A 114,286-nucleotide genomic window follows, 5' to 3' on the forward strand; every position below is an offset into this window, starting at 1 on the left:
ACGCTCTCGCCGTGGCTTCCGGTTATTGAATAGGCGCACCATGTGCACCAGATGAGTAAAAAGGAGGAAACTGATGAACCTACACACCGCACATTGTCTACTGGTGCGCGACGGACTGACATTCAACCGTTCGCGACTTCAATGGTTGCCCTGGAAACAGTATCGCTCGTTCCGGGACGCCAACAAAGGCAACCGCAAAGACAGATAGAAACCAGGCCTGTCAATCAGCGCCGCCCGATCGATCAATCCGGGCGGCGCTGAGATCTGCGTTCAAACCTGGTTCTTTTTTTCGTTTACCCGAACGAACCCACATTGCTCGGCCGGAAGTGCCACCGTGTTTTTGAAAAAAATCCGATTGCAGGAAATTATATTTCCGCCCCGAATCTTGCGCCAGACGGATGAAATCAGGATTGCTTCGCCGACCTGGATTTGTTCTCCACCCCGATCCTGACACGGCCCCGTCCAACAATCATCAACAATTTCACACGCTTCCAGGAGATCGATAAAATTTTAGACAAATTCGATTCAAGTTTTCTTAAAAAGAAAATTTCATTTTACTAAAATAAAAATCGAATTAGATTAAAGTATAAATAAGGTTTTACTTCGAAGTTTTTCGCGAAGTAAAAAGCATTGAGTCATCGTTACATCAGCCTTGGGGAGGGTGTTACGATGAATTTACTTGGAAAGCTTCTCTTTATCACAACATTGATCGCGACGGGTGTCTTTGCCGGATCTCCGGCACTTGCCGACCCTGGCCGTTTCATGGACATGAATATGGTGACCAAAGCACCAATCGGTCACAAGCAATTCTGCCGCGACAATGCCTGGGCCTGCCCGAAAGAACGCTATCAACCGGTTGTGGTCAAGCTCAATGAAGCGCGTTGGAACCAGTTGATCGCGATCAATGCAAAGGTCAACCGTCGTGTAAAGCCGATGACAGACGACGACCTCTTCGGCAAGATCGAGCACTGGTCCTACCCGGTGAATGGTTACGGTGACTGCGAAGAATATGTTCTGGAAAAGCAGCGCGTCCTGATAGAAGCCGGTTGGCCCAAAAGCGCTCTGCTCATCACAGTCGCCAAGGATGTGGACAATGCGGGCCACGCGGTGCTGACCGTCAGGACCGACCACGGCGACATGATCCTGGACAACCAGATCGAGGCTGTCCTGCCCTGGTATTCAACACCTTACCGTTACATCAAGCGCCAGTCCCCAAGTTCATCCGTCAGGTGGACAGGCATCTCCGACACGCGCGTGACCACCGTCAGTTCCGTGTCTCAGTAAGCACAAGGATAGGGATCGGCCTGTTGCAGGGCCGTCAGGACGATCCGGTCGCGTCCCCACCCTCCCCATCCCTACCACGACCGGATCCAGGGAACCGGCCCGCCCCCCGCAGGCCGGTTCCCGTTTTTTTGGTCGGGTGGGAACTTTTTTCGTCTCAGGTCTCCGAGAGGCCATCCCTGTAGCGCCGCCAGTTTCGAACGTAGCCTTCAGCTGACTTGCGGATATTGTCCTTTGCCTCGTCCGGCAGCGTGCGAACCACCTTGCCCGGAATGCCGACAACCAGTGAATTGTCCGGGATTTCCTTGCCTTCGCCGATCAGTGCATTCGCACCGATAATGCAGTTGGAGCCGATAATGGCTCCATTCAGCACTGTCGCGCCCATACCGATCAACGAATTGTCCTTGACGGTGCATCCGTGAAGGATCGCGTTGTGCCCGATCGTGCAATCCGCGCCGATCGTGAGCGGGTAACCCATGTCGGTGTGAAAGACGCAGCCATCTTGCACATTCGAGCGCGGACCGACGATCACCGGTTCGTTGTCACCTCTCAAGATGGCTCCAAACCAGACGCTCGCCGCCTCGCGGAGCCTGATATCACCGATGAGGGTTGCATTCGGCGCAATCCAGAAATCGCCGTTTTGAGGAAAATCCGGCGCACGGCCGTCAAGTGCATAAGTCGGCATGGAACCTCAGGTGTAACCGGCGACAATCAGAGCGACATTCATGACCAGAATACCAGAGCACATGCTCCACATCCCGGCAATCGTGGATGACGCCACAAGCCAGCCGAGCGGCCGCTTTTCGATCCTGCGCCCCCGAATGGCGTTACGCATGATGATAAACGGTCCGGCAAAGACGCAAAGGAAAACCTCGATTAGAAAAGCGAGCAGGTTTTCGCCCGAAAAGGAAAATTTTGGCGGTTGTCTGGTGACAAGTTGATAAAGGCTTCCGAGAACACCTGCTGCAACAAAGCCTGCGCTCGCGACATATCCAACGAGAAGAAGAGAGAAGAACACGCCCATTAACCTCTTATTAACTGGTCCGGCCGGAAACTGATTAACAAATTCTAAACGGTCAAATGCAAAGACTGTGCCGGACGGGTAAATGGGCAAAAACCTGGACTTCAGGCCATATGGGGCAAACGACAAGGCATCCTCGATCGGAACACCTGTTCCGTTTCGACACACTCTGTCCCATACCAGAGCACCCGGCCGACGGGATCAGATCCGATGATCCCGATGACGCTCCCGACCGCCAGCGGTGCCAACCCCCGCCGATTCAGGTTGCTGATGCTCGCGATACTGGTCCTTGGCGCGGCACATATCGTGGAACGGGCTGCCTACTGGACCAGCAACTGGGATGCCTACGCATCTTCCGATTCAGCGTCCGGCCCGGTGACCATTACAATCGGCAATACAGGATTTGTTCTCCCCGTCGACTACATCGCCAGGCCCAAACAACGTTCGCGGATCTTCGGTGGCGAAACAAACGTGAGATCGTTGAAGCTGTCCATGACATGGCCGGGTCTTGCCCCTGTGACAGGATCTCCGGGTGCTGGCAGGTTCGGTGCCACCGGGCGCACGCTGGTTGTAGACCTGGAGCATAATCCGGGCCGCGAGAGCATGAGAGCACGTCTGGACCCGTTTTACAGACGCCTTGCGCGAGGCGGTGAAATGAACGGACCTGATGGCCTCAAGATACTAACGCTTTCATCACGAGGTGCAGCCAAACGTGATCTGATCGTCTACGATCCGGCGCGACCGAACGGCTTCATCGCCCGATGTGTGATTTCAAAGTCGAGGCACGAAGCAATGTGTTACCGGGCGATTGTCATGACGTCGGGTCTGGAACTCAGGTACCGCTTCGATGAAGATCTGCTGGCAAACTGGCGGCAGATCGACGACGCCATTGTCCGCAAGGTAAGAGCATTTCGGCAGAGTTGACCTCAGGCCGCTCGACGCTGGAAGACAGGAAAGGGCAGCCTCTCGTGAGAAAGGCCGCCCTTGTCAAATGGTTCGATTGAGACTCAGACCTCGTCCAGATCGATTTCCAGAATAGCCATCTGGAAGTTCCAGCTCAGATCCTCGTCTTCGTCGTCGCGGAAGATCACGCCGATAAATTCTTCGCCGATATAGACCTCTGCGGAGTCGTCCTTGCGCGGACGGGCCCGCACTTGAAGGCTCTGCAGCTCGAATTTCAAACGCAGGTACGCTTCGATCTTGCGGATTTCATCGGGTTTCACGGCGCTCTCCTTGTAAATGCCGTCTGCTATTTAGTCGCGCGGACCCTATAAGACCAGCCCAAAATGCCAAACCCTTTCCGCAAACTATCCCCCGGTTCCTTTTTCCGCACAGACCTTCAGTCATCACCAAGCAACTGGTTCATGCTGCGTGCCGGTTCCGCACATCCCGCCTTGCCGACGATTCTGGCCGGAACACCAGCCACCGTTGTGCATTCGGGCACATCCGCAAGTACGACAGATCCGGCGGCGATACGCGAGCAATGGCCGATCTCGAGGTTACCGAGGACTTTTGCACCCGCACCAATAAGGACACCGTTCTGGATCTTAGGATGGCGATCGCCGCCTTCCTTGCCAGTACCGCCCAGAGTAACGCCCTGCAGGATGGAAACATCATCGCCGATAGCAGCAGTCCCGCCGACAACAATGCCTGTACCGTGATCTATGAATATGCCGCGCCCGACCGGAACAGCCGGGTGAATGTCGATCTGGAACACTTCCGACGCGCGGCTCTGCAGATAGAGTGCGAAGTCCTTGCGTCCCTTGCGCCAAAGCCAGTTCGCAAGACGGTGGGTCTGAAGCCCATGGAAACCCTTGAAATAGAGAACCGGTTCCAGGTAGCGGAAACAGGCCGGATCGCGATCGAAGACGGCCACGATGTCGACACGGAAAATCTTGGCCAGTTCCGGTTCATCTGCAAGCGCTTCAAGATAGGTTTGCCGGATGAGTGACGCGGAGACGACATCTCTTCCGAGCCTGTCCCCCAACCTGTGCAAGACCGCTTCTTCGAGACTGTCGTGATTGAGAACAGTTTCATAGACAAAGGAGGACAGCGCCGGTTCGACGGCAACCATCTGCTGAGCCTCGTCGCGTAACTTCTGCCAGACCGGATCATGGGTCGGAACGCGTTCTACGTCGGGCTTCGATATCGATGCCGACATGGCCTGTCTCCTTTTCAAGCCGTCACAAACGTTATCCTAAAATAGGACTGTCGTCGGATATTCCAAAATGAAACTTGCTGATATCAGATATGAAACCCTTTTATGAAACGGGAAAGTTTAAGATTTCTGGCGTTCTAGCTGCCCGGCGATCACAATTTGAGGAACAAGAATGCCACATGACGGAAACAGTGCCGTGAAAACGGACAACCCGATTCTGGCAATTCGTGGCCAAGTCGCGGAAATTGTTCTGAACGCTCCGGACCGCAAAAACGCACTTTCCTTGTCCGCCTGGGAGCGCATTCCCGGACGACTTCACGAGCTGACGGCAAACCCGGAAATTCGTGTTTGCGTCATCCGAGGAGCTGGCAGGAGGAGTTTCTGCGCTGGTGCGGACATTTCCGAATTCAAGGCAATCCGCTCGACCCCCGAAGCCGCGATGCGGTATGACGCGATCAACGTTGCGGCCTTCAAGGCGCTCAAGAATGTTGCAGTTCCTGTGATCGCTGCGATCGAAGGTCCCTGTCTCGGTGGCGGACTGGGGCTGGCACTTGCCTGCGACCTGAGGATCGCCTCGCAAACGGCCTTGTTCGGAATTCCGGCAGCCAGGCTCGGGTTGGCCTATCCTCCGGATGCCTTGTCTGATCTCCTGGAAGTTGTCTCCCCATCTGACGCAAAGAAGATCCTGTTCACCGGCGAGCGGTTTTCGGCGGAATCCGCGCTACAAATGGGATTGATCAGCGAGGTATTGAGCCCCGACGCCCTTGATGCTCGGATCGAGGCCCTGTGCAACGCGATCTGTGCAAATGCGCCGCTATCTGTGAGGGCAGCAAAACAGGCGGTGAACAATCTGTCCGACAACGCCGCACAAGAGAAACTTGAAAATGATCGTTTGAACGCCCGGAACTGTATCGACAGCGCCGACTACGACGAGGGTTGCAGGGCTTTTCTGGAAAAACGCGAGCCTGTATTCTCAGGTCGATGACAACGGAAACACTGGTTGCCTGTGCGACTGCCAATGCATGCGCAAATAGCTCACCGTCGGCGGATTCGTTTTCTCATGAAACCTCCGCAAATCTCTGAGACCATTATCATTACCTGCTCAAGGCAGGGACCGCATCCGCCCTCAATTCGAGCAGGAAGTTCTCCACGGCTGACGCAAACACATCATTGCGGTCTCCGGCAACCATATGCCCGGCGTCCTGGATGTCCGTGAATTTCGCATGAGGCACCCGCGCCAGGAATTCCTGTACATGCTCCATCGAGACCAGTTCGGAATTCCGCCCGCGTATCAGCAGAACGGGCAAGGTGAGATTGCCCACAGCCACAAGCATGTTTGCCTGAATCTGGTCTGACGACTTCGGGTCTTCGTGCTGTCTCGATCTCAGGAAAGCCGGATCCCAATGCCAGCGATAGCGGCCATCGCCATGCAAGCGCAGGTTCTTGGCGAGACCCGAGAGATCTTTCGGCCTTGTCCGGTTTGGCAGATACCGTGAAATGGCATCCGCCGCCTCTTCGACATCCACAAAGCCTTCTTCGACCCGGTCTCCCATGAATCCGATGATCTTGCTGACACCACCCATGTCGATCCGAGGTGTGATATCCACCAGGACGAGCGCCGAAAGACCGCCCGGATTTTCCTGCCCTTCGGCAAGCATACCGGCAAATCCGCCAAGCGAGGCGCCGACAACGACCGGTTTGGCGCTGTGGAGTGCAACGACCTGCCGGGTAACTGCAACAAGGTCCTTGCTGAAATCTTCAAAACTGTAGGTGCCGGATGCAACCCAGTCGCTCTCTCCATGACCGCGCTGATCGAGAGAATAGACGGGATGGCCGAGGGTTGCGATCCGCGCAGCCGCAGCCTCCCAGGAATGGCGTGTTTGCCCGCCGCCGTGAAGCAAGATGACAGGTTGATCGCCTTCTCCGTATCTGTCAGCGATCAGCCAGTTCTGTTCAGCCCCCTGAAACTCAACCCGTTTCGGCCCCATGTATTCCTCTGTCATTCTTCGCAAGTTGTACGCCAGCCTCGCAAGGAAGGTCTTACGCGTCGATGTTGTTCAAAAATGCCAGCACGCCCTGTTTGTGAACCTTGTCTCCGACAGCAACCATGTGGTCACGGCCCGGAATTTCCAGGACCTCGGCATGCGGGATGAGATCGGCGAGTTTATGCGGCGAACCGGCAATTTCGTCCTCGGTACCGACTGCAACCAGGACCGGCCTTTCGATCCGTCCGACGTCGTCCTCGCTGATTTTTTGTCTCGACGAGCGCATGCAGGCCGCCAGTGCCTGTCTGTCCGAGCCTGTCTGGTCCGCAAATGCCCTGAAGGCACGTCCGGTGCGATCCCTGATATCCTGAATGCGATCCGTTTCCAGGGCAACTGCGATGGGCTCGGGATCTCCAACACCGGCGACCATGCCATAGCCCAGACCGCTGAAAATCGCCCTGCGAACTCGGTCAGGATGATTGAGCGTCAAAAACGCGGCGATCCGGGCACCCATGGAATACCCCATGACGTCAGCCTGCGGGATTTCCAGATAGTCGAGCAGGTTTCTGGCGTCTTCAGCCATGAGTGGTGCCCCGTAGGCCTCTGGGTCGTGGAATTTTTCACTCTCGCCATGACCCCGGTTGTCGAGCGCAATCACGCGGCGACCGTCCTTGACCAAGAGGTCGACCCATCCCGGATACTGCCAGTTCACCTGCTTGTTGGAAGCAAATCCGTGTATGAGAAGGATCGGATCCCCCTCTCCTTCATCAAGATAGGCGATCCTGACACCATCGACTTCTGCGTGCGGCATGAAACGAAGTAACCCTTACGTAAACGGAAAACACATTTTCCCTTACCTTAAGGGGAGAAACTCCCATTGGCAAAGGAGAAAACGGCTGCGCTGTGCAAATGTCGAAATGCGGCGCTGAACCGCAGTATCCGAGGACTACCTTTTCATTTCACAAGTGATATTGTCACCGAAATTCGGTATCGGGGAAACCCTCCCCACAGGTCAAAGAGGAACGTCACAATGGCGGATCAGGTTGTCCCGCATTTTCAGAACTCCAGCGGGCACGATTCAGTCGCGATCGGCGCACGCGAATTCATGTGCATCGGCGCAAAACCTCCGTTTGATCATCCCCATATCTTTCTGGACATGGGAACCGAAAACGAAATCGTCTGCCCGTACTGCTCAACGCTCTACAAGTTCGATCCAACTTTGAAGGCGGGGGAATCGTCTCCAAACGACTGCAATTGGACGCCTGAAGCCGCCTGAGAAATGAGCGGTTCATGACCGAGACAGACGACGACGCCCTGACACCCATCGTCATCGCCGGTGGCGGCATTGGCGGATTGACCGCCGCGCTGGCGCTTCGGCAGCAGGGACACAATATCGTGCTCCTGGAAAAGGCAAATGAGATTTCCGAAGTCGGCGCGGGTCTGCAGCTTTCGCCGAACGCCTGCTCGGTTCTGCAAAGACTGGACGTCTTGAAGGATCTCGAGGCGTTCGCCTACGCGCCTGACGGACTCAGGATCTGGTCCGGAGAAAACGGCAAGCAACTTGCCAGGGTTGAGCTCGGAAAATTCATCAGGGAACGGCACGGCAATCCGTTTTGGGTCATTCACAGGGCTGATCTTCAACGGGTTTTGCTTGATCGGGCTCAAAAAACGCCGGGGATCACGATACGCCTGTCTTGCGAGGTGCAGGACCTCACACCATCGCCTTATGATCATCTGGTCTGCATTTACCGCCTTGGTGAAGAGACCGCAAACCAGAAGTGCAAGGCGTTGATCGGAGCCGATGGCGTGTGGTCCAGGACCAGGCGTCATGTACCGGGCCACGTGAATGCCCGGTTCAGCGGACAGGTTGCCTACCGTGCGACGGTGCCAATCGACCAGGTGGATGACAAGTTCGCGCGCGACAGCGGTCTTTGGCTACACAGGAATTCACACCTGGTTCACTACCCGATAAGGGGCGGCAGAGAGCTCAATATTGTCGCGCTTGCCCGGGAGGACTGGAGCGACGAAACCTGGTCGGCCAAGGCCGACAAGGACGCTGTATTGCGGGTCTTCAAGGACTGGCCGGCTGAAACCAGAAACCTGCTCGGCAAGCCGGAACGCTGGCTGAAATGGGCGCTTTGCAGCGTCGATGGGTCTGGCCCCTGGACACACGGGCATGTGGCGCTGATGGGAGACGCCGCGCACGCGATGCTTCCCTTCATGGCGCAAGGTGCCGCAATGGCGATCGAGGACGCAGCCATTCTGGCAAAACATCTGCCGAAGAATGTTCAGAACATTCCATCCGCTCTCAGGTCGTTTGAAAGGGACCGGAAACCCCGTGCCAGCCATATCCAGGGAATATCGCGCGGCAACGCTCGGACATTTCACTACTCGGGTCCAATGGCCTTCGCACGCGACACTGTTCTCCGGCTCACGAAGCCGAAAAGTCTGGCGGCACGTTTCGATGACATTTATGGCTGGACTCCTGAGCAATAATCCGTCTTTGGCTTGAGCTGAAATGAAAGCTGCGATAAAGCGGGTTCCCAATCGGATTTCAGGGAGTGCGATGATGACCGGTCAGAAGGCAGATGACATTGTGACCGCCGCGTTCCTGGTTATCGGTGACGAGATTCTGTCCGGCCGCACCAAGGACAAGAATATCGGCTTCGTTGCTGACTACATGACCTCCCTTGGAATCGATCTGAAAGAGGTTCGGGTTGTTCCGGACGAGCAGGACCAGATCGTCGCGGCGATCAATGCACTGCGGACAAAGTTCAACTACGTGTTTACGTCCGGCGGCATTGGTCCGACCCATGACGATATCACCGCCGAAAGCGTGGCGGCAGCCTTCGATGTACCTTTGAATCTCGATCCGCGCGCCGTCGCGATCATGGAAAAACACTATGAGCCCGGCCAGTTTACTCCGGCACGTCAGCGCATGGCGCGTATTCCCGAGGGAGCGGACCTCATCGAAAACAAGGTGTCCAAGGCTCCCGGATTCAGGATTGAAAACGTGCATGTCATGGCCGGCGTACCGTCCATCATGCAGGCCATGCTGGACGCCATTGCACCGACCCTGACAACCGGGCGCAAGATGCTGTCCAGGACTGTTGCCGCCGACATGCCGGAAAGCCGCATCGCCGACAGGCTGGCTGCCATTCAGGATGCACATCCTGAAACCCTTATCGGATCCTACCCGAACGCATCTGACGGCAAGTTCACAACCCAGATCGTTATCAGGTCGCGCGACGAGGCAATCCTGACGGCCGCGGCTCAAGACGTGGCACAGGCCGTTGCAGAGTTGCTGGGATCATAAAGAGCGAGAATGACAATGGAAAATTCCACCCAAAACAAGGCTTTCCCGGTTTCATGGGACATGTTTCACCGGGATTCCCGCGCTTTGGCTTGGCGGTTGTCGAGCGAAGGTGAATGGAAGGCTATTGTCTGCATCACGCGAGGTGGACTGGTTCCTGCTGGAATCGTCGCCCGCGAGCTTGGTATCCGGACGATTGAAACGGTCTGCATCGCCTCATATCACGACTATGAAAATCAGGGGCAACTGAAGGTCATCAAGCCAGTCGACCCGAAGGTCGTCGATCTGGAAGATGGTGAAGGCAGTGGTGTCCTTGTGATCGATGATCTGGTCGACACCGGAAAGACATTGAAAGTCGTGCGAGAAATGCTTCCCAAGGCCCACTACGCTACGGTCTACGCAAAGCCTGTGGGTGTTCCGATGGTTGACACTTTCATCACAGAAGTATCCCAGGACACTTGGATCTATTTCCCGTGGGACATGGGCTGGCAATTCCAGCCGCCGCTTTCAAAAGACACGGCCGGTTGATCGGCATAACAGTTCTTTTGCGTTTGTTCTTTCCTTGCGCAGTCCAGAGCCGGAAAAGCTGCAGTTGAGTACCGGTCCGGATGCGGACCTTGCGGCCTTGACCAGGAAGGTCAAGGCGCAAGTTGTATCGGCAAATCAGCCGATCAGGGTCTTCAGCGCGCGCGGGTCCGTTTCACCGGAAGTCCACCCGAATTCGAACCGTTTGGCTTGATCCTTGAAGCCTTGAACGGGGTCAGCTTGACACCGCCATGATTGGCGCAGGCGACCTCGGCACTGATGGCATCGTCCTTGCCGAAATCGTAGATCGTTCCGTCCGCACACTCAACAACGTGGCTGCCGGCCTGTGCCGTCGTCGGCAGAACTGTAAAGGCAAGGCTCGCGGCTGCAACGGCGCCAAGAAGATTCATGTTCAGTTTCATTTCAGTCTCCATCTGTTGCGTCAGCTTGATTGCTGACAACCGACAGATGGGAACCGGACATTTCAACCGTGCATCGGCGCAGGTCTCAATTGTATCGGCCCAGGGCAACACTGATACATTCAGGACAAACAACAATCGCAGTGCGCCAATCCCGGTACAAATCGGATCAAACCTGAAAACCGGAAGCTATATCTCGATATTGACTGGACGGACGGCTTCGATACCGTCCAGCGTCACATCGCACCCGATCGCGTATGTGTTGACGCCCGCCTCCTGCGCAGCCGCAAAGGCAGACGCGTAGGCTGGGTCGATGTCCGAGGCAAGGCTGAGCCGGTCGCAATCGGGTCGCTGAACCAGGAAAACCATCGCGGCCCCATGTCCTTCAGCAACCATATCAGCGAGCTCGGCCAGGTGTTTCGCACCGCGTGCCGTGACACTGTCCGGGAATTCGGCAAGTCCTGCCTGACGCATCAAGTGGACATTCTTCACCTCGACATAGGTCTTTTTGCCGTTCCCGTCTTCAAGCAGAATATCAATGCGCGAGTTCTTGCCGTACTTCACTTCCCGGCGCAGGGTCTCGTATCCGGAAAGCGCTTTGATGCGGCCGGCCTCGATCGCCTCTTCCACCAGCCTGTTCGGATGCGCGGTGTTGATACCGACGAGCGCCCCGTCTGCCTCGATGATTTCCCAGGAGTATTTGAGTTTGCGCTTCGGATTGTCCGACTGTGACAACCATACCCTTGATCCCGGCTCCTTCAGTCCGAGCATAGAGCCCGGATTGGCGCAGTGAGCCGTGACCTCGCTACCGTTTTCGTCCAGAACGACATCGGCCAGAAAACGCTTGTAGCGCTTGACAAGACGTCCGCTGGCAAGCGGTGCTGCAAATTTCATTTCGTGATCCTCACGAGCAATAATGGCTGTTTTTCGGCGAAGTTATTTCGACCAGAAATCCGGATCCAGCAGGACAAGGACGGTAAAGAGTTCGAGTCTGCCGACAAGCATGGCAAAGGAGAGCAGCCATTTGGCACCGTCCGGCAGCGGTGCGAAATGTCCAGCCGGACCGATGACAGGACCAAGGCCCGGCCCCACGTTGCCCACTGACGTTGCAGCGGCCGAAATCGCGGTTACGAGATCCAGGTCAAAAAAGGAAAGTGCCACGGTGATGATGCCGACCGACCCCATATAGACCACGAGGAAGGCAAGAACCGAAAACGAGAGCTCCGGCGTCAGGCGCGTCCCGGCGTATTCTTCGGACATGATGCGGTGTGGACGTACCATCCTCCGCAAATGCGCGCGCACAGTACCGAAAAACACCAGGAAGCGGAAAATCTTGATACCGCCGGTCGTTGAGCCGGTGCAGCCGCCGACAAACATCAGCAAGAAAGCAATTCCGACGACCGGGGCGCCCCATTGGGTGAAATCTCCCAGAGCGTAACCGGTTCCCGTGACGATCGAGACGACATTGAACGTTGAGCGCAACAAGGCTTCCTCGAACGGAAAGCGCATGTTGATGCCGAGATAAACCGTAAGCGTCAGTGACACGAGTGCAAGAAATCCCAGCAGCGCACGCACTTGCGGGTCCCGCCACAACTGCAAAGGACGTCCGCGAAGAGCCTGAATGAGCAGAACGAATGGCATGGCGCCGACAATCATGAACAGCACGGCTACCCAGCCTGACGCAGGATTCTTGAAATACCCGAATGACTGGTCATGTGTGGAAAACCCGCCGGTCGCAATCGTTGTCAGGGCATGGTTGAAGGCATCAAACAGCTCCATGCCGGTTGCCAGGTAAGCCGCTATGCAAAGAACGGTCAGGAACAGATAGGCCAGGCCGATCAGGCGGATCAGTTCAACCGACCGGCTGACAATCTTTTCCGATCGGTCGGAACTCTCGCTCTGAAACAGCTGCATTCCGCCGATCCTCAGGAACGGCAGCAGAACGATCGCCATGACGATAATGCCGACACCGCCCATCCATTGCAGCATGGAACGCCAGACGAGCAGCCCTGGCGGCAACCCGTCAAGACCGGTGAGAACCGTCGATCCGGTTGTCGTGAAGCCGGAAACCGCCTCGAATACCGCGTCGGCATAACCGATGCCAAGCCACAGGAAAGGCAATGCACCGAAGGCCGGCAGCGATGCCCAAGAAAGTGTGGTGAGAATGAAGGTCTGCCGAGTGTCGAGTCCTTCGCGAAGCGAACCGCCGACCGCGAGCGACAGCAGCATCCCTATCATTCCCGTCAGGAGTGCGGAAAAGACAAAGGCCTGCCAGTCGGCGTTCTTCTGGGCAACGTCAACGATGGCGGGAATGAGCATGGCGGTCGCAAGACCGACATACAAGAACCCGAGAACATTCAAAACTGGTCTGAGAGAAATCAAGCAGAACTCGTCCCGAACACCGTTTCACCAAAAGGCACGGACGCCCGTCTTGGACGCCAGCTCACCGTCGTAGCGCTTTTCTGCCTGATTTCCAATGGTATCGATCAACCTTCCCCCGAAGATCGCTTGTCCGGGAGCTCTGGCACCAATGCCCATCGGTGTGAATTTGCCGGTAATCCAGACGCGTGCGGACCGGTTCGGCTGACTGCCACCCCATTTCTGATTACTGCTTCGCTTCCGCAATCATGTGCCAGTGCCAAGACCCGGGTTTGCGGTGTTCCTTGTCTTCAAGATAGCTGAGTTCGAAATCGTCGAAGAGGTCGACCAGCTCCGCGGCACAACAATAAAAATGCGGGTGGTTCTTGTCGTCCTCGCCATCCTTGACCCATGTGTCAGGGGCGATTTCCCTCCCGATCCCGAAATTGGAATTTCGCTTGGAAAGCATCGTGCCCTGATAAATTCCACCCGGTTTCAGCACCCGTGCTATTTCCGAGATCGCCTTTTGGACCACCGTCGGATCTCCGTGATAAATCACATTGAAGGAAAGAACGTAGTCGAATGTCCCACTTTCAAAGGGCAATTCGGTCATCGGGGCAAGATGCGTGGCAATATTCAAACCGCCGGCATTTGCGCTTTCCTGCAGTTGTGCCAAACCCGCTTCGGAAAGATCAATTGCATGGGTTTCAAAGCCGGCACGGGCGAAGGCCAGCGCGTGGCGACCTACGCCGCATCCAATATCCAGCGCTCTCGTCCGCTCGGCTTGCTGAAACTTGCCGATGAGCGTGGAAACGCCCTCGTTCGCTCTTAACCAGTCCGCACGCCCTTCCTCGGTTTGCCAGCGCTTTTCCCATGCCAGGTGTGCGGTATCAGTCTTTTCTGTAGGAAAAACATTGCTCATCGGGGTGTTCCTTCAAGAATCCTGTTGCGGGCGATGCTACCCAAACGTTCAACACAGAGAACCAGAACGAAGATCATCAGGATAATGGTCATCGCGAGCTGGTAATCAAAGAAATCCATGGCGACCTTCAGTTCAATGCCGATTCCACCAGCACCGACCAGTCCCAGCACCACCGACGAACGGGTCGCCTTTTCCAGGGCAAACAGAGACGTTGTTATGAAGGACGGCATGGCAGCCGGTACCACCGCACAAAAGATCGTATCGAGTTTGCTAGCCCCGGCCGCAGTCAGGGCCTCGCTGGGTCCCTTCTCGACGTCCTCCATGGCCTCGGCAAAAAAACGACCGCAGAACCCGACGGTGTCGACCGCAATCGCCAGGGTACCGGCAAAGGGTCCCAGGCCTACCGTAATCACGAAGACCAGCGCCCAGACCAGGTCCGGGACCGTCCGAAAGAAAGCGATCAGTAGCCGCGAAGACGAATAGAAAATTCTGGAGATAGGTGTGTGCCGCGACAGGCCCTTTGCAGCCAGGACCGCGAGTGGCAGGCTGACAACAACGCCGATAATCGTACCGGCAAGCGCCATCTGGAAGGTTTCGAGCAAAGCCGCGGAAAGTTGAGGGAGCCGCTCCATCGATGGTGGCCAGGCGCGCGACAGGAAATCGGCCATGGCAGGGCCACCGGACAATATCGCGGAAAATGACCACCCTGCTCCCTGAAAGGACAAGAAGACGAAACCCACGAGCAACACGTAGGCACAGAACTGGAAGACGCCGGGGCGCTTGAACCGTCCTGGAAGTTCCTCGCCGCGGGGGCGTCCGGTATCAGCCATAATGCTTGCTCAAATCCGACAGGGAGAGTGTGTTGCTCGCCGCATCCAGAACAATGGTTCCCCGCCTGATCGCAATCACCCGGTCCGAGTAAGCCAACGCCTGTTCAACATTGTGGGACGTGAACAGCAACGTGATCCCTTTTTCCTGTGTCAGCTGATGAAAGAGCTCCATCACCTCTTGTCCGGCAATCGGATCAAGGCTTGCCACCGGCTCGTCGGCAACAATCATCCGGGGCTCCTGCATCAGGGCCCGCGCGATGGCAACGCGTTGGGATTGGCCGCCCGACAGCTGGTCGGCCCGTTTCATCGCCTGGTCAGCCAGACCGACACGGTCCAGACAACTCATGGCCCGTTCGCGCAGCGCTGTGCTTGCAAACAACTGCGACCAGCCCCGCATACCGCCAACACGACCGAGATTGCCGTGAAGCACGTTTGACAGCGCTGAAATACGCGGGACAAGGTTGTGTTTTTGAAAGACAAACCCGACATCCGCACGCACCTTGCGAAGACGGCTAAGCTGCATTGACGTGATCTCATCATCAAAAAGGTGTACCGACCCGTCGTCAGGCTCGATCAGCCGAAGCGCACATCGTAGAGCGGTCGACTTTCCAGCACCGTTGGATCCGATAAGAGCGACGGACTCCCGACGATGCACCGAGAAAGAAATACCGTGAAGAATGCCCTTGTCCTTGCCGAATGATTTGACGAGACCCGAGACAGAAAGCTCTCGAACACTTTCCGCCGCGGAGGTGCGGGATATCGTCACCGGAGCTTCCACGCCGGAGACCTGAACCTGGGCTTGCGCCATTATTCGCCGATGAACCTGTCGTATTGCGGGAAACCCGCAGTGGTGTACATCGACCGGACGATGTCATAGGCACCGTCTTTGATCGCTACGAGATCCATTCCGGAATACTTGTCGTTCTCCTCATGCTGAAGGATCGCCTTGATAATGGTATCCTTGTTGTCGAGGATTGCTTCCCGCACGCCATCAACGGTCGCCGTATCAACATGCGAGCCCACCATAAGCATGTCGTTCGGCAGATCACCGGAACGCGCGATGATCCGGAAAAAGCCGTTTGGTATGCTTTCATCCTTGTTGCGCACGCGGATCCAGGAATTGTGGTTCGTGCCCATGCCCGCGATTTCACCTTTTTTCAGCGCTTCATGCGCAATGTTGCGGGACGTGTGGAGCCTTTCGACATCCTTGACCGGATCGATGCCGTAATCCGCCATCAGCTGCATCGGGCAAAGCATGTTCGACGTCGAACCGATATCGCCGAAAACAACCTTTTTTCCCTTAAGGTCTGCTGGACGGGTAATGCCGCTGTCGGCACGCACGACGATTGCGCAGAAATAGTCCGGACGACCAAGACCGATAAGCGGTGCTGCATCCGTCAGCTTGTTGATGACGATGTATTCTGCCGGACCGGTAACGACAAAATCCACCTGCTGCGCCCGCAACGCTTCCGCAGCGGCCGTACGGCTGGTGACCGGAAAAAACTCAAAGGTGTGATCAGTTGCCTTATCAAGAGCCTCTTTGAACGGACCCCATTCAAGCTGAAGCCGCTCCAGCCCCTCCACGTCGGTGACGGCGAGCCTGAACGTGTCGGCAAATGAAGATGAAACGGTAATCACAAGTGCAGCTGCCGCAAGCGCAGCGGATCTAAGGAAACGCATTTTAGGAACTCCCCAACAGACCGACAGAATTTCGGTCAAGCTGTTGGAGTCTAACCACCGCAACGCCACTGGATGTGAAACAAATATGTAGTTTTTACGAATTTATTCGGGACGATAACACGCAAGAAATCTCATTAGTTCAGTTGTTGCGCAATATTGTCCATTTATTACTTTGCCTTGTTTCTTTCATGGCAAATAAATTTGATATCGATGTCACAAAAAATCACAAAAGTATAATCGTATAGACATCTGAATTTGGAAAAATATTGCTAGTTGCCTCCCGGTTTCGTGGAGGTCCTTATGCTGGTTGTCGAGCAGTTATCTAAAGTTTTTGGTGATCTGACCGCCGTTGATGGCGTTTCACTAGCGATCCCAAAGGGTCAGATGGTCGGCGTCATCGGCCGGTCGGGAGCCGGCAAGTCTACTTTGCTCCGCATGATCAACCGTCTGACAGATCCGACAAGAGGATCGATCGACAACGAGGGACAGGATGTTACCGCCCTCAAAGGCCACGACTTGCGCCTTTGGCGTGCTTCCTGCGCCATGATCTTTCAACAATTCAATCTGATCGACCGGATGGACGTTCTGACCAATGTCATGGTCGGCAGGATAGCTCATACCGGTTTCGCAAGATCCATGCTTCGCTCGTTTACAGACCAGGATCGTGTTCGGGCGATCCAGGCGCTCGATCGGCTTGATCTGGTTCCACAGGCATTGCAGCGGGCGGGCACTTTGTCCGGCGGACAACAACAGCGCGTCGCAATTGCCAAGGCCTTGGTCCAGAACCCCAGCATCATGCTCGCAGACGAGCCAATCGCATCTCTTGACCCGGCAAATGCCGTTCGGGTGATGGAAGCACTCAGGTCTATCAACCGTACCGATGGCCTGACCGTTCTGGTCAACCTGCACACACTCGACACGGCACGAAGTTACTGCGACCGCATCGTCGCCATGAAGGATGGCAGGGTTCATTTCGATGGCGCGCCCAGGGCCCTGACGACGGAAAAGGTGCGCGCAATCTACGGAACGGATGATCTGAGCGACGAGATCAATGAGGCGGTGACTTCCACCTCCCTTCAAACAGGTTCCTGCCGACCACAAAGGCAGGCGGTCGGGACCTGACACCTGAGCGAACCGAAGCACGTTTGCGTCAATCGAGCGGCTGCGGCCGCGTGTACCAGCCGTTCCATACGGCAAGCATGGAGTACTATGATGAAGGCTATTTTCGCAGCAGCAGTTTGGACGACCATTCTCGCGGCCTCCCCGGCCCTCTCCGAAGGCTGGAAGGATCAGTACAAGACCATCAAGTTCGGCATCCTGTCCGGTGAAAACGAAAAGGATCGGATCGCCCGCTATACGCCGTTTGAAAAATATCTTGAAAACCAGCTTGGCGTCGAAGTCGAGATCTTCACCGCCGGATCCTATGACGGTGTCATCCAGGCCATCGCTGCAGACCAGATCGAGTTCGCGTTTTTTGGCTCATCGTCCTACGCGGCTGCATACACGGAGACCAACGGTGGTGTTGTTCCGCTTGTCTCGCGTCTGCAGAAAGACGGTTCGACAGGCTACTTTTCCGTTATCGCCGTACGCTGTGACAGCGGCCTGAGCTCGCTGGAGGACTTGAAGGGCAAGACACTCGCATTCGCAGACCCTGATTCCACATCCGGCTATGCTGTCCCCTATTTCAACTTGAGCAAACAGGGTTACGATCCGAAAACCTATTTCGGTGCAACACCGTTTTCCGGAGCGCACGAAACCGGTGTCCTGGGGGTCTACAACAAACAGTATGACGCGGCGGCCACCTACATCACCAATGAAACCAACGGCATTCCGCAACGCATGGTCACCAAGGGCATGATCGATGAGGGTTCAATCTGCACCATCTGGAAGTCCCCGGAAATAACCTCCGGCCCGCTTGCTGCCCGTGCCAACCTGCCGGAAGACATGATCGCGGACATGCGCAAGACGGTCATGGACATACCGGAAAACGATACGCTCGCCTTCATCGAAATGACCGGCGGCAAGGATTCCACTCAGGACGGCTGGATCGAGGTAGATCACGACCGGTACCAGTGGATCGTCGATATGCGCGACTGGCTGAAGAAGCAGCGCCGCGGTGGCTGATCTGATCCTGTCAGATGGCGCCTCAGGCGCCATCTGCCCATTGTTGAAAACGGGTCCAGCAATGACGGCACTTTCTCCGGCCATCGAACAATTTGAGATCAACTACGCGGCCGCACGGAAATCGGCGCTGCGAACGAGCCGTCTGTCGATAATTCTGTTCGCAGCCTGCTTCCTTGGAGCGTCCTGGATCGGCGGCTTCTTCGACATGACCGATGTGACGCTTCCCGACGGCACCCGCGTGTCCATGTGGAAGATTTGGGCCGGCTTGCCGCGCCTCGGCGAATACCTCTACAAAACGCTGCCGGTGCTGCACTGGGAAACGCTCGGAACGGATATCGCCAACTGGTTCTGGCGCTGGAAGGTCTGGCTTGAACTCTTGATCGAAACGATCCTGATTGCCTATATGGCAACGTTTCTGGGTGTAATCGGCGCCTTTTTGCTTAGTTTTCCGGCGTCCCGCAACCTGGCTCCAAAAAACTTCGTTCTCAACGCGACCAGACGATATCTGGAAATCGTGCGAACGGTTCCCGAACTGGTCTGGGCCCTGATATTCGTGTTCTGCTTTGGTGTTGGCCCCCTGGCGGGCGTCCTCGCAATCGGGCTCCACGCGACCGGAGCACTCGGCAAACTTTATTCCGAAGCCAATGAAAACGCCGACATGCGGCAGGTCGAAGGCATCAAGGCGTCCGGCGGATCCTGGTTTGATCAGGTTCGGTACGGGATCGTGCCCCAGGTCGTTCCCAACATCATCAGTTACACGTTGCTGCGTTTCGAAATCAACGTGCGCGCCTCATCCATCATCGGCTTTGTCGGCGCAGGAGGGCTTGGACAGGAAATCCGTGTCGCGATGTCCTTGCAGGAATACACCGATCTTTCTGCGCTCTTCCTGATCATATTCGTGACCGTGATCCTGATCGACACGATCAGCGAAAAAGTCAGGCACCGCATCATCGGCCTCACAGGCCAGGGAGTGTAACATTGGAAAAGGTCACTCGGGATCTCGACACGGCGCGTCGCCAGGTGCCTGGCGCATTTGATTCACCGCGCAAGAAAAGGCTGATCCACGCAGGTGGCTGGACTGCCTTCGCGCTGCTGACATGCTGGTGCCTTTGGGCCTTCGACTTCTCCCCGTCACGTATCGTGAACGGGATCACACGTTTCGGCGGGGTCCTTTCCTTCATGTTTCCGCCCCACATCTGGGAGACCTGGGGCGAATGGCAGGAAATTCTGAAAGGGCTCGGTGAAACGGTCGCAATGGCCTTCATGGGCACATTTCTGGGGGCAATCGTTGCATTTCCTCTCGCGTATCTGGGTGCAAAAAACATTATGCCGGTATCGTGGTTCCGGCTCGGTGTCCGACGCGGCTTCGATAGCCTCCGCGCGGTTGAACAGATTATTCTGGCCTTGATTTTCATCCGCGCTTTCGGTCTTGGTCCACTCGCCGGTATTCTTGCAATTGCCGTGTCCGAAGTGGGAACACTCTCGAAACTGTTTTCGGAAGCCATCGAGAACACGTCGAAAAAACCCGTTGATGGTGTGAGAGCGTCCGGCGCCGGAAATCTGCAGACTATCCGTTTTGCAATTCTGCCCCAGGCCCTGCCGGTGATCCTGTCGATCATCCTCTACAATTTTGAGTCCAACACCCGTTCCGGCACGATCCTGGGCATTGTCGGTGCCGGAGGTATTGGGTTCCTGCTTGCAGACCGCATAAGCGCCTACCGTTGGCCGGAAGCCTGGACAATCATTTTTCTGATTATCGTCACGGTATATCTGATCGACGGCTTTTCCGGATTTTTACGTCAGCGTGTCATCGGCGCGAAAGAAAGTGGCAGGGTATGAAAACGTTCAAACCGGGCTCCGGCATGAAGGGGTCCCTGCCCTCCACATCATTCCGGCCGGATTGACCAACAACGGGTTAAAGAAATCCGGTCGGTTACCTCGCCGCCGTCCCGGATATGATCCAGGACCTCGTTCGTCCGGATCCATTGCCCCGGCGCAAGACCTTGGCAGCAATTTCATTGAAGACGATTACTCCATGATTTCCAGGGGCAGGCCCTGGATTGGCTGCAGCAGTTGAGATTCCTTTCAACGCTGTAACGGATTCCACTCAGAGAACCCGACGCCCCTTCAGCCAGGCCATCTTGACGAAAGGATGCCCGTCGTGAAGAGCGACATGCAAGAGGTCCGCACGTTTGCCGACCGCTATTTCGCCCCTGTCATCAAGACCGGAAACTTCTGCTGGCGTCCCGCTCACCATCCGGATCGCGGCGGGCAGGTCTTCCTTGAAACTCGCGTCTGCGGCGATCATGAAGGCACCGTCCAGCAATGACCTCGGCACGTAGTCGGACGCCAGAATGTCAACCAGGCCTTCCGCCATCAGATCGCTCACCGCGACGTTTCCGGATTGCGACCCGCCTCGCAGCACGTTCGGCGCGCCTCCGACTACGCACATCTGATGCGCTTTCGCCTTGCGTGCGGCTGCCAGCGTGCAAGGAAACTCGGAAACCGTAATGCCTTCGGACAAGGCCTCATCGACGTGATGAAGCTCCGTATCATCGTGACTGAGCAAAGGCAGCTTGTGCGCATGCGCAAGTGAAATCACGGCAGGGCGGACCTTTTCGCTGATTTCGTCTGAATGATTCAACAGGTTCTGCGTGGTTCTTTCCGCTTCGGTGCGGGACTCTCCGGTATCTGCCATTCTGCGTTGCGTGTAGGCTTCGATATTCTTGCTCTGACGGCGGCCCGGAAGATGTTCCATCACCGAAATCATGCGAACAATGGACTTACCGATATTTTCTTCCGTTAGCCGCGCCGTTTCGGCATCCGTGATCTCGCAACGAAGATGGACCATATGCTCGGCTCGGAACATGCCGGCAGCCTGCCCTTTTTCCAGAGCATCAACCATCGGTGCGAGAACTTCACGACGCTCCGGTCTGGAGACCGTTGCACCGACACAGAGACTGTCGAAAACCGTCGTGATACCGCTGCCGATAATCTGCGCGTCATGGGCGAGCGCCGCTCTGAGCGGATCCCAACGCACATGGGCGCGCGGATAAACATGCTTCTCGAAATGGTCGGTATGAATGTCGACAAGCCCGGGGATCAGGTAATCTCCGTCGAGGTCCTGCCCTGCCTGCGGCGCCAAGCCGGTATCGATGGAAACGATACGTCCATCGGAGATCGCAACATGACCCGTTACGACCTGGTCCACCAGGACGATCCGTGCATTTTTGAGAACAGTCAGTTCACTGCCGGTTGGCAGTGTCTTGTCGGCAAACGTCATGGGTCACTCCGGCGTGGAAACTCCCCGGAAAATACCCGGGCATCTGCAGCTTATATCAGGAAGGAGACCTTCTACCTCCAAATTGGCCGCACATTGTGACAGTTTCTCGAAGAGACTGTGACACTGGAAGTAACAGCAGAGCGATGTTACCGCGAGCGCGGTGCGCCTGTTACCGGACGCACCAGATATCCAATGAGATTGTTCGCCGATTTGGTTTATCCCAATTGTGAAAGCGTCGCCTATCGCACCATCGTCAACCGGTTCCAATCGGCATAATCCGGCGAGCCTTCGCGGCGAACTTCACCCTGATAGCCATATTCGACAAGATGCACCATGACCGACGTCTCGCTGGCCAGAATGACGGAATAGCATTCGTTGAGATCCGACGCGCTCAGGTTCGTTTCATTGGCGAAATCCGGCCAGCCGGCGTGGTTTGTCCCGCGCGGTGCACTGAAGGGAACACCATGGAAGGATCCCGAAAGCGGCAGATGACAGTGTCCGTGGAAGATATGCCGGATCTTGGCACGATGTTTTTCAATGACGTTCCCGAACTCCTCCGCATCCTGCAACATGATCTTGTCCATCGGTGCAATTCCCGTTGGCACCGGATTGTGATGCATGAACAGGAACACAGGACCGGCCGTTTCGTTCAGTCTTTCATCCAGCCAGCTCCTGCGGGTTTCGCAATAGTAACCGGCATGGGAATTGGCGCCCCAGGTGTCCAGGAAAATTGCCTGTCCGAGGGGGAGGTCCAGGACGGATTGCACAAACCCGTTGTCGTCGACCAGATCGGGAAAAACGGACACGAACACATCGCGTTCGTCGTGGTTGCCGATACATAGGTGAACGGGCACGGATAACCCGGAAATCGTTTCCTTGAGCCGAAGATAATCTGCACGATCGCCCCAGTCGGAAAGATCACCTGTTATGACCAGCGCGTCGGCATCCGGATGATGCGTGAGCGCGTGACCAAGCGCTTTCCTGAAATTGTCGTTCGGCTCGCGCCCTCCGATCGTTTCGCCGGGCGCGGTCAGATGGATATCCGTGAGTTGAAGAAGTTTCACCTCTTCCTCCAATTATTGTACTGACAGGACCACTGCCCGTCGAAACGGGCAGCGGTGAATTTTTCGGGAGCGATCCGCCTAGCTGCCGGACGGAAGCAGGTCCTCAACTTCTTCCGAAAGCTCTTGCTGCAATTCGCCCATGTCTTCGTATTCGCCGGTGACGATACCTTCGATACCATCATAGATCACCTGCGTGATCGCCAGCCCGTTGTCGCCCGGGTAGGCCTGCCAATCACGCAGCAGCGGCAACTGGCGAACAGCGGTTTCCTTGTTCGGGTTCTGCTTGTAGAAATCCGCCAGGATCACTTCGTTGGCTGCCTTGTTCGGCGGCATGTAGCCGGTGGTGCGGGCCACATCGGCGGCGCCTTCACCGGAGGTGATGAATTTCAGCCATTTCCAGGCGGCATTCAAAACTTTCGGATCTTCGCTTGTGGACACCAGCATGGCCGCATTGCCACCGGCGGGCAGACCTTTCGGACCGCTTGCTTCCAGCCCGGGAAATTCGTTTGTTTTAAGTTCGAATTCACCCTTGGCGCGCTCAACCGCCCCAAGCGCGGATGTCGACCAGAACATCATGCCGATTTCACCGGCGGAGAACGATGCAAGTGCCGCTTTCCATTCAATGTTCTGCATGTCGCAACCGCGAAACAGGTTCTTCATCGTCTCGAAGGACTTCAATCCTTCCGCCGAAGAAATCTGGATCGCATTGCCTTCCATGGTTGCCTTGTCCTGGGACCACATCAGTGCCTGAAGGAACCAGTTCCCGGTAATGTTCCATCCCCAGAACATCGGGTTTCTGACGCCGGCCTCGTGCAGCTTGCCGCATACCTCGACGACTTCGTCCCAGGTTTTCGGGAGTTGGTCCATGGACGTGATCCCGGCTTTCGCCATCACGTCCATGTTGTAGTAACCGACCGGCAGAGAGACCGAAAACGGCAGGCCGTAGATGTCGTCGTTGAACGTGCCGAGTGCCAACATGGCATCGTGATAGCCGTCCTTGGCGAAGTCTTCCTCTTTGAGGATGAACGGCTCGAGCGGTTTGGCGATGCCTTTTTCGACGAGGATCGCCTGACGGTTCAAACCCTGCATCGTCACGTCAGGAAGGGTACCGGCGACCGCCTCGCGCAGGATCGTGTTCGTCCCGTCCTCATAAGATTCGTAGGTGGCGCGCATCTTCACGTCGATATTCGGATGCTGCTCCTTGAACTTGGGAAGGATTTTCTCGTACGTCACGTCGAACAAGTGGCTGTACGGATAAGCAAACTCGATTGTTATCGTGTCTTCCGCCTGCGCAGCCGAGGCCGTCAGCAGCATTGCTATTGCGGTGAGGGTCTTATTCATGGAACTCTCCATCTGTTGCCGTGGGAACGGCTGGTCGCCAAACTCGTCCGTTCCCAAGTGATCCCCGAAACGGGATTCAGGTGATGGGACCGCCGGATGGCGGTCCCGCATATTGTTGGGATCATTTCATCCCCGACAGTGTGATGCCTTCAATGAAGCGGCGCTGTGCGATCAGGAACGCCACGATCAGCGGTGCGACAATGATTGTCGCCGTCGCCATCATCGGGCCGAAATTGTCGCCATCCGCGTCACCCTTGAACTCGCGCAGACCGAGTGGCGGCGTGAACAGAGACCGGTCACCGGTGACGACAATGCGCGGCCAGAAATAGTCATTCCAGTGAGCGACCACCGAGAAGATTGCAAACGCCAGCAGCGCCGGAATAGCAGTGGGAAGCATCACGTTCCAGATAATCGAAAACTCGCTCATGCCATCCATGCGCGCAGCGTCGATCAGGTCGTCCGGCACGGTCATGAAGAACTGCCGCATCAGGAAAATTCCGAAAACCGAAATCGTCCAGGGAATGATCAGCGCGGCATAAGTGTTCGTTAGTCCGACCTTGGCGAGCATGATGTATAGCGGCAGCGCAATGGCGTGAACCGGAATGAGCAGACAGAAGAGAACAAGGCCGAATATGGCTTCCCTGCCCCAGAACCGCAGTTTCGAAAGGGCATAGGCACAAGGCAGGGCAACCAGGACCTGAATGAGAAAGATGGACACTGTCACGACCACGCCATTGAAGAGATACCGCAGGAGTGGCGCTTTCTCGAAAGCAGTGGTGTAGTTGTAAATAACCGGCGTCACCATGCAATCCACGGCGTCCTTGCCAAGCTTGATGCAATAGTCGTCCCTGAACAGCTCCTGCATCCCGAAGAAACCGCCTGTGTTCTGCATGATTTCAGCCGGGCTTTTGAAGCTGTAACTGAGCATCACGTAGAACGGCAGCAGCACGATTACGCTTCCCGCGATCAGCACGATATGTTTCAGGGTCTCGGCACCTGAAAAACGGAATGCAGGCAAGGTACCCGCACTGACTGCCGCTTGAGTTGTCTCACTCATGTGTAGTGCACCCTTTTTTCCACCAACCATCGCTGTGCCAACGTCAGGAACATCACGAAAGCCAGGAACACGACCGTGATTGCCGCCCCGATCCCCATCAGGTTTTGCTGGATCGCTTTTTCGTAGATCGCGAACATCATGACGTAGACCGATTTGGACGGCCCTCCACCCTGCGGATAGAAGGCTTCAACGGTGTCGAAAACCTGAAACGAGCGGATGAATGAAATCGTGACGACAAAGACGGTTGTCGGTCCGAGCATCGGCCATGTCACGAGCCGGAACCGGTCCCAGGCTGTCTCTGCGCCGTCCATCTCCGCCGCGTGGTAAAGTTCGCGCGGAACGGATGTCAGGCCGGCGAGATAGAGCACCATGTTGAAGCCGAAACCCTGCCAGATGCCGATAAAGGCAACGGTCCAGATCGCATAGTCCCGGTCCGTCAGCCAGAGCGGGAAACCGCGTTCGCACCCTTTGGCGTACCAGTGCCATGTCTCCAGAAATGAACCGCACCCGCGCTCGAGCGTCGAATTGACAATTCCGATGGTCGGGTGGAAGGCGAATTCCCAGACAATCGCCATGGCGATCAGCGCCGCCATAACGGGCAGAAAATAGATTGTCTTGTAGAGATCGCCGAAGCGTCTGGTCGAGTTGATCAGAAGCGCAGCACCGAGCCCGAGACCAACGGAGAGCGGAACCACGACAAAGACGTATCGGAAGGTGGCGCCGAACATCTTCTCATACGTCGATCGCGTGAAGATCTTTTCGTAATTGTCCAGGCCGACAAAGTCTGCTCCCGGATTCCCCAGGCTGTAGTTTGTGAAACTCAAGGCTCCTGCAATCGTGATGGGCATCAAAAGAATGACCACCATCAGGAACAGAGCCGGTCCGACAAACCACCAATGTGCTTTGGTACTTTGCATCAGGCCACCTCGGCGACGTCTTCGGCAAGCGACCTGCTGAGATCCAGACGCCGTCCGTCATTGCCGAATACCATCGCCTGTCCGCGCTCCCGGCTGACATGAACTGTCTGACCAAATGATACGGTCCGCCCTTCAACTGGTGAGACCCGGACAACAAGACGCTGCGACGCGTTCATGATGGCGACATGGAGATAAATGTCGGCGCCCAGATTTTCCTTGTGTACCACCTGACCCGAAAAGCTCTCGGAGACGTCCTTGTCACAAAGCGACAGATGCTCGGGACGCAATCCGATTCTTACCGGCCCGGCAGGGGCATCGGTTGTGACACGCGACAAAGGCAAATCGAGACAGCGTGCGTGACCTTCCTTGTCGACTGACCCGGGCAGAAGATTGATTTTCGGTGCGCCAACAAACTCCGCGACACGCAGTTCCCTCGGATCATTGTAGATCTCGTCCGGTGCGCCGAGTTGAAGAATTTGGCCGTCCATCATGACAGCCATTCGGTCGGACATGGTCAACGCCTCGGCCTGGTCGTGCGTCACATAGATGAATGTCGTCTTCAGAGCCCTGTGCAGTTCGGCAAGTTCGGAACGCATATGGATCCGAAGAGAGGCATCCAGATTGGAAAGCGGTTCATCCATCAAAAACGCGACGGGTTTGCGAACCATGGCCCGGCCGAGCGCCGCTCTTTGGCGCTGGCCTCCGGAGAGCTGACCCGGTTTTCGGTCCAGCAGATGGTCGATCTTGAGAATCTGGGCCGTATCACGCACCTGTTCGATGATCGCCCTGTATCGGGTGCGTGCAATGAGCGGCCCCAACACAGGCAAACGTCCCGCAAGGGGAAGATCCCGGAGTTTCAGCGGCGTCATCATGTTCTGCGCGACGCTCAGATGCGGATAAAGCGCGTAGGACTGGAACACCATCGCCAGGTTACGGCGCGCCGGACGCATATCATTCACTGCGATACCGCCGATCGCAACAGTCCCGGATGTCGGGGCTTCCAACCCGGCCAGAATGCGCAACAAGGTTGACTTGCCGCAGCCGGACGGACCGACAAGAGTGAGAAATTCGCCATCTGTGATGTCGAGATCAATCCCGTTCAGAACCGACGTTGCACCAAAACTCTTTTCTATTCCCGATAAGGATATCGCGGTCATCGATCACTCCCGTTGCCAGGAGGGACCTTATTGAGGTTGATTGAACTGTGTGTGACGTAATATTAGTGCAGCTAATAGCAGTTACGGTTTGGCAGCTCAGCTAACACGGAACTGTCATGAACACGTCTCCCAGCCCCTACCAGATCAAGGCTTTCACCCATGTTGCCCGCGAGAAGAGCTTTTCGCGTGCCGCAGGAACACTCGGTGTAACCCAGTCTTCCATCACACAGCACGTCGCAAAACTTGAGGCGTTGATGGGTACGCAGTTGTTTATCCGTCGCCGAAGCGGCCTGGAACTTACCCGGGCGGGCAAGGAGCTCTTCGCGATATCCGATCGGTTGACGACCATGGAACAGTTGGTCAACGAAAAAATCAGTGACTACAGCGCTCTAACCGACGGTCATATCAGGCTGATTGCAAATGCACCAAGACCTGCGATGCCAATCATCGCGGAATACGGCAAGCTCTACCCGCAGGTTCAGATCGACTTCACTCTCTACAATTGGACAACTGCCATGACGCTTCTGGCCGAGCGGCAAGTGGATATTGCGATCATGACAGAACCGGAAGATGGTCCCGCGCTCTTCACGCATGAATTGCGGCGCAGCCGTTACAAGGCCCACATGCAGGCGGATCACCCGCTTGCGGCAAGGTCTGCCGTCTCCCTGCGTGATCTGCAGTCGGAGACGCTGGTCCTGCCCGAGGACGGCTCGCTGACACAGAAAATCGCAAGGAAGAAAATGCAGGAACACGGAATTCAGTTCTCGCGCATCCTGCGAACAACCACATTCCCGATGGTGAAAGAGGCAATACTTCACGACCTCGGGATCGGCTTACTCCTGGAAAAGAGCATTTTCCCGTCCGATAGGCTTGCAGCGGTTCAGGTCGAGGAAATGCCTGAGGAATATCGCGACTGCATTGCCATACCGGCCGACAAACGCGAACTGCGTCTTATTCGCAGCTTTCTCGATGTGGCGGTTGAAGTCAGGGCCGGTGAAGGGTTTTGATCATGGTTGACCAGCGGCACATTTCAGGGGGATATCGCGCTCTTCAATCTGAGCCACGGATTGGTCAGGCGATGGCAATCGAGCAATAGATTCTGCCCGGAAAGTGCTACTTCAACTTCAAAAACACTTTTTAGTTGCTTTCAATTCTTTCACTTATAGTAAACAAAAATTTAAAATTCGTCTTAAAATCCGGACTTTACACTGAATTCGTTGCGGGATAGCAACACCGGAGGCTATTCCCCGCTCCAAAGCACAACATAAGCATGGGCATGCGCGTGAAGGTATAATAATGTGCGGCGGAACAAAAAACATAAAAGTGGCACCGCGTTCTATGCGTATCTTATCGGCTCTCCTTTTGAGCGCTTGCTTGGTTGAAGTATCTAGTGCGGCGGACCTCCGGCAAGTCGTTCAGGAAGCGGTTTCGACCAATCCGGACATTCTGGAATCCGCGGCCAACCGGCGCGCGCGCGATTACGAATATCGCCGGTCGCAAGGAGCGTTTCTGCCGACCCTAGATCTGTCTGCAGAGCTTGGCCCGGAACGACTGGATCGACCCAATTCCTTTTCTGCCGACGAAAACGACAAATGGCGATTTTCCAAGGAATTCACGGTGACCGTGCAGCAATTGCTGTTCGATGGCTTCACCTCGGTCAACCAGGTCTATCGCCAGAGTGCCCGGGTCGACGGTGCTGCCTTGCGGGTGATGGAGAGATCCGAGGCAACTGCACTCGACGCGGTCGAATCCTATATCGACGTCTTGAGAAACACGGCAATTCTTGCCAAGGCGCGGCTGAACGTCGACAAGCATCGCCGGATCTATTCCGATGTCCGGCAGCGTTTCGAAGGCGGTGAAACCGGCGCCGCCGATCTGGCACAGGCGCGCGAACGCGTCGCGGCGGCCGAAGTTATTGTTTCAGAGGTACAGCAATCCCTTCTGGACACTATCGCCAAATATGAGCGTGTCGTCGGAAAGAAACCTGCTTCGCTCGCACCTGCCAGCCCGGCCAAGCTGCCGGGACGATCGGTTACCCAACTGGTCGATTCGGCGGTACAGGTTCATCCAACGGTCCGCGCGGCGATCGCAGATGCGGATGCTGCAAAATTCGAATACCAATCCACCAAGGGAAATTTTCTTCCTGAAGTCGCTCTTCAGGGTCAAGCGACAGTCGGCGATGACGTCGGTGGCATTGAAGGGCGAAACAATGAGTATTCCGGAAAACTGGTTTTTTCCTGGAATCTGTACAATGGCGGTCGCGACACTGCCCTCACCCAGGAATACAGCGAGCGCCTGACCGAAGCACAGATTCGTGTCGACCGGGTTCGCAGGGAGTTGAAGGAAGGGATCGAACGGTCCTTTGCTGCCGTCTCGACAACCACCAGCCGGATCAAGGCCCTGCGTGAACAATTGGCAGCGAACAGGCAGGTCGTCGAAGGCTATCGTCAGGAATACGACATCGGCCAGCGCACGCTGCTGGATGTTTTGAATGCAGAGAACGCGCTCTTCAACAGTGAGATAGAGTTGATTTCGGTGCGCGCGGTCTACGCGTTTTCCACTTATCAGCTGCGGGCGACGTCAGGTGACCTGCTCGCTTACCTGAATGTTTCACCTCCGCCCGAGGCGGCAGACGGACAGCGGGACTCCGCGACAGTCCTTCCCAGAAACCTGATAAATCTCGAGCCGTTACGTAAATTCTAACGTTTCACACGCATATTTGGATTGCCGGGCAACCGGTGAACCAATAATTTACGTCTACACACCGCAACGAGGCTTTGCCGGAAAACGTTTGCCTTGTCCGGATCGCCTGTCGTGTTGTGCGGGCCGGATCTCAAAGGCCGGATGCACGGCGAATGACCAAAGCGGTGACAGAGCCCGTGGTCCGCACCAGACATGCTGCAAAAAAGCACCGACGAGAATTCGAATACGGACGCAACGCCGCGGACTTCTGCGACAAGGGACCCGTTGGCGGATGCTTTGAAATACATCGCCCGCGTCCATGGCTACCACGTCAGCGATTCCGTGATCTGGAACGGTCTGCCTCAAACAGGTGACAAACTCTCCGTCGGCGTCCTCGGCCGGGCGGCGGCAAACTGCGGTCTGAAGGTTCTGCCAGACAAGAAGGAACTTGAGACGATACCGCTGGCTGCCTTGCCCTGTATCGTCGCGATGAAAAACTCCGAAATGCTTGTGCTCACGAGCATGAACAAGGAAGCGGGAACGATCGAACTGGTCGACCCTGCACGCGGCACGGACAAGCAGCACCACCAACTCGACGACATTCGTGACAACTACAGTGGCTATGCAATTTTCTTTCAGCCAACCGTAGACAAGACCGGTCAGAGCGAGCGGGCGCTCGGCTCGAACGGCCATTGGTTCTGGAGTACTATTTCCAGCTATTGGCGTGACTATGTCCACGTTGCCATTGCCGCATTGCTGATCAATCTGCTGGCCCTGGCCTCACCACTCTTTACAATGAATGTCTATGACCGGGTGGTTCCGAACTTCGCGATCCCGACCCTCTGGGCCCTTGCGGTCGGGGTCATTTTGACCCTGATCTTCGATTTCATCCTGAAAATCGCGCGGGGGCAGATCATCAATGTTGCCGGCAAGCGGGCAGACAATGCCCTTGCCAGCAAGATCTTCGCTCACGCCCTTGCCATCGATTTCGAAAAACGACCGGTAAGCTCCGGCCAGTTCGCCAACCACATCCGTGAATTCGAAAATGTCCGGGAATTCATAACGTCTTCCTCGCTGGTTTCGATCATCGACGTGTTTTTCATCGGAATCTTTGTCGCAGTTCTCTTCCTTCTTGTTGGCCCGATTGCGATTGTTCCACTGGTCGCGGTACCGATCGTGCTTGCGATCAGTCTGTTTGTTCAGGCACCCCTTTCCGGCGCAATAGAACAGTCGCACAAGGAAAGCGCGATCCGGCATTCAATTCTCGTGGAGAGCATCGCCAATCTCGACACGGTGCGGGCGCTGAACGCCGAAGGTCGCATGCAGACGAAATGGGAACGGTCCGTCGCTGCAAGCAGCGCCGCAATCATGAAGGGTCGTTTCTGGGCTCTTGTTGCCCAGTCGGGAACGGGACTGGTCCAGGCATCCGTGTCCATAGCCATCATTGTCTGGGGCGTTTACCTGATCCAGAGCGGGGATATCACAATGGGTGCCCTGATCGCGGCCATGATGCTCTCCGGTCGTGTTCTCGCTCCCCTGGCGAATGTCGCCAACACTCTGACACGACTGCGCCAGACGCTTCATTCCTACAAGACCCTGAACGATGTCATGTCGACAGAAACGGAACGCAAGCCGGGGCGGACCTACATCAACAAGCGCATCGCGTCAGGGTCTGTCGAATTCAAGGGCGTCAATTTCCGCTACCCCGGCGCAGAGGACGACAGTCTCAAGAACATTTCATTCAAGATCACGCCGGGCGAAACCGTCGGGCTCATCGGACGCGTCGGTTCAGGCAAAAGCACCATCGGCCGGCTCTTTTCAGGTCTCTACTATCCGAGCAACGGGACTGTGCTGATCGATGGAACGGATACACGCCAGTTTGATCCGGCAGACCTCAGGTCAAATGTCGGCTTTCTGTCGCAGGACAATGTTCTTTTCAGCGGTACAGTGCGCGAGAACATAAGCGCGGGCGACCCTTTTGCCGATGACGATGCCCTCGTCGAAGCCGCCCGGATTGCAGGCGTCGAGGAATTTGTCGCTCAAAGCCCTCTCGGCTACGACCTTCAGGTCGGAGAAGGCGGACGCTTCCTGTCGGGAGGACAAAAGCAGGCTGTCGCCCTGGCGAGAATTCTGCTGAGAAAACCACGAGTTCTGTTTCTCGACGAGCCGTCGAGCCATCTGGACCTGGCTTCAGAACGCAGATTGATCACCAGACTGATGGAATACAACACCCCGGACACAACGGTTGTCATCAGCACGCACCGCATGAGCCTCGTGGAACTCACCGACCGGCTTATCACGCTCGATTATGGCAAACTGGCGCTGGACGGTCCCAGGCAGGAGGTCCTGAAGAAACTTCAGGAACTGGGTGCGGTCAACGCGGCAAATCAGCAGAATTCGCAAGGTGGTGCATGATGAATTCTGGTGACTGGAACTACGCGAACGATATCCGCGATGTCATTCAGACCAAACCGCCGCGTTACACGATCAACGTCATCCGGATCGGTTTGGTGCTGTTTGTGGTCATTCTCGCATGGGCCTACTTTGCAACCCTTGAGGAAGTCACGCGCGGCGATGGTCGCGTCGTCCCTTCCCGCCAGATCCAGGTCGTGCAGGCTCCCGACCGTGGTATTGTCGAAAAGATATTCGTTCGGGAGGGCGACATTGTCGACGAAGGCCAACCCCTTATCGAAATCGACGATACGACCTTCTCTTCGCAACTGGGCGAGATCAGGCAGCGCCGATGGGCGCTGATGGCCAGGCTCGCGAGGCTCGATTCAGAAGCTGACCGGAAATCACTGGAATTTCCTGAAACGCTGCTCAATGAGGCGCCCGGCCTGATCGCGGAAGAGGAAAACGTCTTCCGAGACAAGAAAGCCAGCCTCGAGAACGAACTACGTGTTCTTCAGAACCAGGCGTCCCAACGCGAACAGGAATATCAGGAACTTCTGGCAAAGCAGACCAAACTCGAATCCGTCATTGAGATCCTGGAACGCGAGGTGGAGATCAAGCAAAGTCTCTATGAACGAAGGGTTCTTCCGGAAATCGAATTTTTGCAGTTGCAGCGGCAACTAAAAGAAAGCGAAGGAGAGCTTGCCATCACCCAGGCGTCTGTTCGGCGTGCGGCGGCTGCAAGGGAAGAAGCACGCGAACGCTCCAGCAACGCGGTTGCGACTTTCGTCTCCGAGGCCAGTCAGCAGTTGGCCGAGACACGCGGTGAATTGGCGGTGATCAATGAAACCCTGAAAGGCGCGGCAGACAAGGTGCGGCGCACAGAATTGGTTTCCCCCGTCAAGGGGATCGTCAACAAATTGAACATCACGACGATCGGTGCCGTGGTTCAGCCGGCAGCGGATCTGGTTGAAATCGTGCCCCTGGAAGATACCCTTCTCATTGAGGCCCGCATCCGTCCGAAGGACGTCGCGTTCCTGCATCCCGGTCAGAAGGCACAGGTCAAGATAACCGCTTATGATTTTTCAGTTTACGGCGGTCTTGAGGGAAACCTGGAACGAATAAGCGCGGACACGACTGAGGACGAAGAAGGTAATCGTTTTTTCCGCGTAATGATCAGAACAGATAAAAATCATCTTGGTTCTGATACTGAACCTTTACCAATAATACCAGGAATGGTTGCTTCGATAGATATCTTAACCGGTGAGAAAACCGTTCTGGACTACATCTTGAAACCGATCAAGAAAGTTCGGGACGAAGCACTCCGGGAGCGCTGACGTCTCGACAATAACGAGGCGATCGGCAGATGGATCATGGAGCGACCGCACCGGCAATGCCGGTGGCGAACAGGAAAGTTGTGCGCGCGTCCTGGCGGACGGGATTGTGCGTCATCGTTCTCCACTGGGCCGTGACCCCCGTTCTTGCCGAAAGCGATCCGGCCCAGATTTCAAATTCAGCGGACGCGTTGGCCATCTCACCATTGCAAACGGCGAGACTGGAAACGGACCCTGACAGTCTGAAATTCACCCAAAAACACGAAGATGCGGCTGTCAGCGTTGCAAAGGCGCTAATTCAGGCGAACCTGGTCGGGAAACCAAGAACCAAGCCGACAACCGGCCACAAGTCTCTATCTCGTCAGGCTCTCGCTGCAACCGTTTCTGCAGGCAGCAACGGGACGATAGCACCGAGCAAACTGTTCGGAACGCCAGGAGAACCGGTCTCCCTGTCTCCGGTCACCAAACGTTGGCAGAGAGCGCTGGAAAACCTGGAACTGGACGCGGATGTTTCGGGGAAAGACCGGAACAGTTTTCGCGCCTATTCGGCCATCGTGAACCAGGTTCGACCCCATCGACGCGGACTGCAGATCCCGAAGATCAATTACATGGTCAATCGCCTCCTTGCCTACCGCGAGGACAGCGTCCTCTACAAGTCTGGAGAATATTGGGCCAGTCCTGTCGAAACATTGTCCAGACGTGCCGGCGACTGCGAGGACTATGCCATCCTGAAATATGCCCTACTGCGTGACCTTGGTGTCAAAGACGATGACATGCGGATTGTCGTTCTGCGCGATACGGCCGCTCGCCAATATCATGCGGTCCTTTCGGTACGCCACAAGGGACAGTGGCTCATATTGGACAATCGGTTCTCACGCGTCCGGTTTGAACGCGATCTTCCGCACTATCAGGCTCTATACTCGGTCAACGCAGCCGGAGAGTGGGCGCATGCACCCAGGGCCGGTTCACCGGTTCGTCTCGCGGCAAGACTGAAATCCGCAACCCGGTAAAAAAGGTCTCTTGCAGACCGGAGCTTCCGCAGTCACGAGAGCCATTACGACACGCCGATTGTGTCTCCCAAGCCGGTCCAACGCGTGATATACGCGCGACATGCAAGCACAAGGTCAAAACGCCGGAACACGGATGCGCGCCCTGTCATCCCCTGCCGTCATTCTTGGAGTGGTCAGCTGCCTGTTCGCTTTAGGTGTTGTCGTGGCCGGATTTCTGTTGGCCGAACACCAGAGAGCAATCCTGAGCACGGACCAAAGGAAATCCGACGCAGAACGCGCGCTCCTGATCAGTGAACTTAAGGACGCGAGACTTACCGGTCCGAGATTGCGACTTGAGGAACTGGCCGCTCTGCCGCTCATTCCCGAATTTGTTGACCTTTCAAGGCGCCAGCCGGACGGTTTGGAAGCGCAAGAGCTTAGGGCCTATCTCCGGACCGTACTTAAGGCTGCATCCAGCGAAACAGGTTTGGCCCGTATCGCGATCGTCGATGCAGAAGGACGACAACTTCTCAGCGTGGATAGCCTGATCTCGAATGAGACTACCGAAGAAAGCCACAGGCTTGCGGCAATTGTGTACGACATCAACGACCCGGCGAAAGCAGCCGGAAAAATCGCGGGTTACGTTCCGAAAACTGCAATGTCAATGCTGCTGCCGTCGGACACGAATTCACCAACAAGTACAGCAGGCATCTCGTCTTCAACCTCGGCGAATTCGGGCACCCGGGCTGTACTTGATATTCCTGGCACGACCCGCTTGCTATCGCTGGTAGCCGGCATTGCGATTGCGTTCTTCGGACTCTCAGGCGCGGTCCTGTTGCGAAGGCAAATTCTCCGAAAATCCTGAAAAACCATCGTCATCTGGTTCTCCACAAACGTGCGTGGACATCATTTGCGTTGACAATCGTCAAATAAAAAAGGCGGGCTTGCGCCCGCCTTCAAGACATTCAAACGCTAAGAGCTTCAGCCAATGTTGACTGGGATCTGCGCCTCGCTGCCATCGCTGTCCAGAACGACCCGGATCGTCTCGCCCATCGAGGCATGATCTTGAAGCGTCGCCGCGTCCTGCCAGTCGTGTGCCGTTCCATCGCCGTCGCGGTCGACCTTGAGCGTTATCGCACCATCGGCCTCTTTTTGCGCCTGCACGAATTCCTCGACATCCGCACCCGGTCCAAATGCCCCGTCGAGCAACTCGCCAAGATCGATCCGGTCGCCATCCGCGAATGCGTAATCGGTGATGATATCGGCCTCTGCGAGGGAATTGAGGACAAATGTATCGGCGCCTGCGCCGCCTGTCAGCGTATCGGAACCGAGCCCGCCGATGAGAATGTCATCGCCGTCGGTCCCGACGAGAACATTGTCGCCGTCGTCACCTCTGATGGTCGATCCGGTGATGATTGCACCCAGTTCGATGTTTTCAACCGGGTTGATATCACTGTCGTTCTCGGGTTGATCCTGGATATCTGCCACGACAGTGCCGCTAACGGATGTCGGAGACGAACCGGTCGCTGCCGTGTCAGCTGCCAGAACTTCCAGTTCAACCGCACGCGTTACCACGTTGCCGTCAGCGAAATTCAACGCGATTTCGACCGAGGCATCTCCAACATATCCTTCGCTGGAAGTGAAGGTGACCGTGAAGTCGTCCGAAACTGTTAGCTCTCCATGTTCGGATGCCCGGGTCACCGATACACTTGTCAGTCCCGCTGCAACCTCATCACTGGACGCTGCATAGATCACCAGAGCAACTCCGGCGGCAATAGCCGTCGATTGCCGCGTCGTTTCTTCAGCATCCGGGCCGTCCACGTTGGCAACCGCAAAAGCCGCACCGGCATATTCACCCGTGCTTCCGTCGGTCTTCGTGAAAGTGCCTTCGGCAAATACCGTATTGCCATCAACGTCCTGATAGACCGACCGGGCGCCCAGATCGATTGACGCTACACCATGTTCGACAAGCGATTTCAACTCGCCTTCCTGTACAACACCGTCGGAGTTGGCGTCCTGCCAGACCTTGATGTCGTTGAAAGCGGCGTCGCCAGCGTCGATGACCCCATCACCGTTGTCATCGAGTGACGCGAGGGCTTCAAGGGAATCGGCATACGATCCTCCATTGAAGCTTTCCGAGAAGATTTCCGAACCGTTCTCGATTGCCCCTGATCCGTCGACATCCATGACGAGCAGACCATCATCGGAACCAACCCATCCGGTCTGTTCGATAATTCCGTCCGCGTTGACGTCGAAATCGACACCGTTTTCAGCTGAAATCAGTTCAACACCGTCACCATCCAGGTCGAGAATGATCGGATCGGAGGAGAAATTGAAGTCCGAAGCACTAAGTGCTGCCGGCGACACTCCTGTGATAACAGCAACATATTGGCCGTTGACGTTATCGAATATTGTGGCCCTTCCGAAGGCGTCGTTGCCGATCGTCAGGTCGGCAAATGTCAATCCGCCAGTGATCGTGATCTTGTCTGACCCGTCCTGAAAGAAGAAAACTTGGTCGGCATCGGAAATCGAGGCACTGCCTTCGCCGGCAGCGAAAACGAATTCGTCGGCTCCAGTCCCACCGAACAACCTGTCCTGACCAGTGCCGCCCGCGAGCTTGTTGTTACCGAGCACTCCGAAGATATCATCATTACCGGCACCGCCAATGAGCGTGTCATTGCCACCAAAGCCCGCGATGAAGTCATTGCCCTCGCCGCCTGAAATCGTGTTTGCCTGACCGTCGCCGAAGATGGTGTCGTTGAAGTCAGAGCCGGTAACATTCTCGATGCTGACGAGATTGTCGTGATCAATCGTGTCGGCTGCGATTGCGTCCGCCAGAACCGTAAAGCCCAGGCTCTGGTTAGCCAGATCCGTAGACCAGTTCAGGTCCATCCTGACCAGAACGGCTTCCGAATTATTGGAATAGTCCGCTGTATCCGTGCCTTCGCCTCCGTCAAGCAGATTAATCCCGCCGCCTCCGTTGAGCGCGTCGTTTCCACCATTACCCGTCAGTGTGTTGTTGTTGTCATTGCCGACCAGAACATCATCGCCGGCGCCACCAATTGCCTCGTCGATCCCTTCCATGCTGTCGGAGCCGACAACGGCAGGATCGGCATCATCTCTGTCGGTTGCAGTTTCCCCTGCTACCGTTTGCCCGAGAATTGTCTTTTCAGCGTCGCTCAGATTAACGAACACACCGGATGTCAGGCCGGAATAGTCGACAGAAGTGCCAGTGACCGTTCCTGCCGCGTCGACGCGCACGGTAAATGCGCCGTCTTCACTGTCATCGCCATCAGCGTCGGTCGCTTTGAAGGAAAATGTCAGGTCCAGGTAACGGTCCGTTCCCACCGAAGTGGTATGATCAAGTGGCTGCAGAAGTTCGAAATCGTAGCTACCTGTTCCCTCGTCGGAGAGTGACACCGTCAAAACAACACTGCTTTCCGTCGCTTCAACCGGCACGGCGGCTCCAACGTATCCGACAAGAATGCCATCGATGATCGCGAAATTGACAAGCTCACCGTTGGAATAAATCTCGGTCAAGGCCCCATCCGCATCGGCAAAGGACACGTTGTCGACAGCAGTCGCCTCGGAAAAGCCGACCGAACGATCGCCAGGTGCGCCATCATCGTCATTGGCATCATCGATGCCCCACTCGATACCAAGATCGATGGACTCCAGCCTACGAGTGCCGTCTTCTTCTACAACAGTATCGTCAACAGTACCGATTTCCGGACCGCCATCGCGAATCCTGATTGTTGCATTTGCAGCGTCGGTGTCCCCGTCTCCATCCGTTACGGTGAAGCGAATGCGGAATATCAGCTGGTCCGCTCGTCCTGTCTCTCCTGCATCGGGATGATCGAGACCGACAAACTGCTCGTAGGTGTAGTTTCCATCCGGGTTTACGACGAGTTCAAAGGCCTTGGTTGCGGTTCCTTCCAGAACAGCAGTCACGGTTATCACACCACCTGCATCCGTCGAGCTGGACCAGATGACGGGTACGCCGTCTGCTGAAAGTGTTCCACGCCGGTCAGCACCGCTGGCATCCGGATCAAACGTACGGATGTAATCCCCATCGGAAATGAAAGTGATCCCGGTTACTGTTGCTCCGTCCGCACCGCCATCGAACTGAAGTTGACCGGAAACAATCGAAGTTTCGGTGTCTGCTTCATTTTTCGCAACGCCTGATCCGCGCCTGAAAGCTGTTGGACCGTCATCGTCAAACGTGACGTCTGCGCCAATCGATACGTCATTCGAAACGGTATCGCCATCCGCATCGGTAACGGTCAGAACCGCGGAAATCTTTCCTGCCAGCGAGATATGCTCGTCAGAACTTGCCGGGTCAGGATGTTTGAGTGACAGATATTGCGCGATGCTGACGTTTCCGTCTTCATCGAGATGAATGGCAAACGCTGCATCACCATCCCCGTCAATTCGTCCTACAACGAGGTCGCCTTCCATGGAAAGCGTGATCGCCTTGCCGTCCGTCGTCGTGATCCCGGATGCCGGATCGTCGATGCGCAGGGAAAGCTCGACGCTCGGATCATCATCCGCGCCGCCCCCAGCGTCGAAGCCGACGACACCAAAGCTGGCATAGATCGGGCCCGGCAGGTCTGCGTCGCTACCTGTCGACGTTACGCCGGAAAACAGATCAACGATCTCCGGATCGAACTCTCCTGTCGATGGATCGAAGACATTGTCGCTGTGAAGCCCGTAGGTTTCGTCAATCCGTACGTAGTCGACGACGGCAATTTCCGGAACCGGAACGTCGTCCGTTACATCGGCAAGGAGTTTGCCGGTAAGGCCCCTACCATCGCCATCAGCATCCGTGACTTCGATAACCGCACCGAAATCTATCTCGCTCAGCGATCCCGAAACGGTATCAAGTACCGAGTTTTGTCCGTTCCCGGAGACATGATCAAGCTGATCGTGAAGCCGGACTGCGTAGTCGCCATCCGTCTCCAGCTGAAGACTGATGACCGGACGGTCGACAAACAGATCGAAACTTCCGTCGCCCTCATCGACATAACCGAAGAGAAACGAGGATCCCGCGATTTCAGTGACAGCGAAGGAAAGCACTTCTCCGCGAGACTGAAGGCCCAGCGCTTCCATGTCCGCTGCAGCGGTTGGGGAGAAAGAAAATCCGCCAGTATCTCCACGACCGTCTGCACCGAAGTCGACCAGGGCCGCAAGGGACCCCTCGGCAAATGCAGGACCAACAATATCGGCAAAGCCCGTTGTGGATCCGTCGGCGTTTCCGTCGCTGGGCTCCGAACCAATCGAAAAGAAGCTGACAATGTCGTCTTCGTCTAGCGTGGCTCTTTCAACCCCATCGCCGACAACCGGCGTGTCGTCGTCAACACCGACAGAAAATGTCGAAGTCGACGTATCGCCGTCGCTGTCCGTTGCAACGTAGAGAAAATCGAGAATCAGGTCGTTTTCGTCGGCACCTTCAAGGTGGTCGAGAGAATCCTCCAGATCGAACTTGAATGAGCCACTTTCGGTGTCGAACAATTCGACCGTGAAAATGACGCGCCCACCGGCGGTCGCCGTCAAGATGTCGAGAGAGGCGTTCAGCGTGTAGCTGAGTGCCCCGCCGTTGGATGTCAGGCCGAGCGCAACAAGCTCGTCGACTGAGCCACCGTCGCCTTCGACAAAGGTTACTGCGCGATCGCCGTTTCCGGCTGAAGTTCCACCATCAGGAACGGAGTTCTCATTGTCGGCCCCCCAGAATATCGCCAGTTCGCCGTAAACGGTCGTCGCGTCACCATCCGTATCGAGACTGTCGTTCGTCACAGTGGCTGCATCGCCGGGCTGGCTGTCCATGTTGCCGGCCGGCAAGTCGTCCTCGTCCACGAGGGCTGCGACACCGCCTGTCTCGATGGTGAGGCTCCAGGACACAAGCGAACCTGTGTCCTTTACGAAGACATCATCAATTTGAAGCGTCCAAGTTCCCTCCTGGTTCAGTCCGTCCAGCAAATCCAGATCTGAAACCGTGGGACGCCAGCTTCCGGCAAACGGGGGTGTTGCAACTGCCAGACTGTTGGCAGCTTCGTCATCCAGCGTGACCGTACCGTCGACCGCTCCGTCGGCACCGCTGACTTCCACGAGGCGGACCAGAGTGCCATTGGGGGCGATCAGCGTGATCTTGAGATCCCGCATCCAGTCATGATCCAGAACCAGGGAGAGATTCAGGTCTCGGATCGTGCCGCCTTCGGGAACTTCAATCGTCGACGAAAGAACTTCACCGAGATTGCCGTCATCGGGAATCGCAAGATTGATTATACCTGAATCGTATGTCACCGGTCCAACGACGCCAATGTCGTGGATGTTGGCCGAGGCAATTGACGGGCTGTCGTCAATAACCTGGACGGTGAACGCGTCGGTCGATGTGTCACCGTCGCTGTCACGCGCAATGAAATCAAAGGACAATGACAGGACATCTTCCTCAACCGAAGACGTACCCTTCAATGGATGATCAAGAGTGTCGTCCAGAATGAACTGGTAAGAGCCTTCTGCATCGTCGGAAAGCGCCACGCGGAAAACGCTTCGCTCTTCAGTGTCGCCATAGTTGGCGTAAGCGGTCAGAAGCGTACCGTCGTTGGACAGGACATAGCTCAACGCATCACCGCGCGACGTGAGCGTCGCAGGATCTATTGCAGCCCCCTCGCCGTCTTCAACCGCAATTACACTGGCAATGTCAACGATCTCGCCGTCGGCAGCATCTGAAAAAACGACAGATCTCTGGCCACCGGCAGTGGCCGTGTCCTGCACCGGCAGGCCATCGACTTCAGTGTCAGCGCTGTCGGTATCGTCCGCGCCCCAGGTAATGTTCAACGACGCAGTGGCCTGTTCAGTCAACGGAGTACCGAGATCAGCCGGCAAGCCGTCAATATCAAAGGGATCCCGGTCGTCATTACCCCCGGGAAGATCTTCTTCCTCGACGGCGCTTGCAACCGGTTCACTGGAAAGCGGTGCATCGTCAACGACCGAAACGCGGAAATCACCTTCAACCGTGTCGCCGTCGCTGTCACTTGCTATGACAGCAAAGTCGAGATCCCAGGACTCCGACATTGCGCCTGAGCCGGGAAGATCGTGATCGATATTGCCGAGCAGTTCGAATGTATAGGATCCCGACCCGTCGTCGGAAAGGGATACGACGAAAACCTTGTCAGCGTCGGTTCGACCATCACCCTTGTAGGCAGTCAGAACCGTGCCATCTGAATTCAGGACATAGTCAAGCTCGATGCCATCCGACGTCGTGAGTTGGGTTGGCTGGTCTGCGATGGCGGCGAACACGACCGAACGGTTGCCGGTGCCACCCGGTGTGTCCTGAAGTCCGCCTGTATCCGCCGTATCGCCGTCATCGGCACCAAAGGTGAAATTCAGGTTGCCGGTTTGCGTCAACGCTGTCGCGTCCGGATCAGTGCCGCTTGCCAGATCGTGTTCCTGCAGCGTCACGTTCTCGGCAATACCTGCTTCCGGTTCGTCATCGACAATCGTGACGCGGAATTCACTCGCCACCGCGTCACCATCTCCGTCACGCGCAACAAATCCGAAATCTAGGTTCCATGACACCATCTTGCCGGTCGACCCCGGGGGATTGTGATCAAGGTTGCCGAGCAATTCGAACGTGTAGGAGCCCGAGCCGTCGTCGGAAAGGGACACGACAAAAACCTTGCTCTCGTCTCCGCGATCATCACCCTTGTATGCGGTCAGAACCGTACCGTTTTCAGAAAGAACATACTCCAGCGCAAGGCCATCCGACGTCGTTGCCTGGGTCGGCTGATCGGCGATAGCTGCAAAGACGATGGAACGGTTGCCCGCTCCGCCCGGAGTGTCCTGCATCGCTCCGTCATCTGCTGCGTCGGCGTCGTCCGCACCCCAGGTGATGTCCAGATCACCAGTCTTGACCAGCGCAGACGAATCCGGGTCAGTGCCGGTTGCAAGGTCGTGTTCCTGCAATGTACGCTGCACAGGCTCGCCGGCCTGCGGTTCGTCATCCTCGATTGTTACCCGAAGACCGCCCGTAACCGCGTCGCCGTCACCGTCATTTGCAACAAAGGTAAAGTCGAGGTTCCGGCTCTCGGTCGCTAGACCGCTCGCTGAATCGACATGATCGATGTTGCCGAGGAGTTCAAACGTGTAGGAGCCCGTTCCATCATCAAAAAGCGTGACGACGAAGACCTTGTCCGCGTCTCCACGGTCGTCTCCCTTGTAGGCTGTCAGGACCGTGTCATTTTCCGAAAGTTCATATTGAAGCGCAACACCGTCAGAACTGGTTGCTATCGTCGGCTGATCCGAGATGGCTGCAAATACGACTGAGCGGTTGGCAGTGCCACCTGGCGCGTCCTGCAACGCGGCGTCAACGGCATCATCGGCGTTGTCAGCACCCCAGGCAATGTTCAGTTCACCGGCCTTAGTCAAAGAAGATGCGTCGGGATCGGTTCCGTCGTCCAGGTTTTCTTCCCCAAGCGTAAGTTGCTCCGATTCTCCGGTTTCGGGCTCGTCGTCGATGATGTTGACCGTGAAAGTGTCACTGTCCGCATCACCGTCTGAATCGTATGCGCTGAAGCCGAAGACCAAAGGAATGCTGGTGTCCTGACCGTCACCAATGTGATCCAGGTTTCCGAACAGGTCGAATGTATACTGACCGCCGGGTGATCCGCCGGAACTCACCACGTCAAGCGTGACAGTAAATACGGCCTCACCCGTGCCGGCCTTGACGGCGGTCAGGGTCTGGCCGCCGCCGGGGTTGGTGACAACGCTCAATACCAGAGGCACACCGTCGGAGGTCAACCCGCCGGGCAGACCGTCGAACTCAAGTCGCGGCGTACCGCCGGGGTTTTCGCCGAAGTCGACATCCAGGCTTGCAGTGACCGAAACCGGACCGTCGGGACCAGTACCCTCTTCCAGGTTTTCCTCATCAAGCGTGCTGTCGACCGGTGTACCGATATCCGGTCCCGTATTGTCAGCGGACTCCGAGAAATCGTCGACAAGAAATGCTCTTTCACCCGGCAATTCGCCTCGCAGCAGATCGCCAAATCCGAGTCCGTTTCCAAGATCGCCGAATTCCGTTGGTTCGAAATTCTGACCCGAGCTCTGCGAACTTCCAAGTGCTGTTGCAAGATTGCTGGTTTCACCGGCCGCAGTCTGTATCTCTTCGGCGAGTTGCAGATTGGCGAGTGACACGAAACCGTCGATTGACAGCAATTCGTTGTCGCCAACGATGACCGCCTCGGCACCACTGTCCCCTTCGAAGAAATCCTGGATGATGACCATACCGCCGTCGGCAAAGATCATCTGCAGGTCACCGTCGATGCGGAAAAAGGAAATGTCCTCGTCAAGGATCTGCCGAAAGTCGACGAGCTGACCTGAGTTTCTCAGCGCGACCACGCTGCTTTGTGCCGCCGGACGATCCACGACAAGTGATTCTGATGCACCATCCGCTGCTGCACTGTTCCCTGTCCCGGTGGAAATGTTCGCTTGCGCTATCCGGACAAATTCGTTCATGGCCAAACACTCTGCACTTTTATGGTCAGTTTTTATAAAATCGGCGCTACAACATTTACAATTTTTTCACCAATCATGAAAGTCACGAGTACATTAACTTTAGAAAAGGTAAACGTGTACGTTTGAAATTGAACGAAATCGCAGGTTTGCAATCAGAGGCGATCGAACTCGAACAGAAATAAAATCGTAAAAAGCACTTTTGAGACGATAATTCTTCAGTGAAAATTGTTAATTTATCAAATTTTGGAGATTCTCATCAGAAGTATTATTGAATCGAATTTCAAATTTTCGATTTTTATTCAGGGAGTTTTACGATTTACATGAAACCGTCTGATTGATTGCCGCTTCAGCACAACTGCAGGAAAGCGGGGCAGTATTCAATCGCAATCATTAGGCTACTGTCCGCAATGGTATTCTCGAAAATTCATGGCAAACCCGCTGAATTATCAAACAGACAGAACAAATGAAGCGGTTGAATTCAAAACAGCGAGGTTCGATTTGCCGCAAAATGGGAATCCGGCCCATTAGCTGCATTTTCCTTTTCATGTTCTGGAAACTTGGACCCGAAAATTTAGGTCAGGCGAAAATCAATTTGCAAAGTGGCATTTTCTTAAGATTATTACTGAAACTCTTCGGGAAAACACGTTGATTTTAACAAAATTCTCGCGATCCGTATCCCAATGCAACGGCACAACAATGCATTCGTTAAGGCGAGACTTGTGGAAATCAATCGTGTCGAATGAAGATCGCAAAGTCGGTTTATGGCCGAAAAGAGGCAATTTCACATAGCCAGCTCACTGAATTTTCGCCTGGATCAGCTGACAAACGAAGTCGGATTGCCGGTGCACCGGTCTTGCATCACCAGTCCCGCCAGCGCTCTCAAACAAGATCGGCTGCTGCCGTTTCCGTTTCCATCGCTACATGAAGTGCCGCCGACACCCGCCTGCATAGTCCTGCATAATGAGCAGACGTCCGGAAGACTTCATCGCGTACAATGGAAGGGTCTATTTCGATCTGGTCGGTAACGCATCCGGGCCGGGACTGCATCACGGCAACCCGCTCGGAAAGAAACACCGATTCAAACACGGAGTGCGTGACAAACACGACTGTCAGACCAAAAGCCTTCCAGATCCTCAACAAGTCATTGTTCAGTTTGAAACGTGTTATCTCGTCGAGAGCCGCAAAAGGCTCGTCCATCAGGAGAACGTTTGGTCTGGTGACCAGTGCCCGTGCTATCGACACCCGCATTTTCATGCCACCGGACAACTCGCGCGGATAACCGTCGGCAGACTGGCCGAGACCGACCATCTCCAGCGCTTCCAGGACGCGGTCGCGTGCGGATGCCCTTGAAACACGAGCGAGGCGCAACGGAAGCCAGACATTCTCGAAAACCGTCGCCCAGGGCATGAGCGTCGGTTCCTGAAAAACGAAGCTCAATTCGTGTTCCCGCTGGTTCGTCTGCTCCTGCGGCCATCTCACCGACCCCGACGACGGTTCGGCCAGCCCGGCGATGATGCGCAGCGCGGTCGATTTCCCGCATCCGGACGGCCCCAGCACGGAAAGAAATTCTCCGGCCTGGACATCGAGATCCAACCCGTTCAAGGCAACGGTGCCGTTCGAAAACGTTTTTGAAACGTCCTCAAGAGACACAATTGTATCAGTATTTGCGGGACGATTGTTCATTTGCGCAGCACTATCGATTAATTGCCAAGTCTGCAAATATTCCAATTACACATTGAAATCCAGAAGTCATCCGAACCATTTGAGAGGCTCGGCAAACCTGGTTCTTTTCGGCTAAGTGAAGAGACTTTGGTGCGGGCGACGGGACTCGAACCCGTACAGCCTAGGGCCGAGGGATTTTAAGTCCCTTGTGTCTACCAGTTCCACCACGCCCGCTTGTTCTTTTCACCTATCCGGCCTGAAAAACTTTCGCAAGTCGAACCATGCGCTTTTGGATAATCTTGCAACAAGTTTTCACGGCGGCCTTGTTTTTGCTGAAACCGAAGCTGGAAATTGACGCTGCCGGAAGGTATGTGAACAATTCAATGAGACAGATTAACAGGGTGTTCCGTCCCGTTTGAAACCCGTATTATGTGCGGTACCGCCCACGCAACGAGATACATTTTCCATGGTCAGCTATATCGACGCCGCAGAAGCCCCGCTGAAAAACACCGGTCAGGTCCGGTTGTACGGACCGGAAGATTTTGAAGGCATGATGCGCGCAGGACAATTGACGGCGACCTGTCTTGACGAACTGGCAGGCATCGTCAGGCCGGGAACGACAACGCAGGAAATCGACGATTTCGTGTATCAGTACGGCCTGGATCATGACGCCCTGCCGGCGACCCTGAATTATCGCGGCTATACCAAGTCCTGCTGCACATCGATAAATCACGTCGTTTGCCACGGCATTCCGAACAACAAGGCACTGCGTGAAGGCGACATCGTGAATATCGATGTGACTTTCATTCTCGATGGTTGGCACGGCGATTCCAGCCGCATGTACCCGGTCGGCCAGCTTAAGCGGGCCTCGGAACGCCTGATTGATGTCACCTACGAGTCGTTGATGCGCGGAATCGAGGCTGCGAAACCGGGCAACACCACCGGTGACATTGGCGCGGCTATCCAGACATATGTCGAAGCGCAGCGCTGCTCGGTCGTGCGCGACTTCTGCGGACATGGTCTTGGCCTTCTGTTCCACGACACACCGAACATTCTCCATTACGGACGCCCCGGCGAAGGTGTGGAGTTGAAACCGGGCATGATTTTCACGATCGAACCGATGGTCAACCTGGGCCGCCCGCACGTGAAAGTACTCGGCGACGGGTGGACAGCGGTGACGAGAGACAGGTCTCTTTCCGCGCAGTTCGAGCATTCCATCGGGATCACGCCGGATGGGTGCCAGATATTCACCACCTCTCCGAACGGTCTTCACAAACCCGGACGATCGGGCGACCAGAGCCCGATCTAACAGATGAAGGACCCGGACTCGCCCCCTGCGGAAAAAGTGTCTGCCGCCGCGGACAACAAGGGGCATCGCCAACGGCTTAGGGAAAGGTTTCGCAAGTCTGGTGAGGAGGGTCTGGCCGACTACGAACTGCTGGAATTTCTGTTGTTTTCCGCCCTTCCCCGCCGCGACACGAAGCCGATTGCAAAAGCCCTGCTCCACCGCTTCGGTTCCTTTTCGGCCGCATTGGCAGCCCCTCGCGCGCGCTTGAAGGAAATTGACGGCCTGTCGGATGTCAGTGTCGACGCCTTGAAGGCCGTTCATGCTGCCATCGCGCGCTACCACCGTGCCGAGTTGAATGAGCGGCAGCTGCTCGATTCCTGGTCAAAGGTCATCAATTATCTGCAGGCATCGATGGAACTGTGCACTGTGGAGCAGTTTCGCATTCTGTTTCTGGACCGGAAAAACGGTCTTATCGCGGACGAGATTCAGCAAACCGGCACTGTGGATCACACACCCGTCTATCCGCGCGAAGTGATACGAAGGGCGCTTGAACATTCAGCAACGGCTCTGATCCTCGTGCACAACCATCCTTCGGGCGATCCGACACCCTCGCGGGCGGATATTCAGATGACCAAAAAAATCATCGACGTCGCGGCCCCGCTGGGAATAGAAGTTCATGATCATGTGATTATCGGCCTTAGAAGCAACGTCAGTCTGCGCGGCCTTCAACTGATTTGAAACCAAAAACTCAATTTTTTTCCAGAAAACCCTGCACAAAACCCGGCCCGTTTCCTTGCTCACGGCCAAGGAGAACCAGATAGATTCAATTTTCCCATTATTTTACTAAGATACTGGAAGCATTCATTAACTCGCATCGACAATACTCGCCCGCATGAACTGGGCCTTTACATGAACAGATCGATCAAAAACTCAGGCGGTCAAATCGCCAGTGCGATCATTTTTCCGATGCTGATTGTCGTGTTGACATCTGTCCTCGGTATTTTCGCACTATTGAACTGGTCTGCGCATTTGTCCGATGAAACTGCTGAAGACTCTCAGCACAAGCTCGTTGCTGGCGCGTTGCAACTCACCAGAAACTACATTGCAAAGCAGCAAACCGGCGTTGTTATCTGGGATGAAGCTTATCGCGCTGTGGACGATCCGGCGGCCAACCGGGTCTGGATCCGCAACAACATGATGAACTGGCTGTCCCGGAACCATGGTTTCAACCGGTCTGTTCTCTTCGGTTCCGACTTTGAAGTCGCTTCCGTCTTTGCACATGATGATAACACCGAGTGGTTGAACCCGGCACTTGTTGACGAGTTGCAGCCTGCGATCGCGAAAGTTCGCGCCCAATACATAAACTCATTCCAGAAGACACCATCCGGTCTGTTCAGCTTCATGCCAAAGGGGGGTGAAACGCATCTGTCCATAGCGGAAACAGGCAAGGTTTCGCTCTACGGCGAGCCTCACCTTTTTACCGCAGCAGCTGTCGTCCCGCAAATCCAGTCGGTTTTCGCCTCACGCAAACCCCCGGCAGTGCTCGTCAGCCTGATACCCTTGCGCGGCCAGAAACTGAACAATATCTCCAGCATGTCGCGTCTTGCGGGATTTGTTCTGGCGCCGGATCAGGTTGAACGGGATGGGGTTGGAGCCTATCAGCTCAAATCCCCAAGGGGGAACAACATTGGCGTCATTGCCTGGCAGGCCAGCCAGCCGGGTACACAGATGCTTCAGCGGATCAATCCCTTTCTGGCGGTCGCCGCAATGATTATCGCGGCCGTCGTCATCGCGGTGACGGTCTTTACGCGGCAAATGACCAGACGACTTGCAAGAAGCGAAGCCAAGGCGGTCCACTCTGCACAGCATGATGCCCTTTCCGGCCTTCCGAACAGATCAAGTTTTCAGGCAATGCTCACCAGGGTCCTGGAAGAAAGTGCGCAAAAGGGCACCAGCACTGCTGTCGTTTACATGGATCTGGATCACTTCAAGGACATCAATGACACGCTAGGACATTCTGCCGGGGACAAGGTCATTGTTGCCGTCGCCAATCGCCTGAAACACGTGCTTCCGGACAACGGTATCGTTGCCCGCATCAGCGGTGACGAATTCGCGATGGTGATCAGCGACTGCGACAATGACGAATGGCTGGAATACATCCTCGATCAGGTACAGGACGAGATATCGCGCCCTGTCATGATCGGCCGGCGCGAACTGTTTGCAAGCCTGTCGATGGGTGCAGCTATTGGCCCCAAGGACGGCAAGAACCCGGACGAATTGCTGCGCAAGGCCGATATCGCGCTCTATGACGCCAAGGCCAACGGTCGTAACAGGCGTTCGTTCTTCGAACCGACGATGGAGCAGCATGTTCAGTCGAAGGACAAGATGTCCCGGGAACTCAGGTTGGCTCTGCGAAACGATGAACTGGATCTGGCCTATCAACCCCTGTCGGACACCGACGCAAAGAAAATCGTCTCTGTCGAAGCTCTTGCCAGATGGACCAAGGACGACGGCACGGTGGTGCCCCCGTCCCAGTTCATTCCGGTGGCCGAGGAAACCGGACTGATAAACGATCTCGGCATCTGGGTTTTGAACAAGGCCTGTGCACGCGCGCACGACTGGCCGGGTGTCGTCGTCTCTGTCAACGTGTCGCCCAACCAGTTCAAGCATCCTCGGTTTGTCGAAAAGGTCATGGCTATTCTGGCAGCAAACAACCTGCCGCCCGAAAGGCTGGAAATCGAAGTTACCGAAAGCGTCTTTGCCGGACGGGATGACACGGTTTTGAATGCCCTGAGGAGGCTGAAAGGCCTTGGTGTCAAAGTCGCGCTGGACGACTTCGGTTCGGGTTACTCCAGCCTGAGCTATCTGCGCCGCTTTCCGTTCGATACGCTGAAGATCGACCGGGACTTTGTCTCTGACATGAACGGCAACCCGGAAGCGGAAGCCATCCTGGTTTCCATTATCCAGCTCGGCAAGGCGCTCGGCATGACGATTGTCGCGGAAGGCATCGAAACCATCGACCAGATCCGCTTCCTTCAGGCGCATGACTGTCATCGCATGCAGGGCTATTTCATCTCAAGGCCGCTCACCAGCACGGCACTGAGCCAGTTCCTGGAGAACTTTCAAGCCATTGCCGCAGGTGAGTTGCCCGACGGGTTCGAACTCCAGGCTCAAAGCGCCAAAGGTTGATTTGAGTGCATCTCAGAAAAGGCGTTGCCGGATCAGGGAAGCAAAGGAATGGAAACTCGAAAACGGCCGGCGCCGGGCGAGCAACAACCAGTCCTCTCCGCCCTTGCGTTCTGCCATATCCAGTCCTGCCAACCCGAATTCGGTGCGCACCATGTCCTTGAACCAGGAGACATGTTGCTTTTGACGGGTCTCATCGAGACCCTTTTCGACGAGAGTGTCGAAATGCGCGTCCGCGCTCGCCACAAGGTCCGCCACGCCGCTGCCCGTCTGCGATGAAACCTCCACAACGGGAACATTCCAGGATGACCGGGATACCGCCCCTAGAGACAGGGCGCCGGAAACGTCAGAGGCTGCCCGCCGCGCAAGCGCACCCATGTCTGCCTTTGTAACGGCCACCACATCGGGCAGTTCCATTATTCCGGCCTTCATGAATTGCAGGCTGTCCCCCGATCCTGGCTGGATGCACAACACAACCGTGTCCGCCACTTGCCTCAGGTCGCCCTCCGATTGGCCGATGCCGACCGTTTCGACAATCACCTGATCATAGACTGCCCTGAGAACGGCAATAGCGGCCACGGAGTGATCGGAAAGACCCCCGAGGCGGTTTCGCGCGGCCATGGAACGGACAAAAACCGCCTCGTCGGTGGGATCTGTCTTGAGACGCGTACGATCCCCCAGGAGCGCCCCTCCGGTAACCGACGAGGATGGATCGACGGCAAGAACCGCCACCCGTTTTTCCTCGGCCCGACAGGTCTTGATAAGTGCATCGGTCAGGCTCGATTTGCCAACACCAGGGGGGCCCGTCAGTCCGAGAACGCAACCGCCCTTGGCAGTGCAGACCCGGTCAAGAAATTCGGCAGTTTCCGCATCCCGGGCATGTGTTTCCAGCCGTGTGAGGACCCGGGACAGGAGGCGTTTCCCTCCCGTGCCCAATTCCTCCAGCGTCGGAAACTCACTCACCATGTTCCCCTGGCCGAGATTTCGGTGCTGCGCAAGGTGATCAGCCGTCCCGCCTGTGTTTCAAGGCTGACTGGGCCGCTGCGAGACGTGCGATCGGAACCCGGAAAGGTGAACAGGACACATAATCCAGTCCAACACTCTCGCAGAATGAAATCGACGCCGGATCCCCGCCGTGTTCTCCACAAATGCCGAGTTTGATATCCGCGCGCGTCGAGCGCCCACGTTCCACACCGATCTTGATCAACTCACCGACCCCGTCCGGGTCCAGGGACACGAACGGGTCCTGCTCCAGTATGCCCCGGGTTTGATAGGTACCCAGAAACGAGGCGGCATCATCGCGCGAGATACCAAATGTGGTTTGGGTCAGGTCGTTCGTGCCAAAGGAGAAGAATTCCGCCGATTCCGCAATCTCAGCGGCTTTGAGCGCGGCACGCGGCAGTTCGACCATGGTGCCGATCTGATAGGTGAGCTCCCTGCCGGTTTCCTCGGCGACCGCCTCTGCCATCGCCTCGATGCTTTTGCGGACGTGATCAAGCTCTCCCTTGAGACCGACCAGCGGCACCATGATTTCCGGAACGACAGGCGCTCCGGTTGTCTTGGCGGCCTCGACCGCTGCTTCGAAGATGGCCCGGGCCTGCATTTCCGCAATTTCCGGATAGGAAACCAGGAGACGGCAGCCGCGATGTCCAAGCATCGGATTGAATTCCTCAAGCGCTAGCGCCCTGTCACGCAGCCGTTCCGGATCGGCGCCCATCGCGTTGGCGACGTCACCGAGTTCTTCTTCCGACTTCGGCAGGAACTCGTGCAAAGGTGGATCCAGCAAGCGGATGGTGACCGGCAGACCATGCATGATTTCAAAGAGGTCCGTGAAATCCTGGCGCTGCATCGGCAGCAGTTTCGCAAGCGCTGCCCTGCGGCCCTCCTCTGACTCGGCAAGGATCATCTCACGGACTGCAATTATCCGCTCGCCTTCAAAAAACATGTGTTCCGTGCGGCAGAGCCCGATCCCCTCGGCGCCGAATTCACGCGCAACCTTGGCGTCCTGCGGGGTCTCGGCGTTGGTCCTGACTTTCATCCGCCGGACATTGTCCGCCCATCCCATCAGCGTGCCGAAATCGCCCGAAAGCGTCGGTTGCAGCATGCTCACTTCACCGGACAGGACCTGACCGGTCGCCCCGTCCACGGTAATCACGTCGCCTTCCTTCAACTGCCGCCCGGCAGCGTTAATCACACCATTGCGGTAGTCGACCCGCAACATTCCCGCGCCTGCCACGCAGGGCTTCCCCATTCCGCGCGCAACCACCGCCGCATGACTGGTCATGCCGCCGCGGCTTGTCAGGATGCCTTCGGCCGCATGCATGCCGTGAATGTCTTCCGGACTGGTTTCGACCCTGACCAGGATCGTCTTGCGCCCTTCCGCCTTTGCTTTTTCCGCTTCATCGGACGTAAACACGATCGCACCGGAAGCCGCACCGGGAGACGCCGGCAGTCCGGTCGTGATCACGTCACGCTCGGCATCGGGATCGATCGTCGGGTGCAAAAGCTGGTCAAGTGCGCCGGGTTCGACCCGGCCTATTGCCTCTTCTTCACCCAGAACACCTTCTTCCACCAGATCCACGGCAATCCTGAGTGCTGCCTTGGCCGTGCGCTTTCCCGCACGTGTCTGCAGCATCCAGAGCTTTCCCTTTTCGATGGTGAATTCCAGATCCTGCATGTCCTTGTAGTGTGCTTCGAGCTTTGAGCAGTAGGTTTTGAATTCCGCGAAGGCCGCCGGCATCAGCGCTTCGAGCGAAGGACTGGAGGACCCCGCCTCGATGCGCGCCTTTTCGGTGATGTCCTGCGGTGTGCGGATACCGGCAACCACATCTTCCCCTTGCGCATTGACCAGGAATTCGCCGTAAAGAGCGTTTTCACCGGTTGACGGATTGCGCGTGAATGCGACGCCCGTCGCCGAACTTTCACCCATGTTGCCAAACACCATGGCCTGAACGTTGACCGCAGTGCCCCAGTTGCCCGGAATGTCGTGAAGGCGTCTGTAGGTTACAGCTCGCGGCACCATCCATGAGCTGAAGACAGCGCCGATTGCGCCCCAAAGCTGCTCCTGCGGATCCTGCGGAAACGGCTTTTCCAGTTCTTCTTCAACCAGTGCCTTGAACTTTTCAATGATCCCAAGCCAGGCGTCGGCATCGATCTCGGTGTCAAGCGCAAGTTCGTTGCGTTCCTTGTATTCCTCAAGGATCTCCTCAAACTCGTGATGGTCGAGCCCCAGAACCACATCCGAATACATCTGAATGAAACGGCGGTAGCTGTCATAGGCAAACCTGCGATCGCCGGCTTCTCTGGCTATCGCCTCGACAGTCCGGTCGTTCAGCCCGAGATTAAGGACCGTGTCCATCATGCCCGGCATCGAGACCCTTGCTCCCGACCGCACGGAAACAAGAAGCGGGCGCTCGGGATCTCCAAATTTGCGTCCTGTGTTCGAACCGATCTTTTCAAGCGCTTCGACGACCTGCGCGCGGAGAGCTTCCGGATAGGTTTTCCCGTGTTCGTAATACCAGGTGCAGACTTCTGTCGTAATTGTGAAACCGGGAGGCACCGGCAGGCCCAGGCTGCTCATTTCAGCAAGGTTGGCGCCCTTCCCACCGAGAAGGTTGCGCATCTCCGCTGCACCCTCTGCCACACCATTGCCGAAACTGTAGACCCATTTGGCCATTTGAAATTCTCCTCGCAAGGCACCGGAGACGCTCCGGTTCCGCCAATTTTTGCACCGCACATAACTGCTACGGCAAAGAAATGTCTTCAAGCCCTTTTTGGCGGATTGCCGATTTGTTTCGATTTAACTCGCAAGAATTTCCACGATGGGCAAAATCAAATGGATTTAAACCCTCAGAAAGTTTCCGGGGTCGCCTTGCCGCAGAGCCTTAAAGACGCCATTCTCAAGAGTAATAAGCAACGATCCAATCTGCCCATCGATCGAAAAGTGCGAGGAATGATGACAAATTTGGCTGGCGCCGCTTCCCTGAAGGACCGCAAGATTTTCAGGTTTAAGGTCCTCGCGCTGGCAAGCGCCATCGCCCTGACGCCTCTCGCGGCCGGTGCTGAAACCGACTCGAAGACGCAGTCATTCGGAACCCCCTCCAATTTGCCGTATACGCTTTCGGGCAGTTATCTTTCAGGCCGGCTCGCAGGTTTCCAGAAAGACTATGGACATGCCGCTGCTTTCTACGAGGAAACGCTCGCAGCCGACCCGACCAACACGATGCTTCTGGAGCGAACCTTTCTGCTGAAGCTGGCCAATGGTGACGTCGAAGAGGCCGTTCACTATGCCGCCGAGCTTGAAAAGGCGGGTCTTGAAAACTTTCTCGCGCAGCTTGCTCTCGGTGGTCAGCGCGTTGCAGACGGCAGTTACATCGAAGCGGATCAGGCGCTCGAAAGAGGCAGGAATGGTCCGCTCGCGCAGCTTTCCATCGGGATTTCCCGGGCCTGGTCTTTGTATGGCAGCGGAAAAGTCGACGAAGCCCTGGCCATCATCGATGATCTGAAAGGCCCGGACTGGTTTGGCGTTTTCAAGGCAACCCACAAGGCCCATCTGCAGTTCGCAGCCGGCAGAAATCAGGAGGCGCTGGCAACCATCGAGGGTGCCTATGCACTTGATCAGGCAGCGATCCGCGTCGTGGACGCCTACGCGCGCATCTTGGCCGCCAACGGCCGACAGAAAGAGGCCATCGCCGCACTCGATCTATACGACCAGCAATTCAGGGGTCATCCGAAAATCGCCCAGACCAGAAAAGTGCTGGAAAGCGGTGAAATTATTCCGCCCATGGTATCGGACCCGGCCCAGGGCATGGCCGAAATCCTTTACGGGTTGGGCGCGGTCATCGGGCGTGATGGCGGAGAAGAGCTGTCGACGTCCTATCTTCAACTCGCATTGCATCTGGACCCGAATGCAGAGTTTGCCGCAATAGCACTGGGAAGCGTTTTTGAACGTATGGACCAGCCTGCCCGCGCGATCGATGCCTTCATGCGGGTCCCAGACGATAGCGTCCTGAAACGCGAAGCGGAAATCCAGGTCGGTCTGAACTACAACGCACTGGAGCAAGTCGACGAAGCCAGGAAGCACCTGGAGGCCCTGATCGAGATTGATCCGTCAGATCTGGAGGCTGTCGTTGCGCTTGGCAATATTCTGCGTTCGCACGAAATCTATGACGAAGCCGAAGTCATCTACTCCCAGGGCATCGATACGATATCGGAGTTTGAAGCCCAGCATTGGCTTCTGCTCTACTTCCGCGGCATCAGCCGTGAACGTCTCGGCGACTGGGACAAGGCAGAAGCAGATTTTCGCAAGGCTCTTGAACTCAACGAAAACCAGCCACTCGTCCTGAACTATCTCGGATATTCCCTTGTCGACCAGGGCCTGAAGCTGGATGAAGCGCTGGATATGATCCGGACCGCCGTGGAGATGCGCCCGACCGACGGCTATATCGTCGATAGCCTGGGTTGGGTCTACTACCGGCTCGGCCGATTTGAGGAAGCTGTCAAGGAACTCGAGCGCGCCATCGAGCTCCGCCCGGCAGATCCTGTCATCAACGACCATCTTGGTGATGCGTACTGGATGGTCGGCCGTCGAAACGAGGCCCGGTTCCAATGGAACCATGCCCGCGATCTCGGTCCTGCGGAAAAGGACCTTCCCAAGATCCTCGACAAGATTGCCAATGGCATGACTGACGTTCCCGGAACGGATGCGGCAAAAGCCGAAAGTGACCAGAACGGCGGCTGAACGGAATACGCAGGTGACACACACATCGGTGGAGCGCCGGGTTGAACTCGCGCGGGCGAAAGTCAACTTGACGCTGCATGTTACCGGGCAACGTCCGGATGGCTATCATCTACTCGATTCTCTAGTCGCGTTTCCGCAGATCGGCGACCGTCTGTGCGCAGAACCTGCCGACAGACTTGAGCTCATCATCAACGGCCCGTTTGCAAGAAATCTCGACGGTCCTGCGGAGGAAAACCTGATCGTGAAGGCCGTCGCGGCGTTTGCGAAATCCAGCGGGATTCCAGCGCCCAAACTTCGCATTGATCTCACCAAGCGACTGCCTGTTGCTTCGGGGATCGGGGGCGGATCAAGCAATGCCGCAACGATGCTGCGGCTGCTGGAGGACATTACCGGCCAATATCTCGCCGAAGACACTTTGCACGAACTTGCCCTTTCGCTTGGGGCCGATGTGCCAGTCTGCTTGAACCAGGAACCGCAAATCATGACTGGCATCGGTGATGTCATTCGGCAGGGGCCTCAACTTCCCAAATGCGGCATTGTACTGGTCAATCCAAAGGTTGAAGTCTCAACACCCGACGTTTTCAGATCAATGGCAAGGCGCGACAATCCGGCAATGCCATTGATGCCTGAAGTGTTTGAAAGCCCGGATCATCTGGCCAGCTATCTGGCGACCTGCCGCAACGACCTGCAGGAACCGGCAATCAGCCTCTGTCCCGAGATTGACAGCACCTTGTCAGCCCTCGAAGGCAGTGATCACATCAAACTGGCGCGCATGTCAGGTTCCGGCGCAACCTGTTTCGGCCTTTGTGAACAAGAAGAAGCACTGGAGGTTGAGCGCGCACTTCGAGCCTCGTTTGGGAATTGGTGGATTGCAGCCGGCGCTTTGACGTGAGGTCACGTATGCCCGGCCAAGCAAGAAGCCAGGGCGCGATATTGTACCGCCTCTTTGACAGCCGCATGTCTTACTGGGATCTTGTGCACGTCCCGGCAATATCGGGGCCATGTGTTGTCGGAAGCTGTGACCCGGCTCGGCGCGTCGCAAGCGCGATGCGATGCACCAGGTAGGATGGAACGTCGCCTGAAACTGCTACAAGGCTCCCGAGGCGCCGGTGAAATTCACCAGCTACCTGTGTTGACCGGCGCCCTCGGTGAGCCGAAATGCGGATCACCATTCGCTGTTTCAATCGGCGAAATCTTCGCGGTCAATCGATCCGACACTCATAAGGATGTATTCTAGCTCACGCGGGCGATACAAAACGCCACGGCGTCCGCCAGTGCCTCGTTGTGACGCCCCTGCGGCAATGCTTCGAGTGCCTTCAAGGCCTTGTCACCATAGTCGCGTGCCCTGACGACCGTGTCACTCAAGGCATCATGTTTTTTCAGCAAATCGATTGCCTGTTCCAGGTCGCCGTCTTCAACGTCGTCGCCTTCCAGGCAGCGCTTCCAGAAAGCTCTGTCTTCATCCGTTCCGCGCGCGACTGCCAGAACGACAGGAAGCGTAATCTTGCCTTCACGGAAATCATCGCCGACATCCTTGCCAAGGTCCGCCGTGGATCCGCCATAATCAAGAGCGTCGTCCACCAGCTGGAAAGCATATCCAAGCTCCATGCCATAGGTACGTGCAGCCAGTTTCATGCTGTCATCCTGCCCCGCAATCACCGGACCGACTTCTGCCGCCGCCGCGAAAAGTGCGGCGGTTTTGGCCTCAATGACGCGCAGATAATCAGCTTCCGTCGTCGCAATGTTCTTGGCCGCACCGAGCTGGAGCACTTCCCCTTCGGCAATGATCGCCGATGCAGTTGAAAGGATCCGAAGCGCTTCAAGCGAGCCGACATCGACCATCATCTTGAAGGCCTGGCCGAGAAGATAGTCGCCGACCAGCACGCTGGCCTGATTGCCCCAGAGTTTGCGGGCCGCCAGTTTGCCTCTGCGCATATCGCTCTCGTCAACGACATCGTCATGAAGCAATGTCGCTGTGTGCATGAATTCGACACTCGCCGCCAGCGTGACATCGCCGTTGCCCTGATAGTCAAAGATATCGGCCAGGGCCAGCGTCAGCATCGGGCGGAGCCGCTTGCCACCAGAAGCGATCAGGTGCTTGGCGATCTCCGGGATCAATTCAACATTGGAGCCCGCCTTGGAGAGGATCAACTCGTTCACATCGGCCATGCCCGGAGCCACGAGGTCCACAAGCGATTGTATGTTTGGACGGCGCGACTGGCTGTCAGAATAGGTTGCGACAACGGCCACTTATGGCACTCCCCTGAATATTTGTGCGGACAATATGGTGCGAACGCTTCCGGGGCAAGACGCCAGTCCGATGACAAACTGTTGAAATGCCACAAACAGCTGCTTTTGCTGTACACCAGTTCCGCAGGGCGTTTATCGCAAGCGCCCCACTTCTAGCCGCTAAGCCCGGAAAACATATGGAAGAACTTGTCAGAACAAACGATCCGGTCCTCATTTCCTTCCTGGAATCGATTCTCGAAGAGGCAGGCATCAAGCATTTTGTCGCAGATGGCAATATGAGCATCATGGAAGGATCCCTGGCGATGATCCCAAGGCGGATTCTTGTCGATGCGGACCAGATCCACAAGGCACGCAACCTTGTTCGGGATGCTGGCCTGGAACACGAATTGCGACCTGCAAGAGACGATACCTGACATGACGGAGGTGCAGGACCCCTCCTCCGGGGATGTCACGCATGATGCGTTTCTTGGAGGACGAGTTTATGTTTATCAGCCGAAAAAAGGCCGGCATCGCGCCGGATTGGACGCTGTTTTTCTGGCCGCTGCCTTGCCCGTGGAAACCACGGGCCGAATTGTCGATCTTGGTTCTGGTGTCGGAACTGCCGGATTTTGTGCTGCTGCGCGCCTGCCGGACATAAGTGTCACTCTTGTCGAGATCGACGAGGCCGTTTTATCTCTCGCTCAAAAAGCGCTTCAGGACCCTGAAAACACCCATTTCGCGGATCGCATCGATTTGCTGCATGCTGATCTCACTGCAAAGGGAAGTCTTCGCCACGCCAACGGCCTTTTGCCATCGATGGCTGATCACGCCATCATGAATCCCCCCTATTACGAAGCCGACAGGTTCCGGGCGTCACCGAAATCGGGCCGAGCAGGCGCACACATGCTGGACGAGCGCGGGCTTGAGCCCTGGGTGAAGACCGCGGCGGACATCGTCCGGGAAGGCGGAAGCCTTACGGTCATTTTTCGAGCGGACGGTCTTCATGAACTTCTGAGTGTTCTTCAAGGCCGGTTCGGCGCAATCGATGTCATTCCGCTGCGTCCGCGTCCGGACGCTCCGGCGACACGCATCGTGCTCCGTGCGATCCGCGCCAGCAAGGCTCCCCTGAAACTCCTGCCCGGGTTTGTACTGCATGAGAGTGAAGGTTCGGATTTCACTTCTCAATCGAAAAACATCATGCGCGGCGGCCAGGGCCTCGGCCTGACACCGCGCTAAATCCATCGCCTTCTAGTGGACCAGAATTTCACCTTCTGCGTACCGGAAGTCGACGGGATCAATTAAATTCTGATGCGCGACGCGAACAGAATGTATCCGCCCATCAATCTCCCTCTCCCAGAAATCCAGAAACCTGGTCAGTTCGGGAAACTGCGGCGCCAGGTCCTCTGTTTGCCAGAGAAAGCTTTGCAGGAACTTCGGATGATCCGGCATTCTGTAGAGAATCTCGGCTGTAAGAAGCCCGTATCCCAAAATGCGTTTTTCAAAGTCTGAGCTGGTTTTCATGCCAATCCTTTCTTTGCTGCAAAGAAAGAGTGTCACGGATACTCAGTTAACCAAAACCAACTTTTTGCGAATAGTTGTTTACAAACAGCATTTTAGCAGCATTCGTGCAATACTGCTAACAAGTCTACGCCACCGTTTTGTTCGGATCTATCTGGCCTGGATTGACGTCAGGTACCCCAGGAATGCGTCGATATCATCCGGTGCGAAAGCGAATTCCGGCATGTTGTCGTGAGCTGTCACGATACCCTCCGCCAGGGGTTCTTCGAGGCTTTCCAGCGGATAGCGTTTTGACAGGTCACGAAAAGCCGGGGCACCATTTTGCGCACTCGTATCGTCAATTGCGACAGCGTGACAAGACGCGCAGTGAATTTCCGCAAGTTCCAGTCCCGTTGCCAGGCTGACAGGATCGGAAGGATAGGCCCCGTCCGAGCCGTGAGCAGCGCCGCTCACCACGACGACGAGTGCGGTTGCCAGAAACAGCTTGCGGTATGACACGGATTTCTCTCCCCTGAATCGCGTTCAATCCTTATAGATGGTTCGCACGCGTGTGCCCATTAGGAGGAACACGGGTGTGCCGGGTCTGGTCTACTTTGGTCCGGGCTGACCTTCTCGTTGTCGCTCCTATATAATGACCACAAATCAGAACACCCCGGAGGATCCATGAGCCAGACTCCCCTTCCCGCATCCATCGACGATACGCTTCATCTCATGGATCAGGCGGGGTATGTCGCGGACAGGTCGCTTGCAACTGTCCTCCACCTGGCCCTCAAGATGAAGCGCCCCCTTTTTCTCGAAGGCGAAGCCGGTGTCGGCAAGACTGAAATCGCCAAGGTTTTGTCGACCACGCTCGGCCGTGACCTTATCCGCCTTCAGTGTTACGAGGGCCTTGATATCGCGTCTGCGGTCTACGAGTGGAATTACCCGGCACAGATGGTTGAAATCCGTGTCGCGGAAGCCGCTGGCGATACCGAGCATCAGGAATTGTCCAAATCAATCTTCGACGAACGCTTTCTCATCAAGCGGCCCGTTCTCCAGGCACTTGAGCCCTCCTTGAACGGAGCACCCGTGTTCCTGATTGATGAACTCGACCGCGCAGACGAGGCCTTTGAAGCCTTCCTGCTGGAGGTTCTTGCAGACAGTCAGGTCTCGATCCCCGAACTCGGCACCGTAAAAGCCGACGAACCGCCCATCGTCATCATCACGACAAACCGCACGCGCGAAATTCATGATGCCCTCAAACGCCGCTGCCTTTACCACTGGGTCGATTATCCTGACGCCGAACGCGAACTGGAGATCGTCCGCAGAAAAGTGCCGGGCGCGGCAGAGCGTCTTGCGCATGAAGTTGTCGCTTTCGTCCAGAAACTGCGCGCGGACGAAGACCTCTTCAAGCAGCCGGGGGTCGCCGAAACGCTCGACTGGGCGACGGCCCTTTCCGAACTCAATGAAATCGCGCTCGATCCGGACATGGCATCCGATACGCTCGGCGTGCTTTTGAAGTATCAGGATGACATCGAGCGGGTTCGAGGTTCAAAGGTCCGCCTCATGATCGATGAAATCCGCAAGGATGTGCCTCAGGTGCAATCAATGCCGGCGATCTGAGATTGTGACCTTTGTGAACCATATCCTCTCCTCCCCCGAGTTCCCTTTCAACGGGGCGGCAATTCCTAACAGACATCCGTCAGGCCCTCCTGTTCCATATCGGAGGGGCTCGGGTGTTTGGGCTCCTTGCAATGGTCCGGGGCAACGGGGAGGCTCACTTGCAGGCTCCCGCTGAACTGCGTTCGCGCATAACCGACAACATCGTCTATTTCGCCCGTACCTTGCGCAAGGCCGGCGTCCCGGTTGGTCCGGCGTCGGTCGTGGACGCGGTCAGTGCTGTTGAGGTCTCCGGCATTGAAAACCGTGACGATCTTTACTGGACACTGCATTCCGTATTTGTCCGCAAACGTGAGCACCGCGTCCTGTTCGACGAAGCTTTCCGGATTTATTGGCAAAGCCGCGGGCTGATCGAAAAGATGCTCGCCATCCTCTCTCCGGTTGCACCACCACGCGGCGCACCGGAAAAACCGAAAGCAGGCCAGACCCGCGTGTCCCAGGCCTTTCAGGCTGCCAAGGATCGCGTGGCGCAAGAAACAGTCCCCGAGGTCGAGGTCGATGCCAAATTCACGGTGTCCGGCAAGGAATTGTTGCAGAACAAGGACTTTGCCCAGATGACGGCGGAGGAAGTCGCAGCGGCAAAACGCGCCCTGCGCTCAATGGCCTTGCCTATGGACAAGATCCGCTTGCGGCGCCTTGCTTCTGCGCCGAAAGGACGGATCGATCCCCGGCGAACATTGCGAGCCTCCATGCGCGCGGGTGGTGCCATCATCGATCTCAAACATCGCAAGCCGGCTGAAAAACGCCCGCCGCTTGTTGCGCTTTGCGACATTTCCGGATCCATGAGCCAGTATTCCCGCCTGCTTCTGCACTTTTTGCATGGCATGACCGCGGAACGGCGCGATGTACATACATTCCTGTTTGGCACGCGATTGACCAATGTCACCCGGCAGTTGCGCATGAAAGACCCGGATGAAGCGCTGGAGGCATGTTCTGAAGGCGTGGAAGACTGGTCGGGCGGCACCCGAATAGCTTCGGCGCTGCATGATTTCAACAAACACTGGTCGCGCAGGGTTCTGTCCGGCAAGCCTACTGTTCTGCTGATCACCGACGGTCTCGAGCGGGACACGGATGAGGATCTGGAACGGGAAATGGACCGCCTGCACAGGTCATGCCGGCACCTTGTCTGGCTCAATCCCCTGCTTCGTTTCGAGGGCTTTGAAGCCAAGGCCAAGGGTATCCGGGCAATGCTGCCGCATGTCGACGAGTTTCGTGCAGCTCATTCCCTCGATGCGGTTGCCGATCTCGCCGAGGCTCTCGCCGGCAACCGGAACATCTCAACAAGATTGGAGCCGAAGAAGTGGCTTTGACCCGGTTTCAGCTCTCTTTTCGATAGAGAATTGTGCCGCGCTGGTTGATCAGCAGGACTTCACCCGACACGGGATGCACATAGACCTCGACCCGCTGTCCTTCCGGAGTGGTTCCATAGACTTCCCAGCAGCCGCCGTCCTCTTTCATCCTGCGAACCTGCCAGCCGTCGGACGTCAGTTTCTCGGTGACTTGTGTCTCCGTGAGCCAGGCCGACTTTTCCGTCGCCTCGCACTCGAACATCCCGGTTGCGCACGCAGGAAATGTGAAGATGCAGGTCAGCAGTGAAGTGGCCGTGTGAAACGTGAGGTTCATGACTTCGTCCTTTCAAATTGGAAATGCATCTCAGGCAGGGGCTGCAGTTGAACCCGAACCGAAGACCCGGCTGATCCGGTAGGTTTCCAGCAGCGCCAGCGGCACGAAGTGCACAAGGGCCGGGCCGAATTCATTGTGCACGAACATCCAGTGAAGAAGCGTCGCCATGGCAGCCAGGTAACCAAAGCGCTGCAACGGTTTCCAGAACCGGCCAAGCCTGCGCACGGAAGCGTCGTTTGATGTCACTGCCATTGGGACAAAAATGAAAAAGGCCAGCCAGCCGGTCCAGATGCCGAACGCCAGGAATTCGCCAAGGACGGCCTGCAATGATCCCATGTCGATGAGATATAAAACGGTATGAAAGGCCGCATAGGCAAAAGCCCCGACGCCGAAATAGCGTCTGCGGCGAACCATCCAGAACCAGAAACCGTTTTTTGGAAACATCAGACGGAACGGAGAAATGATCATCGAAATGATCATGAATCGCGCCGCGAACTCGCCGGTTGGATGCAATAGAAATTCGGTCGCCGGGCGCCCGTCCTCGGAAACTGCCCCGTTGGCAAGCGCCAGGATCATCGGAATGGACGGGATCGCCAGCAGCGTCCAAAGGAAAATCCTTGAATTCAGTACGGTTTTGAAAATCACTGCCCTGCTCCGCAAGTTCAAAAACCCAAACTGGGATTCAGCGAAACTTTACCGCACAACTGTCGCAGAGATGTGCCGGATCGATGGTGAGTTTGTCGCAAGATGTAACGGAGGGGTTTTCAAGGCAAAAGACCCCACCGGTTTCGCGTTGGGGCACTGAAACCGGCGAGGTCATTCTGTGGGCCGGAAAGGGCCCAGCTTCAAGATAGTTTCAAACTTTCGAAACTAAATGCGGCAAGCTGTCCCTGCGACAGCCTGGTCAAGCTCAAGGCAGCGCGACCACCGGTGTTCTGACGCCCACTCTTTGAAACAAGTCCTCAATATCGTTGTTTGCCATGCGGATGCAGCCATAGGAAACCGCCCGGCCTATCGACCCGGGTCTGTTGGTTCCATGAATGGCGTAGTTCCCGTTTGACAGGGTCATCGCAGCAGCACCCATCGGATTGTTGTGTGCGCCGCCCCGGATCACGTCGGGCAGATGCGGAAAGTCACGGCGCACTTCAGGGGACGGCGACCAGTCCGGCTCGATGTATTTCGCGGTGATGAGCGCCTGTCCTGTCCATGCCTTGCGGGGTTTGCCGACAGCGACCCGATAACGGATTGCACGCTTGCCACGCAACACGAGGTAGAGGCGTTTTTCGGAATTTCTGATGACGATCGTGCCTGGCCTGAACCTGTTGTCGGAAAATCCGACAAGTTCGGCGGCGGCCGCGGACGGATGAAAGCCGTTCAACGAAACCAACAGCACAAGCAACACTGCAAGCCGGCAACAAGAGAATAGACGCATGACACTTCCCGGGTTTTCCGGGAATTTATCGCGTTCGGTCCCTTGAAAGAACTGCGGAGCCGCTATTTTCTTACCGAAGGGTTAACGCGGAACTCCGTGTTCACGTGCCGTTCAATCACCCGACATCCGCAAACCAGGTGTTCGAACGCAACGTAGACGAAAGGTGGTCAGGGCATTGCTTGTGACGGACGTCACTGGGCATCAGCGCCTGGAATGCCGAAATTCGCAAGGTCAATGGCCGAGGAAGCAAGGACTTGAAGAGCCCGACGTCGGAGCTTCCAAACGCCAGATTGCCCTGTGATCCTTGAAAGGAACCAAGAAATGTCGTCCATTCGCTCCTCAAACACCATTCTTGCGGGCCGTCTTCCCGGAATTTTGACTGTTCTCGCATTCGTTGTTGCGCTCGTTGCTCCGATGCAACCGGCCGGCGCGGGCCCGATTTCGGGAACCTACACGCTCTCACCGGCCAATATCGACACAGGGTTTACCGTGCGTGTTCTTGGTGGACGTTCAGTGAAGGGCGCCTTCAAGAAAGTGTCCGGCAAGATGATCCTTGATCAGAACAGGCCGGAAAAAAGCCGTGTCAATGTCACCATCGACCTGTCAAGCGTTCAGACCAACAACGACAAGGTGACGGGCTTCCTGAAAAGTTCGGCCATGTTCAATGTTGCAAAATATCCGGTCGCCAGTTTCCAGAGCACCCGGATCCGTATTACCGGGAAAAACTCGGCGGAAGTGGAAGGTGTCCTGTCCCTGCGAGGCAAGACGAAACGCACCAAACTTGAGGTCACGATCACCGGAACCAAAGGCAACGGCCGTGTCGGTTTCGAGGTCTCCGGCGGTTTTTTCCGCAGCTTTTACGGTATGGAAGCCGGTTTGCCGATTTATGCCGACAAGGTGAACCTGAAGATCAAGGGCACGGGACGCCGCGGCTGACGAGTTTCACACGCTTCCCGAACAAAGAGCGCGCAAGCCCGGGGCTGCGCGCTCTTTGTTCGACGTGTTCAATGCAGGACCGATTTGTGTCACCGTACCCTGGGCGCGCCGTCTCGCCATTCGTAAATCACAAAACCAGGTGTGTTGCTGTCGCCTCTCTCGTCAAATCGCACCTCTCCGAGGATCGTGTCGAAAACGTCGTTGGAAAGTGTTTCCGCGATCGCATCCATGCCCGTTTCCCCTGCCCTGTTTGCCGCCTGGGCCCACGCCTGGACAGCGGCATATGTCGTCAGCGCATAGCGGTCCGCCGGTTTGCCGGCCTCTTCAAGAGTTGCAACGACGGCAGTCGTCCCGGGAAAATCGCGCGGGTCAACCGGATAGGTCAGCAGGGTACCGTTTCCAGCGGCACCGGCAACCGCGATAAATTCGTCCGCCATTAGCGCATCTCCGGACACCAGCACGGCATCCAGTGCCTGCCGAACCATCTCCAGCTTGATCAGCCCGGCTTCCGGATGGTAGCCGCCGAGATAAACCACACCGACATTTTCCAGACCAAGTTGCGAAACGAGATAACGGTAGTCATCTTCCCCTGCATCGAAACCGAGCGAAATGCTCTCGGATTTGCCGAGATTGTTGATCGTGGCTTTCACCGCATCGCTCAGTCCCTTGCCGTAGGCAGTCTTGTCATGAAGGATAGCAATCCGGGCATCACCAAAATTGTCGACAAGAAAACGCCCGGCAACGTCTGCTTGCTGATCGTCCCTCGGCGCCAGTCGGAAAACACCTGGTCCGGGACGTTCGTCTGTAAACTTCGGCAACGTGGTTGCTGGCGAAATCTGGACGATCCCCGCATCCGCATAGACTTCGCTGGCAGGGATGGACGCATTGAAGCAGAAATGCCCGGCAACGAAGACGACACCCCTGCCGATGAGCTGATTGGCAACTGCGACAGCCTTGTCGGCATCGCAGCCGTCATCCGCGATTTCAAGGACGAGCGGTTCGCCATTGACACCGCCGGAGGCATTGATGTCCGCCACCGCCTGTTCGGCGCCGGCCCGCATCTGCGCACCAAGATCGCGGAATTGTCCATCCATCGGACCGGCAATTGCAATCGGGATATCAGGGTATGCCGAGCCCGAATAAACACTACCGGCAAGAAAAAGTGCGCCGGTCGCAAATTGACGAAATGTCATCCGGATCTCCAGGACGTTGAATACCACATATCCATCCCTACCGCCGGACGTCGGAAATCTCAATCCACGGTAGACACGTCAGGTGAAGGTAAAGACGTGTCACGCATAACTATCCGCCGGTTTTTCCTAGGCACGGCAGGACCGGCTGATTAAACTCCGGCAACACACTCAGAACCAGCTGATTCAGCCGCAGCCTGCCTTGGGAGCAGAACCTATGCCAACGCAAGACCCGGAACCAAGCCGGCTGCCACTCGACACAACGAGCTTTCGGGAAGCCATGAGCCGCATCGCGGCCGCGGTCCACGTGGTAACGACGGACGGCCCCGGCGGACGGCAAGGTGCAACTGTTTCCGCAGCCTGCTCGGTAAGTGACGATCCGGCAAGCATTCTGATCTGCCTCAACAGGCAGACCCGGATGCACAGTGCCGTTCTGAAGAACCGCTGTTTCTGCCTGAACACCCTGACCCACGATCATCAGGAAATCTCGGATACCTTTGCCGGCCGGTTCGATCTGGAGATACCGGATCGCTTTGTAAAGGGCGAATGGACCAATCTGGCGACCGGCTGTCCGGCGCTGGACAGTGCAAGGCTCAGTGTCGATTGCGATATCTACTCGGTTTCCGAAATGGGAACGCATTCGATCATTGTCGGTACGGTAGTCGACCTGCGCATGACCGATCCGGGCAAATCGCTGCTTTATGTTCGCCGCGGCTACAAAAGCCTCGACACCTGACCGGCGACGGCCCAAACTGCGCTTGCCTCTCACTCCCGGAACAATTCTTCATGCCAGGTGCCCGCAATCTCATCACTGACGTCCCAGGCCTGAAGGTCGGCAACGCGACCGACACGGAGCTTAAGTCCGGGGCGACCGTTCTCGTACCAGAGGAACCAGCCGTAGCCTCCGTTGCCATTCATGGCGGAGCCCCTGGAACGCGAGAAATCGCGTTGCTCGAACCCGAGCAGACGGTCGAGAAAATCGATGCCATCGTATTGGCAGGCGGATCCGCCTTCGGTCTTGACGCAGGCGCCGGCGTTCAGGGACGACTGGCGGAGTTGGGATACGGTTTTGCCGTTGGACCGGTCCGTGTGCCCATCGTGCCGACAGCCATCTTGTTCGACCTGCTGAATGGCGGCGACAAGAGCTGGGGCCAGGCAGCGCCCTATCGCGACCTGGGTCGCTCCGCGCTCGACGCAATGTCATATGATTTCGCTCTCGGATCAATCGGTGCGGGAACTGGCGCAACCACTGCCAATCTCAAGGGCGGCTTGGGATCCGCCTCACAGGTTCTCGACAACGGTGTCACTGTCGGAGCGATCGTGGCGGTCAACGCGCTCGGCCGCGCCACAATAGGCGACAGTGCTCATTTCTGGGCCGCTCCCTTTGAAGTCGGCGGAGAATTCGGCGGCCGCGGACTTGCAAACCCGTTCCCGCAGGACGCAGTTGAGGTGCGCACCAAGCTGGATGCGCTGAAAGCGGGTGCAAACACGACGATAGCGGCAGTCGCAACCGATGCCGTTCTGACCAAGGGCGAAGCGAAACGGCTTGCCGTCATGGCTCATGACGGACTGGCCCGGGCTTTGTGGCCTGCTCATACTCCGCTGGATGGTGATCTGGTGTTTGCGCTTTCCACAGGTCAACGCGGGCTGGAGAGCGGATTGGAAGACATGGTCCGGCTCGGTGCCGCTGCCGCATCCTGTCTGGCGCGTGCAATCGCCAGGGGGATCTACAACGCCTCCCCCGCTGAAGGCGATCCCGTGCCCACCTGGCATCAGAAATTCGACACCTGAATAAATCCGATCGAAGGAAAGCAACGTATTCTGCGCAGGTCGAATGATCAAAGGTCCTGCTTAGATGACATCGTTGCGAAATGCTCTCGTTTGTTCCCTTCTCCTGCTTGCATCGACAGCATCACCCGCTCTGGCGGGGCAGCTTGTGCTCGAGGAATTCTTTCGCGGCAAGACGGTTGGAAAGGGCGTTTTTGAAAGCAAGATCGCTGGTGTCTATCGTCCCTTCACTGTTTACCTCAAGGGCACATGGAATGCGCGCACGTTCACACTTCGTCTTCGCGAGGACTTTGTTTACGAGGATGGCGAAAGAGATACCAAGACCTGGTTCTTTCAAAAGGTAGCCAACGGACGCTACATCGGTCAACGCGCCGACGTGATTGCCCCGTCAAATGTGAGAACCGACGGGAACGGCGCGCTAAGATTTTCCTATGTCGCGGAACTGGAAACGGAAAATGGCCCGCTTCTTCTGAAATTCGACGACACACTGACACAAATTGACCGGAGAACGGTGCGGAACACCGCCAGGGTCATGAAGGCAGGGTTTACGATCGGCACTGTCGACCTGACTTTCAAAAAATAACTCTACGGAAACAAAGCCCTCTACATTCACACTTGAAAGAAAGCGGGTAGCCCGCATAACATCCCAAAGCATTTTTTGTTTTCGGGGTTTTCAGGCAATGATTTTTACAAGAACTATCGCGGCAGGCGCACAGAATATACTTGCACTTCTGTTCATATTGCCGGCCATCCTTGTGAATGCAAGCGCTTTCGCTGACGACACACAACTGGCTGAATCGCTCGAGGCAACATTGACCGAACGGTTCAACGGCGACTTCGAAGCAATTCTCGAACGCGGCTACCTTCGGGTCCTCATTCCGTTTTCGAAAACGGGTTTTTTCATCGACAAGGGTGTTCAAAGGGGCAGTTCCGTTGACCTGATGACGGAACTCGGGAAGCACCTAGATGAATTGCACGGCAAGAAAGTTGCAGACTTCGAAATCGTGTTGATCCCGACGCCACGCGAAAAACTCTTCTCAAATCTTGCCGATGGCCGAGGCGACATGGCAGTCGGCAACCTGACGATTACCGAGGAGCGCCGGAAACTGGTCAGTTTTTCAACACCGCTTCTGAAAGACGTCCACGAAGTTCCGGTAACACTCGACAGCGAGCCAGAACTAACCGCACCTAAAGATCTTTCCGGGCGCAAGATATATGTCCGAAAGTCGGCTTCCTACTATCAAAGTCTAGAAGCCCTGAACCGGAAATGGGCCCGCGATGGTACAAAGACCATGCAAATCGCGCTCGCGGACGACCGTTTTGAAGATGAAGATATTCTGGAAATGGTCGCCGCAGGAACGGTTCCGATGACGATCGTCGACCAACACAAGGCGGAGCTGTGGCTGGAAGTTCTGGAGGGTCTCAAGCTGCACCCCAAGGCTGCGATACGCACGGATGGTGAAATTGCAATTGCAATTCGAAGCGATGCTCCCGCGCTTCTTGCAGAAATCAACGGATTTGCTGCGACGGTGAAGAAAGGGACCCTGCTCGGCAATCTGATTTTCAAGAAGTATCTCCAGGAAGCCGACTACCTCAGGAACATGCGTGACAAGAGCTACCAAGCCGATCTGGAGAAATTCACCGAATTGTTCGAGAGATACGGAGAAGAATACAAATTCGACTGGCTGTTGATCGCGGCGCAGAGTTTCCAGGAATCCAGATTCGATCCCAAGGCCCACAGCCGGGCCGGTGCGGTCGGTCTCATGCAGATCAAGCCTTCAACCGCAGAAGGAGATCCCATCAACATCAGGGGGATTGCGGCAGATACCGACAAGAACGTCCATGCAGGCGTGAAATACCTGCGTCACATTGCAGACCAGTATTTTGCTGACCTTGCCGGCGACCAGGCCGACCAGATCTTTTTTGCGCTTGCAGCTTACAACGCAGGACCCAGTCGCTTTGAAAAGTTGCGCAAACAGGCAGAAAAACAGGGTTATGACCCTGATAAATGGTTTGGCAATGTGGAATGGATTGTCGCCGCCAAAATTGGCCGGCAGCCGATCGAGTATGTTGGCAATATCTATCAGTATTATGTCGTGTTCCACAACATAAGGAAGCACCAGGAGGCCGGTGCCGCCGCGGAGAAAGCGACGGCAACGAAATAGTCCGGCCGGTCAGGCGGCCCTGCGGCCGAGATGGCCAGCGCGGGACAGCATTTTTGTCCGCTCTGCATCGTTCGATCCATGGATCGGCGAGAACACGTGATAACCCTTTGGCTTGAAACCGCAAAAAGCCAGGATCTGCTTTTCGGTCTGTTTCCTGATACCGGCGCCGTATATCCACTTGAAGATCCATCCGGGGGTATCGGCCGTGACAAGTACCTCGGCCGAGCGTCCCTTGAGGAGCTTTTCCGGAATGGTTTTGCCTTTCACATACTTGAACGCCTTTCCAGAAAGCAGCACCCGGTCAAACAGTCCCTTCAGCTTGGCGGGGTGCCCGCCCCACCAGAGGGGGTGAACGATCACGATGTGCTCGCACCATGTGATGTCTTCCCAAAATGCCTGCAGGTCAGGCTCCAGTTGCGGGCCTTGGTCGAAATCCGATGTGCCATAGTCGGGATTGAAGTCCAGCTTTGACAGGTGCCGGACACGAACCTCATGTCCCTTTGTTCCGGCTTCCCGCGAATATTCTTCCGCCAGAGCACTGCAGAAGGATCCGTTCGCAGGATGTCCGTCGAGAACCAGTATGCGTGTCATCTTCTCACTCTCTTGTTGAATGGCTTTTGCCTACATAAAAATTGACCACGGTCATTTTTTGACACTATTATGCTCCAAGGTCAAGAATTATTTGACCGTGGTCATTTTTATGAGGTCACATGACACGCAAACCCCAGCAACGCAGCATCGCCACCCGTGCCCGAGTACTTCAGGCTGCAAGGGAATTGAGCGATAGGCATGGCCTGGAACTGGTGACCGCCGAGGCTGTTGCCACACAAGCAGGTGTCGCCAAAGGAACCGTTTTTTCCCATTTCGGCGATATGGACGGTTTGTTGTCATATGTGCTGCGGGACAGGCTCGAGGCCCTGCGGACGGGACCGGAAACAGACGCCAGTCAGCAACTCGACCTTTCGGATCCGGTCGGTTTGCTCCTCCAGCGAATGATGGCGTTGATTTCGGTGATCACGGACAGTCCCACGATCCTGCGTCTGTTCCTGGACAATATCGGAGTGACCAAGCCGAATTGCGCGGTTGAATTCGTTGAGACGCTGGATGCCCTCGATGCCGAACTGGCTACTTTCCTCGAAAAATGGCAAGGCTCGGAAGCCCTTTCACCGGCACTGCGCAAGGACAGGACCCCGGAAGAAATGGTGGACGGCTTAATTGCCTTCATGATCCATGGTGCAATCCTGCTGAAAAGTCATCAGATGACGGATCGTTCGGAACTTGAAGCCAGACTGCGCCGGCATGTTGAGGCTTTTCTGCTGACAGGCTGAAGAACGGGTTATCAATCCCCACCGGGAAGTTCACCGGGCCACGTCACGACATGATATTCATATTGGTCAAGTTCCATACCGTCCTCCGGGACGGTTTTTCCTCGCACGGAAATGCCGGCCTGATGCACAGTGTCGCTTTCACCGGAAACTAGGGGGTGCCACCAGTATAGATCCAGTCCTTCACGGACCAGTCGATAGGCACAGGTTGGCGGCAGCCAGGTCAGCGTTCTCACTTCTCCCGGTGTCAGCTGAATGCAATCCGGCACGGTCGCTGCCCTGTTTTCGTAGTCGACGCAGCGGCAGCTGTCACCGTCCAGAAGGGTGCAGGCGACATTGGTCCAGACGATCTCGCCGGTGTCCCAGTCTTCCAGCTTGTTCAGGCAACAGCGTGCGCATCCGTCGCAAAGAGATTCCCACTCCCTGGTCGACATGTCGTCCAGCGATTTCGTTTTCCAGAACGGTGCAGTTTCTTCATTATTGTTGGACACAATGGTCATGGGCCTGCCTGGATGAGTGGGGTTGGCCTGTTGCGCCTATCACGCAAAGACCGGCACGGCAACACGGATCCATGTGACCACGATGCGCGCCCTCGCTTCTGCCAACGGGATCAATAATCTGGGAGCAGTTGTTGATGCCCCTGGAGACCGGTTTTCACGCCGCTCAAAAAGAGCTAGTTTGATTGTATTGCACCTGATCCGGAGATCCTGTTCGCGTGGCACAAGAACAGCATTCAAATAAAACCGCCAACAATGGCGCGCCGCACAAGACGCACAGGATCCGGCGTTTCTTTCTGTCGATGGACGCCTTTGTGGATACCGCGCTGTGGAAAAGCGGGTCTGCCCTTCGCCGGTTGTTTGAAGGCTACGATGCCTTTTTGCGCCGGTTTCGCGCAAAAGGAATATGGCGAGGGCTTGCCGAGCTTTCATCCGACGGTCTGACTTTCGGCCTTGGTGGTTTCATCATTGTCCTCGCTTTTGCCCAACCGGCCTTTGAAGCGACCCGCTATGCCGACTGGAAGACGACAGACGACTTTGCAGTCACGTTCCAGGACCGGTTCGGCAAGGAAATCGGGCGAAGAGGCATCGTGCTGAACGACAGCGTTCCGCTAGAGGAAATTCCCGATTCACTCATCAAGGCGACGCTCGCAACTGAAGATCGGCGTTTTTTCAACCATTTCGGCATCGACGGCGTCGGCACATTCCGGGCCATGGTCGAAAACGCCAGGGCCGGCGGTGTCGTCCAGGGCGGTTCAACCCTGACACAGCAGCTCGCGAAAAACCTCTTTCTGACCAACGAGCGCAGTCTGAGCCGCAAAATCAAGGAGGCTTACCTTGCCCTCTGGCTGGAGGCCAATCTCACCAAGCAGGAAATTCTGAAGCTTTATCTCGACAGGGCCTACATGGGCGGCGGCGTCTTCGGTGTAACTGCGGCGTCCGAATTCTATTTCAACAAGAATGTCCGTGAACTGACACTGGCAGAAAGCGCCATGCTGGCCGGGCTTTACAAGGCGCCTACAAAATTTGCACCGCATATCAATCTGCCGGCAGCACGCGCACGGGCCAACGAAGTGCTCACGAACATGGTGCAGGCGGAATTGCTGACAGAAGGTCAGGTCATCGGTGCACGTCGCAATCCGGCGCTCGCGGTTGACCGCTCCCAGGATCAACTGCCTGAATACTTCCTCGACTGGGGACTGGAAGAAGTCAAGAAACTCGCCAGGAGGCATCCGGCTCTGGCGCGCGACAGGATCGTGACCGTGCGCACGACACTCGATCCGGCCCTCCAGCGGCAGGCAGATCTCGCGGTTGAAACAATCTTGCGCGAAAACGGCAAGTTGCGTGATGCGGGCGAAGCGGCCCTGGTCTCGATGATACCGGACGGTGCGGTCGTGGCCATGGTCGGAGGCCGCTCTTACGGGCAAAGCCAGTTCAACCGGGCCGTCAACGCGCTTCGCCAGCCCGGCTCCTCTTTCAAGCCGTTTGTCTATATGACTGCTTTTCTCAATGGCTACACGCCAGAAAGCATCGTCCCCGACCGTCCCGTCTGGATCGGCAACTGGTCTCCGAAGAACTACACGCGCAGCTATCGCGGCCCCGTAAGCCTGCGGACGGCGCTGACAAAATCCATAAACACGATACCCGTGCGGCTATCGCTCGATTTCGGCCGCGACAAGATCATCGAAACCGCCTATGCGATGGGCTTGACCCATGAGCTGGAAAACTCCATTTCCCTGCCGATCGGTTCATCGGAAGTCACGGCGATCGACATGGCCTCCGCCTATTCGACATTCGCAAACGGTGGTTATGCCGCACCGGCCTACGCCATTCTGGAAGTGCGCAACAGCGACGGAAAACTGCTCTACCGGCGGGAACGGGATGAAGCTTTCGAGCCCAAGAGAGTGTTGCCGGAAGAACAGGTTCACATGATGAACAGCATCCTCGTAAATGTCGTCGAGGCAGGAACGGCCAGGCGTGCACGGATTGACGGCGTGGTCGCGGCTGGAAAGACAGGAACGACCAACGCCTATCGGGACGCATGGTTTGTTGGCTACACCGGAAATTTCTCGACAGCCGTGTGGGTCGGAAACGATGACTTTACCTCCACCAGACGGGTGACAGGTGGAAGCCTTCCGGCAATGACCTGGCAGCTCTACATGAACTACGCTCACAACGGGATCGAGCTTGCCAAGATGCCGGGCGTCGATCCAGAAACTCTCCCTCGCCTGTCCCGGCCATCTGCGGCAAAACAGGCGGAATCGACAACTGTTTTCTCGCAACCACGTGTCTTGAAGCGGCGCACGCAGGGACTGCTTCTTCGCATCGGTCGGGAGCTGAGGCAATTGATCGAAAAGGAAAACGCCAGGGCTGATAGCGGCGAACCGGCCCCAACCGATTTCGCGGCCGCCCGATGAACGGCACCACTTTGCCCTCTCAGGAAACACATTTCGGCGAAGCGGACTGGCAAAAACAGGATTTGCCCCGAGCCATTCGACCTCATCGGAGCCATCCATTGAGGACGCTGTCATTCCTGACTTTGATCGTGGTACTTGCGTCGCTTCTGGGCATCGGCTCGGCCTACGTCATGATCGAGCGCGAACAGCCATTGAACGCCGTTACAATCGGATCCTGGCGGGCCTATCCGAAAGCCGGAACGGCGGAAGCCGACCCGTATTCGGTTGCAATCTATACGAGGGGCGCTGTCGTTCCGCTGGCTTCAGGTGAAGGACTGGCACTGGTCGCCCGCGAAGACAGGTCGGGGCATTTGCTCGATCCAACCTGTATCTACCGGATTTCCGGCCAAACGCCCACGGCAAGACTTTGGACGATGACGGCAACGGACGGTGACGGACACCTGGTGGAGACCCGTCCCGGCAGGGTCCATCTCGACAGCCAGAACCTGTTACGCAATCCGGACGGGTCCTTTGAAATCAACGCGGCCAGCGAACCGCATTCGGGAAACTGGTTGCCGCTAGCCGCCAGCGCAAATGCCAGTGATGGCATGCGCTTCGTGTTACGGCTGTATGATGCTCCGGTCACGACCGGTGCTGCACTGGACGGCATTACACTGCCGGTGATTGAAAGATTGGGGTGCCCATGACGCTGTCCCCGCGTTTTTCAATCACGCTTGCTGTGTTTTCCGTTCTCTTTCTCGCAACGATCGTCCACATACTGGTTGTGATGGGAATTCCGCTGAATGTGCAGCACAGCGCCTATGACAACATCGCGACCTATGGACCAGACCGGGAATTCAACCTGCTTCCCGACGTCCGTCCACAGCAGGAAGCTCTCCCCGATCTTGATCCGGCCATGAAACATGCCACCTGCCGGTTTCAGCTCGCCGACGGGCCAGTCCTCTTCGATGCCAGTATTCCAACATCCTTCTGGTCGATAGGATTGTTCAATTCGGCCGGAGAAGCCGTCTACAGCCTGAACAACCGCACAGCAGGTGCCGAACGACTGTCCATGCTGGTCCTGACACCCGCTCAGTTGTCGATCCTGCGGGAAAATCCGCCGGAAAACCTGGAAGATCTTATCGTTATCGAAACGGCTGATATCAGCGGTTTTGCGCTCCTGCGGGCACATGTGCCTCATCCATCCAGGGCAAACGCTCTCGATCAGGCACTGCTGTCCGCCACCTGCGGAACGATCGGATAACCCGGGCGGGGCGTCTGCAAATCCGGAACGATCAAACTTGCGGTGCCAGCGGACCAAGCGCGTCAAGCAGGTCCCTGTAATGCGCTTCCTTGCCTTGCCATCTTCCCAGCGATGACCTGAAGATCGGCCGGCGCACCTGCGTGTTGGAAAATGTCGTTACCGGGCTTTCACTTTTGTAGAACTCAAGACAACCGTCTTCCCAGTCAAGTCCGGCATGCGATAGCAGAACTTCGCTCTCACTGCGTTGGTTGTCGACAAGCGTTTCGTAGGTCAGCGTGTGAAGATTGACCGGAACCACGTTCTCCCAATGCTCCATCAAGGAGGCATAGGTGCGGTAGTAGCGCCCGACCGTATCCTGGGTCAGGGCATAGTTGTGAGCCGGCGAAAGCGGATGCGACAGCAATGAAATGCAGGTATCGGCCGGAGACCTGTAGCAATGGACGAACGCTGCCTTGGGAAACAGCACACTCATCAGCCAGAGCATTTCATAATTGTGAGGCATCTTGTCGGTAACTCGGTCTGCTCGCCTGTCGACACTGTCCAGCACCTCCAGATATTTGCGGGCAATGCGCTTGAATTCCTTTGGCTCCATGCTCTTCAGACGGTTTTCCAGGGCTGCGCTCGGCTTTCCTTTCAAACCGATATCCTCCTGCAAATGCCTGAAAAACTGGATTTCACCACCGCTTGAAGCGCGGGAATGGCAACTAACAATCTGCTCCACCAGCGTGGTGCCGGACCTCGGCAGTCCAAAGATGAAGACGGGCTTGTCGGAGGTATTTGCCAAATCCGCCCGGCTCGAGAAAAACTCTTCGTTGAAGACGTCCTTCATGAACGCAATTCGATCTTCATAGGCAGCGGGATCAAATGGCGGATAGTGCAGCGTCCGTGCCTTTTGATAATGCTCCAGGCCACGGGAAGTGTCACCGATGTCGTGATAGATTTTCCCTGCTGCCCAGTGCAGATTGGCCTGTTCGGGCCCCGGACGGGGGACACCGTCATTCGTGAGCGCCTCGATCTGGTCAAGCTCTGCGGGCTTTTCCTTGAAGGTCTTTGCAAGGCTGAGGCATTGAAACGCAGTCGGCAGTTCCTTCTTGCAGGCGATCGCCTTTTCAAACCACTCGATTGCCGCATCGATATTCCCGATCGTCACCTCCAGTTGGCCCATTCCCACCAGGCCGTACCCGTTCTCCGGGTCCAGCTTCAGGGCGCGCAGGTAGCTTTGACGCGACAGAACGGCTTGCCTCCTGGCCCTGTAGAGGTCGCCGAGTTGTGCGTGAAAATCAGCTTCCTTGGGCGCTAGCGACACAGCCTTCTTGAGCGATGATTGTGCACCCTCAAGATCTCCCGCATTCATCAGAGCCAGACCGAGGAGCTGATGCACCTGCGGATGCTTCGCTGCTTTGCGCGCGGCAATCTGCAGCCGCTCGATGGCAAGGCCGATCTTGCCTTCCTGGTAAGCTGCAATACCGAGCGAAAAATTTGCCTGCGGATTACGGGGGTCGAGGCGCAGGACCTCCTCGAACATGTTCAGGGCTATGGGAATACGTCCAGCGTGCTGGTGGCTAAGTGCTTCCTGTACAAGCTGCGTTACACCCGGGTTCATGAAAGCTCCTGAAACGTTCTGGGTCTGCAAAAAACAAGGGACGGACGTCGCGGGCAAAGGGTCTATCTGCCTCCACGCGGTCGCCTCACCCTGCAATACTGCCGCGCTCGCAAAAGTGCAATCACAGCCCGGTCTATTTTACCGTCGGATCAATGTCGAATTGCGTGAAATCACTTCTGAACGGGCGGCCGCTCGTTACCCCAACCCGTGTAGATCCGGGACTTTTTGGCCGGCTTGTCCTGACCATAGCGATTGTTCGCCTCACAGCTGGCTTCTGCAAGGCGAACCTGACCCTCAAGTTCCCGGATGGCGTTGTTGACCTTCCAGACCCTGTCCTGGCTCGGAGTTTCGATTTCCAGTCCCTTGAGGGCTTTCTTGTAGGCAATGATCCTGTAACGCAGTGCCTGACCGACCCATTTTATCATGACCCGGTTTTCCCAAACCCGTGCCTTGGCACCGTCATAGGTTTCCTCGGTGGTGACTTTCTGGTTTCTCAGAACTCTCAACCGTTCGTCGTCGGCTTTTTGCACGCGTAGCGCAACTTCACAAAAAGGCATGACCAGTGATGCGTCTCCGGTCGCGTCGGCAGCGATCTTGTCGTAGCGCGCATCGGATGACCGAAACTTGTCGGAACGCAGATAGATTAGATAGAGGTCAGGTGGCACCCGACCTTCCGTTTCCGGCAGGACCCGCGTACGTGACAATTCTACCATTGTCCCGCCGATCCAGTCCTTGGTCCATGGTGGACGGATCAGCGTCCACCCCCGGTCGCGGAGCAGTTTTTCATCATTCGTGTAGTTGAATTTCGAAACGGGATCGCCCCGCAACCGTGCCGCATTTTCTCCGACAGCCGGCATAAGATCATCGTGAATGACCGACGGTCTTGCCCTGTCGAAATCGCCTGTTGGGCGTGTGCACGCAGCCAGTGCCAGAACGGACGTCAACAGGATGGCTCGAAACCACCCCAGATCAACTCCGAACCTCTGCCTTTCATCAAAGGCATGGCTTTTCTGAACCGCATTGCCATAGCCCATCGGGCGTGTCTCCAGACCGCAAACGCATTCGTTGTTCGGGCATTACGTCCCGAAGCGGCTGGAAAGGCTTGGACCGTCAGTCCTTGTCGGAACCAGCAGGTCCAGCTGCCTTACCGATGGTCGCGATTCGTGCGGCAAGATCAAGGTCGTGATGCTCGTAACGGACACCTGGAAAGAGGATAACCTCTCCAAAGCTCTCCCGGCTCTCTGATCGTTGCCGTTTTGATTGTTGACCCACACGCGCAGTGGGCCGTTGAGCGGACGAAAAATCCAACAAGGTGCCCATCGTCTCCTCCTTCGGTTCCAGTCGCCTCTCCGGCGTATTACCGGGAGGAAACGGTCAAACGGGCGACGCATTACTTCCTGCAAGCTCATTAAGAAGCTGTCAGGGTTAACAGCATGCTAACGCTTTTGCTGCAATTTGAAGGAAACAACTTTCGACGGTCGATCGGTCTTTCGTATTTTGTAGACGGGTGTCATGCGCCAAAGCCAACGATTCAATCCAAAAGAGCCGCCAGCAACAAAGGCGTCCCGCAGAAGGTCCGCGTCTCATTCTGCCCGGCACATTTTGCTTTCTGCCACGGAGATCTTTGTCGGCCTTAGGAAGCATACCATTGAAGAAACAGGGATTTTTTTGGAATTGGCGCGAAACCTCCTGCCGGACACTCCCATTGAAGATCGTCGCGAAATTTCAAAACTTCTGTCTGGTCACGCCGAAATACCGGACGATCTGCAGGAGGTTCTCGCGCGCGATGACGATGCGCAGACCGCCGCTCCCGCGCTTCGCAACAGTCCCCGGCTTTCTGTGGATCTCCTCAAGGCACTTGCCAACAATGGCCCGGAGTTATCGAGACAGGCAATTGCCGAACGCCCGTCACTACGCGAATCGGTGATCGATGCCCTGTGTGACCACGCCGAGGCCAGCGTCATCAAAATTCTGCTTGGGCGCGATGACATCACGCTCAGCAAGACCCATCAGGCAAAACTCAGCCGAAGAAGCGAAATCGTCGCGACCCTCGGTCTGGAACTTGCCGGCAGGGATGCCCTTCATCCCGACGGCCTGATGGGTCAGTTCCTGCATTTGCCGGCACCCTTGAAAAAGCAGGCGATCGCCACAGCCGAAATGACCAGCCTCGTCAAACAGGCGCAGACACCAGGTGGAACAATGTCCCAGCGACCCGATATGAACCGTCTTCAGATCCAGGAAGCCCTGGTGAAAGCCGCGCTTGATCAAAACAGAACCAGTTTTGCCACGTTGCTGAGCCAATCCCTTGGTTTGTCGAGACAAACTTGCAACTTTCTGATGCAGGAGGACCAGGGAGAAGGTCTCACAATCGCCCTTAAGGCGCTTGGTATGCCAGAGTTCGAGACGACAACAATCCTCATCAGGATGCTGGGTGAAAACACGCAGCTCATCGATCTGCGCGGTCTCTTGAGAATGCACCGAACCCTTAGCAACGGAGCTGCGGAAGCGCTGGTCGGACAATGGCTTTTGCACGATCAGGGCAATCAGAGAACCGCAGCCCGCCATTCTTCTCAATATCAGGATGCTTCGGGCCGCAAGCTGCCGGTCAAGACGCCTCTGGCCGACCGTGGAGCGAATACCAGGAAAAAGGTACGTTTCGCAAAATCCAGCGAAGGCTGAACAGATTTGAAAACGTCCTAGATCCGGAAGACATCCGAACCGGGAACGTTTTTCTTCTCGTCTTCTTCGCGCGCGATTGGCAGGTCAATGTCACCGTTTCGGGCTTCGATTTCGACCAGCCAATAATCAGGATCCATGCGGGCCTCATTCTGCAATCGAATATCGATTGCAGATTTTTCGCATTGCGCGAGAACGCTTTCGAAGAGACGTCCCAGGGGCTGTTCGTGGAACATTGCCTGAGGCGCCGGCCCGTAGAGGTCGTAGGTTCCGTCAAGCCGGTCAACGCAGACAAAGACCGCACCGGCCTCCTCCGCACCACGCCTGGAAATTGCCGCAAAGCCCCCCTCCCCGAAAATTCGGCGAACAAGTGCGCTGACAAAGAATTCCGAAGTGACCCGCATCGCGTATCCGTTTCTGGTCAGGTTTAGCCACGACCGCAGACCTGACTGCAGTCGGACTTAAGCCGTTTCGGGGGTCTTGGCAATTAGCCTGACAGACTCCGGCCGCTGATCATTTCCAGATTTTCGATTGTTTTCGAACCGGGCTCTCCGGTTAACGGCAGGCCACGGTCCAGCTCGAAACGCTTGATGGCAGCTGTCGTATTGGAACCCATGACACCATCAGCTTTCAGCGGCCCATAGCCTAGGTCTGACAAGGCTTTCTGGATCCTCATGAGTTGCGGGTCGGCGTCGACATCGACATCCGAAGCGACCGGTATGTCTTGCACAGATGTGCCGGAAAAGCCCGGCTTGGCGCGCGGGACCGGGACAAACGATTCGGCTGGTTCGTCGCCGTGCATCAGGATCAGGGCGAGCAGGCCTTCGTGAGCCTTGCCTGTTTCCGCTTGCCCCGCACGCCGCTCAAAGGCACGTATGGCGCGCTCGGTTGCAGGCCCGCTGAGCCCGTCGAGAGGTCCTTCGTAAAGACCTATCCTTCGAAGCGAAATCTGCAGGTCGAGCACCAGGGTCGAGATCTCCTGAACCTGTAATCCGCTGCGCCGGTCATCAGGTTCAGGAACCCGCAGAGCATTCGGACGATCACGTGTCGCAAAGATCGGTGCCGGGTGGCGGCCGGGCTGCAGGCCTATTGCATTGGCAATGATCAGACAGGCCGTCAGCCCCATGACAACGGTGCCTCCTGCAGCAACAGGATTGTCCAACGCCAGGTGCCCGGCCTTCGCCATAAGCGTTTCTTGTGTTTTGGGCGGAGCCGCTTTTGTTTTTGATTTTGCCATCATGCCGCCTATGCCGTTCGCGCCAGCTGTCGAGCCGTCGCCGTGGCGCCGACTGTCGTACCACGCACGTTTCTTTCGAAGCGTACGGGTATTGCCACAACGACGCTCTCGCCTTGGCCAAGCGCTGACCGGAAATCGAGAACAGAACCTGATTGCGCAAGCAGATCCGACGCCTGCTCGAGCACGCCTTGCGATCCTTCCGAACTCCAGTTGGTGCTCGATTGACGGTTGACCGCTGTCAATATCAATTCCAGTCCGCTCTCGACCGGATTGACTGAAACCTTGACACTTCCACCGGCGCCCGTTGTCTCCACCATTTCAGAGAGTATCAGGTGAAGAGCCTGGCGAAATCTCTTCCGGTCGACAAGCGCGTTGGGAAGGTCCGGATCTGCATTTATCTCAATCCCGACCCTCAGCCGTTCGGCAATCGGATAGATGAGGTGGCTGCTGTGTCTGAGACAGTCGGCGACATCGACATTACAGAGATCCGTTGCCGCTCGTGCCGCCTCTCCCGGTACAAGGTCAAGAATTGCACTCAAGGACTCCGAACTGCGGTTTCCGGCAGACCTGATACGCTGCGCAGTCTGATGCAGACTGCCCTCTGACAAGGACTTGCCCCTGGTTTCCACCATCGTGGCAAGATCAACTATTTCAGACATTTGTGCCTGTACCGATGCACCGGCTTCCTCGATGATGTTCCAGCGAATGTTGCCACGGCGCCCCTTTTCGGTCCCGATCTCCGGATCGGCTGGCAGCGTTTTGTCCGCTTCCACGTCGCGAAGGGTGAGGACAACCATTCCGCTACCATCACAGCTGTCCTGTTCGCCAGCAGGCTTCATCATCAGTTCGAAGCCACGATAGACCGCTTGACCGTTGTCGCCCGGCCGGTTGTCTCCGATACGGAACCGAACCTGGAACAGGGAAGCTTCATGACCTTCCTTGGCGTCGGCGAGCCTGCTCAGAAAGCTGGGCCGATCAGCAACGTGAAGCCGATGAAACAGCCAATCAGCTTCGGTTTTCGACGGCACAAAACCCAGCACTTTCCGAACCGGGCCTCCGATGACCGACACACGGCCATCCTGAGCGATTTCACAGAAAATCTCGGAAATGTTGTCGCAAACACGACGTCGAAGCGTCTCTGAAGCCGCAACTGCTGCGCGCGCGCGCTTGCGGTCGAGCGATATTCTGACCGCCAGCATACCTGTATAGACCAGGGCCGCAGCGGTCGCGATCAGACGTGTTTCCGGAGAAAGGATCATGAGTTGCGGCACATGGCTGGTGAAAATCGAAACGATCCCGAACAGGCCGCAGCACAATGCAGCAATACCGATTGTGACCCTTCTGCTTGACGCGAATGCCGCCTCAATCGGAGGAACAAGAAGCCAAAGCAGCGCAAACGAACTGTCCCCGCCGGTCATCATGCAGATGGTGGCGACAAAGAAGGCAAACAGACCCGACGACGCGGCGATCGCATTGTCCAGATCACCGGAGCGCGACAGGTAGTGCGCAATGGGCCATTGGCTCAGCATCCATGCCAGAACCAGGATCGTTGCGACATGAGGTGCACCGGCAAGGGCAAGATGCAACGGCAGAATGAACAGGGCCGCAGACCCGCTCAAGAAACAGCTTGTCAGAAACGAACGATGCAACGGTGCCGAAAAATGCTCGACCGCAGCCGAGGGGTGAATCATTCCGTCGACACGAGCCGCACAGAACTCCCAAAAATTATGTATTTTTTTCAGAAGGTTACGCACTCTACACTACCAAACGAATATCGCGGATACTTCCGCTCACAACTCCTGTTTGATCATTGTCGGCTCCAGCGCTTAACGAACGATAAAGGTTAAAACCAAACCGGGAAAAAAATGCGAAACCGGTCTGTTTTCAGGCACTTGTCGCAACATAGATAAAATTTGAATCAATATTTCAAAAAATACGATTTAAATACCTGATTTATTTTATGAAAATTCGCTTCAAGCACTCAACTCGACATTCTCATGTGTCTGCTACGGTTCAACCATAACAAGCGTGCCGGGACAAAAATGGCACGCGGCATCGAACAGACTATGGGTAGCAAAAATGTTGTTTCTTCTGAGGACGGCCTTCTGGCTCACCTTGGTGCTGGTTCTGATTCCGCTTGGCTCGGATGACGAGAGCACAAACGAAAAGGCCGCGGACGTTGATCCGGTGTCGGCCTTCCTGGCCGCGCAGGCGACCATGTCAGATATCGGCGGCTTCTGCAGCCGAAACCCGCAGGCCTGCGAAACCGGCGGCAATGCCCTGAGCGTCATTGGCAGCCGGGCACAAGACGGCGCTCGCATCGTCTATGAGTTCCTCGACACGAAAATTGCGGATCGATCGGCGAATGAAACGCTGACAACGGGCTCCACCACTCCGGTCCGCCCCCTTGCTTCCGGCCGAGGTTCAAACGGCCAGGGGATTTTCAATCAGATTCAAGATCCGGACTCCCAGGTGGAGACTGCCGGCGGGCCGGTTCCCCGGCCCAAACCACGCTCAGGTCAGGACACCTGAGCCGACAAGTCGTTGTTCGCGGATCGTTGCCTCTGGAACAACGGCTCTTTGCGCCCCGCTAGAGCGATGTTGCACATATGCAGCAGCGACGGCTTAACTTCAGCGGCTCGTACCGCTGCGCCGCAGATGGAAAGCTGCCCATTTCATCTGCGGCGATTTTTTCTTTTGCCAAAGTCCTTCAATCTTTTTCGCCCGGCAAATCCTGTTGCTGCTGCCCGGATTTGCACTTTGTGACATGCAGGCTATATGAAGGCGGAACAGCCCTTCAAAGATGAGTGTCATGACCACCGATATCAGCGAAATTCTTGAGACATTCGATTTTCTGGACGATTGGGAAGACCGTTACAAATATCTGATCGACCTGGGCAGGGAATTGCCCGAACTGTCCTCAGACGAACGGATCGATGCAAACAAGGTGCGCGGGTGCGTGTCCCAGGTCTGGCTGATCACGAATGTGAAAGCAGGAGCAGACGGAAAATCGGTCCTGACATTCAAAGGTGACAGTGATGCGCTGATCGTTCAGGGTCTTGTGGCGATTGTCACAACCCTGTTCAACGGTAAAACCGCTCAGGAAATTCTCGATACCGATGTTGAAAGCCTTTTCGCCAAGCTTGGATTGCAGGATCATTTGACCCCGCAAAGGTCGAATGGGCTCAGGTCCATGGTCGGACGTATTCGCACTGATGCGCAAAACGCTCTTGCGGTTGCCTGAATAGGTCTGATCGAACTGCCGCACTCAAGTGCTGACGAAGCAACCATTGCTGAGTTGTATCCCTGGCAATCGAGCGTTCGTGGCAGTCATTTCGCTCCGCCGATGATCAGCAGTGTCCAGGACCGAGGGTCTTCCAACACTCCCTCACTGTACGGTTGGCCTCAAACTGCCAAATAGCGTTCCTGCGAATTCACACGTTCAGGCGTTCGGGTGGTCAATGTCCATCGTCGCATTCAATGGACGGGCAGCACGGGTACGCACAGCCTTCGCCTGCATTCCGCTTCAAGTCACCTTCCCTGTGTTGAAAATCAACTCCCCTTCGACCCAACTCAGTTCGGTCAATTTTGAAATTTCCATTGCTGTCACCATCCCCTCTTTCGCAAACACCGGGCATATGTTAAAAGAGAATCATCAATTCTCTTTTCGTAACAGAGGCCCTTCATGGACTATTCCGACAGGTCCGGCGCCGGTCCCATCGCCGACCGTTTTGCACTCATGGATGCAACAGAACAGGCGAACCTGGTCCAAAGTGGCGAGGCAACCAGTCTGGAACTTGTTGAGGCGGCGATCGGGCGGATTGCCGTGTTGAATCCGAAAATCAATGCAATCGCGTGCTCGAATTTCGATCTGGCGCGGCAGCAGGCCAAATCCGTTACCGGAAAAGAGCCCTTCTCCGGTGTTCCCACCCTTATCAAGGATCTGCTTCCTTATCCCGGGCACACAGCTGGTTTCGGATCTCGCCTACTGGACGGAGCACCGGCACTCACCAGCTCCGACTATGCGGACACCCTTCAGGCAAGCGGCCTGATTGCATTGGGAAAAAGCACCGTCTCGGAATTCGGACTTCTTGGAACAACCGAAACACTTGCCAAAGGTGCGACACGGAACCCTTGGGACATCACGTTGTCTCCGGGAGGGTCGTCGGGCGGTGCGGTTGCGGCGGTCGCCGCAGGCATGGTTCCGATAGCACATGCATCCGATGGCGGAGGCTCGATCCGGGGCCCCTCTTCTTTCTGCGGCCTCTTCGGCTTCAAACCAGGTCGCAACAGAACGGTCTCAAACGGTGTTCCAGCCGAGATGCCAACAGCCGCGCTCCTGGCCGAACACTGCGTAAGCCGCTCCGTTCGAGACAGCGCCCGATGGCTGCAAATGACTGAAAATCGGGATCTTTCGACCAGACTACCGTCACTGGAACACCTGCGATCGTCCTTTCCGAAAAATGTCCGCATCGGATTTTATCACAATGACAGCCTGGGTCTGTCCCCGACGCCGGAGGTGGAAGCAGCACTACATGAAACCGCCCTGCTTTGCGAAACAATCGGCTGCGATGTTTTCGAGATCAAGGCGCCGTGTTTCGATCCCGAGACGACTGTTGACGCATTCTTTGACCTGACGGGATTGATGCTATCAGGTGTGTTCGCTCAAATTCGCAACATGATGGGCAACGCCTATGACGAGGATGGGCTGGAGCCCTATACATTGGAAATTGCCCGGCGCGCTAGTGATCTGGCGCCTGCAGATATCGAAATGGCACAAACAGTGTTGGCAAAAAACGCAACAAACGCAGAACGCTCGATGCAACAATGCGACGTTATTCTGAGCCCCACGGTACCCTTCGAAGCCTTTCCGCTTGGCCGATATGGTCCGGAAACTGATGTCAAAGTCCTGCAGGCTTTCACCGCAAGACTTGCTGGATACACATTTGTCTCTTCCCTGACTGGCTGGCCGGCGATGACCGTTCCCCTTCACTGGACTGACAAAGGGCTGCCTGTCGGCAGTCATTTCACAGCGCCATCCGGTAAGGATCCGCTCCTTTTTTCTCTGGCCTATCAGCTCGAACAGGCTCGGCCCTGGAAGCACCGTCTTGATGAACTGACGAAAGATCTCTTATGCCACAACGCCTGAAGTCGGAGGTTCGGGAACGGATCCTCCTTGCCGCGGCCGATATTTTTGCCGAGCATGGTTACAAGGATGCGAAACTGGCGGAAGTCGCGGGCAGATCGGGCACCGCTACCAGCAACATCTACAAGTATTTCGAAAACAAGGAAGTGCTGTTTGAGGCGGTTGTCAGTCCTCGTCTGGCTGCAACATTCCTGAAACTTCTGCGCACGCGTATCCGTGAACTCGGCAGGATCGATCATTGGCCCGGTGCCGATGCGAAGGGATCCGAAAGTGCAAACGCGTTTCTGAACTTCTGCGTCGACAACCGCGCCGTTGTGCTCATTCTCCTGCGCGGTTCAAAGGCAACCAGATTTGCACATGTCCGCAGCCTCGTAGTCAACGAAATGGAACGGTTGACGGACGACTTCCTTCGTCACCAATCGGATACACCTTATCCGGATGCCCAGTTGCAGTTTCTCACGCACAAACTCTTCAACAGAACAGTCGAGACCATTGCAGATATCCTCGCCGAATATGAGGATCCTGCCGACATAAGGCATGCATTTGCGCTCTTCTGGCGCTACCAGCTTGCTGGCCTTGAGGCATTGCTGAAACGCTAGAAATATCCGCGCAAAAAAAGAGCTGCCGGTGGGCAGCTCTCTTCATCAGTATTTTGGTCTGACCGGATCTTACTTGGAGCGCTTGCGCTGCTGTCCGAGACCCATTTTCTTGGCAAGTTCCGAACGGGCAGCTGCGTAATTCGGTGCAACCATCGGATAGTCGGCACCAAGGTCCCACTTGTCCCGGTATTCTTCCGGCGTCATGTTGTAATGAGTACGCAGGTGACGCTTGAGAGACTTGAACTTCTTGCCGTCTTCCAGGCAGATGATGTAGTCGGGCATGACCGATTTCTTGACCGGGACAGCGGGCTTGAGCGGCTCCGGCTCCGGCTCGTTGGAAGCGGATGCCGTTTTCTGCAGCGCGCCATGCACTTCATTGATCAGGCTCGGCAGATCAGTTGAAGCAACCGTATTGTTGCTCACATATGCAGAGACGATGTCCGCCGTAAGATCAATCAGATTAGCATCCACCGGATTGTCAGTCATATTTCACCCGTTCTCTTCCAAATTTGAATTAAGCTTCGGTGTAAACCTGCAAGTAATTTGTTCCGAAAACGCTTGAAAAATTACGTTACTTGCGGAATTAGAAATCAATAGCGATTCTACTTTGCAGGTGATTGTCACAGCCTTATATCGCTGCTTTCCTTCTTATACAACCCCGAAAATCAAATAAAAAACATTTCTCGGCAATAATAATCAAATTCTATAAATACCGACTATTTCGTATATATCGAAATCGACAATGGACTAATAGTATTCCCTTACGCCAGTCTTCCGGTTTCGCAAGGCTGTTGTGCGCCCAAGCTCACTCGTTTGGCCGAACGGTCTCGGCCAATGCGTCGATTTTGGTATCAGCGCAGGGGCGATATCCTGCCGCATATGCAGCTTTTGCCAATAAATGGGCCGAAATTGGGGCTGTCAGCAGGAAGAAGACGACACCGGCAATAGCGCGTGTCACAACGGAAAGGTCGCCGGCCTCCACAGCCAGCGCAAGCAGCATGAGGCCCGAGCCGAGTGTGCCGGCCTTTGATGCGGCATGTGTTCGCATGTACACGTCCTTCAGCCGGACGAGGCCGAGCGAGGCGACAAAGGCAAAACATGCACCTGTGATCAGCATCAGACCGGTTACGATATCAACGATCGCACTCATTGGCCTGCCTCCCTGCGTTTGATGCTTTCCTCGACCTCTTCCATGATGGTTTCGTCACCCGCCATTCCCCGGTTGAGGATGAAACGTGCAAACGCCACCGTTGCAAGGAAGCCGACGAGGCCCAGCGTGATGGCAATATCGATATAGAGATAGATTCCCGTGGAAACGCCGATTGCGGCAATGAAGCCGATACCGACGGCAACAAGCATGTCCAGCGCAACGACCCTGTCAGGCAACCCCGGTCCTTTGACTGTCCTGTAAACGATCACCATGAAGGCGACAGTCAGAATTCCAAGCGAAATCTTGACTGCAATGCCCAGGAACTGAGACGCAAACAACTCAAATGGGGTCATCTGAATGCCTCCATGATCTTGCGCTCAAATCCGTTCTTGATGTCATCGATCGTTGCCTGCGGATCCGGAACGTCAATGCAGTGGATGAAGAGCGTCTTGCGATCCTCCGATACATCCACCGACAATGTGCCGGGCGTCAAGGTAATGAGATTTGCAAGCATTGTGATTTCGAAATCCGTGTCGACAGTCAACGGGAGAGCAATGATGCCCGGTTCAAGCTCGATTTTTGGCCTGAGCACGATCAACGCGACCCTCCAGGCCGACAGGACCAGTTCCCGTACGAAGGTTACGGCCAGCCCGACCGATTTTCCGAACCGCCGAAAATACGCCGACGTGCCCACTTGCTCCCGGATCAGATAGAGCGCCCCTGACCCAAGCACAAATCCGAAAGCGAGATTGACCTCCGAAAAACTGCCTGTAACAGCTCCCCAGGCCAGCGCCATGAGAATGTTGATGAGAAAGAGGCTCGTCATCCCTGCTCTCCAAAGACTGAGCGAATGTAGCCGAGCGGATCAACGACACTGCTCGCACCCTGCGTCGATAACTCTATCATCCATTCCGGTTGGATGCCGAAATAGACGACAAGTGCGGTGAGAATGCCTAGAGGCAGCCAGATCGCACCGCTTGCAAGATCCGATTGCGATGACCCGGACACCTCGACGCTTTTTCCATCGGGCGTGCCTTCCGGCCCGCCCCGCCAGAAAGCGAAAATCCAGATGCGCCCCATGGCAAGTGTCGTCAGGAAACCGCTCACAAGAATGGCTGCTCCCAGCCAGAACCGGTCATCTTTAAAAGCGGCGTCGACCAGCATGATCTTCGGCCAGAAGCCGGAAAAGGGCGGCAGGCCCGACACGGCAAATGCCAAAATCAGAAACACGCCCGCAAACGCAATGCTCTTCTGATAGAGCCCTCCCAGCTTCCTGAGATTGTAGGAGCCACCCATCATGTTCATGATCCCGGCGGACATGTAGAGCGCTGTCATCACAATGATGGAATGCACCGCATAGAAAATCGCGCCCGATATGGCCAGCGTGGCGACCTCGCTGTTGGATGCAACAGCAACGCCCGCCAGCATCGATCCGATCCCGGCGATGACCAGATACCCCAGCAACCTCCTGATCTCGGTCTGTGCCAGAGCGCCCAGCGCACCGGTCATCAGCGTAACGATGGCAACCAGGCCGAATATATCGGCCATGTAGCCGAGTGAAGCAGGCAGGATGAGTACAAAGATCCTGATCAGGGCATAGACACCGACCTTTGTCAGCAGTCCTGCAAACACGGCGGACACAACGATGTTCGGCGTATGATAGGAGGCCGGCAGCCAGAAATTGACGGGAAAGGCGGCCGCCTTCATGGCAAAGGCAAGAAAATAAAGCGCTGCAACGGTTGCAAGTGTTCCCGAGGCCGGGTTTTCCAGTTCGGCAACCTTGATGGCGATATCGGCCATGTTGAGTGTACCGAAAATACCGTAAAGCAGGCCCGTTGCGATCAGAAACAGGTTGGTCCCGACCAGGTTGAGCACCCCGTATTTCACGGCTCCGTCCAGCTGGATCCGGTCATTGCCGAGAATGAGCAGGCCGTAGGACGAAATCAGCAGAACCTCGAACCAGACATAAAGGTTGAAGATATCGGCTGTCAGGAAGGAACCGCACACCCCTGTCATGAGCAGCAAAAGGAACGGATAGAACCCGTATCTGCGTCCGGAATTGCTGACCGTCTTCATGCCGAACACACCGGCACAAAAGGCAACAACCGAGCCGATGAATGTCAGGGTGGCTCCAAGGGTGTCGGCGGTCACCGCGATCCCGAAAGGCGGCAACCAGTTGCCCATCACCATCGTGATGACGCCGTGGTCCAGAACCCGGACCAGCAATGCAAAGCTGGCCAGAACGAGCACGCCGAGCAGCGTTATGCCAAGCTTCGGCTGAAGATCGGTGTGCTTGCGCAACATCAGGCAAAGCGCCCCGCCGAGCATCGTGATCAGGGACGGCGCGACAATGAGCCAGTCCCCCGCCGCGATGGGCGTCGTGATCATTGCGTCGGCATAGTCAACGGAAACAGAAGAGCCTGCCATAAAGCTTAGTACCCTTGAGGCGGAGTTTGGTCGTTTTCAGGTTCGGCCACACGCATCTTGTTGACCTCGTCGGTTCCAAGTTCCTGATACGCGCGAAACGCCAGAACCAGGAGAAATGCAAAAAACGAAAACGAGATCACGATCGCGGTCAGAACCAGAGCCTGCGGCAGTGGATTGGCCGTTGCCGTTTCCGGCGTGTAGAGATGCGCCGGGATCAGTGGTGGTATTTCCCGCGTGAGCCGGCCATTGGTGAATATGAGCATGTTCACCGCATTTCCGAGGATGGCAATGCCGAGCAAGATCCGCACGAGCTGCTTGGACAGCATGAGATAGACAGCAACCATAAAGAACAGGCTGATCAGGACTGTGACGCCGGTTTCCATCAGTCCGACTCCCTTTCTTCCAGCGCAAGGGCGATGGAGCCGATTGCCCCGACGACCACGAGGTAGACGCCGATATCGAAGACAAGCGGCGTCGACAGGGCAACCTCGACATCAAAGAAATCGAATATCAGCCACTGGCTTGTCATGAAGGCCTGTCCCCTGAAGAAGGACACGACGCCGGCAAGCGCTCCGATGAACAGCCCGAACCCGGAAATACCCATCGGGTGAAACACGATGGCCCGCCTCACCGAAGCGACACCGCAGGCGATCCCGAAAATCGCCAGCGCCGAGGCCGCGATCAGCCCGCCGATGAAACCGCCTCCCGGCTCATTGTGCCCGCGAAGGAGCACGAAGATGGAAAACAGAACCATCAGCGCAGCAAGATAGGGTGCAATGGTGCGGAAAATGACCGTGCGCATCAGCGAGCCTCCGCATTTTGAGATTGACCGGTGCGTTCAGGCGGCGGGTCCAGCACGGTATCCGGTTTGGTCCGCACCCTGATGAGAGCCAGGACACACAGACCGGCCAGGACGACGACCGCGATTTCACCGAGCGTATCGAATCCGCGGAAATCGACGAGGATCACGTTGACGATGTTGCGTCCGTGAGCAATCGACCGGCTGAATTCCGTGAAGAACACGGACAAGGTACTGTCGAACGGCTGTTGCGTGATGGAAAGCAGCGTCAACCCAAGGCCAAGCCCGACGGCAACTGCAACAACACCGGCCAGCAGTCTCGCCGGAACGGTGCGATGGTCACGTGGCGATAGATTGAGGCGTGTCATCACGAGCGCCAGAATGACCACGGAGAGCGTTTCCACCATGAACTGCGTGAAGGAAAGATCCGGAGCACCGAACATCATGAAGATCAGCGCCACGGCGAAGCCCTGGACACCAAGCGACACGATGGCTGTCAGCCGGGTTCTGGCAACCAGGATTGCGAAAAGACCGAGCACCGCGATCAGGAGAATGCCCCACTCGTAGAAGCGGTATTCTGGAAGTTTCGGCATTGCCGGGAAACTGTTCGTCAGGTAGCCGGGCAGCAGCACCGCCAGTGCCGTGAAAAAGAAAGTCAGAAGCATGTAGGTCTGCATCTTGCCCGTCTGAAGCAGCCTGGTCAGCCATGTGGCGAACCGGACAATCCCGCTCACGAACTGGTCGAACCCCTGGTCCGGTCCCCAGCCGATCGCCTTGAGGACGGATGCTGTGAAGTCTCGCAACTTGTCGAGTTGGGTGAAGAGTGCAATGCCAAGACCGACGGTAGTGAAAGACAGAATCACGGGGGTGGGCTCTGTCGGTATCAAATGAAGATCAATCTGCTTGAATTCACCAAGCAGCGATGACAGCGTCGGGCCAACGAAAAGAATGCCCGTTGTATGGGCAATCAATCCCAGGATGATGCCGATAACTGAGAGCACCACAGGCCCTGCAATGAGAAGAACCGGGCCCTCGTGTGCTTGTTTGGGGGTATCGACTTTGGGACCGAAAAACGGTTTCATCGCGACCGCAGCGGCAATCACCAGCATCAGTGCGTTTCCGATGACCGCGACAATAGTAATGATAACACCAAGCTGACCCAAGTCCCCGATGTTTGACGTACCGTAATAGAGAACTTCTTTCGCAATAAAGCCGATGAAGGGTGGCAATCCGGCCATGGAAAGTGCCGCCAGACAGGCTGCCACGAAGGTGACAGGCATTGCCTTTCTGAGACCACCGAGCTTGGTAACATCCCGCGTCCCTGCTTCATGATCGATCGTGCCGGCGACCATGAAGAGCGCCCCCTTGAAGAGCGAATGGGCTAGCAGATAAAGAACCGCGCCTTCGAGAGCTTTTTCATGACTGGTGCCGGTGAGCATCACGAGGAGCCCGAGCGAGGCCACCGTTGTATAGGCCAGCATCAGCTTCAGGTCCGTCTGGCGGACCGCAAGGATCGTTCCGACCAGAAGCGTCACACCGCCGAACAAGGGCAGCACGGTAGTCCAGAGTACCGTGTCTCCGAGAAGCGGATGCATGCGCATTAGCATGTAGACGCCCGCCTTGACCATGGTCGCGGAGTGGAGATAGGCGGAAACCGGGGTCGGCGCTTCCATCGCGTTCGGCAACCAGAAATGGAACGGAAACTGAGCCGACTTCGTGAAAGCACCACCAAGAACCAGCAGGAAAATCGGCAGATAGAGCCCCGAATCCTTGATGATGTCCGGTGAGCCCAGCAGCACGGACATCTCGATCTCGCCGGTCGCGGAGATGATCAGAATGAAGCCTGCCAGCAGGGCAAGCCCGCCGCCGCCGGTCACAACAAGCGCCTGGATTGCAGCTCTTCTGGAGGCAGCGCGAAGGTGATCGAAGCCGATCAGCAGGAACGACGTGATCGACGTCAACTCCCAGAAAATAAACAGCGAGATCAGGTTGTTGCCGAGCACGAGCCCGAGCATCGCTCCCATGAACATGAACAGGAATGAAAAGAACCGACCCTGCTGAGGATGCCCTTTCAGATAACCGCCCGCGTAGAGAATGATGAACGTGCCGATACCTGAGATCAACAGGCCGAAGAGTGTTGACAGGCCGTCGACGTAAACCGAAAAATTGATGCCGTAGCTGGGCGCCCACGCCTTGGCCGCCACGAACGTCTCTCCCCGGGAAACCGGCTCGATGAAACCAACGAAATGCAGGAAGATCAGTGCCGGCACCAGCGCAAGTGGCCAGGCCGCATTGTGTTTGAGCAAGCGCGTCAAAAACGGAGCGACCACGGCTGCGGCGAACGGTGCCAGAACGGCGTATAAAGTAGTGTCGTCGATCACTGCTGGCGTCATACTGATCTTTCGTCACGTTTTAAATAGACCGACTGGTGTCAACCCGCTCGAATCAACACCTTTTTGCTGAATAATAGCGGGCTGGAATATTTATGACATGTCTAAGGCACACGATTGCGCGTCTTCAAGCGATTCAGGAACGATTTTTGGAATAATTCGACATCGGAGCTGCTTCGTTAGGAGGTTACCCTGGTGTTTCGTCACGTGAAAGCTGCCAAAGAGAGCGGATGGTCTTGAAGCGAGCCCGATAAATTCGACGCGTCGGCTATTGTCATTCTGTGCAAATTAACCAAAGCAAAGAGCCTTTTTCGCCTCCCGAGCAAATAGGCCCGTTCGATGCCACTTGATTTCGCAATCCAAATACCGTTCAGTTTTGGTACAGCGAAGCCATGGACGTAGCGTTGCCAAGGAATGCTGAGCGAGACAGTAATGGCGTTGGACCACAACAAGAACAGATATTCCGCGGCAGATCAGCTGCACGCGCCTGGCATTGATTTCGAAGCAATTGTCAAACTGAGTCCGGACGCCGTCATCGTGTTGTCCCCGGACGGAAAACCAACCTTTGTTTCCCCGGCTGCCGAAAAGCTGTTTGGCTGGTCTTCGGCAAACCTCGCCGATTACATGAGCGATCTGGTTTATGTCGATGAGGAAAACGCCGACGCGGAGGCTCTGCATCTGATCTTGTCCGGAAGCGCTGCCCGTCCGGTCTCGCTGCCGAAAGCGGATCTTCAACTGAGGTCAGCCTATGGTTCACTGGTCTGGGCGGAGGTCACCGTGCACCTTCTGGAAGACGGACACGGCGAACCCTATGCCTATGTTGTCTATTTCCGCAGCATTGCAAGACTGCGCGAGTTGGAGAACCTGCTCGAGGCTGCTTCGCAGAGCGATCCGCTTACCGGTCTGTACAATCGTCGTGCCTTTGAAGACAACTTGAAACGGGAATGGGCAATCTCGCTGCGCGAAAAGTCGCACACCAGCCTGATCAAGGTCACGCTCGACCGCTTTGAATCCTTTGCCGAAAACCATGGGCCCGGCGCGGTGGAAGATTGCCTGTCCAGGGTAGCCGGAATGCTGAAGGAAACAGCGCGCCGACCGGCAGACATTACTGCGCGCACAGCCGAAGCGGAATTCTCGCTTCTTCTGCCCAGAACCCACGAGATGGGTGCGGAAACCATCAGCGCGTACATTCACATAGCCATCCAGGATCTCGCCATACCGAACCCTGCCAACACTGCGGGAAACGGTATCGTCACCGCATCCGTTGGCGCCGCATGTGTCGTGGCAGAACAAACCGGCATATCGGAAAGTCCGGAAGTCATTCTGTCCGCAGCCGAAGATTGTGTTTTCCAGGCACGTCAGGAGGGCGGGAACAGGGTCAAAACCGTCATGCGCACCCTGTCCCGCTAACGCACTGTTGATCCACGCCTTATTGCCGTTTGACTGCAATGTCCTATCTCTTCACATGAAAATTGAAACCAGGAACTTCACAATGAGCGACGACATCACCCACACGGAAGACGAAGCGCCCAAGGTGAGAAAGACCACCGCCGAGTGGATGAATCAGCTGACGGCTGAGCAGTTCTATGTGACACGCCAATCCGGGACAGAACGTCCCTTCACGGGCCCCCATTGGGACAACAAGCTCGTCGGGAGATATGACTGCGTGTGTTGCGAAGCGCCGCTTTTCATGTCGGACACCAAGTTCGATGCCGGATGCGGTTGGCCCAGTTTTTTTCAATCGGTTCATCCCGAGTCAATCCGGGAACTGGAAGACAAGTCACACGGCATGACCCGGACAGAGATCCGCTGTCGTCAGTGCGATGCCCATCTGGGGCATGTGTTTCCCGATGGTCCAAAGCCGACCGGACTGCGATATTGTCTTAACGGACATGCCATGACCTTCGTTCACGGCGGAAGCCGCCCATCAAAGTCTGGCGAAGACACCTGAATTCAACCTGACCGGCAGTTCCGGTCAGGCCTTCCACGGACAGCGCGACACAAGGTGTCTTGTCCTATCAACCGCCGAAGAGTGCCCAGACCATCATGAGGTTGCCAATCAGTGCGACCCCGTAGGCGATGGAACGTGGCCCTGGAATTCCCGATACATAAAGCGGCGCATAAGCGAGCCGCCCCCAGAAAAACAGCTGCGCCCCGATCAACGCCAGACCGAGGTTCACATTCGGCAAGACAAAAGTCAGAACCGCCGGCACGAGAAAAAACGGCAGGTTTTCCTTCATGTTGACGAGAGCCTTGTCGGCTCGCAGCGCCAATCTGCCTTTCTCCGGCAAGACATCCCGCCCACCGGCGAGGCGCACTAGCCCTGCCGATGGCAGATACATCAAGGCGGTGAAATAGATCTGGCCAAAATACAGCACCAGAACTGCAAGGATCCATGTCGTCATCGCGTACTCCAGCGTTCGTGTGTTGAATGAACGTCGGCTGGAGCCTAGATTTTTCTGAACCTGCGGCAATTCCCCTGCAGGGAATAGAGACAGCTTTTGGACCCAAATATGAACGTGTATGGCTCTGCATTCGGAAAGTCTTTGAAATCGCTCCGCAGCGAGCGCAGCCTGAGTCAGGCCGACTTGGCAGGCCGCATCGGGTCGACCCAGCGGCACGTCTCGTTCCTGGAAACCGGACGTGCGCAGCCGAGCAGGTTCATGATCCAGCGCATTGAGCGGGAGCTTGCCCTGCCAGTCAGCCGTGGTCACGTCCTTTACGAGACTGCGGGATACGCAAGTCCGTACAAATGCCGTGCCGAAGACTCCCGCGATGTTCAGGATGCGCTGAACCTGATCGAGAACCGGCTTTTGGCGAACTGGCCCTTTCCCGCCTTCGTGTTGGACAAACGCTGGACGATTCTGAGGGTCAATGGTCCCGGCAAACTGTTTCTGGCCGGCATTACGGGAGAACAGAACGAGCCTGCGAACCTTTTTCGGGTTTTTCTGTCGCCTGCCTTCCGGGAAAGGATACTCAACTGGAAGGCAGCTGCGCCGGTTTTCGCCGCTCGCCTCTACAGGGAGGCGGCCGACGACCCCGGACTCGCCACCCTTCTGGAAGAGGCTCACGCAAGCGGCCTGCTTGATGGGCTTGATGAGACATTTCGCGAAGATGTGCCGGTTTTCGTGCCTGTTGAGCTGCTCGGGCCTGACGGGGTCCGGCTCCAGGTGACCTCCATGATCGGACAGCTCGCATCCGTTCAGGACGCCGTTGTCGAGGGAATGACCATCGAACTCATGGTGCCGATGGACGCGGCTACCGAAACCTGTCTGCTTTCGGCCGGAGACCAGCCCACCAACCTGAATGCCGCTGAATAGGAGGTGGTCTTGGAAAAACTCGTTGGCCTTTCCGTACTGCTTGCCGTCGCGTTGTTACTGCAGCCAGGTCCTGCAAACGCTTCGCCTCTTCCCCAGGCCGTCTGGACAATGGGCAGTGCAAAACCTGCAAACGGCTTGCCGGACGGAAACTACGCCATCTACCGGAACGGCGAACCAGACGCTGTTGCCGCGTGGTATGGCTCGCCCACCCGAAGGTACCGGCACGGCATTCTGGGAGATGCGATCGAAGCAGGTTCGCTTCATGTCACGGTCCGGAACGGTGGTACCTACAAACTTGTCTTGCCCGATAGCCAGGTGTTCGAAGACAGAACCCCCAGAATTGTGGATCTGGATCAGGATGGAAAGTTCGAGGTGATCACGATCCGGTCTTTTCTGTCGGCTGGCGGAAGCGTTGCAGTTTATGGGCTGCGGGACGGTAAACTGGTGGAACTGGCAGCAACAGCGCCGATCGGTCGCTCCAACAGATGGCTCAATATTGCTGGAATCGCGGACTACGCCGGACGCGGGAAACCCCAGATCGCCTACGTTGAAACACCGCATATCGGTGGAACGCTTTATTTCGTGGAGTGGCGTGGTACAGACCTGGTCCCGATCGTTTCGATAAACGGATTTTCAAATCACCAAATCGGCGCCCGCGAGCAAGGTCTTTCCGGTGATCTCGACTTTGACGGAGACGGACGAACTGACATAGCGGTGCCTTCCAATGACCGCCGAACGCTGCGTGTGATCGGGATTCAGGACGGCAAGGCCAGAGAGTTGCACCGTGTCGCATTTCCAGCAGCAATAAAACGAACCACGCCCGGCGCATTGCCTGAAAAGGCGTGCCTGCGTCTTGAACTTGAAAATCGTAAATCCGCGCAGGTCTGCCGACCTGGATAAACGGGCCGGTCAGGAAACCCCGGCCCTATTCCGATGCGGCTCCACTCACCGATCTTGATGACAGGATGCGCGTGATATTCACTTCGATCCAGTCGGCAAAATCTCTCACTTTCAAGGCGACTTCACGCCCGATCGGCGTCAGGCTGTAGTCAACGTGCGGCGGCACGACCGGATGCGAAAAGCGGTTCACGAAACCATCTGCTTCCAGCGTCTGGAGTGTTTGCGCCAACATCTTTTCACTGACGCCCCCGACCTTGCGTCTGAGGTCCGAAAACCGGTGGTCACGATCCAGCAGCGCGATCAGCACCAGCACACCCCAGCGGCTGGTGAGATGTTTCAGGATCTCCCGGGAAGGACAGTTCTGATTGAACAACTCCCCTCGCCGCAACATTTCCGACAATGCCTGCCCGTCGCTGTTCGTCCTATCCGGCACCGATACGTCCATGTTCTCCCGCTTCGTCAGACTTTTTTCCTTCATGGAACCTGCAATCTCAAAACTAACCTTTTTGTACGTACTAACAAAAAGTAAGTTTTGAGTCTACATGGGCTGCATCCGATTGATCCTCAGTCAGAAATCCAGGAGACATTCAATGATTGCAGTCACGGGTGCCAATGGCCAACTCGGACGCCTTGTCCTGAAACATCTTTCGAGCCTCACCCATGAACCCGTCCGGGCATTGGTCCGCTCGCCGGACAAAGCGCAGGATCTTGTCAGCAGCCAGATCAGTGTGTCGCGTTTCGATTACAACGATCCTTCCGGCCTTGCCGAAGGTCTTGCAGGTGTCACACGTTTGCTTCTGATTTCCGGCTCGGAAGTCGGCCAACGGGTTGCCCAACATGCAGCAGTTATCGAGGCCGCGAAGTCAGCAGGTGTGAGTTTCATCACCTATACGAGCTTGCTGAATGTACCCAACTCCAGCCTCGTTCTCGCCGCCGAGCACATCGACACCGAGAGTATTCTGTCAAAAAGCGGTATCGCCCATGCGGTTCTCCGGAACGGATGGTATCTTGAAAACTATGCGGGCACCGTTGCAGCAGCGCTTCAGCACGGTGCTGTTGTCGGTGCAAGTGGAGACGGCAGAATTTCTGTTGCAGGACGCGAAGACTACGCCGAAGCGGCCGCACGCGTTGTTTCGGGTGCCGACCTGTCGACGCGGGTGATGGAACTTGCCGGAGATCAGTCCATCAGCCTGTCGGAGCTTGCAGCGGAAATTTCAAGACAGACCGGCCGGAACATACCTTTTCAAAACCTGACCGAGGACGACTACGCCGGCGTTCTCATGGGTGCAGGCTTGCCGGAGGCGTTTGCCAGGGCGATTTCCGATGCGGACCGGGGAGCAGCTTCCGGAGAACTTTACAATGCTTCAACGGCGCTTCGCGCCTTGATAAGACGCCCGACCAAACCTGTTTCAACGTTTGTCGCCGAGTCGCTGTCGTCCGCCTAAACGGTGAGTTTATCTGAATTTGTTGTAGCAGTGCCGGAGACATGCTGATGTCTCCGGCCATTCATTCAGGAAATTGCTCAATCACTTCAAGGATATTTGTTGGCCCGGTTTCATCGAACCTGATACGCAGGTGGCTATACCCAGTTTGAAAGCCAAAGATGTCCGGTCACCCCGTGTCAGATCCTTATGTTCAAGACGGGCCCTATGCCTGGTTCCGTCTCGCGATCTCAATTCTTTTGAGCACCGTAGGCGGTGCCGGAATGTGGGTGGTCGTGATCGTGCTTCCGGACGTTCAGACGGATTTCGGTGTTGACCGGGCCGGTGCGTCGCTTCCCTACACGGCAACAATGGTCGGTTTTGCCGTTGGAAACTATATTCTCGGGCGATTTGTCGACAGGTTCGGCATCGTTCCACCCGTCATCGCGTCTGCTCTGTTTTTGGGGGCGGGTTTTGCACTTGCCGCCGTTTCTCCGAATATCCTGCTGTTTACGGTGGCCCAGGGCGTATTGATCGGCCTCGGAACAGCGGCAACGTTTGGCCCGCTCGTGGCCGACGTCTCGCACTGGTTCCTGAAACGCAGGGGACTTGCGGTAGCCTGCGCGGCAAGCGGCAACTATCTTGCGGGGGTTCTCTGGCCATCCTTCATTAAATGGAGCCTTGTCAGCAACGACTGGCGAGAAACCTACCTGTTGATTGGTGCGCTTTGTGTGGTGCTGATGGTCCCGCTGGCGCTGGCCTTGCGCCGCCCGCCACCCGCGTCCGCCCTGAGCGCCCTGCCCTCCGGCAACACTTTCGGCGGTCAGCCGAGCGGTCTCTCTCCGACCGCGCTGCAGTTCCTGCTTGTGGTCGCCGGTCTTGGTTGCTGCGTGGCAATGTCCATGCCGCAAGTGCATATCGTCGCCTATTGCGTGGACCTTGGATACGGAATTGCGCCTGGCGCCGACATGATTGCCCTGATGACAGGGGCCGGTGTCGTCAGTCGCCTTTTGTCGGGATATCTCGCCGACAAGATCGGTGGTGTGTGGACACTTCTGATCGGGTCGGTCCTGCAATGCGCGGCACTCTTCCTCTACATTCCATTCAACGGGCTCGCGTCGCTTTACCTTGTGTCGCTGATCTTTGGCCTGTCTCAGGGCGGCATCGTTCCCAGCTATGCGGTCATCGTGCGGGAATATCTGCCCGCGCGCGAAGCCGGGCAGCGTGTCGGACTTGTCATGATGTCAACGATCCTCGGCATGGCCCTGGGTGGCTGGATGTCCGGTCTGATCTATGACCTGACCGGTTCCTACCAGGCAGCATTCCTCAATGGTATCGCCTGGAATTTCCTCAACATGGCGATCATGGTCTTCATCCTGTTCAGCGGCCGCCGCTCCCGGCCCGCGATCGCAACAGGAATATGAAGAACACTCCGCCGATCAGGCCGGTCACGATGCCGATCGGCATGTCTTCCGGTGACATGAGCGTCCGTGCCAGGATATCGGCCCAGATGAGGAATATCGCCCCCAAAAGCAGGCTGGCAGGCAGAACACGCCTGTAGCTTCCACCCACAAGAAATCGCGCGATATGCGGGATCATGAGCCCGACGAATCCGATGATGCCCGAAAAGGCAACCATCACGCCGGTGATCAAGGCGCCGACCACGAACACGACCAGCCGGAACCGCGCCACGGGGATGCCGAGCGTGGACGCGGTTTCGTCTCCGATGGTCATCGCATTGAGGTCTGCCGCCTTCGCCAGAAGATAGGGGACAGACAGCACGAGTATGCCGAGAGGAAACAACAGGTGGTTCCACTGCGCCAGCCCAAGTCCGCCCAGCATCCAGAACACAACCGTATGTGTCGCGCGCGGATCTCCCATGAAAATCATGATGTTTGCCAGGGACATGATGATGAAGGAAACGGCGACACCTGCCAGAACCAGTCTGTCGGCGCTTGTTGCGGAGGCAAAATGCGTAACCCCGAGCACGATGAGCGTTGCGACGAGCGCGCCCGCGAATGCCATCAGAGGAACCGTCAGCAGCCCCAGGAACAGTCCCGTGTGCAAGAGAGCCAGGATCGCCCCTGCCGCACCTCCGGACGAAATACCGAGCAGGTGCGGGTCCGCGAGCGGATTACGGGTGACCGATTGCAGCGCAGCACCGACAATAGCAAGGCCCGCACCGACAAAACCGGCCAGCAATGTGCGCGGAAGCCGGATGTCCCAGACAATTGCCTCTCTTCCCCTGGACCAGTCGATTTCGACGGCGCCGGGCAACAGTTTGTTGGCAACGACCCCGAACACCGTACTGGCCGGGACCGAAATGGCCCCCACCGAGACGGCCACGACCACGGAAATGATCAGCACAAGCCCGCCGGTCATCAGCATGAGGCCGAACCCCCAGCTTGATGGCGGCGAACTGCTTTTCTGCACGCTGTCCCTCGATATTTCCGCGGTCGGTCGCTGCAACAAGGTTTACTCTCCCCAGAAGGCTTCTGCCAGTTTCTTGATAGCTTTGATGTTGCGCGGACCAGGTGTCGCCTCGACATATTCGAGCGTAACGAACCGGTCGTTCCTGACGGCGTCGATTTCAGCCAATGCAGGATTCTGCATCATGAAATCTCTCTTCTGCTCAGCCGTCACGTTTCCGTAGTTTACGATAACGATGAATTCCGGGTCCTTTTCGACCACGGTTTCCCAGTCGATCTTGGCCCAGCTCTTTTCGAAATCGTCAAGTACATTGACACCCCCCGCAGCTTCAATGAGTGCCGTTGGCATGGCAAAACGCCCTGCGGTGAACGGTTTATCTTCACCACTATCATAGACAAATATTTTCAGAGGCTTATCGCCGGGTCTTAAAGAAGATTTATAGCTATCGAGTTCGGCCTTGTAACCGGCGACCAGATCATGTGCCTGATCTTCGACACCGAAGATCTTACCCAGATTGATCAGGTCATCATACATATCCGCCATCGACACTTTCGGTTTTTCACCGATGTGGATGCACGATTCGGTCAGTTCGTAGACCTGAATGCCGAAGGGCTCGAGCGTTTCCGGGGTCACCTCTCCACCAACCTTCATGCCGTAGTTCCAGCCGGCGAAATAGAAGTCCGCATCAGCGCCAATCAGGACTTCCTTGGTTGGATACTTTGCGGAAAGTTCCGTTAGTTCCGATACGCCGTCACGCATTTCCTCATCGAGCGTTTTCCATCCGGAAATGCCGGTATAGCCAACCATATGATCGCGGAGGCCGAGAACGAGCATCATTTCGGTGAGGTTGACGTCATTGGAAACGGCCGCCTTTGGCGGAGCGTCGAATGTCACTTCGCGATCGCAGCTTTTTACCGTGGTCTGTGCCAGCGCAGATCCTGCAAAAAGGGTGGTCGCGAGGCCGATTGCCAAACGTTTCATGGAATTCTCCGGTACTTAAAGATGAAAGGTAAGATGTGCTTGTTCGCTCGGCGCAAGTTGTTCCAGTCGCGCCTGCACGGAATAGGCTTTTTCGATGTGGTCCGGTGTCAGAACGTCTTCCGGTTCTCCGAACGCGACCGCCGCCCCTTTGTGCAGCAACAGGACGCGGTCGCAGACGCGGCCGGCAAGGTTCAGATCGTGCAGGCTTGTGACGATAGTGATGTTGAGGCTGGATATCAGCGCAACGATTTCCAGCTGGTGGCGAATGTCCAGGTGGTTGGTCGGCTCATCCAGAATGAGCAATTCGGGCTCCTGGGCAAGTGCACGGGCAACCATCACCCGCTGGCGCTCGCCACCGGAAAGCGTTCCGAAGGATCGCGCGGCGAGCGGCAGCAATCCCATCCGGTCCAGGGCACCTTCGGTAATTTCGAAGTCGTCGCTGCCATTTCCGGCGAACCCCGTCCCGTGCGGACGGCGGCCCAGTGCGACGATCTCCCGGACGGTCAATGCAAAATCAGTGGGCTGCTCCTGCAGGACGGCAGCAACTTTTTTGGCGGTCGATCTCGCGGACATTTTCCAGATATCCTGACCGTCGAGAAAGATCGCACCGGTACTCGGCCTGTGAAAACGATAAAGTAGACGCAGAAGCGTGGATTTGCCCGCACCGTTGGCACCGGCCAGCCCCAGAACCTTGCCTGCGGCGAGATCGAAACTGACGGGATGCAGGATGGTATTGCCCTGCCCCGCACGCCATCCGGCCTGCCTGGCCGAAAGGGCCGCGCCACTCATGAAACGGCTGCCGTATCTGCTTCGGTCACGCTCATTGCGGCCGGTATGCGCGCGAGTGCCGATCGCCGGAGTTTGCCGGGACGGTCCGCAGAGTTGCACCAGCCATTCGCCAGAACCATGTACTGCCGGGCAAAGGCAACCAGATCATCAATATCCGTCTCCGGATCGATGTCACCGAAAAGATAAGTCGCCTTTTCATTGGCTCTGTAGGCAACCGTGCAGGGCCGTGAGCATCCTGCCATGCACGCGATACCTGAGACTTCAAAGTCGTTTCCGGCAACCGGTAAGCCGCAGGTCAAGGCCTCCCGCAGCTTGGCGATCAGTTCAAAACCCGGCCGAAAGTCACTGTCATTGTGCCTGCAGGACGTACAGACGAATATCTTGTGCGTTTCACGACTCATCTGCCATCCCCGACGTTTCCACGTGTTTGTCACCGCCCGAATCCGAGCTGCCCGATTGTTCATGATCAGACCGCCGATCCGGAATCTGCACCTCATTGAAAAGGCTATGTTGTAACTTATGTAATGTTATTACATTACGTTCACTTTTCGATGCAAGCGGAAATCTGCAGCCATTAGGGCACATGGCTCTGGCTGCGCGTTCGCCCAAAGCACCGGCCTTGGCTAGAAAAACGGGTATGAAATCAGCATTTTCGTTTCTGGTCCGGTTCATTTCGCCCTCCGCGATTACACGGGGCTTGCAGGAACCGAAGGTCTAACTCTGTCAGCGATCGCTGTTTTGCCATGCCATCCGCTCCTCCGGAACACCCCGTCCGGGTTGAAGTTTGTGATGAAATGGCAGGTCTCCTGACTTGCGGGTCATGGCTTGCCTGATCCTTCCCGGGGTCTCCCCAGTGGCGCTTTCAGGTTTGCTCACCGCTCACAGTTGCGGGGGCAGTCACGGACTTGGTGCCTTTTGGCTACGCCGCACCGTGTTCCCTTTTAATCCCGATCCGGCTCCGGATACGAGAACCATAAGACCATTGATTGGCTGAAATTGAGGAAGCTGTCAATCGACAAACCGACCTGTGTCTTCCAGGCAGCGACATATGGCAATTTCAGCTGGTTTGAACCATTTCAGTTACCTTGTTGCCGCGGTCCAACTCGACAAGAGTCCAAAGAACCAACAGTGCCGTGCAGATGTAGACGGGAGGGCTTGAGCGGGCTTCGTTGGAACAAGACTTCTCGATCATGTGGAGCCACAATCAAATGTCAGGACCTCAAGACAGGAATGGTTTCGACCAGCCGCCCAAACGATAGTCCAGCACCTCATGCATGACCGGATCATCGCCACTGAAAAAGCGTGAATGCGCGAGCTCGCGAACACTGGTTGCGGTCAATTCAAGACAGTATATGCGGTATCCAGTCCTTCCCCTTGAAATTTATAGCGCCAAAGAAAAAGAAAATGGGCATTGATACCAAGAATAATCCGAATAACCTTCTACTCACCGGGCAGACTTCCAAATTGATTGCATAAAAGAGAGACCGCCACCCGAAGATGAAAAACCTGATTACTCGTTGTATGATCTTGGTTGCAGTGGTTCTTACCCCGGTATTCGGTGAGGCAGCCGATGACACCAAATCCATATTGATGATCACTTGGCGTGGCCTCACGACTGCCGAAGAAGGGTTTGTCGAAAAACTGGGCGAACTTGGCATCGATGCCGACATTGATCACTTTGACGCAAACCGTGACCAGACAGAACTGGCCGGGTTTTTACGGGAAAATCTCGACGTTCTGAAAACACGGGACCTGATCTACACCTTCGGAACAACCGTCACGCAGACAGTCAATAATTTCGACATCGCAAATGTGCCCCGTGTGTTCAATATCGTGGCCGACCCGGTCGGTGTCGGACTGGTCGGGTCCCTGGACTGCCCGCCCTCCGGCATGACCGGTGCCAAGATGTCCCTGTCACCGGACGAGAACCTGGAGTTGTTTCGAAAAATTCACCCTGTCCAAACCATGGCGATCCTGTTTGATCCGCGGGAAAACAACGCTGTCTCAGAGGCCGACCACCTCACGATTGCAGCAGAAAAACTCGGCATCACTCCCAAGCGGCTTCGCTTTGCACCGGATGCGGACGAAACCGATCTTCAGCTTTCATCTCTGATCCCGCAGCTTGAAGGCGTCGACGCGCTTTACGTCACCGCTTCATCTTCGTTCATCGCACATTCCGGGATCCTCAAGGAGATCATTCCGGACGACCTCGTCAGCATCGGATCGTCAACGGCCTATATCGGCGAAGGAATAACGCTCGCCTTTGGTACAGAGTATCGTGAGCGAGGAGAGGCAGCAGCGGAATTGGCCGCGAAAATTCTGCTGGACGATGTTCCGCCAAACAAGTTGCCGATCGACGAAATCGACGCTGCTGACGCTATCCTCTTCGTCAATGCAGACAGCAAGGCTGCGTCAACGCTTCGCCTTGAGAATGCGACCAACACTGTGGTTTACAAGTAGGTTCGCCTGTCTTGCAGACACATTGAAGGCCCTAGGACAACAAACATATACAGACCCTGTCAACAGCTGATAGCTTTTCGCGATGCCGCATCTATTTCTCAACAGGCCCAGAAATTTCGATCTGCTGGCCAAGCACGAAACCGTACGCAAGGACCTTGTCTGGGAAAGTCTCAACGCCGCGCTCTACAAGACCGGCGGGGTGATTTTCATCATCGGCAGCGTACTGTTTTTTCCAGCCTTCGCGAAATACGCAGATGTCGGCGCCTGGTCCTTCATCGCGGGTTCCGTGCTCTATCTCGTAGTCACAGGACACGACCTTCTGGAAGTTTTCAACGCGGGTCGCCACCGTAAAGGTGAACCCTCTGTCTGGGACAGACTGGAAACCTTGGCTGCACTCACATACGTCACTGGAACGATCCTTTTCATTGTCGGAAGTGTCTGTTTCCTGAAACGGTATGATGCCACCGAGGCGGGCGCGTACTGTTTTGTTGTCGGCAGTCTCCTGTTTGTGGTCGGTGCGGTTGTGAATGTCCTGCAAATCGTCACTGCCGGATCTCTGATCAAGCTTCAATTGATGAACCTGACAGCCTTGTCCTTTGTGACCGGATCGGTGCTGTTTGCCGTTGCGTCTGTGCCTTATCTCTGGACGATTGAAAGCAAATCCGATGCGCGTGAACTTTTTTCTTATCTGGCTTTTTTGTATCTGACCGGCAGCATCCTTTTCCTGCTGGGCGGGGTCTTCAACTATTGGCGTGCGCTCCTGGTCATTCGTGGCGTCGCGCGCTCGCAAAAGCTGAAACCCGCGCCGGCGAAATGATCTCCTGCAAGGTCCGGAACGCGGTTTTCATACCTGCGGACCGGAAAACCAAAAGCTGGGTTGCAATGAAGATCAGCGTCTTTCCGAACCGTCAATCGAGACACCGGGCGGCAAACGGTTCAACGGATTGCATCAGGCCAACGCTGTCTGTCATTCGCGCAAAGTAATGGAACGGCCAATTCATTTGGCGCAAGGACAACGGCGCGAGGAATTGGCAATGCTGCAGTCACGTTCGTGATGCATTGAGGGGTTGTCATGGCGTTCCCTGGCAGATTGAACAACACGCAAAAGCTAAATATGCTCAAAAAAGTGACCCTGAACAGCTGAGTGTTTTTTCAGCTGTTCAGGGTCCAGGTTTCAGTATCGAGGGCGGCTGCTCAACGCCCGATTGCAGAATAGGTGAGATTTGAGATCTTACGCTATCCTCTCAATATGGGATGGCGTCGATTTTGATAATCATGTTCCAATAGCTCAACGTGTGTTTTGCAGGTGCTGAAATGACTGACCGTGAGGTCGATATCATTCTCGTGGAAGACGATCCGGTCATGTTGCAGTCCTTGCAGACGAGCATCGGGTCAGAGGGTGATTTTACGGTTCGTGCAGCCTGCGCCAGTTATGCCGAAGGTTCCAAAGCCATCGACACCATTCCAGCGGATGTGTTGATCACGGACCTGAAACTGCCAGACGGCCACGGCTTCGATCTGATTCGGCAAGCCAGAAAAACGCGCCCTGAAATGGAAATTATGGTCATTTCCGTTCTGGGTGACGAACAAAGCGTCGTGACAGCCATTGCAAGCGGTGCGTCCGGTTTCCTTTTGAAGGATTCCCGCCCCCTCGATATCGCACAGTCCGTCAAACAACTTGTCGCCGGAAAGTCGCCAATCTCCACATCGGTCGCGCGTTTCATTATTCAAATCGTACAAGGGACCGAAAAGGACAATCAGTCCGATGAACTCCTGACCAAACGGGAGATGGATATACTTTGGGGCATTGCCAAGGGTTTCACGTACAAGGATGTTGCGGAGAAACTCGGCATTTCAAGCAACACGGTACCGACGCACATCAAGAACATTTATCGGAAGCTTGAAGTCAATTCTCGTGGCGAAGCTGTTTTCGAAGCCATTCAGCGTGGATTGATCAACATCTCTTGAACACTTCAGCGAACAACAAGACCGTCTGGCAGCATCCTGTCGTGCTTTTCCTGTGGGCGCTCGGCACCATCCTGATCACGCTCGTGCTCGCCTTCGAAATGCTTCCTCTGCCACAAGGTGTCGCGCCGCTGACGACAATGACTTTTCAGCAAGGCGCTGCTCAGGATCAACAGACCGAGGTCGCGCTACCGGACAACTGGCGTTCTCATCCCGAACGTCCCGCCGAAGCAGGCGTCTATCGTTCCGAATTCCGATACCGGACCGGGGACGGACGCTGGGGTGTCTATGTCCCCAACTACTCCGGTCAGATTACGGTACGGGTCAACGGTACGGAGCTTTCAACCGGAGGGCTTTTGAGTGGAGACCTGATCCCCGATCAAAGTATTCCGTATTTTGCTCTCTTTTCCGGCGGAACATTGAAACCGGGTATCAACCAGCTCGAAATCGACATGACCCCGGGCGGCAAACTGGTGGGCTTTTTGAGCGACGTCTACATTGGTCCGTCGAGCCTTTTGCGCAACAGCTTTGAATGGCACTATCTGCGCGCCGTTCGCCTGCCGGAGTTGATCGTATTCTGGCAATTGCTGCTGGCACTGCTGTTGTTGATACTCTGGATCAGTCGCAAACACGAACCAGCCGCACTTTATTGCGCAATATTGCTGCTTTTCAGCAGTCTTCACGGCATTCCGATCTATCTGCCCAGCTCTGTCGATATCTCGCACGCAATCGCACTGCTCGGCTATGTGGTGAATTTCTGGCTTACCGTTATAGGTTTGCTGTTCAACATCAGTCTCGCAAACCGGAAACTGCCCTTCCCGGCCTGGTATCTCTTTGTTCTTCCGGCGCTTTCAACCATTGGCTTCCTTGTCCTGCCTTCTCCTGTTTTCGATTATCTCGACAGGTTTATCGTTGTGCCGTTTTCGCTGGTGATCGTTTGCTGGACGATCTTTGTACTCGTGCGTGCAGCCATATGGCAGCGCAGTTGGGAATGCGCGCTTCTTCTCATTGCCGCGCTTTGCTCCTGTGGTCTCGTCGTTCACGACACCCTGATCATTGCCAATGTGACACCGGACAGCAATTTCCTGCATTTCCGGATTGTCTACATCCTTATTCTGCCCTCCTTGAGTGTCATTTTCTTCCAGCGTCTCATCCATTCGATGAACCATGTCGACGATCTCGTCAGCACGCTGGAGGAGCGAATTGCGGACAAGGAAAACCAGCTTCGGGAAACTTTCTCGCAGCGCCAGATTCTTGAGGGAAAGCAGGCATTGCACGATGAACGCCGGCGGATAATGCGCGACGTTCATGATGGTCTTGGAGGTCAACTGATGTCGATCATCGCGATGAGCAGAATGGGCGAATCCAATCCCGATCAGATCGAGACCTCGGCACAGGCGGCGCTTGAGGAACTGAGGATGCTGATCGGATCTCTCGATGTGGAAAACGACATATCCGGGATGCTTGGAACTTTTCGGGAGCGCGCAGAACAACAACTGGCGCTACACGACATAGAACTCGACTGGCAGATGATTGATATTCCGGCAATTGAGGGTCTCAACCCTTCGCGCGCACTCAATATACTGCGCATCCTGCAGGAGGCCACGACCAATGCAGTCAAACACTCCGGCGCCAGCAAGGTTAAGGTCCGGTTTTCACTACAGGCCGAGCCCAGGCAGATGCTGAAGATCAACATTGAGGACGACGGCCGCGGTTTTCGGCACGCAGCAAACAACGGGCACGGTTTGAAGAATATCCGCAGCCGCGCCAGCGAACTTGACGGAAGCCTCGACATCGTCTCCACGAGTGACGGTACCGTCGTTTCCTTTACCATGCCGATCTCGCTGCATTGAAGCCGTCTGTGTCTATGCGCGCTGCCGTTTGAGTCCGGCCTGCGTCTCGAAAACGCAGGAGAGAACTTCAACCTGGCTGCGACCCACTCGTCCATATGCCCTGCCCGTCTCACCAAATAGCCAGATCAATCGCTCACAAAGATTCATCGCGTTCAGCAAACGGCCGCGGTCCCGCATCTTCAGAAGATTTTCGTCCTGAAGATAAGCGACCTTGATCGCGTTGATGCCGTTGCCCCTTTTGGAGGTCAACCGTGCAAGAATTTCAAGAGTATCCGCATCCCGGTCATGCGCGATCGAGATCAGCACGCTGAGTATGGCGTCCAGTCCCTCGATCGCGGAGTCCGAAAACGTCAGCTCTGGTCGTTGCCTGCGCAGATAGGCAATTTCGGACCCAAGGTCCTTTAGGGTGTCGCGCATAGCCCCGACCGTATAGAGGATGCGTACCAGCATATCGATCCGCTCATGGTCTTCAGGCAAAAGCGTTCGTCTTGCCGCGATATCGTTGACGGCTTCCTCGATAATCTTGTGAAGTGCTGCGGTTGCCTCCAGGTTTTCATGCAGATCTCCGGATTTTCGTCCAACACGCAAGCAGTCAAATCCGTCGGCGATCAGTTGAAGCAACCGGATCAACTCCAGTTCGACAAGCCGTTGGGCAATGCATGCCGGTTCAGGGAACGGCGGAACCAGGTGTTTTGGCATGGCGCCGACTTCGACCCGGGTTTGCGGACTGATCCTCCTGAGCAGATCGGCACTCTGGTTGAGCAGCAACAAGAGAACCGGCACGGGCAACACGTTGAACAGGACATATGCCAAAGCCGCCTGCGTCCCCGGATTGTCGCTCAGACTTGAAACAAGGAAAATGACCAATGGCAATCCGGTCATGGTCTCCAGGTAGAACAGCGGCACAAGTATCAGCGCAGAACCTATGTTCAATCCGAACTTGTAAAGAGCCACCTGTCTTTGCACGCCCGACAAGTTGATTGACAACAACATCATCAAAATAGAGCCACCGACATTGGCGCCATAGACAAACATGATCCCGTCCTGCAGACTCAGAAGACCGGATTGCAGGAAAACAATCATGACTGCCGAAACGGCAATCGATGATTGCGCAAACAGCGTCAGAACAATGCCGGCAAAAAATGCCAGCAGCGGCACTCCGGCAATCGATTCAACGAAATGAACAAACCAAGCCTGTGTTTCAAGCTGCGAAGCGGCATCCCGCATGATCTGCAGACCGAGAAACAGCAAGCCGACACCGATCGCAGCACCTGTGATCTGTTCTTTGTGCCGCGGGCCGAAAGCGTAGAGAACCCCGGTGGCCCCGATCAGCAGCAGGACGGCAATTCGAATATCCATCGTCAGAAACAGGACGATCAGGCCGGCTCCCAAATTGAGACCCAGGATGACAGGTTGAACCTGTTTCAACGTCAGCATGCCGGCACGCAACAGGCCGACGAGCAGGAACACTGCAGCAGTTCCGCTTTGTGTCAGGACGATCAGGATTGCACCGACGGAGAGCCCCGCAGGAGCTGATGACGTCAGCCTTGCGATTCGCTGTTTCAGTTTCTGATCGGCCAGGCGTTTGAGATTGACGCAAAGAAAATGCATCGCGAAGAAAAACAGACCCAGTCCCGCAAACATGGTCGCGGCGATCATCGCTTGGGTCGACATCAGCGGACTTCTCCGCGTGCGCTGACTTCGTCCGGATGAATATCGAGGACGGAAACAAATCCGGACAACTCGAATACTTCCTGCACCCGTCCCGATAGACCGAACACTCCCAACTGGCCGGCTTGACGGCGCAATCGCATCGCGATCGCAAGAAGAACCCCCAGTCCGGCACCCGCAAGAAATGTGACTCTGCCCATATCGATCAGCAAGCTTGTCGAAGAGGTTTCCATCAGGTCCAAAAGGGTTGCTTCAAAGTCTTCCAAAGTAACCAGATCAATGCGTCCGGTCGGACGAACAATGCAAAGAGTGTTTTCTTTATAGATTTCAATATTCACGAAAATATTTCTCCAAACAAATTGAATGAAGAACTAGGAGGGTCGTCATATTTTTTTTTAAGATTTCGCCTGACAATCACTTAAATGCAGTCATCACAGGCGATTTAGTTTGTTGTTTTAAAATGTATTCGAACAAGCAATAAGATCACAAATCAGCGAATGCTGCCTCACACAGACACTCCGCTTCACGCAGCGTAAGATTTTCAAGACATTTTGTCACCCCGTCAAATGTATCAGGTCTCTGCTAGCTTCCAATCCAGAGAGCCGATTGCGACATCGCCAACCGCCCAAAGCATGTTTGCGACCCCGAATAGGACGCCGACCGTCGTACCAGTCGCAACTGCGGCAATGCCGGTCAACACCCTCCACGGCAACCGTGTCCACATGGATGTCAAAAATGGCGACGTCGACTTGGTATTTCTCGACACCCAAAATACGGATGGCAGGGCGATGCGCTTTACCAAAACGCCGATCGGCCGATCCAGCCGGGAAACCAGCAATCGCGCGAGCAGCCCGTCCGTCCGAAAGGGATCATTTGAAGAAGGCGCGCCTCCGAGCTCTTCCTGAATGGCATTGCATTCGTAAATCCCGCCCTGATACGTCATGAGGCTCGCGAAAAACACGTAAATACCTGTGAGCACGGTCAATCCCGGCAACATCGCCGATTGGGTGTCTTGCACGGTGCTCAATCCATAGCCGGCAAGGCCGAAACCGCCCGCTGCCAGCATCAGTCCGCCGAGTTTCAAAAACACCGGACTGGTGCGGCACAATCGTAATAATGCAGACGCGGAAACAAAACTGACCGCTGTGAATGTGATCCAGCTGGCTCCGAAATAGAGCGCACCAAGAACCAGTCCGATCCCGGCCAGAGATGACGTTCTGTCAATCCAGATTTTAGCCTGCCCACTGTCTGGAGCCCTCAAAAATCTTCCCAGGAATATCGTCAGAAGAACGATAACCGCCAGACCCGCGGTCACAATGATATCGGGATAGGTGGAAAAGGCGGTCGCAACTGTAGACCAAAGATTGTCGGCTGGGATTTCGCTTACAGAGCGAAGCCCTTCGTAAAACGCAAAAAAACCACCGGTACCGGCGATTGCGGCCAACACATTTCCGCCTTCGTAACCCCAGAATTGCAGATCAGGTGCGATTTCGTGAATCTTGTATTTGAGCGGTGTAAACATCGCGCCAAAGTGGCAAAATACCGCGCTCGGAGGTATCCCATGACTTTGGGATGGCGGCCGGCAAATTCGAACGTCTGCCCAGCCAAAAACCGTTCCGCGTCATCATTGATGTGCGTGCTAAAAGGCTCTCGACGCATCGGAAACCACATGCATTTCCAGCAGCCCGAACAAACGACAGCAATGTTTCCGGCGATCAAGTTGAAGCCCTGATTGCTCCGTTCAGTGACCGACGCTGACATATCCCCGGGTATTGCCGTCATTGTCGGCGTCGACCGTATTCATTGCATCAAACAGCGTTGCTGCCTCGACCCAGACCGGAGGGTACTTGTACCGTGACACGTCCAGGATGAGGATACGGTCGCTGTCTTCATCATAGGCGCCGAGTGGCGAGATATGGCCGCCGGATTCCTGGCCGATGGACTTTCGCAGGTAATTCACAAGAATGAACTTGTCATTGTCCCGAAGCTGGGAGACCGCGGTCTTGCGAAACGTATCCAGATCGGAATCGGACGCATGAACCACGTCAACGACGAGATCATGTGCGGCAAAAACACCGCCGAGCTCGTCAAGCGTCATCCCGTATGGTGGATTCACGATCGAAGCAGCCGGTTTCACGGCGGTGGCGGCTGGTGTGAAAATGTTCTCCTGGTCGAACATGCCAAGCCCGAGTGTCATCTTGGAAGCCGGACGCGGTACGTTCAACGCGTT

At 56.0% G+C, this 114,286-nt stretch carries 107 protein-coding genes, 1 tRNA gene and 1 riboswitch (1 of these 109 only partly in view); of the genes, 51 read left to right on the plus strand and 57 right to left on the minus strand.

From position 1 onward, the window contains the following. Window positions 1–73: 73 nt before the first annotated feature. Entirely contained in the window at window positions 74–208 is a 135-nt protein-coding gene (locus LA5095_RS33400; protein ID WP_268873254.1) for a hypothetical protein, read from the plus strand. A 461-nt stretch (window positions 209–669) separates the two neighbouring features. Further along, on the plus strand, window positions 670–1,284 hold the full coding sequence (locus LA5095_RS14355; RefSeq protein WP_055116078.1) for a transglutaminase-like cysteine peptidase: 615 nt from the start codon (window positions 670–672) through the stop codon (window positions 1,282–1,284). Window positions 1,285–1,438: 154 nt separating this feature from the next. On the opposite strand, the gene LA5095_RS14360 is transcribed toward LA5095_RS14355, so the two are convergent. Next, on the minus strand, window positions 1,439–1,966 hold the full coding sequence (locus LA5095_RS14360) for a gamma carbonic anhydrase family protein (protein ID WP_055116080.1): 528 nt from the start codon (window positions 1,964–1,966) through the stop codon (window positions 1,439–1,441). 6 nt (window positions 1,967–1,972) lie between these two features. Further along, a complete protein-coding gene (locus LA5095_RS14365; RefSeq protein ID WP_208992697.1) occupies window positions 1,973–2,299 on the minus strand; it encodes a DUF6949 family protein in 327 nt (108 codons plus the stop codon). Between the two features lie 213 nt (window positions 2,300–2,512). Here LA5095_RS14365 and LA5095_RS14370 point away from each other — a divergent pair, with 213 nt between their 5' ends. Then, window positions 2,513–3,226, plus strand: coding sequence for a hypothetical protein (locus LA5095_RS14370; protein WP_055116085.1), 714 nt, complete (start codon window positions 2,513–2,515; stop codon window positions 3,224–3,226). Window positions 3,227–3,309: 83 nt separating this feature from the next. On the opposite strand, the gene LA5095_RS14375 is transcribed toward LA5095_RS14370, so the two are convergent. Beyond that, a complete protein-coding gene (locus LA5095_RS14375; protein ID WP_029061660.1) occupies window positions 3,310–3,525 on the minus strand; it encodes a DUF3126 family protein in 216 nt (71 codons plus the stop codon). A 116-nt stretch (window positions 3,526–3,641) separates the two neighbouring features. Beyond that, window positions 3,642–4,463, minus strand: coding sequence for a serine O-acetyltransferase (gene cysE, locus LA5095_RS14380; RefSeq protein WP_055116087.1), 822 nt, complete (start codon window positions 4,461–4,463; stop codon window positions 3,642–3,644). A gap of 169 nt (window positions 4,464–4,632) precedes the next feature. On the opposite strand from cysE, the gene LA5095_RS14385 reads away from it, so the two are divergent. Further along, complete coding sequence (locus LA5095_RS14385) at window positions 4,633–5,445, plus strand: enoyl-CoA hydratase (protein ID WP_055116089.1); 813 nt, start codon at window positions 4,633–4,635, stop codon at window positions 5,443–5,445. Between the two features lie 109 nt (window positions 5,446–5,554). Here LA5095_RS14385 and LA5095_RS14390 read toward each other — a convergent pair whose 3' ends face one another. Both LA5095_RS14390 and LA5095_RS14395 read right to left on the minus strand, forming a co-directional pair. Next, window positions 5,555–6,448: an alpha/beta fold hydrolase gene (locus LA5095_RS14390; protein WP_055116853.1), complete on the minus strand. Its 894-nt coding sequence runs from the start codon at window positions 6,446–6,448 to the stop codon at window positions 5,555–5,557. A 52-nt stretch (window positions 6,449–6,500) separates the two neighbouring features. After that, a complete protein-coding gene (locus tag LA5095_RS14395) occupies window positions 6,501–7,256 on the minus strand; it encodes an alpha/beta fold hydrolase (protein WP_055116091.1) in 756 nt (251 codons plus the stop codon). Between the two features lie 219 nt (window positions 7,257–7,475). On the opposite strand from LA5095_RS14395, the gene LA5095_RS14400 reads away from it, so the two are divergent. The 4 genes from LA5095_RS14400 to gpt all read left to right on the plus strand — a co-directional run bounded on the left by LA5095_RS14400 (window position 7,476) and on the right by gpt (window position 10,286). Then, window positions 7,476–7,721 carry a zinc-finger domain-containing protein gene (locus LA5095_RS14400; protein WP_055116855.1) on the plus strand — a complete coding sequence of 82 codons (246 nt, stop codon included), beginning with the start codon at window positions 7,476–7,478 and terminating at the stop codon, window positions 7,719–7,721. Window positions 7,722–7,735: 14 nt separating this feature from the next. Beyond that, the gene (locus LA5095_RS14405; protein ID WP_055116092.1) at window positions 7,736–8,941 is read left to right on the plus strand and encodes an FAD-dependent monooxygenase; all 1,206 of its coding nucleotides are present in this window, start codon (window positions 7,736–7,738) and stop codon (window positions 8,939–8,941) included. Window positions 8,942–9,014: 73 nt separating this feature from the next. Continuing rightward, on the plus strand, window positions 9,015–9,761 hold the full coding sequence (locus tag LA5095_RS14410) for a competence/damage-inducible protein A (RefSeq protein WP_055116857.1): 747 nt from the start codon (window positions 9,015–9,017) through the stop codon (window positions 9,759–9,761). A 15-nt stretch (window positions 9,762–9,776) separates the two neighbouring features. Then, window positions 9,777–10,286 carry a xanthine phosphoribosyltransferase gene (gpt, locus tag LA5095_RS14415; protein ID WP_029061652.1) on the plus strand — a complete coding sequence of 170 codons (510 nt, stop codon included), beginning with the start codon at window positions 9,777–9,779 and terminating at the stop codon, window positions 10,284–10,286. A 152-nt stretch (window positions 10,287–10,438) separates the two neighbouring features. Here gpt and LA5095_RS14420 read toward each other — a convergent pair whose 3' ends face one another. The 7 genes from LA5095_RS14420 to LA5095_RS14450 all read right to left on the minus strand — a co-directional run bounded on the left by LA5095_RS14420 (window position 10,439) and on the right by LA5095_RS14450 (window position 16,492). Continuing rightward, a complete protein-coding gene (locus tag LA5095_RS14420; RefSeq protein ID WP_144435995.1) occupies window positions 10,439–10,705 on the minus strand; it encodes a hypothetical protein in 267 nt (88 codons plus the stop codon). Between the two features lie 186 nt (window positions 10,706–10,891). Next, window positions 10,892–11,596: a DNA/RNA nuclease SfsA gene (gene sfsA, locus LA5095_RS14425; RefSeq protein WP_055116096.1), complete on the minus strand. Its 705-nt coding sequence runs from the start codon at window positions 11,594–11,596 to the stop codon at window positions 10,892–10,894. A gap of 42 nt (window positions 11,597–11,638) precedes the next feature. After that, entirely contained in the window at window positions 11,639–13,063 is a 1,425-nt protein-coding gene (locus LA5095_RS14430; protein WP_035898381.1) for a TrkH family potassium uptake protein, read from the minus strand. Between the two features lie 244 nt (window positions 13,064–13,307). Beyond that, window positions 13,308–13,982, minus strand: coding sequence for a class I SAM-dependent methyltransferase (locus LA5095_RS14435; protein WP_055116098.1), 675 nt, complete (start codon window positions 13,980–13,982; stop codon window positions 13,308–13,310). After that, a complete protein-coding gene (gene phnE, locus LA5095_RS14440) occupies window positions 13,979–14,812 on the minus strand; it encodes a phosphonate ABC transporter, permease protein PhnE (protein WP_055116101.1) in 834 nt (277 codons plus the stop codon). Before phnE (LA5095_RS14440) ends, LA5095_RS14435 begins: the two co-directional genes overlap by 4 nt. After that, entirely contained in the window at window positions 14,805–15,620 is an 816-nt protein-coding gene (gene phnC / locus LA5095_RS14445; protein ID WP_082442407.1) for a phosphonate ABC transporter ATP-binding protein, read from the minus strand. Before phnC (LA5095_RS14445) ends, phnE (LA5095_RS14440) begins: the two co-directional genes overlap by 8 nt. Beyond that, the gene (locus LA5095_RS14450; RefSeq protein WP_055116104.1) at window positions 15,620–16,492 is read right to left on the minus strand and encodes a phosphate/phosphite/phosphonate ABC transporter substrate-binding protein; all 873 of its coding nucleotides are present in this window, start codon (window positions 16,490–16,492) and stop codon (window positions 15,620–15,622) included. The genes phnC (LA5095_RS14445) and LA5095_RS14450 overlap by 1 nt, the downstream gene beginning before the upstream one ends. Before the next feature lie 300 nt (window positions 16,493–16,792). Here LA5095_RS14450 and phnC (LA5095_RS14455) point away from each other — a divergent pair, with 300 nt between their 5' ends. From phnC (LA5095_RS14455) to phnE (LA5095_RS14470), 4 genes are all read left to right on the plus strand, one after another. Then, window positions 16,793–17,614, plus strand: a complete 822-nt coding sequence (phnC, locus tag LA5095_RS14455; RefSeq protein WP_035898537.1) for a phosphonate ABC transporter ATP-binding protein — start codon at window positions 16,793–16,795, stop codon at window positions 17,612–17,614. A 90-nt stretch (window positions 17,615–17,704) separates the two neighbouring features. Next, window positions 17,705–18,616 (plus strand): phosphonate ABC transporter substrate-binding protein, encoded by a 912-nt coding sequence (gene phnD, locus LA5095_RS14460; protein WP_029061643.1) that lies wholly within the window; start codon window positions 17,705–17,707, stop codon window positions 18,614–18,616. A gap of 61 nt (window positions 18,617–18,677) precedes the next feature. After that, a complete protein-coding gene (gene phnE / locus LA5095_RS14465) occupies window positions 18,678–19,592 on the plus strand; it encodes a phosphonate ABC transporter, permease protein PhnE (protein ID WP_055116861.1) in 915 nt (304 codons plus the stop codon). Between the two features lie 2 nt (window positions 19,593–19,594). Continuing rightward, window positions 19,595–20,455, plus strand: a complete 861-nt coding sequence (gene phnE, locus LA5095_RS14470) for a phosphonate ABC transporter, permease protein PhnE (protein ID WP_055116106.1) — start codon at window positions 19,595–19,597, stop codon at window positions 20,453–20,455. Window positions 20,456–20,723: 268 nt separating this feature from the next. Here phnE (LA5095_RS14470) and LA5095_RS14475 read toward each other — a convergent pair whose 3' ends face one another. The 6 genes from LA5095_RS14475 to LA5095_RS14500 form a co-directional block, all read right to left on the minus strand. Beyond that, a complete protein-coding gene (locus LA5095_RS14475) occupies window positions 20,724–21,899 on the minus strand; it encodes an alpha-D-ribose 1-methylphosphonate 5-triphosphate diphosphatase (protein ID WP_055116108.1) in 1,176 nt (391 codons plus the stop codon). A 239-nt stretch (window positions 21,900–22,138) separates the two neighbouring features. Further along, window positions 22,139–22,963, minus strand: a complete 825-nt coding sequence (locus LA5095_RS14480) for a phosphodiesterase (RefSeq protein ID WP_055116863.1) — start codon at window positions 22,961–22,963, stop codon at window positions 22,139–22,141. Window positions 22,964–23,041: 78 nt separating this feature from the next. Further along, window positions 23,042–24,304: an extracellular solute-binding protein gene (locus LA5095_RS14485; RefSeq protein WP_055116865.1), complete on the minus strand. Its 1,263-nt coding sequence runs from the start codon at window positions 24,302–24,304 to the stop codon at window positions 23,042–23,044. Window positions 24,305–24,425: 121 nt separating this feature from the next. After that, the gene (locus LA5095_RS14490) at window positions 24,426–25,361 is read right to left on the minus strand and encodes a carbohydrate ABC transporter permease (protein ID WP_082442408.1); all 936 of its coding nucleotides are present in this window, start codon (window positions 25,359–25,361) and stop codon (window positions 24,426–24,428) included. After that, on the minus strand, window positions 25,358–26,278 hold the full coding sequence (locus LA5095_RS14495) for a carbohydrate ABC transporter permease (RefSeq protein WP_055116110.1): 921 nt from the start codon (window positions 26,276–26,278) through the stop codon (window positions 25,358–25,360). The genes LA5095_RS14490 and LA5095_RS14495 overlap by 4 nt, the downstream gene beginning before the upstream one ends. Further along, window positions 26,278–27,435: an ABC transporter ATP-binding protein gene (locus LA5095_RS14500; protein WP_055116112.1), complete on the minus strand. Its 1,158-nt coding sequence runs from the start codon at window positions 27,433–27,435 to the stop codon at window positions 26,278–26,280. The genes LA5095_RS14495 and LA5095_RS14500 overlap by 1 nt, the downstream gene beginning before the upstream one ends. Before the next feature lie 116 nt (window positions 27,436–27,551). Between LA5095_RS14500 and LA5095_RS14505 the strand changes: the two genes are divergently transcribed. The 6 genes from LA5095_RS14505 (at window position 27,552) to LA5095_RS14530 (ending at window position 35,696) form a co-directional block, all read left to right on the plus strand. Further along, on the plus strand, window positions 27,552–28,442 hold the full coding sequence (locus LA5095_RS14505; RefSeq protein ID WP_055116114.1) for a LysR family transcriptional regulator: 891 nt from the start codon (window positions 27,552–27,554) through the stop codon (window positions 28,440–28,442). A gap of 367 nt (window positions 28,443–28,809) precedes the next feature. Beyond that, the gene (locus LA5095_RS14510) at window positions 28,810–30,138 is read left to right on the plus strand and encodes a TolC family outer membrane protein (RefSeq protein WP_208992698.1); all 1,329 of its coding nucleotides are present in this window, start codon (window positions 28,810–28,812) and stop codon (window positions 30,136–30,138) included. A 192-nt stretch (window positions 30,139–30,330) separates the two neighbouring features. After that, a complete protein-coding gene (locus LA5095_RS14515; RefSeq protein ID WP_082442409.1) occupies window positions 30,331–32,532 on the plus strand; it encodes a type I secretion system permease/ATPase in 2,202 nt (733 codons plus the stop codon). Beyond that, a complete protein-coding gene (locus tag LA5095_RS14520; RefSeq protein ID WP_055116872.1) occupies window positions 32,532–33,845 on the plus strand; it encodes an HlyD family type I secretion periplasmic adaptor subunit in 1,314 nt (437 codons plus the stop codon). Before LA5095_RS14515 ends, LA5095_RS14520 begins: the two co-directional genes overlap by 1 nt. 29 nt (window positions 33,846–33,874) lie before the next feature. Further along, window positions 33,875–34,852 (plus strand): transglutaminase-like cysteine peptidase, encoded by a 978-nt coding sequence (locus LA5095_RS14525; RefSeq protein ID WP_055116117.1) that lies wholly within the window; start codon window positions 33,875–33,877, stop codon window positions 34,850–34,852. Between the two features lie 133 nt (window positions 34,853–34,985). After that, window positions 34,986–35,696 (plus strand): hypothetical protein, encoded by a 711-nt coding sequence (locus LA5095_RS14530; RefSeq protein WP_144435996.1) that lies wholly within the window; start codon window positions 34,986–34,988, stop codon window positions 35,694–35,696. A gap of 116 nt (window positions 35,697–35,812) precedes the next feature. On the opposite strand, the gene LA5095_RS14535 is transcribed toward LA5095_RS14530, so the two are convergent. From LA5095_RS14535 to LA5095_RS14545, 3 genes are all read right to left on the minus strand, one after another. Continuing rightward, window positions 35,813–44,341: a T1SS-143 repeat domain-containing protein gene (locus tag LA5095_RS14535; RefSeq protein WP_055116121.1), complete on the minus strand. Its 8,529-nt coding sequence runs from the start codon at window positions 44,339–44,341 to the stop codon at window positions 35,813–35,815. Window positions 44,342–45,220: 879 nt separating this feature from the next. Next, on the minus strand, window positions 45,221–46,024 hold the full coding sequence (locus tag LA5095_RS14540) for an ABC transporter ATP-binding protein (RefSeq protein WP_055116123.1): 804 nt from the start codon (window positions 46,022–46,024) through the stop codon (window positions 45,221–45,223). A gap of 127 nt (window positions 46,025–46,151) precedes the next feature. After that, window positions 46,152–46,237 (minus strand) — tRNA-Leu (locus LA5095_RS14545). Window positions 46,238–46,469: 232 nt separating this feature from the next. Here LA5095_RS14545 and map point away from each other — a divergent pair. From map to LA5095_RS14560, 3 genes are all read left to right on the plus strand, one after another. Then, complete coding sequence (map, locus tag LA5095_RS14550) at window positions 46,470–47,312, plus strand: type I methionyl aminopeptidase (RefSeq protein WP_055116125.1); 843 nt, start codon at window positions 46,470–46,472, stop codon at window positions 47,310–47,312. A 3-nt stretch (window positions 47,313–47,315) separates the two neighbouring features. Then, the gene (radC, locus tag LA5095_RS14555; protein WP_055116127.1) at window positions 47,316–48,029 is read left to right on the plus strand and encodes a RadC family protein; all 714 of its coding nucleotides are present in this window, start codon (window positions 47,316–47,318) and stop codon (window positions 48,027–48,029) included. Window positions 48,030–48,200: 171 nt separating this feature from the next. Continuing rightward, on the plus strand, window positions 48,201–50,480 hold the full coding sequence (locus LA5095_RS14560) for a bifunctional diguanylate cyclase/phosphodiesterase (RefSeq protein ID WP_055116129.1): 2,280 nt from the start codon (window positions 48,201–48,203) through the stop codon (window positions 50,478–50,480). 12 nt (window positions 50,481–50,492) lie between these two features. Here LA5095_RS14560 and LA5095_RS14565 read toward each other — a convergent pair whose 3' ends face one another. Continuing rightward, window positions 50,493–51,443 (minus strand): ArgK/MeaB family GTPase, encoded by a 951-nt coding sequence (locus LA5095_RS14565; protein ID WP_055116131.1) that lies wholly within the window; start codon window positions 51,441–51,443, stop codon window positions 50,493–50,495. A 37-nt stretch (window positions 51,444–51,480) separates the two neighbouring features. Next, window positions 51,481–54,153, minus strand: coding sequence for a pyruvate, phosphate dikinase (gene ppdK / locus LA5095_RS14570; protein WP_055116133.1), 2,673 nt, complete (start codon window positions 54,151–54,153; stop codon window positions 51,481–51,483). A gap of 279 nt (window positions 54,154–54,432) precedes the next feature. Here ppdK and LA5095_RS14575 point away from each other — a divergent pair, with 279 nt between their 5' ends. Continuing rightward, window positions 54,433–56,217 (plus strand): tetratricopeptide repeat protein, encoded by a 1,785-nt coding sequence (locus LA5095_RS14575; RefSeq protein WP_055116874.1) that lies wholly within the window; start codon window positions 54,433–54,435, stop codon window positions 56,215–56,217. Window positions 56,218–56,230: 13 nt separating this feature from the next. Next, window positions 56,231–57,109: a 4-(cytidine 5'-diphospho)-2-C-methyl-D-erythritol kinase gene (locus LA5095_RS14580; protein WP_055116876.1), complete on the plus strand. Its 879-nt coding sequence runs from the start codon at window positions 56,231–56,233 to the stop codon at window positions 57,107–57,109. A 341-nt stretch (window positions 57,110–57,450) separates the two neighbouring features. Here LA5095_RS14580 and LA5095_RS14585 read toward each other — a convergent pair whose 3' ends face one another. Further along, the gene (locus LA5095_RS14585; protein WP_055116135.1) at window positions 57,451–58,467 is read right to left on the minus strand and encodes a polyprenyl synthetase family protein; all 1,017 of its coding nucleotides are present in this window, start codon (window positions 58,465–58,467) and stop codon (window positions 57,451–57,453) included. A gap of 176 nt (window positions 58,468–58,643) precedes the next feature. On the opposite strand from LA5095_RS14585, the gene LA5095_RS14590 reads away from it, so the two are divergent. Further along, complete coding sequence (locus LA5095_RS14590) at window positions 58,644–58,880, plus strand: putative signal transducing protein (RefSeq protein WP_029061622.1); 237 nt, start codon at window positions 58,644–58,646, stop codon at window positions 58,878–58,880. Between the two features lies 1 nt (window position 58,881). Then, the gene (locus tag LA5095_RS14595) at window positions 58,882–59,682 is read left to right on the plus strand and encodes a tRNA1(Val) (adenine(37)-N6)-methyltransferase (protein WP_055116137.1); all 801 of its coding nucleotides are present in this window, start codon (window positions 58,882–58,884) and stop codon (window positions 59,680–59,682) included. Window positions 59,683–59,694: 12 nt separating this feature from the next. On the opposite strand, the gene LA5095_RS14600 is transcribed toward LA5095_RS14595, so the two are convergent. Then, on the minus strand, window positions 59,695–59,967 hold the full coding sequence (locus LA5095_RS14600) for an usg protein (RefSeq protein ID WP_055116878.1): 273 nt from the start codon (window positions 59,965–59,967) through the stop codon (window positions 59,695–59,697). A gap of 147 nt (window positions 59,968–60,114) precedes the next feature. Beyond that, complete coding sequence (locus LA5095_RS14605) at window positions 60,115–60,462, minus strand: c-type cytochrome (RefSeq protein WP_055116139.1); 348 nt, start codon at window positions 60,460–60,462, stop codon at window positions 60,115–60,117. 165 nt (window positions 60,463–60,627) lie between these two features. Between LA5095_RS14605 and LA5095_RS14610 the strand changes: the two genes are divergently transcribed. Continuing rightward, complete coding sequence (locus LA5095_RS14610) at window positions 60,628–61,566, plus strand: AAA family ATPase (RefSeq protein ID WP_055116140.1); 939 nt, start codon at window positions 60,628–60,630, stop codon at window positions 61,564–61,566. 131 nt (window positions 61,567–61,697) lie between these two features. Beyond that, on the plus strand, window positions 61,698–62,933 hold the full coding sequence (locus LA5095_RS14615) for a vWA domain-containing protein (RefSeq protein ID WP_055116142.1): 1,236 nt from the start codon (window positions 61,698–61,700) through the stop codon (window positions 62,931–62,933). Between the two features lie 7 nt (window positions 62,934–62,940). Here the strand turns inward: LA5095_RS14615 and LA5095_RS14620 are convergent, their stop codons facing one another. The 3 genes from LA5095_RS14620 to LA5095_RS14630 form a co-directional block, all read right to left on the minus strand. Next, complete coding sequence (locus LA5095_RS14620; RefSeq protein WP_055116144.1) at window positions 62,941–63,246, minus strand: PepSY domain-containing protein; 306 nt, start codon at window positions 63,244–63,246, stop codon at window positions 62,941–62,943. Window positions 63,247–63,276: 30 nt separating this feature from the next. Then, window positions 63,277–63,891: a protein-methionine-sulfoxide reductase heme-binding subunit MsrQ gene (locus tag LA5095_RS14625; RefSeq protein ID WP_235808758.1), complete on the minus strand. Its 615-nt coding sequence runs from the start codon at window positions 63,889–63,891 to the stop codon at window positions 63,277–63,279. A gap of 265 nt (window positions 63,892–64,156) precedes the next feature. Then, window positions 64,157–64,678 (minus strand): L,D-transpeptidase, encoded by a 522-nt coding sequence (locus LA5095_RS14630; protein WP_055116146.1) that lies wholly within the window; start codon window positions 64,676–64,678, stop codon window positions 64,157–64,159. A gap of 321 nt (window positions 64,679–64,999) precedes the next feature. Between LA5095_RS14630 and LA5095_RS14635 the strand changes: the two genes are divergently transcribed. Continuing rightward, complete coding sequence (locus LA5095_RS14635; RefSeq protein WP_055116882.1) at window positions 65,000–65,614, plus strand: YceI family protein; 615 nt, start codon at window positions 65,000–65,002, stop codon at window positions 65,612–65,614. Between the two features lie 89 nt (window positions 65,615–65,703). Here LA5095_RS14635 and LA5095_RS14640 read toward each other — a convergent pair whose 3' ends face one another. Further along, window positions 65,704–66,807 carry a branched-chain amino acid ABC transporter substrate-binding protein gene (locus LA5095_RS14640; RefSeq protein WP_055116884.1) on the minus strand — a complete coding sequence of 368 codons (1,104 nt, stop codon included), beginning with the start codon at window positions 66,805–66,807 and terminating at the stop codon, window positions 65,704–65,706. 214 nt (window positions 66,808–67,021) lie between these two features. On the opposite strand from LA5095_RS14640, the gene LA5095_RS14645 reads away from it, so the two are divergent. The 4 genes from LA5095_RS14645 (at window position 67,022) to LA5095_RS14660 (ending at window position 70,757) form a co-directional block, all read left to right on the plus strand. After that, window positions 67,022–67,540, plus strand: coding sequence for a flavin reductase (locus LA5095_RS14645; protein ID WP_029061613.1), 519 nt, complete (start codon window positions 67,022–67,024; stop codon window positions 67,538–67,540). A gap of 50 nt (window positions 67,541–67,590) precedes the next feature. After that, complete coding sequence (locus LA5095_RS14650; protein ID WP_055116148.1) at window positions 67,591–68,595, plus strand: P1 family peptidase; 1,005 nt, start codon at window positions 67,591–67,593, stop codon at window positions 68,593–68,595. A 64-nt stretch (window positions 68,596–68,659) separates the two neighbouring features. Continuing rightward, entirely contained in the window at window positions 68,660–69,175 is a 516-nt protein-coding gene (locus LA5095_RS14655) for a DUF3833 family protein (RefSeq protein ID WP_055116151.1), read from the plus strand. A gap of 97 nt (window positions 69,176–69,272) precedes the next feature. Beyond that, complete coding sequence (locus LA5095_RS14660; protein WP_055116153.1) at window positions 69,273–70,757, plus strand: MltF family protein; 1,485 nt, start codon at window positions 69,273–69,275, stop codon at window positions 70,755–70,757. Between the two features lie 9 nt (window positions 70,758–70,766). On the opposite strand, the gene LA5095_RS14665 is transcribed toward LA5095_RS14660, so the two are convergent. After that, window positions 70,767–71,348, minus strand: coding sequence for an NAD(P)H-dependent oxidoreductase (locus LA5095_RS14665; RefSeq protein WP_055116154.1), 582 nt, complete (start codon window positions 71,346–71,348; stop codon window positions 70,767–70,769). A 119-nt stretch (window positions 71,349–71,467) separates the two neighbouring features. On the opposite strand from LA5095_RS14665, the gene LA5095_RS14670 reads away from it, so the two are divergent. After that, window positions 71,468–72,085, plus strand: a complete 618-nt coding sequence (locus LA5095_RS14670) for a TetR/AcrR family transcriptional regulator (RefSeq protein ID WP_055116156.1) — start codon at window positions 71,468–71,470, stop codon at window positions 72,083–72,085. A gap of 11 nt (window positions 72,086–72,096) precedes the next feature. On the opposite strand, the gene LA5095_RS14675 is transcribed toward LA5095_RS14670, so the two are convergent. Then, window positions 72,097–72,582, minus strand: coding sequence for a YcgN family cysteine cluster protein (locus LA5095_RS14675; RefSeq protein ID WP_055116158.1), 486 nt, complete (start codon window positions 72,580–72,582; stop codon window positions 72,097–72,099). Window positions 72,583–72,881: 299 nt separating this feature from the next. On the opposite strand from LA5095_RS14675, the gene LA5095_RS14680 reads away from it, so the two are divergent. The 3 genes from LA5095_RS14680 to LA5095_RS14690 all read left to right on the plus strand — a co-directional run bounded on the left by LA5095_RS14680 (window position 72,882) and on the right by LA5095_RS14690 (window position 76,239). Then, window positions 72,882–74,996 (plus strand): PBP1A family penicillin-binding protein, encoded by a 2,115-nt coding sequence (locus LA5095_RS14680; protein WP_082442454.1) that lies wholly within the window; start codon window positions 72,882–72,884, stop codon window positions 74,994–74,996. A gap of 98 nt (window positions 74,997–75,094) precedes the next feature. After that, window positions 75,095–75,682: a DUF1214 domain-containing protein gene (locus tag LA5095_RS14685; RefSeq protein WP_208992700.1), complete on the plus strand. Its 588-nt coding sequence runs from the start codon at window positions 75,095–75,097 to the stop codon at window positions 75,680–75,682. Further along, window positions 75,679–76,239, plus strand: coding sequence for a DUF1254 domain-containing protein (locus LA5095_RS14690; protein ID WP_055116164.1), 561 nt, complete (start codon window positions 75,679–75,681; stop codon window positions 76,237–76,239). The genes LA5095_RS14685 and LA5095_RS14690 overlap by 4 nt, the downstream gene beginning before the upstream one ends. 31 nt (window positions 76,240–76,270) lie before the next feature. Here LA5095_RS14690 and LA5095_RS14695 read toward each other — a convergent pair whose 3' ends face one another. The 3 genes from LA5095_RS14695 to LA5095_RS32060 form a co-directional block, all read right to left on the minus strand. Beyond that, window positions 76,271–77,842 (minus strand): tetratricopeptide repeat-containing sulfotransferase family protein, encoded by a 1,572-nt coding sequence (locus tag LA5095_RS14695; protein WP_082442412.1) that lies wholly within the window; start codon window positions 77,840–77,842, stop codon window positions 76,271–76,273. Between the two features lie 170 nt (window positions 77,843–78,012). After that, window positions 78,013–78,876: a hypothetical protein gene (locus LA5095_RS14700; RefSeq protein WP_208992701.1), complete on the minus strand. Its 864-nt coding sequence runs from the start codon at window positions 78,874–78,876 to the stop codon at window positions 78,013–78,015. Between the two features lie 76 nt (window positions 78,877–78,952). Then, on the minus strand, window positions 78,953–79,162 hold the full coding sequence (locus tag LA5095_RS32060) for a hypothetical protein (RefSeq protein WP_082442413.1): 210 nt from the start codon (window positions 79,160–79,162) through the stop codon (window positions 78,953–78,955). 354 nt (window positions 79,163–79,516) lie between these two features. Here LA5095_RS32060 and LA5095_RS14705 point away from each other — a divergent pair, with 354 nt between their 5' ends. Then, the gene (locus LA5095_RS14705) at window positions 79,517–80,521 is read left to right on the plus strand and encodes a DUF2336 domain-containing protein (RefSeq protein ID WP_158510380.1); all 1,005 of its coding nucleotides are present in this window, start codon (window positions 79,517–79,519) and stop codon (window positions 80,519–80,521) included. A gap of 17 nt (window positions 80,522–80,538) precedes the next feature. On the opposite strand, the gene LA5095_RS14710 is transcribed toward LA5095_RS14705, so the two are convergent. The 3 genes from LA5095_RS14710 to LA5095_RS14720 form a co-directional block, all read right to left on the minus strand. Continuing rightward, entirely contained in the window at window positions 80,539–80,922 is a 384-nt protein-coding gene (locus LA5095_RS14710) for a DUF1491 family protein (RefSeq protein ID WP_055116169.1), read from the minus strand. A gap of 83 nt (window positions 80,923–81,005) precedes the next feature. After that, the gene (locus LA5095_RS14715) at window positions 81,006–81,704 is read right to left on the minus strand and encodes a peptidoglycan-binding domain-containing protein (RefSeq protein WP_208992702.1); all 699 of its coding nucleotides are present in this window, start codon (window positions 81,702–81,704) and stop codon (window positions 81,006–81,008) included. Window positions 81,705–81,763: 59 nt separating this feature from the next. Then, window positions 81,764–83,374 carry a sensor histidine kinase gene (locus LA5095_RS14720; protein ID WP_144435997.1) on the minus strand — a complete coding sequence of 537 codons (1,611 nt, stop codon included), beginning with the start codon at window positions 83,372–83,374 and terminating at the stop codon, window positions 81,764–81,766. Between the two features lie 460 nt (window positions 83,375–83,834). Here LA5095_RS14720 and LA5095_RS14725 point away from each other — a divergent pair, with 460 nt between their 5' ends. From LA5095_RS14725 to LA5095_RS14745, 4 genes are all read left to right on the plus strand, one after another. After that, window positions 83,835–84,287 (plus strand): DUF5330 domain-containing protein, encoded by a 453-nt coding sequence (locus LA5095_RS14725; RefSeq protein WP_055116173.1) that lies wholly within the window; start codon window positions 83,835–83,837, stop codon window positions 84,285–84,287. A 280-nt stretch (window positions 84,288–84,567) separates the two neighbouring features. Continuing rightward, a complete protein-coding gene (locus LA5095_RS14735; RefSeq protein WP_055116177.1) occupies window positions 84,568–84,999 on the plus strand; it encodes a SufE family protein in 432 nt (143 codons plus the stop codon). Between the two features lie 441 nt (window positions 85,000–85,440). After that, the gene (locus LA5095_RS14740; protein ID WP_082442414.1) at window positions 85,441–86,904 is read left to right on the plus strand and encodes an amidase; all 1,464 of its coding nucleotides are present in this window, start codon (window positions 85,441–85,443) and stop codon (window positions 86,902–86,904) included. Then, window positions 86,889–87,500 carry a TetR/AcrR family transcriptional regulator gene (locus tag LA5095_RS14745; RefSeq protein WP_055116180.1) on the plus strand — a complete coding sequence of 204 codons (612 nt, stop codon included), beginning with the start codon at window positions 86,889–86,891 and terminating at the stop codon, window positions 87,498–87,500. The genes LA5095_RS14740 and LA5095_RS14745 overlap by 16 nt, the downstream gene beginning before the upstream one ends. Window positions 87,501–87,569: 69 nt before the next feature. Here LA5095_RS14745 and LA5095_RS14750 read toward each other — a convergent pair whose 3' ends face one another. From LA5095_RS14750 to LA5095_RS14785, 8 genes are all read right to left on the minus strand, one after another. Beyond that, on the minus strand, window positions 87,570–87,986 hold the full coding sequence (locus tag LA5095_RS14750; RefSeq protein ID WP_029061595.1) for a Ros/MucR family transcriptional regulator: 417 nt from the start codon (window positions 87,984–87,986) through the stop codon (window positions 87,570–87,572). 319 nt (window positions 87,987–88,305) lie between these two features. Further along, a complete protein-coding gene (gene mnhG, locus LA5095_RS14755) occupies window positions 88,306–88,650 on the minus strand; it encodes a monovalent cation/H(+) antiporter subunit G (RefSeq protein ID WP_055116182.1) in 345 nt (114 codons plus the stop codon). Next, entirely contained in the window at window positions 88,647–89,003 is a 357-nt protein-coding gene (locus tag LA5095_RS14760; protein WP_055116184.1) for a cation:proton antiporter, read from the minus strand. Before LA5095_RS14760 ends, mnhG begins: the two co-directional genes overlap by 4 nt. Further along, the gene (locus tag LA5095_RS14765) at window positions 89,000–89,476 is read right to left on the minus strand and encodes a Na+/H+ antiporter subunit E (RefSeq protein ID WP_055116186.1); all 477 of its coding nucleotides are present in this window, start codon (window positions 89,474–89,476) and stop codon (window positions 89,000–89,002) included. The genes LA5095_RS14760 and LA5095_RS14765 overlap by 4 nt, the downstream gene beginning before the upstream one ends. Next, window positions 89,473–91,077: a Na+/H+ antiporter subunit D gene (locus LA5095_RS14770; RefSeq protein WP_055116188.1), complete on the minus strand. Its 1,605-nt coding sequence runs from the start codon at window positions 91,075–91,077 to the stop codon at window positions 89,473–89,475. The genes LA5095_RS14765 and LA5095_RS14770 overlap by 4 nt, the downstream gene beginning before the upstream one ends. 5 nt (window positions 91,078–91,082) lie before the next feature. Next, window positions 91,083–91,460 (minus strand): Na+/H+ antiporter subunit C, encoded by a 378-nt coding sequence (locus LA5095_RS14775; protein ID WP_055116189.1) that lies wholly within the window; start codon window positions 91,458–91,460, stop codon window positions 91,083–91,085. Further along, window positions 91,460–91,879 carry a Na(+)/H(+) antiporter subunit B gene (locus LA5095_RS14780; RefSeq protein WP_055116191.1) on the minus strand — a complete coding sequence of 140 codons (420 nt, stop codon included), beginning with the start codon at window positions 91,877–91,879 and terminating at the stop codon, window positions 91,460–91,462. Before LA5095_RS14780 ends, LA5095_RS14775 begins: the two co-directional genes overlap by 1 nt. After that, window positions 91,879–94,269: a putative monovalent cation/H+ antiporter subunit A gene (locus LA5095_RS14785; protein WP_055116193.1), complete on the minus strand. Its 2,391-nt coding sequence runs from the start codon at window positions 94,267–94,269 to the stop codon at window positions 91,879–91,881. The genes LA5095_RS14780 and LA5095_RS14785 overlap by 1 nt, the downstream gene beginning before the upstream one ends. Window positions 94,270–94,698: 429 nt before the next feature. Between LA5095_RS14785 and LA5095_RS14790 the strand changes: the two genes are divergently transcribed. Both LA5095_RS14790 and msrB read left to right on the plus strand, forming a co-directional pair. Further along, on the plus strand, window positions 94,699–95,676 hold the full coding sequence (locus LA5095_RS14790; RefSeq protein ID WP_055116892.1) for a sensor domain-containing diguanylate cyclase: 978 nt from the start codon (window positions 94,699–94,701) through the stop codon (window positions 95,674–95,676). 82 nt (window positions 95,677–95,758) lie between these two features. Then, window positions 95,759–96,217 (plus strand): peptide-methionine (R)-S-oxide reductase MsrB, encoded by a 459-nt coding sequence (msrB, locus tag LA5095_RS14795; RefSeq protein ID WP_055116894.1) that lies wholly within the window; start codon window positions 95,759–95,761, stop codon window positions 96,215–96,217. Between the two features lie 67 nt (window positions 96,218–96,284). Here the strand turns inward: msrB and LA5095_RS14800 are convergent, their stop codons facing one another. Next, the gene (locus LA5095_RS14800) at window positions 96,285–96,671 is read right to left on the minus strand and encodes an MAPEG family protein (protein ID WP_055116195.1); all 387 of its coding nucleotides are present in this window, start codon (window positions 96,669–96,671) and stop codon (window positions 96,285–96,287) included. 108 nt (window positions 96,672–96,779) lie between these two features. Here LA5095_RS14800 and LA5095_RS14805 point away from each other — a divergent pair, with 108 nt between their 5' ends. Both LA5095_RS14805 and LA5095_RS14810 read left to right on the plus strand, forming a co-directional pair. Then, window positions 96,780–97,586: a helix-turn-helix domain-containing protein gene (locus LA5095_RS14805; RefSeq protein WP_055116197.1), complete on the plus strand. Its 807-nt coding sequence runs from the start codon at window positions 96,780–96,782 to the stop codon at window positions 97,584–97,586. A 9-nt stretch (window positions 97,587–97,595) separates the two neighbouring features. Then, on the plus strand, window positions 97,596–98,486 hold the full coding sequence (locus tag LA5095_RS14810) for a hypothetical protein (RefSeq protein ID WP_144435998.1): 891 nt from the start codon (window positions 97,596–97,598) through the stop codon (window positions 98,484–98,486). A gap of 25 nt (window positions 98,487–98,511) precedes the next feature. On the opposite strand, the gene LA5095_RS14815 is transcribed toward LA5095_RS14810, so the two are convergent. Then, window positions 98,512–98,877 (minus strand): winged helix-turn-helix transcriptional regulator, encoded by a 366-nt coding sequence (locus tag LA5095_RS14815; RefSeq protein ID WP_268873256.1) that lies wholly within the window; start codon window positions 98,875–98,877, stop codon window positions 98,512–98,514. A 199-nt stretch (window positions 98,878–99,076) separates the two neighbouring features. On the opposite strand from LA5095_RS14815, the gene LA5095_RS14820 reads away from it, so the two are divergent. After that, on the plus strand, window positions 99,077–99,931 hold the full coding sequence (locus LA5095_RS14820) for an SDR family oxidoreductase (protein WP_055116202.1): 855 nt from the start codon (window positions 99,077–99,079) through the stop codon (window positions 99,929–99,931). Window positions 99,932–100,089: 158 nt separating this feature from the next. Continuing rightward, the gene (locus tag LA5095_RS14825; RefSeq protein WP_055116204.1) at window positions 100,090–101,331 is read left to right on the plus strand and encodes an MFS transporter; all 1,242 of its coding nucleotides are present in this window, start codon (window positions 100,090–100,092) and stop codon (window positions 101,329–101,331) included. Here LA5095_RS14825 and LA5095_RS14830 read toward each other — a convergent pair. The 4 genes from LA5095_RS14830 to LA5095_RS14845 all read right to left on the minus strand — a co-directional run bounded on the left by LA5095_RS14830 (window position 101,288) and on the right by LA5095_RS14845 (window position 104,508). Then, the gene (locus tag LA5095_RS14830; RefSeq protein WP_055116207.1) at window positions 101,288–102,295 is read right to left on the minus strand and encodes a FecCD family ABC transporter permease; all 1,008 of its coding nucleotides are present in this window, start codon (window positions 102,293–102,295) and stop codon (window positions 101,288–101,290) included. The two genes, LA5095_RS14825 and LA5095_RS14830, sit on opposite strands and share 44 nt — an antisense overlap. Window positions 102,296–102,382: 87 nt before the next feature. Continuing rightward, window positions 102,383–103,318: an ABC transporter substrate-binding protein gene (locus tag LA5095_RS14835; protein WP_055116208.1), complete on the minus strand. Its 936-nt coding sequence runs from the start codon at window positions 103,316–103,318 to the stop codon at window positions 102,383–102,385. Between the two features lie 15 nt (window positions 103,319–103,333). After that, a complete protein-coding gene (locus LA5095_RS14840; RefSeq protein ID WP_055116210.1) occupies window positions 103,334–104,107 on the minus strand; it encodes an ABC transporter ATP-binding protein in 774 nt (257 codons plus the stop codon). Continuing rightward, window positions 104,104–104,508: a DUF1636 family protein gene (locus LA5095_RS14845; RefSeq protein ID WP_055116898.1), complete on the minus strand. Its 405-nt coding sequence runs from the start codon at window positions 104,506–104,508 to the stop codon at window positions 104,104–104,106. The genes LA5095_RS14840 and LA5095_RS14845 overlap by 4 nt, the downstream gene beginning before the upstream one ends. A 378-nt stretch (window positions 104,509–104,886) precedes the next feature. Further along, window positions 104,887–105,098, minus strand: a riboswitch (cobalamin riboswitch). Between the two features lie 530 nt (window positions 105,099–105,628). Here LA5095_RS14845 and LA5095_RS14850 point away from each other — a divergent pair. From LA5095_RS14850 to LA5095_RS14865, 4 genes are all read left to right on the plus strand, one after another. Beyond that, window positions 105,629–106,567, plus strand: coding sequence for an ABC transporter substrate binding protein (locus LA5095_RS14850; RefSeq protein WP_158510381.1), 939 nt, complete (start codon window positions 105,629–105,631; stop codon window positions 106,565–106,567). 82 nt (window positions 106,568–106,649) lie between these two features. Then, window positions 106,650–107,384: a YrhK family protein gene (locus tag LA5095_RS14855; RefSeq protein WP_055116216.1), complete on the plus strand. Its 735-nt coding sequence runs from the start codon at window positions 106,650–106,652 to the stop codon at window positions 107,382–107,384. A 497-nt stretch (window positions 107,385–107,881) separates the two neighbouring features. Then, on the plus strand, window positions 107,882–108,535 hold the full coding sequence (locus tag LA5095_RS14860; protein ID WP_055116218.1) for a response regulator: 654 nt from the start codon (window positions 107,882–107,884) through the stop codon (window positions 108,533–108,535). Continuing rightward, window positions 108,532–110,385 (plus strand): sensor histidine kinase, encoded by a 1,854-nt coding sequence (locus LA5095_RS14865; protein ID WP_055116220.1) that lies wholly within the window; start codon window positions 108,532–108,534, stop codon window positions 110,383–110,385. Before LA5095_RS14860 ends, LA5095_RS14865 begins: the two co-directional genes overlap by 4 nt. Before the next feature lie 12 nt (window positions 110,386–110,397). Here LA5095_RS14865 and LA5095_RS14870 read toward each other — a convergent pair whose 3' ends face one another. The 4 genes from LA5095_RS14870 to LA5095_RS14890 form a co-directional block, all read right to left on the minus strand. Next, entirely contained in the window at window positions 110,398–112,059 is a 1,662-nt protein-coding gene (locus LA5095_RS14870) for a Na/Pi cotransporter family protein (RefSeq protein WP_055116223.1), read from the minus strand. After that, window positions 112,059–112,394: an STAS domain-containing protein gene (locus LA5095_RS14875; protein ID WP_055116225.1), complete on the minus strand. Its 336-nt coding sequence runs from the start codon at window positions 112,392–112,394 to the stop codon at window positions 112,059–112,061. The genes LA5095_RS14870 and LA5095_RS14875 overlap by 1 nt, the downstream gene beginning before the upstream one ends. Before the next feature lie 233 nt (window positions 112,395–112,627). Next, a complete protein-coding gene (locus tag LA5095_RS14880) occupies window positions 112,628–113,578 on the minus strand; it encodes a hypothetical protein (protein ID WP_055116227.1) in 951 nt (316 codons plus the stop codon). A 219-nt stretch (window positions 113,579–113,797) separates the two neighbouring features. After that, a protein-coding gene (locus LA5095_RS14890; RefSeq protein WP_055116231.1) for a phytochelatin synthase family protein crosses the window boundary here: on the minus strand, window positions 113,798–114,286 show its 3' portion. It continues 228 nt past the right edge of the window; only the last 489 of its 717 coding nucleotides appear in the window; the start codon falls outside the window, past its right edge; it ends in the stop codon at window positions 113,798–113,800.

Origin of the sequence: Roseibium album, from assembly GCF_001404515.1 — a bacterium.
Taxonomy (GTDB): domain Bacteria; phylum Pseudomonadota; class Alphaproteobacteria; order Rhizobiales; family Stappiaceae; genus Roseibium; species Roseibium album.

What these genes read in the sequence shown, in the direction of transcription:
- LA5095_RS33400 (WP_268873254.1), top strand. Translation starts at nt 74, where the DNA reads ATGAACCTACACACCGCACATTGTCTACTGGTGCGCGACGGACTGACA.
- LA5095_RS14355 (WP_055116078.1), top strand. Translation starts at nt 670, where the DNA reads ATGAATTTACTTGGAAAGCTTCTCTTTATCACAACATTGATCGCGACG.
- LA5095_RS14360 (WP_055116080.1), bottom strand. Translation starts at nt 1,966, where the DNA reads ATGCCGACTTATGCACTTGACGGCCGTGCGCCGGATTTTCCTCAAAAC.
- LA5095_RS14370 (WP_055116085.1), top strand. Translation starts at nt 2,513, where the DNA reads ATGATCCCGATGACGCTCCCGACCGCCAGCGGTGCCAACCCCCGCCGA.
- cysE (WP_055116087.1), bottom strand. Translation starts at nt 4,463, where the DNA reads ATGTCGGCATCGATATCGAAGCCCGACGTAGAACGCGTTCCGACCCAT.
- LA5095_RS14385 (WP_055116089.1), top strand. Translation starts at nt 4,633, where the DNA reads ATGCCACATGACGGAAACAGTGCCGTGAAAACGGACAACCCGATTCTG.
- LA5095_RS14390 (WP_055116853.1), bottom strand. Translation starts at nt 6,448, where the DNA reads ATGGGGCCGAAACGGGTTGAGTTTCAGGGGGCTGAACAGAACTGGCTG.
- LA5095_RS14395 (WP_055116091.1), bottom strand. Translation starts at nt 7,256, where the DNA reads ATGCCGCACGCAGAAGTCGATGGTGTCAGGATCGCCTATCTTGATGAA.
- LA5095_RS14400 (WP_055116855.1), top strand. Translation starts at nt 7,476, where the DNA reads ATGGCGGATCAGGTTGTCCCGCATTTTCAGAACTCCAGCGGGCACGAT.
- LA5095_RS14405 (WP_055116092.1), top strand. Translation starts at nt 7,736, where the DNA reads ATGACCGAGACAGACGACGACGCCCTGACACCCATCGTCATCGCCGGT.
- LA5095_RS14410 (WP_055116857.1), top strand. Translation starts at nt 9,015, where the DNA reads ATGACCGGTCAGAAGGCAGATGACATTGTGACCGCCGCGTTCCTGGTT.
- gpt (WP_029061652.1), top strand. Translation starts at nt 9,777, where the DNA reads ATGGAAAATTCCACCCAAAACAAGGCTTTCCCGGTTTCATGGGACATG.
- LA5095_RS14420 (WP_144435995.1), bottom strand. Translation starts at nt 10,705, where the DNA reads ATGAAACTGAACATGAATCTTCTTGGCGCCGTTGCAGCCGCGAGCCTT.
- sfsA (WP_055116096.1), bottom strand. Translation starts at nt 11,596, where the DNA reads ATGAAATTTGCAGCACCGCTTGCCAGCGGACGTCTTGTCAAGCGCTAC.
- LA5095_RS14435 (WP_055116098.1), bottom strand. Translation starts at nt 13,982, where the DNA reads ATGAGCAATGTTTTTCCTACAGAAAAGACTGATACCGCACACCTGGCA.
- phnE (WP_055116101.1), bottom strand. Translation starts at nt 14,812, where the DNA reads ATGGCTGATACCGGACGCCCCCGCGGCGAGGAACTTCCAGGACGGTTC.
- phnC (WP_082442407.1), bottom strand. Translation starts at nt 15,620, where the DNA reads ATGGCGCAAGCCCAGGTTCAGGTCTCCGGCGTGGAAGCTCCGGTGACG.
- LA5095_RS14450 (WP_055116104.1), bottom strand. Translation starts at nt 16,492, where the DNA reads ATGCGTTTCCTTAGATCCGCTGCGCTTGCGGCAGCTGCACTTGTGATT.
- phnC (WP_035898537.1), top strand. Translation starts at nt 16,793, where the DNA reads ATGCTGGTTGTCGAGCAGTTATCTAAAGTTTTTGGTGATCTGACCGCC.
- phnD (WP_029061643.1), top strand. Translation starts at nt 17,705, where the DNA reads ATGAAGGCTATTTTCGCAGCAGCAGTTTGGACGACCATTCTCGCGGCC.
- phnE (WP_055116861.1), top strand. Translation starts at nt 18,678, where the DNA reads ATGACGGCACTTTCTCCGGCCATCGAACAATTTGAGATCAACTACGCG.
- LA5095_RS14475 (WP_055116108.1), bottom strand. Translation starts at nt 21,899, where the DNA reads ATGACGTTTGCCGACAAGACACTGCCAACCGGCAGTGAACTGACTGTT.
- LA5095_RS14485 (WP_055116865.1), bottom strand. Translation starts at nt 24,304, where the DNA reads ATGAATAAGACCCTCACCGCAATAGCAATGCTGCTGACGGCCTCGGCT.
- LA5095_RS14490 (WP_082442408.1), bottom strand. Translation starts at nt 25,361, where the DNA reads ATGAGTGAGACAACTCAAGCGGCAGTCAGTGCGGGTACCTTGCCTGCA.
- LA5095_RS14495 (WP_055116110.1), bottom strand. Translation starts at nt 26,278, where the DNA reads ATGCAAAGTACCAAAGCACATTGGTGGTTTGTCGGACCGGCTCTGTTC.
- LA5095_RS14500 (WP_055116112.1), bottom strand. Translation starts at nt 27,435, where the DNA reads ATGACCGCGATATCCTTATCGGGAATAGAAAAGAGTTTTGGTGCAACG.
- LA5095_RS14505 (WP_055116114.1), top strand. Translation starts at nt 27,552, where the DNA reads ATGAACACGTCTCCCAGCCCCTACCAGATCAAGGCTTTCACCCATGTT.
- LA5095_RS14515 (WP_082442409.1), top strand. Translation starts at nt 30,331, where the DNA reads ATGCTGCAAAAAAGCACCGACGAGAATTCGAATACGGACGCAACGCCG.
- LA5095_RS14520 (WP_055116872.1), top strand. Translation starts at nt 32,532, where the DNA reads ATGAATTCTGGTGACTGGAACTACGCGAACGATATCCGCGATGTCATT.
- LA5095_RS14525 (WP_055116117.1), top strand. Translation starts at nt 33,875, where the DNA reads ATGGATCATGGAGCGACCGCACCGGCAATGCCGGTGGCGAACAGGAAA.
- LA5095_RS14530 (WP_144435996.1), top strand. Translation starts at nt 34,986, where the DNA reads ATGCGCGCCCTGTCATCCCCTGCCGTCATTCTTGGAGTGGTCAGCTGC.
- LA5095_RS14535 (WP_055116121.1), bottom strand. Translation starts at nt 44,341, where the DNA reads ATGAACGAATTTGTCCGGATAGCGCAAGCGAACATTTCCACCGGGACA.
- LA5095_RS14540 (WP_055116123.1), bottom strand. Translation starts at nt 46,024, where the DNA reads ATGAACAATCGTCCCGCAAATACTGATACAATTGTGTCTCTTGAGGAC.
- map (WP_055116125.1), top strand. Translation starts at nt 46,470, where the DNA reads ATGGTCAGCTATATCGACGCCGCAGAAGCCCCGCTGAAAAACACCGGT.
- radC (WP_055116127.1), top strand. Translation starts at nt 47,316, where the DNA reads ATGAAGGACCCGGACTCGCCCCCTGCGGAAAAAGTGTCTGCCGCCGCG.
- LA5095_RS14560 (WP_055116129.1), top strand. Translation starts at nt 48,201, where the DNA reads ATGAACAGATCGATCAAAAACTCAGGCGGTCAAATCGCCAGTGCGATC.
- LA5095_RS14565 (WP_055116131.1), bottom strand. Translation starts at nt 51,443, where the DNA reads ATGGTGAGTGAGTTTCCGACGCTGGAGGAATTGGGCACGGGAGGGAAA.
- ppdK (WP_055116133.1), bottom strand. Translation starts at nt 54,153, where the DNA reads ATGGCCAAATGGGTCTACAGTTTCGGCAATGGTGTGGCAGAGGGTGCA.
- LA5095_RS14575 (WP_055116874.1), top strand. Translation starts at nt 54,433, where the DNA reads ATGACAAATTTGGCTGGCGCCGCTTCCCTGAAGGACCGCAAGATTTTC.
- LA5095_RS14590 (WP_029061622.1), top strand. Translation starts at nt 58,644, where the DNA reads ATGGAAGAACTTGTCAGAACAAACGATCCGGTCCTCATTTCCTTCCTG.
- LA5095_RS14595 (WP_055116137.1), top strand. Translation starts at nt 58,882, where the DNA reads ATGACGGAGGTGCAGGACCCCTCCTCCGGGGATGTCACGCATGATGCG.
- LA5095_RS14600 (WP_055116878.1), bottom strand. Translation starts at nt 59,967, where the DNA reads ATGAAAACCAGCTCAGACTTTGAAAAACGCATTTTGGGATACGGGCTT.
- LA5095_RS14610 (WP_055116140.1), top strand. Translation starts at nt 60,628, where the DNA reads ATGAGCCAGACTCCCCTTCCCGCATCCATCGACGATACGCTTCATCTC.
- LA5095_RS14615 (WP_055116142.1), top strand. Translation starts at nt 61,698, where the DNA reads ATGGTCCGGGGCAACGGGGAGGCTCACTTGCAGGCTCCCGCTGAACTG.
- LA5095_RS14620 (WP_055116144.1), bottom strand. Translation starts at nt 63,246, where the DNA reads ATGAACCTCACGTTTCACACGGCCACTTCACTGCTGACCTGCATCTTC.
- LA5095_RS14630 (WP_055116146.1), bottom strand. Translation starts at nt 64,678, where the DNA reads ATGCGTCTATTCTCTTGTTGCCGGCTTGCAGTGTTGCTTGTGCTGTTG.
- LA5095_RS14635 (WP_055116882.1), top strand. Translation starts at nt 65,000, where the DNA reads ATGTCGTCCATTCGCTCCTCAAACACCATTCTTGCGGGCCGTCTTCCC.
- LA5095_RS14640 (WP_055116884.1), bottom strand. Translation starts at nt 66,807, where the DNA reads ATGACATTTCGTCAATTTGCGACCGGCGCACTTTTTCTTGCCGGTAGT.
- LA5095_RS14645 (WP_029061613.1), top strand. Translation starts at nt 67,022, where the DNA reads ATGCCAACGCAAGACCCGGAACCAAGCCGGCTGCCACTCGACACAACG.
- LA5095_RS14650 (WP_055116148.1), top strand. Translation starts at nt 67,591, where the DNA reads ATGCCAGGTGCCCGCAATCTCATCACTGACGTCCCAGGCCTGAAGGTC.
- LA5095_RS14655 (WP_055116151.1), top strand. Translation starts at nt 68,660, where the DNA reads ATGACATCGTTGCGAAATGCTCTCGTTTGTTCCCTTCTCCTGCTTGCA.
- LA5095_RS14660 (WP_055116153.1), top strand. Translation starts at nt 69,273, where the DNA reads ATGATTTTTACAAGAACTATCGCGGCAGGCGCACAGAATATACTTGCA.
- LA5095_RS14665 (WP_055116154.1), bottom strand. Translation starts at nt 71,348, where the DNA reads ATGACACGCATACTGGTTCTCGACGGACATCCTGCGAACGGATCCTTC.
- LA5095_RS14670 (WP_055116156.1), top strand. Translation starts at nt 71,468, where the DNA reads ATGACACGCAAACCCCAGCAACGCAGCATCGCCACCCGTGCCCGAGTA.
- LA5095_RS14675 (WP_055116158.1), bottom strand. Translation starts at nt 72,582, where the DNA reads ATGACCATTGTGTCCAACAATAATGAAGAAACTGCACCGTTCTGGAAA.
- LA5095_RS14680 (WP_082442454.1), top strand. Translation starts at nt 72,882, where the DNA reads ATGGACGCCTTTGTGGATACCGCGCTGTGGAAAAGCGGGTCTGCCCTT.
- LA5095_RS14690 (WP_055116164.1), top strand. Translation starts at nt 75,679, where the DNA reads ATGACGCTGTCCCCGCGTTTTTCAATCACGCTTGCTGTGTTTTCCGTT.
- LA5095_RS14695 (WP_082442412.1), bottom strand. Translation starts at nt 77,842, where the DNA reads ATGAACCCGGGTGTAACGCAGCTTGTACAGGAAGCACTTAGCCACCAG.
- LA5095_RS14700 (WP_208992701.1), bottom strand. Translation starts at nt 78,876, where the DNA reads ATGGGCTATGGCAATGCGGTTCAGAAAAGCCATGCCTTTGATGAAAGG.
- LA5095_RS32060 (WP_082442413.1), bottom strand. Translation starts at nt 79,162, where the DNA reads ATGGGCACCTTGTTGGATTTTTCGTCCGCTCAACGGCCCACTGCGCGT.
- LA5095_RS14710 (WP_055116169.1), bottom strand. Translation starts at nt 80,922, where the DNA reads ATGCGGGTCACTTCGGAATTCTTTGTCAGCGCACTTGTTCGCCGAATT.
- LA5095_RS14715 (WP_208992702.1), bottom strand. Translation starts at nt 81,704, where the DNA reads ATGGCGAAGGCCGGGCACCTGGCGTTGGACAATCCTGTTGCTGCAGGA.
- LA5095_RS14725 (WP_055116173.1), top strand. Translation starts at nt 83,835, where the DNA reads ATGTTGTTTCTTCTGAGGACGGCCTTCTGGCTCACCTTGGTGCTGGTT.
- LA5095_RS14735 (WP_055116177.1), top strand. Translation starts at nt 84,568, where the DNA reads ATGACCACCGATATCAGCGAAATTCTTGAGACATTCGATTTTCTGGAC.
- LA5095_RS14740 (WP_082442414.1), top strand. Translation starts at nt 85,441, where the DNA reads ATGGACTATTCCGACAGGTCCGGCGCCGGTCCCATCGCCGACCGTTTT.
- LA5095_RS14745 (WP_055116180.1), top strand. Translation starts at nt 86,889, where the DNA reads ATGCCACAACGCCTGAAGTCGGAGGTTCGGGAACGGATCCTCCTTGCC.
- LA5095_RS14750 (WP_029061595.1), bottom strand. Translation starts at nt 87,986, where the DNA reads ATGACTGACAATCCGGTGGATGCTAATCTGATTGATCTTACGGCGGAC.
- mnhG (WP_055116182.1), bottom strand. Translation starts at nt 88,650, where the DNA reads ATGAGTGCGATCGTTGATATCGTAACCGGTCTGATGCTGATCACAGGT.
- LA5095_RS14760 (WP_055116184.1), bottom strand. Translation starts at nt 89,003, where the DNA reads ATGACCCCATTTGAGTTGTTTGCGTCTCAGTTCCTGGGCATTGCAGTC.
- LA5095_RS14765 (WP_055116186.1), bottom strand. Translation starts at nt 89,476, where the DNA reads ATGACGAGCCTCTTTCTCATCAACATTCTCATGGCGCTGGCCTGGGGA.
- LA5095_RS14770 (WP_055116188.1), bottom strand. Translation starts at nt 91,077, where the DNA reads ATGGCAGGCTCTTCTGTTTCCGTTGACTATGCCGACGCAATGATCACG.
- LA5095_RS14775 (WP_055116189.1), bottom strand. Translation starts at nt 91,460, where the DNA reads ATGGAAACCGGCGTCACAGTCCTGATCAGCCTGTTCTTTATGGTTGCT.
- LA5095_RS14780 (WP_055116191.1), bottom strand. Translation starts at nt 91,879, where the DNA reads ATGCGCACGGTCATTTTCCGCACCATTGCACCCTATCTTGCTGCGCTG.
- LA5095_RS14785 (WP_055116193.1), bottom strand. Translation starts at nt 94,269, where the DNA reads ATGACGCCAGCAGTGATCGACGACACTACTTTATACGCCGTTCTGGCA.
- LA5095_RS14790 (WP_055116892.1), top strand. Translation starts at nt 94,699, where the DNA reads ATGGCGTTGGACCACAACAAGAACAGATATTCCGCGGCAGATCAGCTG.
- msrB (WP_055116894.1), top strand. Translation starts at nt 95,759, where the DNA reads ATGAGCGACGACATCACCCACACGGAAGACGAAGCGCCCAAGGTGAGA.
- LA5095_RS14800 (WP_055116195.1), bottom strand. Translation starts at nt 96,671, where the DNA reads ATGACGACATGGATCCTTGCAGTTCTGGTGCTGTATTTTGGCCAGATC.
- LA5095_RS14805 (WP_055116197.1), top strand. Translation starts at nt 96,780, where the DNA reads ATGAACGTGTATGGCTCTGCATTCGGAAAGTCTTTGAAATCGCTCCGC.
- LA5095_RS14815 (WP_268873256.1), bottom strand. Translation starts at nt 98,877, where the DNA reads ATGTTGCGGCGAGGGGAGTTGTTCAATCAGAACTGTCCTTCCCGGGAG.
- LA5095_RS14820 (WP_055116202.1), top strand. Translation starts at nt 99,077, where the DNA reads ATGATTGCAGTCACGGGTGCCAATGGCCAACTCGGACGCCTTGTCCTG.
- LA5095_RS14825 (WP_055116204.1), top strand. Translation starts at nt 100,090, where the DNA reads ATGTCCGGTCACCCCGTGTCAGATCCTTATGTTCAAGACGGGCCCTAT.
- LA5095_RS14830 (WP_055116207.1), bottom strand. Translation starts at nt 102,295, where the DNA reads ATGCTGATGACCGGCGGGCTTGTGCTGATCATTTCCGTGGTCGTGGCC.
- LA5095_RS14835 (WP_055116208.1), bottom strand. Translation starts at nt 103,318, where the DNA reads ATGAAACGTTTGGCAATCGGCCTCGCGACCACCCTTTTTGCAGGATCT.
- LA5095_RS14840 (WP_055116210.1), bottom strand. Translation starts at nt 104,107, where the DNA reads ATGAGTGGCGCGGCCCTTTCGGCCAGGCAGGCCGGATGGCGTGCGGGG.
- LA5095_RS14845 (WP_055116898.1), bottom strand. Translation starts at nt 104,508, where the DNA reads ATGAGTCGTGAAACGCACAAGATATTCGTCTGTACGTCCTGCAGGCAC.
- LA5095_RS14850 (WP_158510381.1), top strand. Translation starts at nt 105,629, where the DNA reads ATGATCTTGGTTGCAGTGGTTCTTACCCCGGTATTCGGTGAGGCAGCC.
- LA5095_RS14855 (WP_055116216.1), top strand. Translation starts at nt 106,650, where the DNA reads ATGCCGCATCTATTTCTCAACAGGCCCAGAAATTTCGATCTGCTGGCC.
- LA5095_RS14860 (WP_055116218.1), top strand. Translation starts at nt 107,882, where the DNA reads ATGACTGACCGTGAGGTCGATATCATTCTCGTGGAAGACGATCCGGTC.
- LA5095_RS14870 (WP_055116223.1), bottom strand. Translation starts at nt 112,059, where the DNA reads ATGTCGACCCAAGCGATGATCGCCGCGACCATGTTTGCGGGACTGGGT.
- LA5095_RS14880 (WP_055116227.1), bottom strand. Translation starts at nt 113,578, where the DNA reads ATGTTTACACCGCTCAAATACAAGATTCACGAAATCGCACCTGATCTG.